This is a genomic window from Allokutzneria multivorans, from assembly GCF_039537405.1.
Classification (GTDB): domain Bacteria; phylum Actinomycetota; class Actinomycetes; order Mycobacteriales; family Pseudonocardiaceae; genus Allokutzneria; species Allokutzneria multivorans.
The window spans coordinates 1-115,343 of sequence record NZ_BAABAL010000003.1; the positions used below are offsets into that span (position 1 = coordinate 1).

The 115,343-nt window shown below is 69.1% G+C and carries 60 protein-coding genes and 1 pseudogene (1 of these 61 running past the window's edge); 38 read left to right on the forward strand and 23 right to left on the reverse strand.

Features of this window, described 5'->3' with window-relative positions:
• The 4 genes from dnaE to ABD798_RS00495 all read left to right on the forward strand — a co-directional run.
• Positions 1-3,071 (forward strand): DNA polymerase III subunit alpha (gene dnaE / locus ABD798_RS00480; protein WP_344870391.1); only part of this gene is annotated, 3,071 nt, incomplete at its 5' end.
• 142 nt (positions 3,072-3,213) lie between these two features.
• Entirely contained in the window at positions 3,214-3,561 is a 348-nt protein-coding gene (locus tag ABD798_RS00485; protein ID WP_344870392.1) for an STAS domain-containing protein, read from the forward strand.
• Complete coding sequence (locus tag ABD798_RS00490) at positions 3,558-4,112, forward strand: histidine phosphatase family protein (protein WP_344870393.1); 555 nt, start codon at positions 3,558-3,560, stop codon at positions 4,110-4,112. Before ABD798_RS00485 ends, ABD798_RS00490 begins: the two co-directional genes overlap by 4 nt.
• A gap of 9 nt (positions 4,113-4,121) precedes the next feature.
• The gene (locus ABD798_RS00495) at positions 4,122-4,463 is read left to right on the forward strand and encodes a VOC family protein (protein ID WP_344870394.1); all 342 of its coding nucleotides are present in this window, start codon (positions 4,122-4,124) and stop codon (positions 4,461-4,463) included.
• On the opposite strand, the gene ABD798_RS00500 is transcribed toward ABD798_RS00495, so the two are convergent.
• Entirely contained in the window at positions 4,460-6,649 is a 2,190-nt protein-coding gene (locus tag ABD798_RS00500) for a glycoside hydrolase family 43 protein (protein WP_344870395.1), read from the reverse strand. The genes ABD798_RS00495 and ABD798_RS00500 overlap by 4 nt on opposite strands.
• Positions 6,650-6,921: 272 nt before the next feature.
• On the opposite strand from ABD798_RS00500, the gene ABD798_RS00505 reads away from it, so the two are divergent.
• Entirely contained in the window at positions 6,922-7,608 is a 687-nt protein-coding gene (locus tag ABD798_RS00505; protein WP_344870396.1) for a hypothetical protein, read from the forward strand.
• Here ABD798_RS00505 and ABD798_RS00510 read toward each other — a convergent pair.
• On the reverse strand, positions 7,605-8,750 hold the full coding sequence (locus ABD798_RS00510; RefSeq protein ID WP_344870397.1) for an epoxide hydrolase family protein: 1,146 nt from the start codon (positions 8,748-8,750) through the stop codon (positions 7,605-7,607). The two genes, ABD798_RS00505 and ABD798_RS00510, sit on opposite strands and share 4 nt — an antisense overlap.
• 62 nt (positions 8,751-8,812) lie before the next feature.
• On the opposite strand from ABD798_RS00510, the gene ABD798_RS00515 reads away from it, so the two are divergent.
• Positions 8,813-9,811, forward strand: a complete 999-nt coding sequence (locus ABD798_RS00515) for a helix-turn-helix transcriptional regulator (protein WP_344870398.1) — start codon at positions 8,813-8,815, stop codon at positions 9,809-9,811.
• Between the two features lie 41 nt (positions 9,812-9,852).
• Complete coding sequence (locus ABD798_RS00520) at positions 9,853-10,827, forward strand: nucleoside hydrolase (RefSeq protein ID WP_344870399.1); 975 nt, start codon at positions 9,853-9,855, stop codon at positions 10,825-10,827.
• 100 nt (positions 10,828-10,927) lie between these two features.
• Here the strand turns inward: ABD798_RS00520 and ABD798_RS00525 are convergent, their stop codons facing one another.
• Entirely contained in the window at positions 10,928-11,467 is a 540-nt protein-coding gene (locus tag ABD798_RS00525; protein ID WP_344870400.1) for a very short patch repair endonuclease, read from the reverse strand.
• Between the two features lie 452 nt (positions 11,468-11,919).
• Here ABD798_RS00525 and ABD798_RS00530 point away from each other — a divergent pair, with 452 nt between their 5' ends.
• The 6 genes from ABD798_RS00530 (at position 11,920) to ABD798_RS00555 (ending at position 25,392) form a co-directional block, all read left to right on the forward strand.
• The gene (locus ABD798_RS00530; protein WP_344870401.1) at positions 11,920-13,488 is read left to right on the forward strand and encodes an NERD domain-containing protein; all 1,569 of its coding nucleotides are present in this window, start codon (positions 11,920-11,922) and stop codon (positions 13,486-13,488) included.
• 92 nt (positions 13,489-13,580) lie between these two features.
• Positions 13,581-16,691 carry a hypothetical protein gene (locus ABD798_RS00535; RefSeq protein WP_344870402.1) on the forward strand — a complete coding sequence of 1,037 codons (3,111 nt, stop codon included), beginning with the start codon at positions 13,581-13,583 and terminating at the stop codon, positions 16,689-16,691.
• A complete protein-coding gene (gene drmB, locus ABD798_RS00540) occupies positions 16,688-18,475 on the forward strand; it encodes a DrmB family protein (protein WP_344870403.1) in 1,788 nt (595 codons plus the stop codon). The genes ABD798_RS00535 and drmB overlap by 4 nt, the downstream gene beginning before the upstream one ends.
• Positions 18,472-21,630 (forward strand): sigma-70 family RNA polymerase sigma factor, encoded by a 3,159-nt coding sequence (locus tag ABD798_RS00545; RefSeq protein ID WP_344870405.1) that lies wholly within the window; start codon positions 18,472-18,474, stop codon positions 21,628-21,630. The genes drmB and ABD798_RS00545 overlap by 4 nt, the downstream gene beginning before the upstream one ends.
• A complete protein-coding gene (locus ABD798_RS00550) occupies positions 21,627-23,372 on the forward strand; it encodes an AIPR family protein (protein WP_344870406.1) in 1,746 nt (581 codons plus the stop codon). The genes ABD798_RS00545 and ABD798_RS00550 overlap by 4 nt, the downstream gene beginning before the upstream one ends.
• Positions 23,373-23,520: 148 nt before the next feature.
• A complete protein-coding gene (locus ABD798_RS00555) occupies positions 23,521-25,392 on the forward strand; it encodes a DNA cytosine methyltransferase (protein ID WP_344870407.1) in 1,872 nt (623 codons plus the stop codon).
• Between the two features lie 537 nt (positions 25,393-25,929).
• Here ABD798_RS00555 and ABD798_RS00560 read toward each other — a convergent pair.
• Positions 25,930-26,805, reverse strand: a complete 876-nt coding sequence (locus ABD798_RS00560) for a LysR family transcriptional regulator (protein WP_344870408.1) — start codon at positions 26,803-26,805, stop codon at positions 25,930-25,932.
• A gap of 108 nt (positions 26,806-26,913) precedes the next feature.
• On the opposite strand from ABD798_RS00560, the gene ABD798_RS00565 reads away from it, so the two are divergent.
• The 3 genes from ABD798_RS00565 to ABD798_RS00575 all read left to right on the forward strand — a co-directional run bounded on the left by ABD798_RS00565 (position 26,914) and on the right by ABD798_RS00575 (position 29,568).
• On the forward strand, positions 26,914-27,756 hold the full coding sequence (locus tag ABD798_RS00565; protein ID WP_344870409.1) for an alpha/beta fold hydrolase: 843 nt from the start codon (positions 26,914-26,916) through the stop codon (positions 27,754-27,756).
• Positions 27,757-27,910: 154 nt separating this feature from the next.
• Positions 27,911-28,489, forward strand: a complete 579-nt coding sequence (locus ABD798_RS00570) for an RNA polymerase sigma factor (protein WP_344870709.1) — start codon at positions 27,911-27,913, stop codon at positions 28,487-28,489.
• A gap of 5 nt (positions 28,490-28,494) precedes the next feature.
• Complete coding sequence (locus ABD798_RS00575; RefSeq protein ID WP_344870410.1) at positions 28,495-29,568, forward strand: CU044_5270 family protein; 1,074 nt, start codon at positions 28,495-28,497, stop codon at positions 29,566-29,568.
• 257 nt (positions 29,569-29,825) lie between these two features.
• On the opposite strand, the gene ABD798_RS00580 is transcribed toward ABD798_RS00575, so the two are convergent.
• From ABD798_RS00580 to ABD798_RS00590, 3 genes are all read right to left on the reverse strand, one after another.
• Complete coding sequence (locus ABD798_RS00580) at positions 29,826-30,278, reverse strand: RICIN domain-containing protein (RefSeq protein ID WP_344870411.1); 453 nt, start codon at positions 30,276-30,278, stop codon at positions 29,826-29,828.
• Positions 30,279-30,280: 2 nt separating this feature from the next.
• Positions 30,281-30,688 carry a hypothetical protein gene (locus tag ABD798_RS00585; RefSeq protein ID WP_344870412.1) on the reverse strand — a complete coding sequence of 136 codons (408 nt, stop codon included), beginning with the start codon at positions 30,686-30,688 and terminating at the stop codon, positions 30,281-30,283.
• Positions 30,689-31,091: 403 nt separating this feature from the next.
• Positions 31,092-32,510: a KamA family radical SAM protein gene (locus tag ABD798_RS00590; protein ID WP_344870413.1), complete on the reverse strand. Its 1,419-nt coding sequence runs from the start codon at positions 32,508-32,510 to the stop codon at positions 31,092-31,094.
• Between the two features lie 78 nt (positions 32,511-32,588).
• Here ABD798_RS00590 and kdd point away from each other — a divergent pair, with 78 nt between their 5' ends.
• The 7 genes from kdd (at position 32,589) to ABD798_RS00625 (ending at position 39,412) form a co-directional block, all read left to right on the forward strand.
• Positions 32,589-33,650 (forward strand): L-erythro-3,5-diaminohexanoate dehydrogenase, encoded by a 1,062-nt coding sequence (gene kdd / locus ABD798_RS00595; protein ID WP_344870414.1) that lies wholly within the window; start codon positions 32,589-32,591, stop codon positions 33,648-33,650.
• Positions 33,647-35,260, forward strand: coding sequence for an amidohydrolase (locus tag ABD798_RS00600; protein ID WP_344870416.1), 1,614 nt, complete (start codon positions 33,647-33,649; stop codon positions 35,258-35,260). The genes kdd and ABD798_RS00600 overlap by 4 nt, the downstream gene beginning before the upstream one ends.
• A complete protein-coding gene (kamD, locus tag ABD798_RS00605; protein ID WP_344870417.1) occupies positions 35,257-36,837 on the forward strand; it encodes a lysine 5,6-aminomutase subunit alpha in 1,581 nt (526 codons plus the stop codon). The genes ABD798_RS00600 and kamD overlap by 4 nt, the downstream gene beginning before the upstream one ends.
• Positions 36,834-37,589 carry a lysine 5,6-aminomutase subunit beta gene (kamE, locus tag ABD798_RS00610; protein WP_344870418.1) on the forward strand — a complete coding sequence of 252 codons (756 nt, stop codon included), beginning with the start codon at positions 36,834-36,836 and terminating at the stop codon, positions 37,587-37,589. The genes kamD and kamE overlap by 4 nt, the downstream gene beginning before the upstream one ends.
• Entirely contained in the window at positions 37,589-37,981 is a 393-nt protein-coding gene (gene kal / locus ABD798_RS00615; protein WP_344870419.1) for a 3-aminobutyryl-CoA ammonia lyase, read from the forward strand. The genes kamE and kal overlap by 1 nt, the downstream gene beginning before the upstream one ends.
• Entirely contained in the window at positions 37,978-38,400 is a 423-nt protein-coding gene (locus ABD798_RS00620; RefSeq protein ID WP_344870420.1) for a DUF4304 domain-containing protein, read from the forward strand. Before kal ends, ABD798_RS00620 begins: the two co-directional genes overlap by 4 nt.
• Positions 38,401-38,470: 70 nt before the next feature.
• Positions 38,471-39,412, forward strand: coding sequence for an MBL fold metallo-hydrolase (locus ABD798_RS00625; RefSeq protein ID WP_344870421.1), 942 nt, complete (start codon positions 38,471-38,473; stop codon positions 39,410-39,412).
• On the opposite strand, the gene ABD798_RS00630 is transcribed toward ABD798_RS00625, so the two are convergent.
• Positions 39,393-39,956: a helix-turn-helix domain-containing protein gene (locus ABD798_RS00630; protein ID WP_344870422.1), complete on the reverse strand. Its 564-nt coding sequence runs from the start codon at positions 39,954-39,956 to the stop codon at positions 39,393-39,395. The genes ABD798_RS00625 and ABD798_RS00630 overlap by 20 nt on opposite strands.
• A 41-nt stretch (positions 39,957-39,997) precedes the next feature.
• Here ABD798_RS00630 and ABD798_RS00635 point away from each other — a divergent pair, with 41 nt between their 5' ends.
• The 4 genes from ABD798_RS00635 (at position 39,998) to ABD798_RS00650 (ending at position 42,099) form a co-directional block, all read left to right on the forward strand.
• Positions 39,998-40,531, forward strand: a complete 534-nt coding sequence (locus tag ABD798_RS00635) for a GNAT family N-acetyltransferase (protein WP_344870423.1) — start codon at positions 39,998-40,000, stop codon at positions 40,529-40,531.
• Positions 40,528-41,013, forward strand: a complete 486-nt coding sequence (locus tag ABD798_RS00640; protein WP_344870424.1) for a GNAT family N-acetyltransferase — start codon at positions 40,528-40,530, stop codon at positions 41,011-41,013. Before ABD798_RS00635 ends, ABD798_RS00640 begins: the two co-directional genes overlap by 4 nt.
• 255 nt (positions 41,014-41,268) lie before the next feature.
• Complete coding sequence (locus tag ABD798_RS00645; protein ID WP_344870425.1) at positions 41,269-41,499, forward strand: hypothetical protein; 231 nt, start codon at positions 41,269-41,271, stop codon at positions 41,497-41,499.
• A 282-nt stretch (positions 41,500-41,781) separates the two neighbouring features.
• Positions 41,782-42,099 carry a hypothetical protein gene (locus ABD798_RS00650; protein WP_344870426.1) on the forward strand — a complete coding sequence of 106 codons (318 nt, stop codon included), beginning with the start codon at positions 41,782-41,784 and terminating at the stop codon, positions 42,097-42,099.
• A gap of 41 nt (positions 42,100-42,140) precedes the next feature.
• Here ABD798_RS00650 and ABD798_RS00655 read toward each other — a convergent pair whose 3' ends face one another.
• The 8 genes from ABD798_RS00655 to ABD798_RS00690 form a co-directional block, all read right to left on the reverse strand.
• Complete coding sequence (locus tag ABD798_RS00655) at positions 42,141-42,992, reverse strand: 3-hydroxyacyl-CoA dehydrogenase family protein (protein ID WP_344870427.1); 852 nt, start codon at positions 42,990-42,992, stop codon at positions 42,141-42,143.
• A 276-nt stretch (positions 42,993-43,268) separates the two neighbouring features.
• The gene (locus ABD798_RS00660; protein ID WP_344870428.1) at positions 43,269-44,489 is read right to left on the reverse strand and encodes an FAD-binding oxidoreductase; all 1,221 of its coding nucleotides are present in this window, start codon (positions 44,487-44,489) and stop codon (positions 43,269-43,271) included.
• A gap of 10 nt (positions 44,490-44,499) precedes the next feature.
• Entirely contained in the window at positions 44,500-45,303 is an 804-nt protein-coding gene (locus ABD798_RS00665) for a DUF6597 domain-containing transcriptional factor (protein WP_344870429.1), read from the reverse strand.
• Complete coding sequence (locus tag ABD798_RS00670) at positions 45,300-46,061, reverse strand: arylamine N-acetyltransferase family protein (protein WP_344870430.1); 762 nt, start codon at positions 46,059-46,061, stop codon at positions 45,300-45,302. The genes ABD798_RS00665 and ABD798_RS00670 overlap by 4 nt, the downstream gene beginning before the upstream one ends.
• The gene (locus ABD798_RS00675; protein WP_344870431.1) at positions 46,045-46,596 is read right to left on the reverse strand and encodes an LOG family protein; all 552 of its coding nucleotides are present in this window, start codon (positions 46,594-46,596) and stop codon (positions 46,045-46,047) included. The genes ABD798_RS00670 and ABD798_RS00675 overlap by 17 nt, the downstream gene beginning before the upstream one ends.
• A 13-nt stretch (positions 46,597-46,609) precedes the next feature.
• Positions 46,610-47,047 carry a YkvA family protein gene (locus ABD798_RS00680; RefSeq protein WP_344870432.1) on the reverse strand — a complete coding sequence of 146 codons (438 nt, stop codon included), beginning with the start codon at positions 47,045-47,047 and terminating at the stop codon, positions 46,610-46,612.
• Between the two features lie 77 nt (positions 47,048-47,124).
• Complete coding sequence (locus tag ABD798_RS00685) at positions 47,125-47,943, reverse strand: ABC transporter permease (protein WP_344870433.1); 819 nt, start codon at positions 47,941-47,943, stop codon at positions 47,125-47,127.
• The gene (locus tag ABD798_RS00690; RefSeq protein ID WP_344870434.1) at positions 47,940-48,851 is read right to left on the reverse strand and encodes an ABC transporter ATP-binding protein; all 912 of its coding nucleotides are present in this window, start codon (positions 48,849-48,851) and stop codon (positions 47,940-47,942) included. The genes ABD798_RS00685 and ABD798_RS00690 overlap by 4 nt, the downstream gene beginning before the upstream one ends.
• Before the next feature lie 216 nt (positions 48,852-49,067).
• Between ABD798_RS00690 and ABD798_RS00695 the strand changes: the two genes are divergently transcribed.
• Positions 49,068-49,262, forward strand: coding sequence for a hypothetical protein (locus tag ABD798_RS00695; protein ID WP_344870436.1), 195 nt, complete (start codon positions 49,068-49,070; stop codon positions 49,260-49,262).
• On the opposite strand, the gene ABD798_RS00700 is transcribed toward ABD798_RS00695, so the two are convergent.
• From ABD798_RS00700 to ABD798_RS00710, 3 genes are all read right to left on the reverse strand, one after another.
• The gene (locus ABD798_RS00700; protein WP_344870437.1) at positions 49,259-49,972 is read right to left on the reverse strand and encodes a hypothetical protein; all 714 of its coding nucleotides are present in this window, start codon (positions 49,970-49,972) and stop codon (positions 49,259-49,261) included. The genes ABD798_RS00695 and ABD798_RS00700 overlap by 4 nt on opposite strands.
• Before the next feature lie 108 nt (positions 49,973-50,080).
• Positions 50,081-50,608, reverse strand: a complete 528-nt coding sequence (locus tag ABD798_RS00705; protein WP_344870438.1) for a methylated-DNA--[protein]-cysteine S-methyltransferase — start codon at positions 50,606-50,608, stop codon at positions 50,081-50,083.
• A gap of 15 nt (positions 50,609-50,623) precedes the next feature.
• A complete protein-coding gene (locus ABD798_RS00710; RefSeq protein WP_344870439.1) occupies positions 50,624-52,078 on the reverse strand; it encodes an AlkA N-terminal domain-containing protein in 1,455 nt (484 codons plus the stop codon).
• Between the two features lie 109 nt (positions 52,079-52,187).
• Here ABD798_RS00710 and ABD798_RS00715 point away from each other — a divergent pair, with 109 nt between their 5' ends.
• Positions 52,188-53,003: an isocitrate lyase/PEP mutase family protein gene (locus tag ABD798_RS00715; protein ID WP_344870440.1), complete on the forward strand. Its 816-nt coding sequence runs from the start codon at positions 52,188-52,190 to the stop codon at positions 53,001-53,003.
• Here ABD798_RS00715 and ABD798_RS00720 read toward each other — a convergent pair.
• Positions 53,000-53,467, reverse strand: coding sequence for a VOC family protein (locus tag ABD798_RS00720; protein WP_344870441.1), 468 nt, complete (start codon positions 53,465-53,467; stop codon positions 53,000-53,002). The genes ABD798_RS00715 and ABD798_RS00720 overlap by 4 nt on opposite strands.
• A 79-nt stretch (positions 53,468-53,546) precedes the next feature.
• Here ABD798_RS00720 and ABD798_RS00725 point away from each other — a divergent pair, with 79 nt between their 5' ends.
• The 4 genes from ABD798_RS00725 to ABD798_RS00740 all read left to right on the forward strand — a co-directional run bounded on the left by ABD798_RS00725 (position 53,547) and on the right by ABD798_RS00740 (position 57,133).
• Positions 53,547-54,323, forward strand: coding sequence for a DUF6597 domain-containing transcriptional factor (locus ABD798_RS00725; RefSeq protein ID WP_344870442.1), 777 nt, complete (start codon positions 53,547-53,549; stop codon positions 54,321-54,323).
• Between the two features lie 357 nt (positions 54,324-54,680).
• Entirely contained in the window at positions 54,681-55,793 is a 1,113-nt protein-coding gene (locus tag ABD798_RS00730; protein ID WP_344870443.1) for an HNH endonuclease signature motif containing protein, read from the forward strand.
• Positions 55,794-55,868: 75 nt separating this feature from the next.
• Positions 55,869-56,201, forward strand: coding sequence for a PadR family transcriptional regulator (locus ABD798_RS00735; protein ID WP_344870444.1), 333 nt, complete (start codon positions 55,869-55,871; stop codon positions 56,199-56,201).
• Positions 56,198-57,133 (forward strand): hypothetical protein, encoded by a 936-nt coding sequence (locus ABD798_RS00740; RefSeq protein WP_344870446.1) that lies wholly within the window; start codon positions 56,198-56,200, stop codon positions 57,131-57,133. The genes ABD798_RS00735 and ABD798_RS00740 overlap by 4 nt, the downstream gene beginning before the upstream one ends.
• Here ABD798_RS00740 and ABD798_RS00745 read toward each other — a convergent pair.
• Positions 57,123-58,787 (reverse strand): flavin monoamine oxidase family protein, encoded by a 1,665-nt coding sequence (locus ABD798_RS00745; protein WP_344870448.1) that lies wholly within the window; start codon positions 58,785-58,787, stop codon positions 57,123-57,125. The genes ABD798_RS00740 and ABD798_RS00745 overlap by 11 nt on opposite strands.
• Before the next feature lie 378 nt (positions 58,788-59,165).
• On the opposite strand from ABD798_RS00745, the gene ABD798_RS00750 reads away from it, so the two are divergent.
• The 5 genes and pseudogenes from ABD798_RS00750 (at position 59,166) to ABD798_RS00770 (ending at position 113,825) form a co-directional block, all read left to right on the forward strand.
• Positions 59,166-70,490: an SDR family NAD(P)-dependent oxidoreductase gene (locus tag ABD798_RS00750; protein WP_344870449.1), complete on the forward strand. Its 11,325-nt coding sequence runs from the start codon at positions 59,166-59,168 to the stop codon at positions 70,488-70,490.
• 55 nt (positions 70,491-70,545) lie between these two features.
• On the forward strand, positions 70,546-80,601 hold the full coding sequence (locus ABD798_RS00755; protein WP_425549149.1) for an SDR family NAD(P)-dependent oxidoreductase: 10,056 nt from the start codon (positions 70,546-70,548) through the stop codon (positions 80,599-80,601).
• 188 nt (positions 80,602-80,789) lie between these two features.
• Positions 80,790-85,277 (forward strand): annotated as a pseudogene (locus ABD798_RS00760) (type I polyketide synthase); the annotation flags it as partial.
• Positions 85,278-85,293: 16 nt separating this feature from the next.
• Positions 85,294-107,463: an SDR family NAD(P)-dependent oxidoreductase gene (locus ABD798_RS00765; protein ID WP_344870452.1), complete on the forward strand. Its 22,170-nt coding sequence runs from the start codon at positions 85,294-85,296 to the stop codon at positions 107,461-107,463.
• 11 nt (positions 107,464-107,474) lie between these two features.
• Positions 107,475-113,825, forward strand: coding sequence for a type I polyketide synthase (locus tag ABD798_RS00770; RefSeq protein ID WP_344870453.1), 6,351 nt, complete (start codon positions 107,475-107,477; stop codon positions 113,823-113,825).
• 46 nt (positions 113,826-113,871) lie between these two features.
• On the opposite strand, the gene ABD798_RS00775 is transcribed toward ABD798_RS00770, so the two are convergent.
• Both ABD798_RS00775 and ABD798_RS00780 read right to left on the reverse strand, forming a co-directional pair.
• Complete coding sequence (locus tag ABD798_RS00775) at positions 113,872-114,699, reverse strand: arylamine N-acetyltransferase family protein (RefSeq protein ID WP_344870454.1); 828 nt, start codon at positions 114,697-114,699, stop codon at positions 113,872-113,874.
• Positions 114,696-115,343, reverse strand: the 3' portion of a protein-coding gene (locus ABD798_RS00780; RefSeq protein ID WP_344870455.1) for a prephenate dehydrogenase/arogenate dehydrogenase family protein. Its footprint extends 174 nt past the window's final position; 648 of the gene's 822 nt are visible here — the last part of the coding sequence; its start codon lies off the right edge, out of view; its stop codon occupies positions 114,696-114,698. The genes ABD798_RS00775 and ABD798_RS00780 overlap by 4 nt, the downstream gene beginning before the upstream one ends.

Below are 115,343 nucleotides of genomic sequence, written 5' to 3' on the forward strand. Positions count from 1 at the left end.
CGGGGTGCCCGTCGGGTGAGGTGCAGACGCGGCTGCGGTTGGGTCAGGAGAAGGAAGCGGTCCAGGCCGCTGCGGATTACCGGGACATTTTCGGTGCGGAGAACTTTTTCCTGGAGTTGATGGATCACGGCCTGGACATTGAGCGCCGGGTCCGCGAGGGTTTGCTGAAGATCGGCAAGGATCTGGGCATCCCGCCGTTGGCGACGAATGATTCGCATTATGTGACGAAGGATCAGGCGGATACGCATTCGGCGTTGTTGTGCGTGCAGTCGGGTAAGACGTTGAACGATCCGAACCGGTTCAAGTTCGACGGTGATGGTTATTACTTGAAGTCGGCCGCGGAGATGCGGGAGATCTGGGACTCCGAGGTCGAGGGCGCGACGAACAACACTCTGCTGGTCGCGGAGATGGTGGAGCCCTACGACGACGTGTGGGTCGACAGGGACCGCATGCCGAAGTTCGCGGTCCCCGACGGCCACGACGAGGCGAGCTGGCTGCACCACCAGGTGCTGGAAGGCCTGCGCTGGCGGTTCCCCGGGGGAGTCGAGGACGCCTACGTGCGGCGCGCGGAGTTCGAGCTGGACATCATCGCGCAGAAGGGCTTTCCCGCGTACTTCCTGGTCGTGGCCGACCTCATCCAGCACGCGAGGAAGATCGGCATCCGCGTCGGCCCCGGTCGTGGCTCCGCCGCCGGGTCGCTGGTCGCGTACTCGTTGGGCATCACCAACCTCGACCCCATCCGGCTCGGGCTGCTGTTCGAGCGGTTCCTCAACCCCGAGCGCACGTCCATGCCGGACATCGACATCGACTTCGACGACCGCAGGCGCGGCGAGATGATCCGTTATGCCACCGACAAGTACGGCTCCGACAAGGTCGCCCAGGTCATCACGTTCGGCACGATCAAGACGAAGGCGGCGATCAAGGACTCCGCTCGTGTCCACTACGGACAGCCGGGCTACGCGATCGCCGACCGGATCTCCAAGGCCCTGCCGCCTCCCGTTGCCGCGAAGGACATCCCGCTCTCCGGGATCGTGGACCCCGGGCACGAGCGCTACGGCGAAGCGGCCGAGGTGCGCGCCCTGGTGGAGAACGACTCCGAGGTCGCGAAGATCTTCGAGACCGCGCGCGGACTCGAAGGCCTGATCCGCAACGCCGGTGTGCACGCCTGCGCGGTGATCATGTCCTCGCAGCCGCTGATGGAGTCCATCCCGCTGTGGCGGCGCGACGACGGCTCGATCATCACCGGCTGGGACTACCCCTCCTGCGAGGCCATCGGCCTGCTCAAGATGGACTTCCTCGGCCTGCGCAACCTCACCGTCATCGGCGACGCCATCGAGAACATCAAGGCCAACCGCGGCGAGGACATCGACCTCGACACCCTCGGCGTTGAGGACGCGCAAACCTACGAGCTGCTGGGCAGGGGTGACAGTCTCGGCGTGTTCCAGCTCGACGGCGGGGCAATGCGCGAGCTGCTGCGACGCATGCGGCCAACGGGTTTCGACGACATCATCGCGGTGAACGCCTTGTACCGCCCGGGTCCCATGGCGATGAACACGCACAACAACTACGCCGACCGCAAGAACGGCCGCCAGGCCATCGAGCCGATCCACCCCGAACTGGCGCGGGCGCTGGAGGACATTCTCGCCGAGACCTTCGGCCTGATCGTCTACCAGGAACAGATCATGACGATCGCGCAGCGCGTCGCGGGCTACTCGATGGGGCGCGCCGACGTGCTCCGCCGCGCGATGGGCAAGAAGAAGAAAGAGGTGCTGGACAAGGAGTTCGAGGGCTTCCGGCAGGGCATGCTCGACAACGGTTTCTCCGACGAGGCCGTCACAGCGTTGTGGGACACCATTCTCCCGTTCGCCGGGTATGCGTTCAACAAGTCCCACGCCGCAGGCTACGCGCTCGTCGGTTACTGGACGGCCTATCTCAAAGCGAACTTCCGCGCCGAGTACATGGCCGCGCTGCTCACCTCCGTCGGCGACAACAAGGACAAGTCCGCGATCTACCTCTCCGAGTGCCGGCGCCTGGGCATCAAGGTGCTACCACCCGATGTCAACGAGTCCGCGCTGCGCTTCGCCGCCGTGGGCGAGGACATCCGTTTCGGCATGGGAGCCGTGCGCAACGTCGGCGCGAACGTCGTCGAGTCGGTGATCAAGTCCCGTGGTGCGAAGGGGGAGTTCACCTCCTTCACCGACTTCCTCGACAAGGCCGAGCTGGTCTGCTGCAACAAGCGCGTCATCGAGTCGCTGATCAAGGCGGGCGCGTTCGACTCCCTCGGCGCCACCCGCCTGGCGATGATCCAGGCGCACGAGTTCGCCGTGGACGCGGTCGTCCCGCTCAAGCGCAAGGAGGCGATGGGCCAGTTCGACCTGTTCGGCAGCGAACCCACCGCCGACGCTTCCCCGTTGGCGCACTTGAACTTCGGCGACGAGGAGTGGCCGCGCAAGCAGCTGCTGGCCCACGAGCGCGAGATGCTCGGCCTCTACGTCTCCGCGCACCCGCTCGACGGTGCCGAGCACGTGCTGCGCAGACACGCCCCGCGCCCAATCGCGTCGATCTTGGAGAACCCGCCGCGCGAGGGCGAGCTCGTGGTGTCCGGGCTGATCACGTCGTTGGAGCGGCGGATCAACAAGAAGGGCGAGCCGTGGGCGATCTGCACGATCGAGGACATGGACGCCGCGATCGAGGTGCTCTTCTTCCCCAAGGCCTACTCCGTGCTCTCCGCCGACCTGGTCGAGGACAACGCGGTCGTGGTGAAGGGGCGGGTGAACTGGCGCGAGCAGCGGTTGTCGGTCTTCGGCGCCGACCTCGCCCCGATCGAGCTGGCCGCCTTCGGCGCCGAGGAGCTGCCGCTCGTGCTGCTGGTCAACGGCAGGACCGTGACCGAGGCCGTCGTGCTCGAACTCAAGCAGACCCTGCTCGCGCACCGGGGCGAGACCCCCGTGCACCTGGAGATCACCGGGCTCACCCGTCCGCACAAGCTCGCCGTCGACGACTACCCCGTGCACCCCAGCCCCGCGTTGCGCGCCGAGCTGCGGGCGATCCCGGGGGTGGCGTTGCGCTGAACGGCCGCCGCCACCACACGTCCGAGGGATCGACTGGGCCCCGGTCCGGACATCAAGATCATTCCTCACTCTGGGCGGACCGGGAGCACCCTGTTAGCGTCGCTCCACCGGATTGGTCCGCGACCGTGGGAGGTGTTCTGCTGTGTCCTCGGACGACGGCGAGCTGCTTGAGGTGCGCTGGAGCACCGTCAACGGGTGGCAGGTGCTGTCGCTGGCCGGCGAGGTCGACGTGACGCGCCAGGACGAGCTCTTCGGGGAGCTGTCCGGGGCACTCGGCGCCGCCTCCGCCCGGGTCGTGCTCGACCTCTCGCGGGTGACCTACATCGACTCCTCGGGCCTGTCGGCGATCGCGGTGGCCAACCGCGAGGCCGCGGACGGCGCGATCTTCCGGATCGCGGGCTCCGGCGGCTTCGTGCTGCGCCTGCTCCGGACCACCGGGCTGGACACGGTGCTCGACGTCCACCCCAACGTGGAGCACGCGGCGCGATGAGCCCTCGCGGAGAACTGGTGCTGGTCCGGCACGCCGAGTCGGAGATCCCGCGCCCCGGCGGGCCCGACGAGTACCACCGGCCGCTGACCGCTACGGGCCTGGCGCAGGCCGCGAGCCTGGTGCTCCCTCGGCCCACGCGCGTCGTGTCCAGCCCTTACCTGCGAGCCGTGCAGACCGTCGCGCCACTGGGTTTGCCCGTCGACACGGTGCACGAGCTGCGCGAGTGGGACTCGGGCCTGCAACCGTCCCCCGACTACGCCCGCCACTACGCCGCGAGCTGGGCTGATCCCGAGATGGCCCGCCCGGGTGGGGAAAGCCTCGCCCAGCTCACCTCGCGCGCGGTCGCCGCCCTGACCGCGCTCGCCGACGGGGGCGTGGTCGTCGTGGGCAGCCACGGCACGTTCGTCGCCAGGGCGCTCGCAGGCTTCGGTGTGTCCACAGTGGACTGGCCGTTCAGCGCCGCGATGCCCATGCCCGCCGTCTACCGCATCCGCTTCTCCGCCGGTCACCCCCACGTCTCCGGCCCCGGCCTCGGCGGAGACGCGGCCTAGGATCGGGGCATGGCGACAGCGCTCTTCGCGGGGATTCCCGTCGCGGACTACCCGGCCGCGCTCCAGTGGTACGAGCGGTTGTTCGGCGCACCGCCGACCTTCTTCGCCCACGAGACCGAAGCGGTGTGGGAGGTGGCGGAGAACCGGTCGTTCTACGTGGTGCTCAAGCCGGAGCACGCGGGCCACGCGACGCACACGCTGTTCCTGGACGACTTCGACGAGGTCGTCGCGCGGATCGAGGAGCGGGGCCTGGAGCCCGCCGAGCGCGAGACCTACCCGAACGGCGTGCGCAAGACGACCTTCCGCGATCCCGACGGCAACGAGATCGGTTTCGGCGGCGGCCCGCGCTAGCCCCGGTGCACGTGGAAGTACGCGAAGCTCGCGGTGACGGCGGGAGTGTTGCCGCCGTGGGCGATGAGGCCGACGCGAGGCGCTGACCCGGCGGGGAAAGTCCATGTGCCGCCCCACGTCCAGCGCTCGCCGTCACGGCTGGAGCCGCCCCGGAAGCGGTGCTCGCCGCTGCCCGGGTCCACGGTGTGGGCCAGCCGGAGCCATGTCGTGGGAGCCGGAGCGGTCAGCGTCTGCTGGCCGTAGAGGAGCCGCCCGGAGTGCGGAAGCTCCCGCCCGAACTCCAGCTGCCGCGTGTTCCAGATCGCGACATGGCTCAACCGCGCGAAATCGTCGTCGTTGGCGTAGGCGATCAGGCCCGCCTGCTGGAAGTTCCGCGCGGAGCCCTCGCCGAGATCGAGGTCGAGCCGGGTCTCCACGACGTAGTCCCCGCGCGGTGGCTCGCGCAGGAGCACTCCGGCGTTGTTGTTGGCGCCAACGAGATCCGCCGCCTGGGTCGGCCAGCGCAAGGCCCCTGCGCGCACGATCGCGGCGGGATCACCCCGAATCCAGGACCACCCGGCACCCAGTTCTCCGTCGAACTCATCCGATGCTGAGCGGTCGAGCCGTCCGAGGCGCGGCTCGGGTTCGGCGCGGCGCACGGGCTGAGCGGCTCGCTCGGCCGAGACGTTGTCCACCGATGCCTCACCGCGCGCGATGATCGCGAAATCGTCCCCGAGGTGCTCCGGCAGCGCGCGGGTCTGCTCAGCGAACGGATCGCCGAGGCGCGCGTCGGTGACGGCGGCTGTCAGCACTCCGCCTCGCACCGTGACGGTCAGCGAATGCCAAGTGTCGTAACGAAAATTCGCGGGCAGGGGAGTTCGCTGGATGCCATGCGCATCAGTGACGAGCGCGGCGGCGTCTCGGTCGAGCATCACCGTCACCCCGCCCATCGACACCCCGGCGGAGCCGATCACGTCCAGCTCGACGAACGCGTTGACAGGTAGGGACTCGGTAGAACGGAGCCGACTCGTGTCGGGCGAAGAGTGCCGCAGCACACCGCCTTTCACGTGCCAGGCAGGAGCCGGAGTGCGCCAGCCGGGGCTGACCGTGTCCCGCGAGAAGCTGTCGCCGGAGATGACCGGGGCGCGCTGACGGCCCGTTGACGCGCCACGCACCGTTGGCCACTCGTCGATCCAGTCGAGCCGATCGATCAGCATCGGCCGCATGGTCACGCCGTGCGGCTCGTCGAGGTACGGATCCGATCGGTCGATCCCGTGGTACACCAACCAGTCCTGCCCCGCCGAGTCGGTGACGACCGAGTTGTGGCCGACGCCGATCCACCGATTTCCGTTCTGCCGCAGAACAGGCGTGCCGCCGACGCGCGAGCTGAGCAGCGAGATCCCGTCTCGGTCCACGAACGGCCCGGTCGGAGTGCGGGACCGCCCGGCGAAGACGCTGTAGCCGGTCGCGGGGCCGACGCAGCAATTCCCTGACGAGACGAACAGGTAGTACCAGCCGTTCTTCCTCACCACGTAAGCACCTTCGTAGCGGTCGCCGATCGCGATCCGCGTTGCCGACCCGGTCATCCGCGTCCCGTCGTCGGACAGCGGCACGACGAACAACCCGCCGTAGTAGGAGCCGTAGTACAGCCAGCGCCGACCCGTCGCGTCGGTGAGCATCGCGGGATCGAGGATCGACCAGAACCGGCCTTGATCCCCGGGAACAGGTGGCACGACCGGAGCGTCGAGCGCGGTCCACGGGCCGATCGGTGACGGCGCCGTCGCCACTCCGACCGCGGCGTCGCCACCCTCGTTCATGATCGTGTCGGTGACCGTGAAGTACAGCAGGTAGCGCCCGTCGACGTAGCGGACGTCCGGCGCCCACAGGCCCGCACCCGTCGCGGCCCACCGCGGGCGGCTGGCCTGCGTGAACACGTCGGTGACGTACTCCCAGCGCGTCAGGTCGGCCGAGCGCGTGATCGGCAGCAGCCGGTGCACGCGGTCGCCGCGCCGCAGCGGGTCTCCGGTGCCGAAGGCGTACCAGAAGCCGTCCTTGCCCCGGATGACCGCCGGGTCCGCGAAGGTGTCCGCCGCGGGAGCGGAGACCGGGTTGGTGTAGCGGCGTTCGGACTCGGCGGAGGCCGGCGGGAGGAGCGTGGCGACGAGCGCCACCACCGACGCGAGGAGCTTGTGCGGGAAGCGGACCATGGCGCGAAGTCCCTTCGCTCAACGGCGAGCGGCTCCGGTCAAGATCAAGGGTAGGAGCCCCGCGAGCCCCGGCGACAGGGCCAGTGGGTGGAACCAGCGCAATCGGTTGGACATTCTTTCCGTGGCCTTGCCGAGTCTGAAATGATTCGATGAATACTCTTTTGGCCTCTGGCTCCCGACTTTGTGCGCGTGAAAGCTTGTCGTCCATGACCGAGACGAACATACCCAAGGCGCCACCGTCGGGCGGCTTCAAGCCCGACATGAGGATTTCCGTGAAACAATCCCAGGAATTCGGGCAGATGCTCGTCACGGGAACACGGCGCTACAACGACATGGTCACATCCGTGCGGCAGGGCACTTTCCTGTCGGATGCGGACATGCGGACGCGGCGCGCCACGTTCGGCGACCACTACACCACCGCGCCCGCGACGACCCCGGAGTACCGCGCGGACAACGCCCAGGCGGTCAGCATCACCGGATGCCCGTCCGCGACCTACGTCAACACCATCGACACCGGCAACGCCGAGATCCGCGCCTGGCTCAACGTCAATCCGGACCCGCTGCCGAACTGGGCGCTGCTCAAGACCTCCGACATCCAGTTCCTCCAGTACGAGATGGGTTTCGGGAACCAGCCGATCGCGCCGCTGCGCCGGATCGTGCGCATGAACGTCGCCTCCGGGAACGGCAGTGCGATGGTCTACTACCTGAGCATGCTGAACCCGAACTTCATCGGAATGACGCTCCGGCCGAACGACCAGCAGCAATGGCAGGTTGAGGGGCAGGCCGGAACCGTCACCGAAACCACCGCGAACTTCTTTCACGCATTCCTCGGCACCGACAACGGTGCTTCCTCGATCTGGCTGGTCCGTGAACACGGCCGCCGCCTCGGCATCACCGGAATCGAGAAGGTCGTCATCGTGAACGAGCAGAACGTGGCGATCCACTTCACGCACGGCTAGCGCGAGGTCTCCGCGCCCTGGTGGCCGAGTCCGGCGAAGAACTCGCGGATGTCGGCCACCAGCAGCTCCGGCTCCTCCAGTGCGGCGAAGTGCCCGCCCCGGTCCACATCGACCCACCGGGTGATCGTGTTCTCCGTTTCGGCGTAGCGGCGGATGCCGACGTCGTGGGCGAAGACGATCGCCGCGGTGGGGACGCCGGAGTTCGGCAGCGCGCCCCAGCCTGAGGCCTGCGCGTAGCCGACGTAGGCGGCCGAGCCCGCGGTGCCGGTCAGCCAGTAGATCATCGCGTTGGTCAGCAACCGATCCCGGTCGATCACCAGCTCCGGCAGGGTGGCGCGCGGGTGGGTCCACTCGCGGAACTTGTCCATCACCCACGCGAGCTGCCCGACGGGGGAGTCGGTCAGGCCGTAGGCGAGGGTCTGCGGGCGGGTGGACTGGATCGAGATGTAGCCGAACTCCTCCCGCAGGAAGGCCTCGATCCGGGCGACACGGTCCCGGTCGAGGTCGCTGAGCGAACTCAGTTCCTCCTGGGACAGCGGCAAGTTCGGCATGGGACCGGGGCCGCCGTTGACGTGCACGCCGACGACGTGCTCCGGCGCGACCCGCCCGACCTGCGGGCTGACCTTGGCGCCGATGTCCCCGCCCTGCACGCCGTAGCGGTCGTAGCCGAGCCTGCGCATCAGCTCCGCCCAGGCCCGCGCGATCCGGTCCACGTCCCAGCCGGTATCCGTGACCGGCCCGGAGAAACCGAAGCCCGGAAGAGACGGGATGACCAAGTGGAACTCAGTGCTCAGCGGCTCGATCACGTCGAGGAACTCCACCACCGAGCCCGGCCAGCCGTGCGTGAGCAGCAACGGCAACGCGTTCTCGTCGGTGGAGCGGACGTGCAGGAAGTGCACGCGCTGCCCGTCGATCGTGGTGGTGAACTGCGGGTGCTTGTTCAGCTCCGCCTCGGCGACGCGCCAGTCGTAGCCCGTGCGCCAGTGCTCGACGAGCTCCTTCAGCCACGACGTCGGCACTCCGGTGTCCCAGTCGTCGCCCGGCAGGGCTTCGGGCCAGCGCACGCGCTCCAAGCGCTCGCGCAGGTCGTCGAGCTGCCGCTGCGGGACGTCCAGGGTGAAGGGCTTGATCTCTTCGCTCATAGGACCAGGTTAGGAACGAGCTAGGACAGATTCCGCCCTAACTTCCTGGCAGACTTCTGCCCATGTTGGAGACCTCGGCGCGACTGCTCCGCCTGCTGTCGCTGTTGCAGATCTCGCGCGACTGGACGGGTGCCGACCTCGCACGGGAGCTCGACATCGACGCGCGCACCGTGCGCCGGGACATTCAGAAGCTGCGTGAGCTGGGCTATCCCGTGCACGCCACCCCCGGCGCCGCTGGTTACCGGCTCGGTGCCGGTGCCAAGCTCCCGCCGCTGTTGCTCGACGACGACGAGGCCGTCGCTGTCGCGATCGGACTGCGCACTGCGGCGAGCGGCACCGTGGCGGGCATCGAGGACAGCTCGCTGCGCGCGCTCGCCAAGCTCGAACAAGTCCTGCCTTCGCGGCTTCGCCACCGCATCACCGCGCTGCACTCCGCCACGGTCACCGTTCCCGCGTCCGGCCCGGTGGTCGACCCCGACGTGCTCACCGCCGTCGCCGCCGCGTGCCGCGACCGCCACCGGCTCCGCTTCGACTACCGCAGCCACGACGGCACCGAGTCCGTCCGCGACGTCGAGCCGTACCGCCTCGTGCACACCGGTCGGCGGTGGTACCTCCTCGCGTGGGACACCGCTCGCGCGGACTGGCGCACCTACCGCGTCGACCGGCTCACGCCCCGAATTCCCACCGGCCCTCGATTCACGCCCCGCGAGGCCCCCGAGCCCGCCGAGCACCTCTCGCGCGGCGTGTCCACCGCCCCCTACCGCTACCAGGCCCGCATCACCGTGCACGCCAGCCCCGAGGTGGCCGCCGAGCGCATCCCGCCCACCGTCGGCGTCATCGAGGCCGTCGACCCGCGAACCTGCGTCGTGCGAACGGGTTCCCACTCGCTCGACGAGCTGGCTGTCTACATTGGACTGTTCGGTTTCCCGTTCCACGTCCACGAGCCACCCGAACTCATCACCCACCTGCGCGCCCTCGCCACCCGCATCACCACGGCCCTCGCCTTGGCAGATGCCCAGGGCTCGACCGATCCCACGCACCGAGGTCTGAGGCAGTCCTAGGCTGGGTCGCCGAACCCGACCTCACCACGTGGAGCAGAGCTGTGCGGATCGTTCTGGACACCGACCCGGGCATCGACGACGCGTTGGCCTTCCTGTACTTGGCCGCGCACCCCGAAGCGGAACTCGTCGCGGTCGGCAGCGTCCACGGCAACACGACGGCGCCGCAGACCGCTGCCAACGCGCTTCGCTTGCTCGACAAGCTGGGTCTGCACCACGTTCCCGTAGCCGTCGGCGCGCACCGGCCGCTCGCGCAACCGCTGGAGACCGCGGAGTTCGTCCACGGTCACGACGGACTTGGCGGGCATGCCGGACCCGCCTCTAAGCGCGAGCCGCTGGACATCTCCGCCGCAGAGCAGTTGGTGCGCGTGGCGCGCGCTCACCCTGGCGAGATCACTGTGCTGGCACTGGGGCCGCTGACGAACATCGCGATCGCACTGGGGATCGAGCCCGAGCTGCCCACGCTGCTGAAGTCCGTGTTCGTGCTCGGCGGGGGACTGGGTGTGCCCGGCAACATCACCGCCGAGGCCGACGCGAACTTCTACCACGACCCCGAGGCGGCCGATCAGGTTCTGGCCGCTGGCTTCGACCTCACGCTGATCGGGCTCAACGTCACCGAACGCGCCCGCGCGGACGAGAAGTGGCTCCAGGCCGTCGCTTCCCTGGACACCCCGCGATCGCGGTACGCCAGCGCCGTTCTCGCGCACTACGCCAAGTTCTACACCGAGATGTTCGGCGAGCCCCAGGTCACGCTGCACGACCCGCTAGCAGCGGCGGTGATGCTCGATCCCGCTCTGGCTCCGGCGTGGCGCGATCTGGCCTGCGAGGTCGAGCTCAACGGCACGCACACGCGCGGCAAGCTCGTCGCGGACCTGCGCCCGATCGCCGACGACAAGTTCATCCAGAGCCCTATCGGTGCTGGGCGGCGCAAGGCGCGCGTGCTGACCGAGGTCAACGCGAAGGACTTCCTGGAGCGCATGTTCGCGGTCTTGCAGGACCCGAGCCCGCTCCATGACTGATCGGCGTCAGGGCTGCGTCGTCTCTTTCGGGCATGTGGGCGATTTTTGAGATCCGACGTGGGGAAATTTCGGCTGTTCAGCGGAGCCTCGCGAAGAAATCTTATCTTGTTCTTGAAAGACTTTTCCTGGTTGTATCGCTATCTCGGAGTTTCATCTTATTTGACCGCTGGGCAGATCGGCCCTTGGCATCATTGGGTTGTGCGGTGCGTTCAGTGATCAAATCGTGCACTCGGTGTGCTGCTTCTTCGGGATCTTCGTGTTCCCACACTCTGACCACCAGCCAGCCGGCCTCTGCCAGCTGTGCATCGGTGTCGTGGTCGCGCAGAGTGATGCCCAGCAGCTTCAATCGCCACCATTCGCGGTTGGCTCGCGGGAGCTGGCTGTGCTCTGGGCAGGAGTGCCAGAAGCAGCCGTCGACGAAAAGCGCTATCCGCGCGCCGCGCAGGAGAATGTCAACGCGGCGACGGCGGTTCGTTCCGGCTGGGGTGCGATCGACGACGAATCGCAGTCCCCGGCGATGGAGCGCGCGGCGCAATGCCAGTTCGGGTCGAGTGCCGGTTCGGCGGGTGTTGCGCATGACCTTGGCCGTTGCCGCGTTCGTCGCAAGCGGTGGTGGTCCGGGGTTCAGGTGTTCGTACACGCCGTCATCCTGTCAGGGGGTGTGGCTGTGTCGTGCGCTTCAAGACAACGATCGAGGCTGTTGGGTGTGCTCAAAATCGTTGCCCCTCCGACTTCAAGAGCAACGTTCTGTGATCGATCTTCCTTGTTCGTGAAGGTCGGTTTCCTGTTGGCATCTGCGACTCGTCTCGTTGATCGAGGACCTTGCGGGAGGTGGCTCGCAATTGTCTGTCTGGCCCCTGCCGGTCGCCATGTCGAGAGCTCTTGGGCAAATGCCAAACTGGCCTTGTCGGGGATGGGATGCCAGCTGCGAACGCCTGAAGATCGCGCTCGTATGGTGTAACCATGTCGAAGGTCGCGGCGATGGGCCGTTTGCGGTCTCGAACGGTCTGAGGAGGGGGCTCCACTGATTTTCTCGAACGTGTTCCGAGGTGTCTTGTCGGTTTCTCTTGGTGTGAGCGGGTTGTCGTGCGCATGATCCCTGACGCGGTGAGCTCCACCGCGAGTCGAGCTGAGAAGGAGATCTTCGCGCAGTTGGCCGCTCTGGAGGTGCCCGGTTGGGAGTGTGCGATGCACAGCATCAATCTCCCTGAGCACGAGCGCAAACGGGTCTGCGAGATCGACTTTCTCCTGCTCGGCGAGCACGGCTTGTTCGTGCTCGAGGTGAAGGGGGGTGGGATACATCTCCAGAAGGGCGTCTGGCACACGCGTGATCTCAAGGGGGCGCGGCACAGGCTCAAGGAGAGCCCGCTCGACCAAGCCAGCTCGAGCATGTTCGCGCTGGAGAGAGTTCTGCGGCGCACGGTCGGCTCCGAAATCGTCGAGCGCACGGTGTTCGGGTACGGGGTCGTGTTTCCGGACAGCGACTTCGATGCGGTCAGCGTCGAGTGGACTCCGGAAATGGTGATCGACGCGGCTCGTCTGCGCACTGAGGGGTGGCTCAGCTGCCTCGACCGCTTGAGCACGCTCTGGGAGAGCAGGGCGACCACGAGGAGGTCGCTGAGCTCCGAGGACGTTGAGCGCTACCTCGGAGTGCTCCGCCCCGACTTCGACAGGGTCCCGTCGTTGCGGCGTCTCGACGATCTCGTGGAGAAAGAACTGGTATCGCTGACGAACGACCAGTACCGGGCCCTCGACCGGTACCGCCGCAACCCACGGCTGCTCTTCGAAGGTGGAGCGGGGACGGGCAAGACCATGCTGGCCGTCGAGATGTGCAGGCGTGACCGCGATCTCGGTGGACGCCCCCTGCTCACCTGTCGCAGCGAGGTGTTGGCGGCCTTCGTCGGTTCTCAGCCCGATCTCGACGGCATCGTCGTCGCGCCGTTTCACGCCGTACCGAAACTCGGCAACGACGTTTTCGACCTGGTCGTCGTGGACGAAGCGCAGGACGTCATCAACCAGGACGACCTTGATGTCGTGGACGTCGCGCTGGCAGGGGGACTCTCCGACGGGAAGTGGGCCTTCCTCCTCGACTCCAACAACCAGCGCGGGTTGGTCGGGCGCTACGAGGAAGCCGCGATGGCCAGATTGGACGCGCACCGCCCGGCTCGGGTCGATCTGATGGACAACTGTCGGAACACCGTCGAGATCGTCCGAGCCACGCAGGACCGGACGGGAGCTGATCTCGGCGTGACCACAGCTGGTCACGGGCGCAAGGTGGTGGTCGTAGAGGAGAGCCGGGAGAAAGCGGTCGCTGCGGTGGCGGCGGCCTTGGCAGAGCTCGAAGAGCATGACGTGCTTCTGGAACAGGTGGTGCTCCTGTCCTCACGGAGCCTGACCGAGTCGATCTTCGCTGAGCTTCCTGCCGAGTGGCTCGATCGAGTCGACGCGCTGGACCTGATGCGGATGCGTCGGCCCGGTCGTGGGCGTGTCGGGTTTGCGAGAGTGGCCGACTTCAAGGGGCTCGAGAGCCGGTACGTCTTCTTGGAAGCAGACGTTGAGGCTGATGAACCTGCGGTTCGCGCTCAGTTGTACGTGGGCATGACCCGTGCCAAAGCGGCACTGTGGGTCGTCGTGCCGGACGGAAGGGGCTCTCAGCGGTGACAGGGGTCAGCAGCACCGGGTTCCCTGACCGGGACAACTTTCTCGAGTACTTGCACGACCAGTTGGTGGGGCCCGCTGATGGTGACGACGAGGTGCTTTACGAGCGTGCGCCGCAGCACCGCTACTTGACAGCTGTGCTGTTCCCCTTGGCCCCGCCCGAGCCGGTCGTCAACGTGTCGAGACTCGGCGGTTTCGTCGCGGACGTCGGCATCGCGATGCCGGTCGACGACGCTGAAGAGGTGGACGAGCAGGCCGCCGCTCTGCCCGAGGACGACCACGAGGACCCTATCGTCCTGGCGGGACAGCACCGGCCGAGTTCCGCCGGGATTAGCTTCATGACCTCCGATCGCTCGGCGGTCGTCGTCGAGGTCCGAGCAGCGCGCTATCGGAAGGTCGCCGACGACGAGTGGCAGCGCGAACCGCTCGATGTCGTTGGTGAGGAAGCGGTGCACATCGCGCCGTTGCCGTCCGATCCGACCGTGAGCAGGAATCTCTGGGAGGGGGCGGCGAGTCTTGAGGTGACTTGGCGTCCGCACGTGAACGGTGTGATCGTCACTGTTGTCCTCGTCAACCGCAACGAGCAGGAGAAGCCCGGTGCGGTTGAGCCGGAAGACTGCTTCTTCCAGGTCGAAGTGCGCTGTTCTGTCGAGCACGGCGTCATCGTGCGTTACCCGGCACAATCTCGAGCGCACGGCGACGCCGAGGCGGACGAGCTCGAACTCCAGTACCGAAAGGTGCCCGTGTACGCGGTCGGCCACGGTACGGCCGCCCGCTGGGAGCTCGGTGCCACGCCACCCAGCTGGGTGGGCACGTCGTTCCTCCCCGTGCACGTCGTTCCCGATGTCGCCTTCACAGTGCCGGGTGTGCAGGACGAGGATGCCGTTCGGCTGAACCATCTGGCGAAGATCTGTTCGACTCCAGACACGGTCTTCGCCGCTCTGCACCGGTTCGTCGACCGCTACACGGCGTGGATCGAGACGGCTTGGCGGGCAGTGGAGGACGAGCATCTCGCTCCGCCGCTCCGCGCTGCGGCCGATCGTCTCAGGGAACGGGCTGGACGAGCGCGTGATCGGATGCTCTCGGGCATCGAGATCCTGCGCGAGGACCAGGACGCGCTCAAGGCGTTCGAGCTGGCGAACAGGGTGATGGCCATGCAGATGGCGCACAGCAGCCCTGCTTACGCCGGATCACCCCACAACGTCTCGGAGGCATTGGACCCGAAGATCGACTACGGCTCCCTCGATCCGGAGTGGCGTCCCTTCCAATTGGGATTCCTGCTGATGACGGTGAGAGGAGTGGTCCAGGACTGCGAGGACCGCGACCTGGTCGACCTCATCTGGTTCCCCACCGGTGGCGGCAAGACCGAGGCGTACCTGGGGCTCGCGGCGTTCACCATCCTGCACCGACGGTTGACACTGCGCGATGCCGGAGCCGGGACGACGGTGATCACCAGGTACACCCTTCGTCTGCTTACCTCCCAGCAGTTCCAGCGCGCCGCGACCATGATCGCGGCGTGCGAGCTCGTGCGCCGTGATGCCGAGGTGGAGCTGGGCAGCAGGCCTGTGTCGATCGGCCTGTGGGTGGGGGGTGAGAACAGCCCCAACTCCTACGCGGAGGCACGGCGATTGCTGGCCCGGATGCGTGACGGCGGAGCGCAGGAACAGAGTTTTCAGATCGAAGCCTGTCCTTGGTGCGGTGCGCGGATCGTCCCCGAGGAACGAGACGGCGAGCAGCCGTGGGGCATCTCCGTCACCAACAGCTCGTTCCGCGTCCGGTGCGTGAACGACAGGTGCCCCTTCCACACAGAGCTGCCCATGTCCTCGGTGGACGAGGACTTGTACCAGAACCCGCCGACCATGCTCGTCGGGACGGTGGACAAGTTCGCGCGTGCCACGTGGAACGAGAACACCGGGGTGTTCTTCGGGGCAGGCCGGGATCCCGGACCGTCGCTGATCATCCAGGACGAGTTCCACCTGATCTCGGGACCCCTGGGAACGATCGTCGGGCTCTACGAGGCGGCCTTCGACGTGCTGATGGAGCACCACGGGAGCAGACCGAAGATCGTCGCTGCCACGGCGACCATCAGACGCGCGGACGAGCAGACCAGGGGAGTGTTCGGCCGTGAGGTCGCACTGTTCCCGCCAGCGGGTGTCGACGCCGCTCACTCCTACTTCGTGCGCACTGACGACGATCGGCCGGGCCGCGCTTACGCGGGCGTCATGCCTCAAGGTCACACTCCGCTGACCGCGCTGATCCACGTCACCGCGGCGCAGCTGCAAGCTCCGTTCGAGCTCGACCTCGCGCCCGAGACGAAGGACGCCTACTCCACGCTCGTGGTCTACCACAACAGCCTTCGTGAGCTCGGCAAGACGATTAACTTGGCCTCGGACGACATCCCGTCCAGGCTGAAGGTGATCGCACGAGCGCAGGACCACGTCCGGCCCATCAGCGATGACAACGTCGTGGAACTGACCAGCAACGTCGCCTCCGCTCAGATCCCTCAGCGGCTCGAACGGCTCAAGCGGTCGCACGACGCGCCCGATGGTGTTGCGTTCTTGGCCAGCACCAACATGCTCTCCGTCGGTGTCGACGTCGGAAGGCTCGGCCTCATGACGGTCGTCGGGCAACCCAAGACAACGGCCGAGTACATCCAGGCGACGAGTCGCGTCGGGCGCAGTGAGACGCGCCCCGGGCTCGTGGTGACCGTCTACTCGCCGTCCAAGCCGCGGGACCGGTCGCACTACGAGTCCTTCGTTCCCTATCACGCGAGTCTTTACCGATCCGTGGAGCCGAGTTCGGTCACGCCCTTCTCGTTCCCCGCGAGAGAGCGCGCGCTCCACGCGGACCTGGTCGTGCTCGTGCGTCACGCGCTCGGGCTGTCGGCCGACCAAGAGGCGGCAGCGTTCGATCGTGACGACGAGAGGTTGGTCGCGCTCGTCAAGAGCTTCCTCGACCGCGTTGAACGCGCGGACACCACCGAGCGCAGCCAGGTGGAAGTGCACTTGGAGGAGCTGCTCGACACGTGGGGTCGACGCGTTGCCAACGCCGAAACCGTCGGCGGACTGCGCTACAGCAGAGGCGGGCAAGAGCGGCCTCGACTGCTGAGGCGGTTCACCGAGCGCGGAGACGGCTGGGCAACGCTCGACTCCATGCGGAGTGTCGACGTCGAAGTGCACGTTCAGGTGAGGGGAGCCCGGCGATGACCGTGCGCAAGGTTCGGCGCTCGCAGATCATCAGCCCTTTCGGACCGGGTGCGATCATCGACCTCGTCGGGGAGTCCTTCGTCGTGGAGGACGCTGGCAAGTGGCGCGGTCCACACGCGCCGGTGGTCTTCCCCCGACTCGCTTCCTACCTCGGAGTCGATTCGCTGGCGTCCCCTTCATCTCGCTGGCCCATCCCGTACTTCCGCTTCCCGCAGTGGATGTTCTGCCCCGCCCCCAAGTGCCGCCGCATGTTCAGGTGGTCGTACCACAAGGAGATCACCAACAGGGCACCCACCTGTGAGCGGTGTCCCGCAGCCAAGAAACTCATACCGATGCGATTCGTGGCGGTGTGCGCCAACGGGCACTTGGCTGACGTGGACTGGAGACGTTGGGCTCACACCCCGGCTCGCCGAGACCGGAACCAGGTCCAGTGCGAGAAACTCGACCTGAAGTTCCTGAACATGGCCAATGTCGGTGGCGGTCTCAACTCGCTCGTCGTGCGCTGCGAGACCTGCGGTGTTGAGAGGTCGTTGGACGGGCTCACCACGAGGATCGGCTTGAGCCAGATCGGCAGCAAGTGCTCGGGAAGACAGCCTTGGCAGGACCAGTCCGATGCCGAGACGTGCTCCGAGACCGTCGTCGCGATGCAACGTGGTGCATCGAGCGTCTACTTCCCGACCGTGGAGAGCGCGATCGACATCCCACCCGAGTCCGCGTGGAGCACGATCAGCGATCCGCTGACAGCTCTGAAGGGGAGCAGCGAGTTCAAGTTCCTCTTGGGCGCGCCCGGGCACAAGCTGGCACAGAAGATGATCGAGTGCGCCGCTGACGAGTGCGGTCTCACCGTGGCCGAGGTCGAGGCTGCACTGGCCCGCGAGTTGAACGATCCGACCGCGCCCGCCGACGGCGGCCCGGAGAACATCCGACCGGACGAGTGGGCAGCACTGATCAACCCGCAGGAGAGCCACCACCACAAGGACTGGTTCATCTCTCGCAGAGCGGACCGCCCGCTTCGAGAGAGCACCGGGGACGGCGGGCGCTGGAGCCAGTTGATCGAGGACGTCGTTCTGGTGGACCGCCTTCGTGAAGTCCGCGTGCTCACTCACTTCGAACGGCACACGATGCAGGAGAAGGTGCCGTCGAACCTGAGCCCCGACGGGGACTTCTTGCCCGCGGTCGAGGTCTTCGGCGAGGGTTTCTTCTTGAAGTTCCGAGAGGACGCTCTGCTGAAGTGGGAGCAGCTCGACCTCGTGACCGCACGTTGCCAGAAGCTGGTGGAGCGGTACGAGCAGAAGCGTCTCCGGTGGTTGTCAGCACCCACCCCTCGCTACGTGCTCCTGCACACCTTCGCGCACTTGTTGTTGCGCAACACAGCTTTCGAAGCTGGGTACTCGACCTCGTCCCTGCGAGAACGCTTGTACGTGACGAAGGAGACCGCCGGGCCTGGAATGGGGGGAGTGCTCGTCTACACCGCTGCTGGTGACTCCGAGGGCACGCTCGGAGGTCTTGTCAGGATGGGCGAGTTTCCGAGGCTGGGCAGGCTGATCGACATGTCGATCGCGTCGGCACGATGGTGCTCCTTCGACCCGGTGTGTGCTGAGCACCCCGGACAGGGCCCTGATGCGCTTTCCCTCGCTGCGTGCCACGCGTGCTCGTTGACACCGGAAACCAGCTGCGAAGCCACGAACAGACTCTTGGACCGACGACTGCTGATCGATCCCGACTTCGGCTTCTTCAGGGATGTGGTGTCACCGGACGACAGGGTTCCGGGGCGTGCGTTGTGAGCTCCGCGCTCCACGGCGCGCCCCGCGAGGCGTCCCGGTGCGAAGTGGTGGTCGTCTCCCCTGGAGCCGACCAAGCGGAGCAGGCGGTGGATGCCTACCGACGTTTGCGGCGCCAAAGCAAGGAACTCCACGTCATCACCAGGTCGAGAGTGCTCAAGAACCGCATTCGCGCGGCGATGCCGTTCGAGAGCCGCGCCGACGTCGTGTTCACCTACCACACCTACTTCGGCGACCTGTGGCGAGCGGCGCTCGGGACGAGACCTCCGCGCTGGGACGACTACGACATCGACTACTGGGAGTTCAAGCGTCTTCTCCGTGCTCGCCACGTGCGGCCGCTGCACCATCGGCACGTGGTGGTGGTCAACGGACAGCAGCTGCCGTACGACTTCTACGCGGTGCTCCGCTTGCTCGGTGTCGGGGCGACCGTGTTCGTGGATCCGGTGCTGACGGTCGACGACTCCGGTACACCGCTCGACACCATCCTGAGGGTGCTGCGAGTGGAGGAGGTGGCCCGGTCGCGCGGTGCGGGTGACGTCACGGCGCAGATCCACCAGCTGCTGACGAGGTTGGGCGACGGGCACCACGCAGCAGAACTCCCTCAGCGCGAAGGACCGAAACCGGTTCTCGTCGACCACGAGGACGTGCACGAAGAGATCCGGTTCGTCGTCGACCTCGCGATGGCTCACCGCGATCGGCAGATCGGCGTTCTCGTGCCGAACCGGGAGCTCGTTCACGTCTTCCGCGAGGGGATCAGCGACCACTTCGACGGTCCGACGCAGTGGTACGCATCGGGCACGAAGGTCCCCCGGCACGCCGAGATCAGTGTGACCGAGCCCGGGGTCAAGGTGTTGACCTGGGCCAGTGCGCCCTGCATGAGGTTCGACTCCGTCGTGCTGGCAGGGCTCGATCACGTGGACGACCGGTTTCGCTTCGAGAACATGCTGCAGGTGCTCGGTCCGACTGCTCGTGCTGAGCTGGTCCTGAGCTACTCGGGTGTTGGGCGACCGACAGCGCTCGCCGGGCTGTCTCTGGACTTGGTGGACGATCGTACGCGCCAGACGTCCGGCGAGGAGTGGGTCGACTTCGTCGTCGCTCCAGCGCCGTCGACGCCCCGTCCGGACTCTGCAGAACCACTGACGATCGTCGCTCTGTCAGCTGTCGAGAGCGCACGAGCTCTGCTCGCGAAGCCAGTGCAGAGCGAGGCTCGTTCCAAGTGCCTGCTCACGGCAGAGCAGGAAGTGGGCTTGGCGCAGCTGATGAGGCCGGCGGACGGTGAGCTGTCGGAGGAGCTGGCGAGAGGCTTTCGCTCGCGCCTGCGGCACGACGACGAGCGCGCAAGAGCGTTTGACGCCATGGTGTTGCACAACATCGGGCTGGTGGGGTCGTGCGTGAGCAGGTACCTGGGGGCAGGGCTCGACGACGAGGACCTTCGACAGCACGGTGTGCTCGGGTTGATGCGTGCGATCGAGAAGTGGGACGGTTCCCGCGGTCTCAAGTTCTCGACCTACGCCGTCAACTGGATCAATCAGGCGATGGGCCGTGCCATCCCCGACGAGGCGACGACGATCCGCCTGCCCGTCCACAAGCACGAGGAAGTCCGCAAGGTGATGGCGACCCGGAAGAGGCTGCTGCGCGAGCAGAAGGACTTCTCGGTCCGCGCGTTGGCCGAGCAGACGGGTTTCTCTCCGGCGAAGGTGGTGGAGTGCCTTCGCTTGGCGCGAGGCGTCGTGAGTCTCGACACCCCCTTGGGGGCCCACGGTGAGATCTCGTTCGCCGAGCTGGTGCCAGCGCCGTTCGAGCACGAGTCCAACCCGGACTACGTGGTCGACCGTGCCGCAGGCGCTGAGCTCGTGCGTCGAGCGCTGTTGCTTCTCAAGGACCGAGAGGCTGAGGTGCTGAGACTGCGGTTCGGGCTGGATGACGACGAGGAGCGCACCCTGGACAGGGTGGGCGAGCACTTCTCCTTCACCCGCGAGCGAGCTCGGCAGATCGAGAGCAAGGCGAAGAGCAAGCTCGTTGAGAAGCTGGCAGAGGTCGGGCTCTTCGGTGGCCCTTCGAGGACCGTCGTACCGCCGCCACCGAAACAGCCACGTCATCGGCTCGTGGTAGTTCCTCCCCAACGCTCGGCGGTGCAGGTGCGCGGTGCGGAGATCGCCACGGGAACCAGCTTGCCCGAGCTCATGGGTTCAGCAGAACGGACGTGCACCGTCAGCTCCCTGCTCGTCGCCTTGACCGACCGAGCACTGAGAGGAGGGGCCCTCAAGATCGCGGTTCGGACTGCGGGTGAGGGGCCGACCGCCCGGCTCGCGTTCGTACACGACGGCGAGCCGTTCGCCGACTCCGCGCTGCGTTGCGCTCTTTCCGCCGGTGGCACGCCATCGAACGACTCGACGGCGCTCGGCATCGCTGCTTCGCTGTACGACGAGATCACCACGTGGAACCGTGGCGCGTCGTCGGAGTGCTCGGTGCTCACCGTCGCCGCGCACACGGGAACGTGGTGGCTCAGGAGCGCGGCCAGAAGGGTTCCTGCCGGACTCCCCTCGCAGGAGATGCCCGACCCGACTTCGATCCTGCTCCTGCGCGTTCCGCGCCTTCGCGTCGCACGGGCGTCGACAGCGGTGATCCTCGACCGATGTGTCAGTGATTTGGGGGTCGTCTTCGGTGAAGTGCTCGCCGCGGGAGCGGTGATCGACGTCAACGGGCGCGCGGTCGGTCCGCAGGACCCGTTCCTCTGGGGCAACCCCGCAGGGCAACATCTCGGCGAGGAGCACGTGAGCGCGGCGGGGTTCTCAGTGCTCGTCAGCCCTCGAGTGCTCCCGCACCCGAGGGCGCTTCGCGCCGGTGACGTGGCATCTGTCGGTGACCCCTCCCGCTGGCGTGGCAGCCAGGGTTTCTACCTGCGGTGCGGAGGACGCTACTTGTCCTGTGGCGGGTGGCTGGGGCTCGACGATCTCGACATGGCGGCTCACACGGCGCTCGCGCGCGTGCTCGTCGAAGTGCCGCCGACAGAGCGCGCTGCATGGGGTGAGGATCAGCCCGGGGCGTTGTTCACGCCTCCAGAGCCGCTGCGGCAGCGGCTGGTCGACCTGGCCCGGATAGCGCGCAACAAGTCCGAACTCGTCTTTGGGCGTGACCGAACCGGGGGGATGGCGTGAGCGACGCCGAACTGGCCAACTTCGTGGCGGAGTTGCGTCGCCGGGTCGAAGACAGGCTGCAAGCGGAACCAGACCTGATGGCGCGCGACGCGTTCGTGACTCTGATCGGCGAGCACCTGATCGATGACGGGGTGCTGGACGACCTGGACACCTGCTACCTCTTGGTGCCGTGGCAGAACCGCAAGGTCGAGATCGCCGGCTACGACATCACGGGTGATGGTGCGATCTTGCACTTGGTCGCGGTCGATCACGGTTCGGACGGTCAACCAGTGAAGCGGGAACGCATTGCCCAGTTGACCCGAAGAGCGGGCGCGTTCGCCGACTTCTGCCGCAACGGCATGCACGAACTCCTCGAACCATCTAGCCCGACGTTCGACATGGTCGAGCGCATTCACGTCGCCTGGCCGCAGCTGCAGGTGATCAAGATTTTCGTCATCACCGACGGGAAGACCGGACTTCGCCGCGCTGAGGAATCGACCGTGGCCGGTCTGCCCACCGTCGTGCACGTGTGGGACATCACGCGGTTCCACAGATTGATGAGCGCCAGCGCTGAGCAGGAGAACATCCTGATCGACGTCGCAGCGCTCGGGTACGAGGTGCAGTGCCTGGAGTCTCCCGAACAAGCGGACGGGTACCGCTGCTTGTTGACGATGTTGCCCGGCAAACTTCTCGCAGACCTGTACGACGAGCACCACAGCCGCCTGCTCCAGCGCAACGTTCGCGCGTTCCTCCAAGCGCGGGGCAAGGTCAACAAGGGCATCGCGGAGACGATCAGAACGCAGCCGGGCCGCTTCCTCGCTTACAACAACGGTGTCTCCGCCACCGCTCGCGCCGCCGATCTCGAACAGACGGCCACCGGGCTGGCCTTGCGCAGCTTGACCGAGCTTCAGATCGTCAACGGCGGGCAGACGACCGCCTCGCTGCACCACGCCGCGCGCAAGGGAATCGACCTGTCCCAGGTCACAGTACCGGCGAAGATCACCTTGATTCCGGACGACAGGCTGGACCACATGGTCCCGGAGATCTCGCGCTACGCGAACTCGCAGAACGCCGTCACAGCGGCGGACTTCGAGGGGAACAGTCGGTTCCACGTGGGACTGGAGAGGTGGTCTCGGAGCAACTGGGTGACTCCTCCAGGGGATGAAGTGGCCCAGAGCCGGTGGTACTACGAACGGGTCCGAGGACAGTACGACGTTGACAAGAACAAGTTCACGACACGTGCGTCACGACGGCAGTTCGACCAGGAGAACCCGGTTCGGCAGCGCTTCGGGAAGACCGATGCCGCCAAGTACGAGTACGCGTACGCGCTTCGCCCGGACGTCGTGTGCCAGGGCGGGGAGAAGTGCTTCCGGACTTGGACGATCGAGGGGGAACTGGCCGAGCGCGAGGCCCCCGACGACACCTACTTCCGGCACTTGGTCGCCAAGGCCATCTTGTTCAGGCAGACGCGGTCCCTCATCCAGAAGCAGAACTTCGGCGGCTACCTCGGACAAACTGCTGCCTACACGGTGTCGCTGGTGGTGCACTCGCTCGGCGGCTTGGACCTGGACAGACTGTGGAAGGAGCAGGCACTGCCCCGGGGACTCGCCACTGCGGTGCCAGAGGTGGCGAAAGTCGTGCGGCGAGTTCTCACGACGCCGCCCAGCGGCGGCAACGTCACCGAATGGGCGAAGAAGGTCGGGTGCTGGGACCGCGTCCGCGGTGCGGGTTGGGTGCCGCCCGCTGAAGTCCTCGCCGGATAGTAGATCCTCCACTGATGTCCCATCGTTCGCAGGCAGGGGCGGTCCGTTCGGCCAGCCCCGGGAAGTGGCACGGCAAAAAGGTGAGCAGAACCAGAGCGTCGATGTTCGTAGGCCCGCACGGGCACCTGTTCGGAGAACAGGAGGCGACGTGGCGGTCTACGCGGTGAAGCTGGAGCGAAGCGATCTGCTTCAGTTGCCCGTGCACCCTGAGGCGTGCACGGAGGACACGTTCGAGCAGTGGTGCGCCGAGCGAGTCGCCGACGGCGCCAGGCTCGCTGTCGACCTGTTCTCCGGCGGAGGAGGACTCAGCCTCGGGCTGACTGACGCCGGTTGGACCGTCGCAGCGTCGGTCGACACCAACAAGTTCGCGCTGCAGACCCACCGCGCCAACTTCCCGGGCTTGGCACTCGACGTCGATCTGGGGGACCGCAAGCAGCGCGCCGGGTTGATCAAGATGCTCAGGCGAGCGCCCATCGACCTCGTCGCGGGCGGCCCGCCGTGTCAACCCTTCAGCCGGGCAGGGCGCAGCAAGATCCGCAGTCTTGTGGACGCGGGAGTGCGCGACGAGTTCGACGAGCGGAAAGAGCTCTGGCGGGCGTACACAGATGTCGTCCTGAAGGTCAAGCCGCGTGCGGTGCTCATGGAGAACGTTCCTGACATGGCACTGGGAGACGACTTTCACGTTGTGCGCACCATCGTGGACATGCTGGAGGGAGCGGGCTACCGCACCGAGCTCCGCTTGGTCGACGCGTGGCGTTACGGGGTTCCCCAACACCGGAAGCGCCTGATCCTCTTGGCCCGTCTCGACAGTGACGCGTTCACGTGGCCGGACTCGGGTGGAGCGGTGACGGTCCGGGAGGCGATCGCCGACCTTCCGGGGCTAGGGCTCACGACGGGGGGGCGGGAACTGCCCTACGCGTTCCCGGGAGAGCTGTCGCGTTTCGCTGATCGCATGAGACGCGATGTCACATCCGACAGGGTCTGGGATCACATGACCCGACCTGTGCGCGACGACGATCGCAAGATCTTCGCCTCGATGACGTCGCGCACGTTGTACACCGACATCGACCCGAGCCTGCGCAGGTACAAGGCAGACACGTTCGACGACAAGTACAAGCGCTTGGACTGGGACGAGCTCAGCCGCTCCATCACCGCGCACATCGCCAAGGACGGGTACTGGTACATCCATCCCGCCGAGAACAGGACGTTGACCGTTCGCGAGGCCGCGCGCATTCAGACCTTCCCAGACGACTTCCGCTTCGCTGGCAGCCGCAGCCACGCATTTCAACAGATCGGCAACGCCGTGCCACCGATGCTGGGACGAGCAGCTGCAAGCGCGCTCGCGCCGGTGCCCGTGCACGATCGTGCTCGTCGCAATCCGTGGCGAGTGTTGGCCAACGAGTTGGCCGCTTGGGCGGAAGAACGGCGTGCCGGTGCTTACTGGTGTGTGCTTCCCGGTGAACAGCTGGGACCCGCCGTCGCCTCGGTGGTCGCAATGCTGGAACCGACGCCTGCTGAACTGCTTGTCTACGAACGGGGACTTCGTGAGGTGGCCGCGCGGCGGCGAATCACCAAGCGCGCGGTCGATCTCATCGAGCATGCCGCGAGCTCCCGTGCAACTGGCTCGGTCGTGGCACGTCTGAGGACGCTGCAGGACGAACGAAAGCTCTGGACCAAGCCGGCGGACGTCCCGGAGATCTTGAACCTCCCACCGGGCAAGACCGCGCTGTTGAAGCTCCTAGCCGGTGATGACGTCCTGCTCACGAGCCAGCCCGTCATCCGTGTGTCGTCCCGTGTGCTCAACACCGCCTCCGAACGAGCCAACAGTCTCACGGACGGCCGGGTCGACCTTGCTCGCTTGGTGTGCGCGGGATCGAACGCTCCGTTGCGCATGGCGGCGCTGAGGTTGATAAGCCAGCTCTACTGTCACAAGCAATCTCCGATGTGCGGCCAGTGCCCACTGGTCCAGCAGTGCGCGACGGGGAAGAAGGGCAACAGCTCGTCGACCCTGCTCTTCTGAAACTCGGACCGCTTCGTTGGCGCCCTGGCGCGGTGAAAGTCGGATGGTGTCCGGCTTCCACCGCGCATCACGGGTCTTGGTCCTTCTCCGCCACTCGTGGTCGGTGCGGAGTGGACCCTGTGACGGGCAAGCCCCCCGCTGGCCACAATCGTGCGTGATACCGCGCACTTGAATGCCGACGGGACCCTCTTCCTCGCCTACGGCATCCACGCTGTGCGGAACGCGAACGTGCCGCGCCACCCCCAGGCGATGCGGCACGGGCTCCGTTCGATCAGCCGATCTCGCGTAGGTAGACGTTGGCGGTCTTGCCCTTGCCGGTGAAGGTGAACTCCTCGACCTCGCCAATCGGGCACGCCTTCCTGCCGGACAAGGTCTTGGTGCCTGCGTTGCCCTAGACCTGGGCGCAATGGCCGTCGGCCTCGGTGTCCTTCACCTAGCCCTGCACGGTGATGAAGCCGGTCGCCAGCGCGGCCGCGGTGGCGGTTCGCTTCAGCCCGTGGGCCTCTGACCTGCGTGAACGCTTCGCGCTGAGATGGCTCAGAACGAGTCGATCGCGCGGTGGAGCGCGTCGAGCCCCGCGTGCCGGGTGCCCGTGCGCCACACGACGCCCCAGGGATAGCCGTCGTCGGTGCCCGTCAGCGGCCGCAGCACGGTGCCAGGGATTTCCGGCTGCCCCACCGGAACCAAGACGGGAGGCTCGCCGGGCCGGACGTGATGCGCGAGGTCCTGCGCGCCGCGCACCACGGGGTGGTCCTCCACCAGCAGGGCACCCCACTTCGCGAGCAGTTCCGCCGCGAGCTGGTCCCACTCGCCGGTCACGTGGTTCCCGGCGCGGCAACAGATCTCCAGCCCTCGCAGCGTGCTCGCCGGAACGGTGCGGCGCCGCGCCAGCGGATGTCCGCGCGGCAGCAGCAAGCCGAGCGGCTCGTTGTGGAACCGGCGGTGCTCGACCCCGGCGGGAAGCGCGAAAGACTCTGGAAGACAACAGAAAATGGCGTCGACATCGTGATCGCGCAGCTGTGCCAGGGATATCGCCAGCCCTGGGTTCTCGCGCGCGTAGAACTCGAAGCCGTCCTCGTCCCGGCGCGCGGTGGCGAGCACGCGCGCGGCGGTGGTGAACTCGCCGACGACATCGACGACGAAGCGCGAGCTGCCTCGGAGCTGACCGACGACCTCGTCGTGGTGGGCGAGCAAGGGCCGCGCGAGCCGCAACAACTGCTCGCCGTCGGAGGTCAGCGACACGCGGCGAGTGCTGCGCGCGAACAGGGGCTTTCCCAGTTCACCCTCCAGCCGCGCGATGTCCCGGCTGAGCGCCTGCTGCGTGACGAAGACCCGCGCGGCGGCGCGCGTGAAGTGCAGCTCCTCGGCGGCGGCCACGAAGTGCCGCAGCAACCGGACGTCCAGGTCGATCACGCTGCCAGTCTCGCTCATTAACATCGCGAACGCGTGAATGAGCGCGTGATCGGTGTTGGACCGCAACCCGCGCGGCGCCGAAGAATCGTCGTCATGACAATTCAACGAATGATCGAAGTCGACGGTGTCAGCCTGTGCGTGGAGAGCTTCGGCGATCCGAGCCGTCCCGCTCTGCTCCTCTTGGCGGGAACGTCCTGCTCGATGGACTGGTGGCCCGAGCCCCTGTGCGACCTCCTGGCCGACCGGGGTTTCTTCGTGATCCGCTACGACCAGCGGGACTCCGGCCGCTCCGCCCACGACGAGCCCGGCAAGCCCTCGTACTCGCTGCCCGACCTGGCCATCGACGCGCTGGGCGTGCTCGACGCGCACGACGTCGAGACGGCGCACTGGGTCGGCTTCTCCTCCGGCGGCTGGGTTTCGCAGCTCGCCGCCGTGCACAGCCCGTCGCGGGTCGCCTCGCTGACGCTCATCTCGACCCGCCCGACCGGCCACGGCCCGGCCGACCCCGACCTGCCCGAGGTCGCTGAGCGCCTGCTCACCGCGTGGGAGTCGGCCGCCGAACCCGACTGGGACGACCACGACGCGGTGCTGGCGTACTTGGTCGACTCGGAGCGCTCGCTCGCGGGCGAACCCTTCGACGAGGCCGCCGCCACGACGATGTGCGGCAAGGCCCTGCGTCGCGCTCGCGACATGCAGGCGTCGGTGACCAACCACCCCATGGCCGACCAGGGCCCTCGCTGGCGAGAACTGCTGCACCGGGTCAGCGCACCGACGCTCGTGCTGCACGGGGCGGTCGACCCCTTGTTCCCCGTCGACAACGCACACGCGCTCGTGGCGGAGATCCCCGGCGCGCGCATGATCGCGCTACCCGGCGTGGGCCACGAGATCCCGCCGCGGCTGTGGAAGGACTACGCGACCACCATCGCCGACCACGCCGTCAGCCCGAGTTGAACCAGAGCAGGACACCGGGGCCGTCGGGCGTGATCACGCACCGCGGAAGTCCTTCTCGACCTGCCCCTGCCGACACCTTGGGGCAGTCTTACGGTTGGTCGGGAGCTCGCGTGAACGCGGCTCGCGGTTTCGTGCAAGTAGTGGTGTGAAAACGATGATGGACCACGCTCCACCCGACTCGGCCTCCTCAGGGGAGGACGATCGGCCGGACCTCTCCGGCCCGGAGCCCGCGGCCGCGTTCGGCGCGCTGTTCGACCGGCACGCGAATCATCTGCACCGCTACCTGGCCAATCGCGCGGGCGCTGCTGCCGACGACCTGCTCTCGGAGACGTTCCTGGCGGCGTTGCAGAGTCGTGCGACCTACGACCCGAGCAGGGCGACGGCGCGCGCGTGGCTGTTCGGCATCGCCACCAACATGCTCCGCAAGTCCGCGCGGCTGGGTGCGCGTCAGCAACTCGCTGTGCGGGCGGCCGAGGGGCTTCCGGAGCGCGTGGAGAGCCATGAGGGACGCGTGGCGGAGAAGGTCGACGCGCAGACCCGGACGCAACAGCTCGCGGTGGCGATCGAGCGCCTCGAAGAGCGGGACCGTGACGTTTTGCTGCTGTCCAGCTGGGCGCAGCTGGATTCGGCCGAAGTGGCTGAGGCACTGGGCATTCCGGTGGGCACGGTCCGGTCGCGGTTGCACCGAGTTCGTCGGCAGTTGCGCGTTGAGGCGCCGAAGGTGGGGGAGTGAAAGCCATGAGTGAGAACGGAACCGTGCGGGCGATGTGGACCGACGCTGAGCTGGACGACGCGCTCTCCGCGCTGCACAAAGAGACCGAGCCGCCGTCGGCAGACGTCCGCGCCACGCTCATGCTCGCTTGCCGTGAAACCCCGCCCAAGCCGCGCCGCAGGTACACGTGGGCCGCGGCGACCGCCGCCGTTGCCGCGCTGACCGCAGGGGTCCTGACGATTCCCGGTGCTCCGTCGGCTGCGGCCGAGGCGTTGGACAGCGCGGCGGCACACGTCCTCGCCGAGCCTGACCCGCGCCCCGGCCCTGGGCAGTTCTTCTACACCTCCACCCGGGAATCGGCCATGGCCAGCTCGATGACCTCGACCGGCAAACCCCTGTCGCTGCTGGAAGAGAGCATGACGCAGCTGTGGGTCCCCGCGATCCGCGCCGAGGAGTGGTTTGTCCGAAGTGGACAGACTGGCGCACGGAAGTGGTTGGTGGGCAACGAAGATCTTGCGCGCAGGGAGGGCGACGGGGGGCTGCTCGACCCGCGCGTGAGCCGGGAGCGGGTGCAGCGCGGGCTGTGCGGGGACTTCCCCGATCAGCGTGAGCTCGGGGGCACGCCGGATGACGGCAAGCCGTGCGGGGAGCGCTACGGGCACTGGGAGGCACCGACTCCGCGTTTCCTCGCCGACCTCCCGCGCGATCCGGACGCGCTCTACGAGCGGCTGAGCAAGGACGCCAAGGGGCGCGGCGCGGACGTGCTCCGGCTGGCCTCCGGGGTGCTCCGCGCCGCCGAGACCTCCGCCGACCTGCGCGCTGCCGTCTACCGCGCGTTGGTGAAGCTGCCCGGACTCGACGTCACCGACAACGCCGCCAACCTGGACGGGCGCAGGGGGACGGCGTTGGGGCTCACCGAGGGCGATCTCCGCGATGAGGTCATCGTCGACACGGCCTCAGGTCGCTACATCGGGCGGCGAAGCGTGCTGGTCAAGCCCGGCACCGGGTACTGGGCGGGACTCCAACCCGGCACCGTCGTGGAGTTCACCGCCGTGACCCTCGGAGTCGCGGACAAGGCAGGCACCCCGCCCGCGAACTGACAGCTGTGGAGGAACCCGTTTCGTACTCACAACGGTGCTGGAGTCCGCTATGAGTACGAAACGGGAACTCGATGGCCTCAGGGGACGCTGAGGCGCACCGGTCCGGATGGTGTCCTGCACGTCATCGGTTCGCCGGTCTTCAAGACCCCTCAACCCCCACCCCTGCGGTCATCAACGACGGCAAACCCGGGGTTCGGGGTGGTTGGCGATGATCAGCAAGGGGGTTAGGGGGTCTTGAAGACGCGCAAACCCGAGGGCTAGGCGCGTTGCCAGCGCTGGGCGGCAGTGCCGTCGCAGGGGCGTAGGCCGACGTTGACGGAGCTGGTCCTGCTGAGGCAGTGGCCGGTGTCAGCGGCCTTGATCAGCAAGCTGGCCGAACTGCCGCCCACGTTCCAGCGCTGCGCCGCCGAGCCGCCACAACCGGACAGCCCGACCTCTGTGCGGATGCGGGTGGCACAGGTGCCCGTCCCGACGTGCTGCAACGAGGTCGAGATGCTCGGCGAACTCCAGCGCCACAGCTGCCGGTTGCCGGGCCCGCACGTGGCGAGCCGGACACCGCCGAGGCCGCCGCCCATGCCCGCGTCCAGGCACGCGTTCGTCCCGGCGAGCATGAACCGATGGGTCAGCACCGCCGCGGACGCCGGCTGGGCAAGCCCTCCCACGAGCCCGGCCGCGAGCACCACGGGCGCGATCGCACGCGTGATCCTCATGATCAACCACACGCCACGGTGATCTCGTTGGAGGTCTTGACCCACTCGTGCCCGGGCTGACCGCTGTTGATGAGCGCGCGCCACTTCTTCGACTTGGTGCCGTTGCAGGTGTAGGTCGTGACGGCGTACTGGTTGGTGCGCCACACGCCGGAGCGGGTCACGTGGTCCTTCCAGCCGATGGTCCGCTTCACCTGCAACCTGATCGTGTAGCCGGTCGTGGCCTGGTCGCAGTTGAAGAACCCGCCGAGCCCGTCGATGAAGTTGCCGCGCTTCTGCACGGAGATGCGCACGTGCTTGTCCGGATCGCACGCGGCCAGCGCCCCTGCCTCCTGCGCCGACGCGCTCCCCGGCACGAGCAGCGTCGTAGCGGCGATCGCGGCGGTCACCGCTGTCGCGAAGATCTTCCCCATGGCGTTCTCCCTCCTGAACGAGTACTGCTCGACCGTGCAGGAGCGGGCTTGCGACTTTCTGCATTGCCCAGGTCAGCCGTTGAGATTGGCGCCCCGGATTCCCTTTGAGGAGTCGCATTGCCGGGTGCGCGAATTTCACGGTGTGCCCGAGCAGGTTCAAGATCAGGCCGTCTGCCGACGACGGCCGGCGAGGGCGTCAGCCGACCGCGCAACGGTAGGGCGGGAGCGTGCCCGAAGACTCAACCTCGTCCTCGGGGCGTGGCTGTCGAGCGCACCGGGCGCGCCGAGACGAATGGCTTCAGTCGAGTGTCCATTGTGGACGTTGATCGCAGGTTGAGGGGCCACTGTGGACGGTCGAAACGACGAAGGCCGGGCGAATCGATCGCCCGGCCCTCGTCGTGGATCACGCGTCCTTGTTGTCCTCCCACCACTTCTGGCCGGTGTCGGGCAGCGTGGTGATCGGGTCGTAGTACGGGTAGCGGCGGTCCAGCGCCTCGCCGTCGGAGAGCTCGATGCCGGTGCGGTAGTTCTTGGTCCAGTACGAGATGCCCAGCTCGCGGTCGTACTCGGCGAGCTGGTGCACCCAGCGCTTGCCGACGTAGGGCACGTCGCACACGATGCGCGGCGTCGCGTACCCGGGCAGGTAGCCCATGATCGCGTGCTGGAGCTCCTGCGCCTCCCACACCGCGACGCGCCAGTGCTCGGCGTTCGGGATCATGTCGCACATGTAGAAGTAGTACGGCAGGATGCTCGCTTCCCCTTGCAGCGCAAAGCAAAGGTCGAGCAACGCCTTCGGGTCCGCGTTCACGCCGCGCATCAGCACGCCCTGGTTGCGGACGTCCCGGACGCCGACCTCCAGCATCGCCCGCGCGGCCTCGGCCACGAGCGGGGTGACGGACTGGACGTGGTTGACGTGGGTGTGGATCGCGAGGTTCACGCCACGGCGGCGAGCGGTGCGCGCCACGCGCTCCATGCCCTCGACGACGCTCGGCTGGATCCAGTGCTGCGGCAGCCCGGCGAGCGCCTTGGTGGCCAGACGGATGTCGCGCACGGTCTCGATGTCGAGCAGCCGCATCAGGTACGACTCCAGCTGCCGCCACGGCACGTTCGCGACGTCACCGCCGGAGACGACCACGTCCCGCACACCGGGGGTCTTCTTGAGGTAGTCGATCATCTGGTCCTGGCGGTCGACCGGCTTCAGCGAGAGCTTGTGCTTGTCGACCTGCGGCGTGGAGTTGCCGACGAGGTCCATCCGGGTGCAGTGCCCGCAGTACTGGGGGCAGGTGGAGAGCAGCTCGGCGAGCACCTTGGTCGGGTAGCGGTGGGTCAACCCCTCGACGACCCACATCTCCGCCTCGTGCAGCGAGTCGCGGGAGGAGTGCGGGTGCGAGGGCCACGCCTGCTCGCGGTCGGAGGCGACCGGGATCATGTAGCGGCGGATCGGGTCGGCGTAGAAGGCCTCGGTGAACTCCTCCGGTGAGCCCGCGCCCTCCGGCACCATCGTGTTGATCATCTGCGGCGGCACCAGCATGGACATCGTGGCCAGCTCGGACTGGTCGGCCGCGAGGTCGTCGTAGAACCGCTCGGTGAGCAGATCGCCCATGAGCGCGCGGAGCTGGCGCACGTTCTTCACGCAGGACACCCGCTGCCACTGCGCGTCCCGCCACTGCGCCTCGGTGATGTGCTTCCACCCCGGGAACCGGCGCCAGTCGGGCTCGCGCAGTTCCTGCCGCACGTACTCGTACGGCTGGCGCGCGCTGTGCTCGATGGCAGCCGAGACCGTCGTGCTGGTGGTGGTCACCTCGTCGTGAACCGCAGTCATAACTACTCCTCGCCCTCAAGACGACGTAAAGATATGCTGCCAGAACGCAGCGATGGCGTAAATCTTTCGGAGGTTAGCGTGACCGAGGCCGGTTCCCCGAGTCAAACGCCGGGTCAGACCTCGCCGTTCGGACTGCACCGGGTGGTCGAACCGGCCGGGGTGCTCCCGCAGCAGGCGTGGCGGCTGGACGCCGACCCCGTTCCCGGCCGGGACGAGGTGGTGATCGACGTCGAGCGGCTGAACCTGGACGCTGCCTCCTACCGTCAGCTCCGCGAGACCTACGGAACCGGTCCTGAGCTGCGCAAAGCCGTGCTCGACATCGTCGCGGAGCGCGGCAAGATGCAGAACCCGGTGACCGGTTCCGGCGGCATGCTGCTGGGTACCGTGCGCGAGGTCGGGCCGGAGTCCCCATTGGGTCTCAAGCCCGGCGACCGGGTGGCCACGCTGGTCTCGCTGACCCTCACCCCGTTGCGCATCGACGACCAACTTTCGGACTGGGACGGTCAGGGGGAGCAGGTTCCGTGCAAGGGCACCGCCGTGCTCTTCGGCCGCTCGATCGCCGCCGTGCTGCCGGACGACGTGCCCGACCTGCTCGCGCTGTCGGTCTTCGACGTGTGCGGAGCGCCCGCGCTGACCTCGCGCGTCGTCGATCGCCGCAAGGACGCCTCCGTGCTGGTCCTCGGTGGAGGCGGCAAGTCCGGATCACTGTCCTTGGCAGCCGCGCGCCGGGCCGGGGCGAAGCGCCTGGTCGCGCTCGTGCCGTTCGAGGCCGAAGCGGAGGTCGTGCGCGCGTCCGGCCTGGCCGACGAGGTCGTGGTCGCTGACGCGCGCGACCCGATCGCGGTGCTCAACGCGGTCGGCGAAACCGTGGACGTGACCGTGGTCTGCGTGGACGTGCCCGGCTGCGAGCACGGCGCGGTGCTGGCCACGAAGGACGGCGGCACGGTCATCTTCTTCTCCATGGCGACCTCGTTCTCCGCCGCCGCCCTCGGCGCCGAGGGGCTGGCCGCCGACGTCGAAATGCTCGTCGGCAACGGCTACGTGCCCGGTCACGCGGCGTTCGCGCTGGAGCTGTGGCGCGCTGAACCCGGGGTCCGCACCGTGTTCGAGGCCAGGGAACGGCAGACTTCCGGATCATGACGCGCAGAATCCCGACCCTGTTGCACGGCGGCCGCATCCACAGCTCGGCCGCCTCCGACGCGACCGCGATGGCGATCGAGGGCGACACCGTCGTGTGGGTCGGCCAGGACGCCGTGGGCAGGGCGCTCTACGGCGGTGCCGAACAGATCGACCTCATGGGCGCGTTCGTGACTCCGGCCTTCGTCGACGCGCACGTGCACGCGACCTCGGCAGGGTTGCAGATCGAGGGCCTGGACCTGACGGGCTGCGCGTCGCTGACCGAGTGCCTCGACGCGGTGCGCCGCTTCACCACCGCCAACCCCGGCGGCCTGGTGTGGGGTCAGGGTTGGGACGAGACGAAGTGGCCGGAGGGCCGTGCGCCGACCCGCGCCGAGCTGGACAACGCGGCCGGGGCAGCCGCGGTCTACCTCTCGCGGATCGACGTGCACTCCGGGCTCGCCACCACGGCGTTGATCGAGAAGGCGCCCGAGACGCGCGACGCGGTCGGCTGGTCGGCCGACGGGCCGTTGACCCAGGAAGCGCATCACCACGTGCGCCGTGCCGCGCAGCAGGCCCTCACCCCGAGCCAGCGGCGTTCGGCGCAGCTCGCGTTCCTGGATCTCGCCGCCGCCAACGGCATCGCGTCCGTGCACGAGTGCGCAGGGCCGGACATCTCCAGTGCTGAAGACCTCGCCGAGCTGCTCGAACTGTCCACTGTGGAGGACGTCCCCGAGGTCGTCGGCTACTGGGGCGAGCTGAACGCCTTTGACACGGCGAAGGAACTCGGAGTTCGCGGCCTCGCGGGGGACCTCTTCGTCGACGGCGCGATCGGTTCGCGCACCGCCGCGCTGTGCTCGCCGTACACCGACCGCGCTGACACCTCCGGCGTGCTCTACCTCCGCGCCGACGAGATCGCCGAGCACGTGATCGGCTGCACGCGCGCGGGGTTGCAGTCCGGGTTCCACGTGATCGGTGACGCTGCGGTCGCCGAGGTGATCGAGGGCTTCGCGCTGGCGGAGAAGGTCGTTGGCGCGCACGCGCTTTCGGCCGCTCGGCACCGCTTGGAGCACCTGGAAATGGTGTCGCCCGAGCAGGCCGAGCGCCTCGCGAACTGGGGTGTCACCGCCTCGATGCAGCCGCTGTTCGACGCGGAGTGGGGCGGCGCCGATGGCATGTACGCACAGCGGCTCGGAGTCCCGCGCGGAACTCAGCTCAACCCGTTCTCGCAGCTCGCCGCGGCCGGTGTGGTGCTGGCATTCGGTTCCGACACGCCCGTCACCCCGGCCGCGCCGTGGGCCACGATGCGCGCCGCCGTGCACCACCGCACCGCCGGTCTCGGCATTTCCCCGCGCGCCGCGTTCACCGCGCACACGCGTGGCGGCTGGCGCGCCTGCGGTGTCAACGACGGCGTCACCGGCACGATCAAGCCCGGTGCTCACGCCACCTACGCGGTGTGGGAGGCGGGCGAGCTTGTCGTTGCGGCGCCGGACAACCGCGTGCAGCGGTGGTCCACCGACCCGCGCTCCGGAGTTCCGGGGCTGCCGAAGCTCGACGCGGACACGCCGTTGCCGCGCTGTATCCGTACTGTCCGGAGTGGACGGACGATCTATGACGGAGGCTCAAGCCAATGACAAGGGCGTTGTTGGGACTGGACCAGAGCACTGTCGCGAGGGCGAGGGAGCTGGCCGCTGCCGCCGCCGCTCCGGTGATCGAACTCGCGAAGGCGCACACCACCGTCGCCGTCGAGCGCGCGACGCTGCGACTGGCCGGGATCACCGGTGCCGACACCACACACCGCGCCGGTGACGTGCCGTGGGTGAACCGGGTCGTCGACACCGTTCGTGACCACTGCGGACTGGAACAGGGCGCGCTGCTGCCCGTCTTCCACGCGCTGCGCCAGCACGATCTGGGCACGTTGACCGAGCTGGCCGAGGCGACCGCCGCCGGTCAGGTCCAGTTCGTCCAGCCCGAGGGCAAGGACCGCACCCTCGCCGCGAAGACCGCACGATCGGCTGTGGGCAAGGGAATCCGGCTGGTCGACCGCAGCAAGGCCCAGCGCGCCAAGCTCGTCGACAAGATCGGCGACCCGCAGCAGCGGCCGTGGATCTACCTGATCGTCGCCACCGGCGACATCGACGAGGACGTCGTGCAGGCCTGCAACGCCGCGCGCGCGGGCGCCGACATCATCGCGGTGATCCGCTCCACCGGACAGTCCCTTTTGGACTACGTGCCGGAAGGCGCGACGCACCACGGGTTCGCGGGCACCTACGCCACGCAGGAGAACTTCCGGATCATGCGCTCGGCGCTGGACGAGGTGAGCAAGGAGGTCGGCCGCTACATCCGGCTGACCAACTACGCCTCGGGGCTGTGCATGCCGGAGATCGCCGTGCTCGGCGGTCTCGAACGGCTCGACATGATGCTCAACGACTGCATGTACGGCATCCTGTTCCGCGATATCAACCCGATCAGAACCTTTGTGGACCAACGGTTCTCGCGCCAGGTGCACGCGAGGGCGGGCATCATCATCAACACCGGCGAGGACAACTACCTCACCACCGACGACGCCGTGGACGCCGCGCACACGGTGACCGTCTCGCAGCTGCTCAACGAGCGGTTCGCGCACGAGGCCGGGCTGCCGGACGAGCTGCTCGGGCTCGGGCACGCCTTCGAGATCAACCCCGACCTGCCGGACTCGTTCCGGATGGAGCTGGCGCACGCGCTGCTAGCCCGCGAGGTCTTCCCGGACGCGCCGCTGAAGTGGATGCCGCCCACCAAGCACATGACCGGCGATGTGTTCCGGGGGCACCTGCTGGACGGCTTCTTCAACCTCGCGGGTGTCCTCACAGGACAGAGCATCCTGCTCGTCGGCATGATGACCGAGGCCGTGGTGACGCCGTTCCTGTCCGACCGCGATCTCGCCGTCGCCAACGTGCGCTACGTGCTCAACGCGGCGGGCAACCTCGCCGAGGACTTCCGCCCCGCCCCGGACGGCTTCATCGTCAAGCGCGCGCACCTCGTGCTCGACGAGGCGGTCGGGCTGCTGGAGCGCATCGGCCGCGACGGCCTGCTGAAGGCGATCGCCGAGGGCACTTTCGGCTTGATGAAGCGCCCGCCGGAGGGCGGCAAGGGCGCGGACGGCGTTGTGGTCAAGGCGGAGGAGTACTTCAACCCCGCCATCGAGATGCTGGAGACGGGGGCCACGAAATGACGAGTCTGGAGACCAAGCGCTACGTCCGCCCCTACGGCGACACCACCGGCGACGGCATGGTGCAGATGTCGCTGACCGTCCCGGTCCCGCACGGCCCCAAGGCCGAGGGCGCCGCCGCGCAGCTCGCCGCCAAGATGGGCATCGAGCCCGCGATGGTGGTGCACTCGCACGCGATCGGCCCCGACTTCACCTTCGTGGTCGTCTACGGTTCGGTGAAGCACCTGATCGACCTCGACGAGGTCAAGGTGGTCGAGCGCGAGTACCCGCTGCTCACCCCGACCGAGATCAACACTTCGGTGAAGAAGTCCTTGCGGCGCAAGATGGTCGTGGTCGGCGCCTGCATCGGCACCGACGCGCACACTGTCGGCATCGACGCGATCCTGAACATCAAGGGCTTCGCCGGGCAGAAGGGCCTGGAGTACTACCGCGAGCTGCGCGTGGTGAACCTCGGCGCCCAGGTCGCCGTTCCCGACCTCGTCAAGCGCGCCCGCTCGGAGAAGGCCGATGCCGTGCTCGTGTCGCAGGTCGTGACCCAGCGCGACGCGCACCTGTTGAACACCAAGGAGATGGCCGCCGCGTTCCGCGAGGCGATGGGCGAACGCCGCCCCCTGCTCGTCGCGGGCGGCCCGCGCTTCGACCCGTTGCAGGCACCCGAACTCGGCGTCGACCGCGTCTTCGGGCGCGGCACCACTCCCGGCGAGGTCGCCAGTTTCCTCGTGCACGCCATGTCCAACAAGGAAAAGGTGGCTTGATGTCGCTCGTCGAAGGCTTCACCGTGACCCACCGCGGGTACGTCCCGTACTCGCACGCGCACTACGGCGGCAACCTGGTGGACGGTGCGTACAGCCTCGGTCTGTTCGGCGACGTGGCCACCGAACTGTGCATCCGGACCGACGGTGACGAGGGCTTGTTCGCCGGGTACGCGGGCGTCGAGTTCCTCGCGCCCGTCCGCGCCGGTGACGTCGTCGAGGTCGCCGCGACCCTCACCCGCATCGGAAACCGTTCGCGCACAGTCGCTTTCGAGGCTCGCGTGGTCTGCCGCGCCGCCCCCGACCGCGGCCCGTCCTCCGCCGACGTGCTCGATCCACCGCTCGTGGTCACCCGCGCCACCGGCACCGTCGTGGTCCCCATCGCCACGACGTGATCACCGTCTACCAGGAGCTGATGCGCACGCGGATCGCACCGTGGTTCCGCGAGGCCGGGTTTCGCGGCTCCGGCGGCAAGTTCGTCCTGCCGTCGGAGTCGCACTGGGCGCTGCTCGGCTTCCAGAAGTCCGTCCACAACGACCGCGACGAGGTGCGCTTCACCGTCAACCTGCTCTGCGTCAGCAAGCAGCAATGGGCCTCTTTGCACGCGGCGGAGCCGTTTCTCGGCGAGCGCCCCTCCGCGACTGTCTACTATGGACGCGAAGTCCCTCGCGCGCGCATCGGCGAACTCACACCGTCCGGCGAGGACAAGTGGTGGCGCCTGCGCTCCGGCCGCTCCGTGGAGCCGATCGTGGCTGACCTGCTGCACGACCTGGCCGAACACGCCATCCCCTGGCTCCGCTCAGCTCAGCGCTGACACCAGGATCGGCACCGAAGCAGGGGCGGGGCCGCGCGCGGGGATGTGAAGATCGCGTAGGTTCGGCGGTGTGACTGAGTTGCGGCGGATCGCCGAGGACGTGTGGGCGTGGGTCGGGCCGGGGCGCGGTTGGGGGTGGAGCAACGCGGGAGTCGTTGGCGGCCAAGGAGAAGCGCTGATCGTCGACACGCTCTACGACCTCCGGCTGACCCGGGAGTTCCTGGCAGGGGCCGCACAGGTGCTCGACGGGCGGGAGATCACCGACGCGGTCAACACGCACGGCAACGGCGACCACTGCTTCGGCAACGAGCTGCTGGCGCCCGAGGTGCGCGTCCACGCGGCCCGGGGGAGCTCCTCCGCCCTGCACGACGCGCCGCCGCAGCACATGTCCGCGCTGCTCAAGGCCGACCTGGGGCCGGTGCTCACGCCGTACATGCGCAAGTCCTTCGGGCCGTTCGCCTTCGACGAGATCACGCTGCGCGAGCCGGACTCGCTCTTCGACGGCGAGCGCACCCTGGACGTCGGCGGGCGCGAGGTGCGCCTGCACGACCTCGGGCCCGCGCACACCGAGGCGGACACGGTGGCGCACGTGCCGGACGCCGGGGTGGTCTTCGCCGGGGACCTGCTCTTCGCGGAGGCCACGCCGATCATGTGGGCGGGGCCCTCCAGCAACTGGATCGCCGCGTGCGACCGCATGATCGCGATGGACCCGGAGGTCGTGGTGCCCGGCCACGGCCCGATCACCGGGCAGGACGGCGTCCTGGCGATGCGCGGCTACCTGGAGCACGCCTTCGAGCACGCCGAGGCCGCGCACGCGCGGGGAGAGAGTGTCGAGCAGGCCGCGCACGGCTTCGACACGGGCCCGTACGCCGGCTGGGAGAACCCCGAGCGGATCGTGATCACGATGCACGCGCTCTACCGCGAGGTCGACCCCGCGTCGCCCGCCGTGGACATGCTGACGATCTTCCGCATGATGGCCGAGTGGGACCGGGTCAACGGCGCGGACGCATGATCAGCGCGGTGAGGTGGTAGACGCACGGCTCGGGACCGGGATTCGCGAAGCCGTGCACCACGTCCGCCGCGAAGTACGCCGAGTCGCCCGCGTCCAGCGTCAGCCGCTGCTCGTCCACGGTGAGCGCGAGGGTGCCTGACTGCACGACCACGTATTCGTGCGAACCGGGCGCGTAGGCGGGGAAGTCGCCCGCGTCGCAGCCAGGGGGCAGCTCGGTGCGCAGCAGCTCGACGTTCACCCCGGGCACCACCGGGGACAGGATGGTGCGCCGCCAGCCTCCGGGGTGCTCGGAGACCTCCTGTTCGGCGGCTCGCCTGACGATCACCTTGTCCTGCGCGGGTTCCGCGACGAGTCGCGGCAGCGGGACGCCGAGCCCGTCGGCGATGCGGGAGAGCACGGTGATGGTCGGCGCCTTCGCCGCGCGCTCGACCGAGGACAGCATGCTCACGCTCACCGAGCTGCGGTCGGCCAGCTCTTGCAAGGTCAGGCCGCGGCCGGTGCGCAGCTGCTGCACGCGCTCGCCGAGCGCTCCGAGGTCCAGCATGTGCGCTATAGTAGACGTAGTTTCTCTATAGCGAAAAGGGGGTGCGTGTGGAGATCCGCCAGGCGCGGCCGGACGATCTCGACGCGGTCGAACGGATCTACGCCCACTACGTGCTCACCGGCGTCGCGACCTTCGACGAGCACCCACCGGAGTGCGCCGACTGGCTGCGCACGCACTCGAAGCTCGCCGCGGCGGGACTGCCGTTCCTGGTCGCGGAAGAGCGCGGCGAGGTCATCGGCTACGCGCTCGCCAAGCCCTGGCGCGACCGCCCGGCCTACCGTGCGACCGCCGAGGAGTCGATCTACCTCGCCCCGGAGGCCGCGGGCAGGGGAGCCGGGACCGCGCTGCTCACCACACTGCTGGCCGACTGCGCGCGCGGCGGCATCACCGAGGTGCTCGCGGTGATCGTGGACAGCGGCGACCCCGCGTCGCTGCGGCTGCACAAGCGGTGCGGCTTCGTGGAGTCCGGTCGCCTGGCGCGCGTGGGGCGCAAGCACGGGCGCGTGCTGGACACCGTGCTCCTCCAGTGCTCGCTGGGAAATCCGCTGGACAGCGCGGCGACGATCGGGGCGTGACGAGCTGGACCTTCGCCGCACTGGCACCCGCGCACCCCGATGCGACGCAGATGATCAGGAACTACTTCCGGGAGATCATCGGGCGGTACCACGGGCGGTCGGCGACGTGGGCGGAGGTCGACGAGGAGATGGGTGTCGACCCGAGCGACGACCTGCCGCTGCTCGTGGTGGCGTACGCGGACGGGACCGCGGCCGGGTGCTTGGGGATGCGGTTGCTCGAACCCGGGACGGGCGAGCTGACCAGGATGTTCGTCGAGCCCGAGTGGCGCGGGCACGGCGTCGGCGCGCTGCTGATCGCCGAGGTGGAGCGGCTCGCGCTCGCCGACGGCGTGACGGCGCTGCGGCTGGACACGCGCTCTGATCTGGTCGAGGCGCGGCGGCTGTACGCGAGCCAGGGCTATCGCGAGATCCCCGCCTACAACCACGGTCCGTACGCCCAGCACTGGTTCGAGAAACGCCTCGAACCCAATGTGACTAGGTAAAACGCGTGTTGGGCTGACCGGGTGACGTCCGCCTGCCGTTGACCGCTCGAACCCGACAGCTCGCCGCGCCGTATCCGCCGTTTGCCACGCCCGCAAGATCCACTTGCCAGAATTGGCTTGTCGCCGAGTGCGTGGGACGGGAGCCAGATGAGCGTGGAGCGGGTGTCACAGCAGCCGTCACGGCCGAGTCCGACCGTGCTCGCGCCACGCCGCCGCCGTGTGCAACTCGGCCCAGCGGGCAGGGGGCCGCGTTCGGTGAGCGCGATTCCCGCGCAGCGCCCGGCCGTGCGCAAGCGCCAGGACGGCCCGCTCGCACCGCTGCTGCGCCGCACCCGCCGCTGGTCGCCGACCACCCGGCGCGTCGTGTTCACGTTGGTTCCGCTGGTGGCCTTCGGCGCGGTGTCCCTGCTCGCGGGCCCCGCCGTCGCCGCCATCATCCTGGCCGTGTTCTTCAGCGGAGCCGCGTTCTTCCGTCCGCGCGGCTAGCGGGTTCGGCTCGGCCAAAGAACGCGGACCGCTCACCGCTCCGCCGGGTCTGCTCGACGCCAGTTTGCGCTACTGGCAAACAGCATTCCCTAGGATTTGCATAAGCACGGGGGGAGAAGCACCAGAAAGCGCGTGGCCCCCGATGGACAAGATCAGGGGCCACGCGGTGCTGTTCCGCTGTGCGAATCGGGTTGCGCCGAATACACAGATAAGGAAAGCAAGTTGAGTCTAGAACGACCAGGCAGTGGTGCGGCAAGCAAGAACGGCAAATCGCTCGGTCAGGTGCGCAGGCGACACGTTCGCATCGCGCCGCCGACCCGCAGCGACCACGGCGGGAAGCGCCGCGCTGCGAAGCACGTGCACAGCCAGGACCAGAAGCGTTGCGCGGGTTCCGGCCGTCCGTGGTCGGCGGTCCAGGCGGTCGTCACCGGCGTCATCAGCGACTGGAGCACCGCGGGGCGGTTGATCAGCTACACGGTCGTCGCGACGATCGCGCTGCTGGCGCTGGCCGCGGTGAGTGGCCCGCTCGTCAGCGGAGTGGTGATGACCGCGCTGTTCGGCGGGTCCGGCCTGACCAGGTGGCTGGACCGGGCTCGCTGACCGATCGGCGCCTCGGCCGCTCCCGCGGCTGAGGCGCCGCCTCAGCGGGTGGGGTAGCTGTGGAAGCCCCGGCCCGTCTTGCGGCCGAGGTGACCCGCGCACACGAGGTCGGCGAGCAGGCGGCTCGGCGCGAAGCGCGGGTCGTCGGTGTACTCCTGCAACACCACGAGCGAGTCCAGCACCGTGTCGAGGCCGATCAGGTCGGCGGTGGCCAGCGGGCCCATCGCGTGCCCGAGGCACTCCTGGAAGATCTTGTCCACAGTGGACGGATCGGCGGTGCGCGCCTGCACGACGTGCGCGGCCTCGTTCACCGCGAGCAGCACGACGCGGTTGGCGACGAAGTCACCGACGACGATGCCCAGCTTGCCGATGCCCGCGAGCATCTCCAGCGTCCGGTCCACGGTGTCGTCACTGGTCAGCGGGCCCCTGACCACCTCGACGGAGCGCTTGAGGGGCGCGGGGTTCATGAAGTGGGTCGCCAGCACCCGCTTCGGCCTGCGGGTGTTGGCCGCAAGGCGCTCGACGGGCACCGTCGAGGTGCAGGAGGTGAGCACGGCATCGGGGCGGCAGACCACGTCCAGCTCGCCGAAGATCTTGTCCTTGAGGGCCAACCGCTCCGGGGCGCACTCGATGACGAACTCGGCGTCGGAGAGCTCGGTGACCTCCTCGGTCCAGCGCACGTGGGCCAGCGCGTCCTGCGGCGCGGCCGAGGGCAGCCTGCGCAGCTGCTTGCCCAGCCGCAGCCCCTCGCGCAGCCGCTCCCGCCCCGCGCCGAGCGCGCCGGGCACCGGGTCGACCACGATCACCTCGTGGCCGGCCTCCGCGAGGCACTGCGCGACGCCCGCGCCCATCGTGCCTGCGCCGATCACTCCGATCGGCCGGGCAGCGTTCATCCCGACTCCTTCGTCACCCACGTTCCCGACGAATCATCGACGCGGCCGCCCGTTCGCCGGAGAACGCCGTGGTGCCGCCCGGCTCGCCCGACGATCCTTCGCTGAGCGCCGCGACGGTCGTCGGTGCCCTCGTGATCCTCGCGTCCGGGGCAGCCTACGTGCCTTCGCACCCAAGGTGTTCCGCCGAGTGGTGGGACCGATCATGAGATCGACACCGCGGGTCCGAGTTGGCGTGAGAACGCTCTCTCCGTTCACCAATCTGTCCACTGTGGACGTTCAGACGGGACGAGTGGCGGGAACGGACTGGTGGAACCGGAAGAAGCCGCTCGGGTCGTACGCGTCCTTGACCGCCACCAGCCGTTCGTAGTTGTCGCCGTGGTAGGCGCGGGCCCAGTCACGGAGGTCCGGGTCGGGGAAGTTCGGGTACACCCCGCCGGTTCCCCACGGTCGCGGGATCTCCCACGACCGCGTCAGCCAGGTGCGCGCGTGATCCAGTCCTGATCGCGTGGTCACGCCGTGCTTGACGAGAAAGCGCGCGTCCCGGTGAGCGAATGCGGTGGCAGCGCGGGGAACCCGGGCGTAGGCGCCGCCAAGGGCGGTGAAGTCCAGTTCGCGCGCCTCGCTTTCACGACGGTCCTGCTCCAGGTTCGCCACGAGCGCGGTGATCGTCTCCTGCGGTAGGTCTTCCGCGAAGAACTCCGACTTGCTCAAGGAGATCCCGGGCTCGGTCGGCCGTTGCGCGAGATACCGCTTGGCTTCCCGGAACGGCAGGTGCCGGAACACCGCGCTCGTCGGTGCCAGCCCGCTCAGCGGTGCCAGCATCGCGGCCGTCTCGGTCTCGGTCGCGATCGCCGCTCCGAGGACCAGCGCCCCGGTCGGAGTGACGAGCAGGCTCGCGGCCAAGGCGTCGGGCGCGTCCGGGGCCGCCTCGATCCACGCCGAGATCACCTCTGCCGCGCGGTGCACCGGCCAGCGCAGGTGGAACACCGTCAACTCGGGTGCGGCGACAGTGCGGAAGGTCAACGACGTCACCACACCGAAGTTGCCGCCGCCCGCGCCGCGCAATGCCCAGAACAGCTCGCTCTCCCGCTCCTCGTCGCACCGGACCACTCGGCCGTCGGCGAGCACCACCTCGGCGGAGAGGAGGGAGTCGCAGGTCAGGCCGTGGCGGCGACCGAGCACACCGAGACCGCCGCCGAGGGTGAGGCCCGCGATCCCGACTGTCGGCCCGCACCCGGCCGCGATGGCCCGGTCGTCCAACGCGTCGTACAGATCGCCCAGCAGGGTGCCCGCGCCGACCGTCGCGACGTCGCCCGCGCAGGACACCGACCGCATCGGCCCGACGTCGAGCACGATGCCGTCTGTCGTCGAGCGCCCGGCGAAGCAGTGCCCGCCGCTGCGCGGGACGAGGTGGATGCGATGGGAGCGGGCACGGGCGATGGTCTCGGCGACCTCGGCGGGGGAACGGCAGGGCACGACGATCGTGTTCGGATTCATGACGCGGACGCTAAGCGTCGCCGGGATGCCTTCTCTTGATGAAATCGGCCATCTCCAGCAACGGCGAGAACGATGCTTCGTGTTCGTGCCCGCAGCCGCACTGCCGCTCGGTCTCGCGGAGGAACTCGCGGGGTGTGATTCCGGTCAGCCGCGCGCACTCGCGAGTCAGGTGGGCCTGGTCGGCGTAGCCCGAAGCGGCCGCGAGCGCCGCGAGCCCACCGGGACGCCGCCCCCGGGCGAGCGCGGACTGGACCTCGGCGAGGAACACCTGGAACCGCAGCACCCGCTGGAGCGCCTTCGGCGCGAGCCCGGTCGTCGCCTGGCACCGACGCCGGAAGTGCCGCTCGGAGAGGGGCAGCGACGACCGCTCCGCCCACAACAGGCGCACGATGCCTGCTGCGACGGGATCGGCGCGCTCGGCTGAGCGGAGCCGGTGCAGGACCATCTGCTGCGGATCACCGTCCACTGTGGAGGATTGTCCCCAGATCTCCGCCACGTCGACCACCGTGTCGGTCAGTTCCGCTGCGGGTAGCCCGAGCACCGTGGACGCCGCGCCCGGGGCGAATCGCACGCCGAAAACGCTCGTGTGCGGTGGAAGCACCTCGACAACGGGCCCCGTCAGCGGTCCGGCGAGCTGCGCTGGCGCACCGGAACGACAACGGAGCTCAATCGACCCGTTCGGGATGTGTCGATGCCGATGAGGCCGTGTGCCGGTGCGCTGCGTCCAGGTCGCGGTGACGAGTCCGCGCAGCGCTGGCACCGGCCGACGCTCCTCGAAGCTGTGCTCCACTGCGCCCAGCACAGGTTCGATCACGTGGGCGGCCGGGGCACGCGGGGGAGGGTGATGCCGAAGTGCTGGTGGTAGGCGGCGAGGATCTCCTCGTCGGAGCGCAGGATCTGCTCCGTCCGCTCACCACCGACCGTCCTGATGAGACGGTCACCGGCGAGCGTCACCCGGCCGCCGGGAACGGCCATGGAGCACGTGGGGCCGCGCAGGAACGGCGAGTCGGGCGAGGTCTGCTGGTACCAGCAGGTCGGCGCGAAGTCGCTCAGCCTGCGCGGACGCGGGTCCAGGCGGTACTCGGGCGAGCCGTTGCGCAGCACGTCGAGATCGCCGTCCACAGTGGACTGGAGAACGAACGTGCCTTCGGGGTCCTCTTGCGGGTCACGGGAGTTCAAGCGCAGCGGGAACGTGCTGTGCCGCCCGAAGCCGACATCGGCCAGCCACGGCTCGTCCAGGTGCACGAGCAGCGCCATGTGGTCGAAAGGCGCCCCGGCGACCCCGTTGTGGAACACGCCCGCCGACAGCATCTCGACGCGGAAACCCAGCTCCGTCAACAGGTGCGCGAACGCGGTGTTGAGCTCGTAGCAGAAACCGCCGCGCCGCATCCGGACGACCTTGTGCAGCACCGCGTCGGTGTCGAGCACGATCGGCGTGCCGAGGTGGATGTCCAGGTTCTCGAACGCAACGGTGGCGATGTGCCGCGCGTGCAGGTACCGCAACGACTCCGCGTCAGTCCGAAGTGGACGGTCAGCGCCGATGCGGGCGAGGTACTCAGCTACGAGACTCACAGAGGGCTCCGAAGCGGTCGAGCAGCCGAACGGGGTCGTCCTCGACGATGAGCAGCTCGCGGGCGTCGGTGCGGAGGAACTCCTCGGCGACCATGTGGTCGGCGAGGGACACCAGCGGCCGGTAGAAGCCCTTGACGTCCAGCAGTGCCAAGGGTTTCGCGTGGATGCCGATCATCGACCAGGTCCACACCTCGAACAGCTCCTCCATGGTGCCGATGCCGCCGGGCAGCGCCACGAACGCGTCGGAGAGCTCGGCCATCTTCGCCTTGCGCTCGTGCATGCTGTCCACGACGTGCAGTTCGGTGAGCCCGCTGTGGCCGATCTCCCGCGCCATCAGCTGCTGCGGGATCACGCCGTGCACCTCACCGCCCGCGGCCAGTGCGGCGTCGGCGATCTCGCCCATCGTGCCGACCGAAGCTCCGCCGTACACGAGGCCGATGCCGCGCTCGGCCAGCAGACGACCGAAGGTCCGCGCCGTCTCGACGTACTCGTTCGCCCGGCCGGGCCGGGAACCGCAGAAGACGCACACTCGCATGCGCGAGATCCTGTCATGCCCCCGAATCGCCGTACTCGGTCGCCTTCTCGTGCGCGCGGAAGCGGCCCGCCTCCACGCCGAGCTGGGAGAGCAGGAAGGCGCCGACCCCGATGTCGTCGGTCAGCCCGATCACCGGGAGCAGCTCGGGGATGAGGTCGATCGGCGACAGGATGTAGAGCACGCCGAAGATCCAGAACAGCCGCTTGGACCACGGCGGCGCGGGGTAGGTGCCCGCGCGGATCGCCCGCGCCATCCTCGGCAGCACGCGCAACCGCGCGATGAGGCCGAGCCGCCCCCGCGCGATCCGCACCACGCCGAGGACGACCGCCGCACCGGCCAGCACGAACAGGATCGTGCCGATGGTGGTGGGAGCGACGCCCAGCACCGGGTCGGTCATGCTCCAGAACGCGAACGCGCCGAGCCCGAACAGCAGCAGGCCGAGAAGGATCACGACGTCCACGCTACCGCCGGCGACGCGAAAGGGCCGGTCCCCGCCGCCCGGGGACCGGCCCTGCTCCACGAGGGGCGTCAGGCGTCGCGCTTGGCCAGCAGGCTCTGCCCGATGCCCAGCACCACCAGCACCCAGGCGACCAGCACGATCGCCGAGACCCCGGGGTTGATCGCGTAGGGCGAGGTCGCGGCGGTCAGACCGGCCACGTTGTGCAGTGCCTCGCCCGGCAGGTACGGCATGATCGAGTTCCCGGCCTCGCCCACCCAGCCCACGATGCTCGGGATCACCAGGGCGACCAGCGCGGCGAGGATGCCGCCCGCGGTGCTGCGGAAGACGATGCCGAAGGCGACCGCGATCAGGCCGTACAGCGGGGCCATGATCGCCGAGCCCAGGATCAGCCGGAGGATGCGCGGATCGGCGACGCTGGCGATGTCCAGGCCCTGCGCGAGCAGGATCAGCTGGCCGACGCCGTAGGCGACGAACGCGGCGACGACACCGACCACGTAGGTCACCACCGCGATCACGATGGCCTTGGCCGCCAGGAACTGGCTGCGCTTGGGCGATGCGGTCAGCGTCACCCGGATCATGCCGGTGGAGTACTCCGAGCCGATGGTCATCGCCGCCATCACCATCAGGGTCAGCGCCGCGGCGTCCGAGCCGAGAAGGCTGGTGGAGACCACGTCGAAGACGTCGCGCTTGGCGATGTCGGTCCCCGTGGTCACGGCGCTGGTGAGCACGAACAGCGCGGCGGCGAGCGCGGCCAGTCCGACCGCGACCAGCAGCAGGATGCGGCTCGTGCCGAGGCTCCAGATCTTGGTCCACTCCGAGCCCACGGTGGTGAACAGGCCCGATGGCTTGTGCTTGGTCCTGGGGGAATTGACAGAGGCGGTGCTCACTTGGACTCCTTCGCGCGGTAACCGACCTGGTCGCGGGTCAGGTGGATGAACGCCTCCTCCAGGCCGGGGCGGCGGGGGGTGAGCTCGTGCAGCGCGATGCCGTGCCGCGCGGCCAGCTCACCGATCGCGGGGGCGTCCACACCGCTGACGATCAGCTCGTTGTCGGCGCCGGAGACGATGTGCGCCTCGGTGTGCTCCAGCAGCGCGACCAGCTCGGACGCCCTGGGCGAGACAACGCTGACCTGCGCGGCGGCGCCCTGGCGGACCAGGTCGTGCACGCTGACGTCGGCGATGAGCTTGCCCTTGCCGATCACCAGCACGTGGTCGGCGGTGGCTTCCATCTCGTTCATCAGGTGGCTGGAGAGGAAGATCGTCCGCCCCTCCGACGCCAGGCCCTTGAGCAGGGTGCGGACCCAGACGATGCCCTCCGGGTCGAGGCCGTTGAGCGGCTCGTCGAGCATCAGCACGGCCGGATCGCCGAGCAGCGCGGCGGCGATGCCCAGGCGCTGGCGCATGCCCAGGGAGAACTCGCCGACCCGCTTGTCACCCGCCTTGCCGAGCCCGACCAGCTCCAGCACCTCGCCGACGCGCTTCTGCTCGATACCGCCGGCCTGGGCGATCCAGCGCAGGTGCGCCCGCGCCGTCCGGCTCTTCTGCAACGCCGCCGGGTCCAGCAGCGCGCCGACCTCCCGCAGCGGAGCGGCCAGGCTGCGGTAGTTGCGGCCGCCGACCCTGGCAGAGCCCTTGGTCGGGGTGTCCAGACCCAGGATCATCCGCATCGTGGTCGACTTCCCGGCGCCGTTGGGGCCGAGGAAGCCGGTCACGCGACCCGGGGACACCGTGAACGAGAGATCGTCCACGGCGACGACGTCCCGATACCGTTTGGTGAGACCGTGAACCTCGATCATTGAGTTCCCCATCGCTTAAGAAGTGGTCGAAGTCTTGTGCACACGACAAATGTGCCGGGAGATCACCGTCCGGACATACCTCGTCCGTCACCAATCGACCATGACGTCTGTCAGGGACTCTTCTGGGTGACATCGCCGCAGTTCACGGGGTTGTAATCCGGTTCGTCGATGGGTGAGTCGTCAACCGGGACGCAGATAACGCGACTATAACCGCCGGTGCAGTACAGCTACTTCGCGGTGAAGAGCACCGCCGTCTCAGCGGAGGAGATGACCGTGCGGTCGGGCGCCCAACCGGACGTGGTCCTGGTGATCATGCAGGTCGTGCGCCACTTCGGCCACGAGGACGGTTTCGCCGGGGGTTGGGGTGTCTTCAAGACCGGCGAACCTGATGACTTGCAGGACAGGGTCTAGTACCTGTCCCGATACCTGACGCCGCGCAGCGCGCCCGCTCCGGCCGAGCCGCCGAGAATCATCGCCTCGTCGCGCGGGTCGCGTGCGCGCAGCCCCGCCAGGACACGTTTCACCTGCTCCTCGGCGGGTTCGTCGGTCACACCGATCATCCGGCTCAGGTGGTAGTAGGCACCCCGAGGCGTGTGCGGCGGCGTGTAAAAGGTCAGCTCGACCGAGGCGTCCCTGGGGATGGCGAAGCACAACTCGCTGTCCCAGTCGCCCAGCACGCCCGGGTCGGCCCGCAGTGCCTCCTGGAGCAGCCGGGAGAGCGTGCGCGCGGGCCACTCCCACGAGCGGTCCCTGCTCGCGCGCTCCAGTTCGGCCTCGTACTGCGCGGCGGAGAACCGGAACTCCTCGGTCGGCACCTCAGCGCGGTCGGAGGTGTTCTCCCAGTCGTACCAAACGATCTCCGAGTCCTCGCGGCGCATCCGGACCGACAGAGCGCCACAGCACTCCGCGATGCACTCGGCCTCGGCGATGCGCACGGTGCGCGGCTCGTCGCCCGGCGCCAAGCGGCCCGCCTCGCCCAGCACGTAGTCCGGGTCGTAGTTCGGGCCCGCGTCGAAGCACTCGCGCGCGATGTCACGACCGTCCACGAGCACGCGCAGCTCGGCCGCGTCCCAGTCGGATTCCGGCGGCGTGACCACCACGAGAGCCAGCTTGTTCAGCACGTTTTCCACGCTAACCCGGCCACGGTCGCGGTGCGCGCAAACGTGCCCCAACTGGCGGTTTCAGCCCTGCTTGAAGCCGGGCGGCCGGACGTGAAGCCGTTGCTAGGTTCACGCCATCGAGGGGTGGGGGAGCGCCTCCGGGCGCTCCCTCCGATCGCGGGTCGCGCGCTCGAAGTCAAGCAGGTGACGCTTGCGCTCGATACCGCCGCCGTAGCCCGTCAGGTCCCCCGTGGAGCCCACCACGCGGTGGCACGGGACGATGATGCCCACGGGGTTCTTGCCGTTCGCCAAGCCGACCGCGCGCGAGGCCGTCGGTCGCCCGATGCGCTCCGCCAGCTCGCCGTAGGACACGGTCTCGCCGTACGGGATCTCCAGCAGCGCGGCCCATACCTGTCGCTGGAAGGGCGTTCCCGCCAGGTTCAGCGGCAGCTCGAAGTCCGTCAGCCGTCCGGCGAAGTACGCCTCCAGCTGCTCGACGACCTCGTCGAAACCACTGTCCACTCTGGACCCGAACGTGGCTTCGGCCGGACGGTGCCGCTGCTCGACCATGTAGAGCCCGGACAGCTCACCGTCGGTCGCGACGAGCGTCAGCGGCCCGAACAGGCTGTCAGTCACCGTGTGCGTGCGCTGTGCCATGGGGAGATCTTCTCCTTACTGTGGAAGCAGGTTGATGGGGTGGTCGCCGGTCGCCCACAGGTACTGCACGGCGTAGGCGCGCCACGGTCGCCACGCGCTCGCGTGCGCGGTCAGCGCTGCGGGTGTGGAAGGCAGCCCGAGTGCTTCGGCCGCGACGCGGATGCCTAGGTCGCTGGGAATGAACGCGTCCGGATCGCCGAGCGCGCGCATCGCAATGGACTCCACGGTCCACGGGCCGAAACCGGGCAGCTCTGCGAGCTGGGCGCGAGTGCGCTCCCAGTCGCTGCCAACACCTAGGTCGATTTCGTGCAGCGAGCCGATGAGCGTCAGCAGTGTCGTCCTTCGGGAACGCGGCAGTGCCAAGGACTCCGGGTTCACCTCCGCCAACGCCTCTGGTGTCGGGAACAGATGCGTCAGCCCACCTGCGGGGTCCTCGATCGGTTCTCCGTGCGCGGCCACGAGCCGTCCCGCGTGGGTGCGCGCGGCAGCCGTGGAGACCTGTTGGCCGAGAACCGCGCGCACGGCGAACTCGGCTCCGTCCACCGTGCGCGGCACCCGTCGCCCCGGTGCCTTCGCGACGAGCGGCTTGAGCACCGGGTCCTCGGAGAGCTGGGCGTCCACTGCGATCGGGTCCGCGTCCAGGTCGAGCATCCACCGACACCGGCTGATCGCGATGGACAGATCACGGAGGTCGGTCAGCGTCAGCTGGCACGCGATGTGGTCAGGCATCGGCCGTAGCGCCACGATGCCGTGCCCGTGCGGCAAGCGCATCGTGCGGCGATAGGCACCGTCACGCCACTCCTCCACACCGGGTACTGCGGTTGCGGCTAGGTGCCCGAAGAGGTTGTCCGGGCACAGCGGCGCACGGAACGGCAAGCGCAGTGAGAGCGTTCCGGAGGACGTGGTCTGCTTCGCGCGCTTACGGAGCTCCGTCGGTGACAGTGCGAAAACTTCGCGCACGGTGTCGTTGAACGACCGGATGCTGGCGAAGCCAGACGCAAGCGCTACGTCGGACATCGACAGCGCGCTCGTTTCGATCAGGATGCGCGCCGACTGGGCGCGTTGGGCACGCGCGAGTGCCAGGGGACCCGCGCCGAGTTCTGCGCGCAGCAGGCGTTCGAGCTGCCGTGTGCTGTAGCCGAGCCGCGCGGACAGACCGGGGACACCGTCACGGTCAACCACACCGTCAGCGATGAGCCGCATGGCGCGTGCCACTACGTCCGCGCGCTCGTTCCACTGCGGTGAGCCGGGACTGGCGTCGGGCCGACAGCGCTTGCACGCGCGGAAACCGGCTTGCTGCGCGGCGGCAGCGGTGGGGTAGAAGCGCATGTTCTGCGGCTTGGGCGGCACGACGGGGCAGCTCGCGCGGCAGTAGATCCGCGTGGTCAGCACAGCGGTGAAGAACCACCCGTCGAACCGCGAGTCCTTCGACTGGACCGCGCGGACGCAGCGCTGCGTGTCGTTGTGCATGCCCCCAGCCTTACCGGGCCGCGGCGGTATTGCTAGCGGAAAAACGACACGGAACGGTGATGTCGTTTTTCTGCTGGACTCCGGTGCCGGGCTGGGGTGGACTGTGCCCATGACGAGAAGTCGCCAAGAGCTGGCTGAGCTGTTCACCTCCTTGCACCACAACGGTTCCGTGCTCGCGCTGCCCAACGCGTGGGATGTGATGAGCGCCCGGCTCGTCGAGCTGGAGGGTGCTGCGGCGATCGCCACCACGAGCGCCGGTGTGGCATGGAGCCTGGGTGCCGCCGACGGCGACCAGCTCGACCGCGAGCGTGCGATCGACCTCGTGGCGCGAGTGGTGCGCGCCGTCTCCGTCCCGGTCACCGCCGACATCGAGAGCGGCTTCGGCGTCACGGCCGCCGACGTGGCCGAGACGATTCGCGGGGTCGCGTCCGCCGGAGCCGTCGGGGTCAACCTGGAGGACGCCCACCACGGCGGCGACTCCCCGCTTCGCCCCATCGCTGACCAGGCCGAACGCATTGCGGCGGCGCGCAAGGCCGACCCCGCGCTCTACATCAACGCGCGAGTCGACGTGTACCTGCGCGCGGTCGGCGACCCGGCGACGCGCGTCCAGGCGACCATCGAGCGTGCGCGCGCCTACCTCGACGCGGGCGCCAGCGGGATCTTCGTGCCCGGAGTCGCCGATCCGGAGACGATCTCCTTGCTGGCCAAGGAGATCAGCGCACCGCTGAACGTGCTCGTCGGCCCCGGATCGCCGACCGTGCCGGAGTTGGGCGCGCTCGGCGTCGCGCGCGCCAGCCTCGGCTCCGGGCTCAGCCAGGCCGCCTACGCCGTCGTCCAGCGCGGCGCGCGGGAGATGCTGACCAGCGGCACCTACACCGCGACCGCCGACGCGCTGGACTTCGGCACCCTCAACTCGGCGCTCTAACCCGCTTCGTACATCGCCGCCACGGCCGCGTCGACCTCCTCCTTGGGGACGTCGCGGTCGTGGCGCGCGATGCACCAGCGGATGCCGAACGGGCACCGCACGACGCCGATCCGATCGCCGGAGAACGTGTCGTCGATCGGCGTCAGCACCGTCGAGCCGGTCGCGATCGCCTTCGCGAACACCGCGTCCACATCGGCCGTCCACAACGTGATCGTGAACGAGTTGCCCTCAGCGGGCGGACCGACGATGCCGTAGTCCGGCATCGGCTCGGAGAGCTGGAACCGCCCTCCGCCGAGCGCGAGCTCCGCGTGCGCCACCGAGCCGTCCGGCGCGTCGAAGCGCTCGATCACCTCAGCGCCGAAGACGTCCTCGTAGTAAGCGAGTGCCTTCGCACTGTTGGGCACGGCGAAGAACACGGTCAGGTTGGGGCTCCCGGACGGAGCCGGGCCGGTGTTGGTCGACATGCGCTCATCCTGCGCGCGGCGGCGGGTCGGCGGCTTGGACAAACGCGACACTGTCAGACCTGTTTGCCATCCTGGGGCTGTGGACGATGCCACCACCAGTGAGCACGGTGTTCTCGACACCGGCGACCCCAGCTTCCGGTTGGAGCGCATGCCGTCCAGCCTCCCCCTCGTCGAGCGCTACTGGACGACGAGCTGGGACGTGCCCGCCGGGCGCACCGCGTCGGTGACGCTGCTGCCGCATCCGTGCGTGAACCTCGTGTACGACCGTGGCCAGGTGTTGATCAGCGGCGTGGGGCGGGAGCGGTTCACGTACTCCTACCAGGGGACCGGGCGCGTGTTCGGGATCAAGTTCCGGCCCGGCGGGTTCCAGCCGTTCTACGGGAGTTCTGTCGCTGAGCTGACCGATCAGGTTCGTCCGCTGTCGACGTTGTGGGGGTCTTCGGCCGACGACTTCGCTGCTTCGCTCTCGGTGGCGTCGGATCCGGTTGCGGTGGCTGAGCGGTTCCTCTTGGAGCGCTGGCCTGCCCGGGTGGACCCAGAGGTTTTTCTGGTTGAGCGGATCGTCCACGCGTTGTTGCGGGATCGCGAGGTTGCGCGGGTGGGGGACGTGACGGAGCGGTTCGGGATATCTGTGCGGACTTTGCAGCGGTTGTTTCGGCGGTATGTGGGAGTGGGGCCCAAGTGGGTGTTGAAGAGGTATCGGTTGCATGAGGCTGCTGGGCGGTTGGCAGCGGGGGAGTCGGTTGGGTGGGCGGAGTTGGGGTATTGCGATCAGTCGCATTTCATTCGGGATTTTGTGCGGGTTGTGGGGGTTTCGCCTTCTGTTTGGTGTGCGGGGGCTGGGGTTGTGGCTTGATGTGGGGGTTTGGGTTTTTGGTGGGGGACGGCTGGGCTTCCAGGTCGGGGACGGCTGGGCTTCCAGCTGGCACCGGCTGGGCTTCCAGCGGGGGGACGGCTGGGCTTCCAGCCCGCGTCGGTTCCAGCGTGGGGTCGGCTTGACCTGGGGCCCCTTGCGCGTGCCGTGGTAGGCCGGGCGGGCACGGGATGAATCCCGGCCCGCTGGGAAGCGTATGGCACGCGCACCCCAGGTAAAGTCGACCCGGTTTTGTTGTGCGGCTTACGTTCCAGCGTGGGGCTTTTTCGGCGTGTTCGGCGCCTGGCAATTCATCCTTTAGGGCCATGATCGTCTATTCTATTCACGTAGAATAGGAGTATGGACCCTGACGCCGTCCTCAAAGCGGCCTTCACGGGCATGGGTAAAGCCGTGGCTGAGTTTTCGGTGACCCTGCTCAACTATGTGTCCGATCTTGAGCCTCGTGATCGGGAATTCTCTGAAGAGCTGTTGATGCGTGAACTGCGCGTGTCGAGGGTGAAAGCGGGTTGGTTGATCGACCGTGCCACCGACCTCACCTCCCGCCCGGGAGTGTTGAAGGCGATGGTCGAAGGCCGAGTTGATGAGGGCAAAGCGCTCATGATCATCGACCTGCTCCGGGTTCTCTCGGTCGCGCACGCCGCGATCGCCGAAGAAGCCCTGCTGGCGCATGCGGAGAAGAACTCCTACTCCACCACCCGTCAGTACGCGGTTCGGTTCATCCACCGCTTGGATCCGAAGGCAGCTGAGCGCCGCTTCCAAGCCAAACGCAAGCAGCGCATGGTGGAGAAGATCAACCTGAACGACGGTATGGCCCTCATCCGGTTGATGATGACCGCCCACGACGCCGCCATGGTCTACGACCACGTCAACCGCATCGCCCGATCCCTCCCGAAAGACGACCGAACTCTGGATCAGAAGCGCTCCGACGTCGCCCGCGATCTGCTGCTGGGCCATGACACTCCGGCGCCGCAGGGTCAGACCATGGTGTACCTGACCATGCCGATCACCTCAGCCTTCGGGATGACCAACGACCCCGCCATCCTCGGCGGCTACGGCCCCATCCCCGCCCGCATCGGCCGGGACATCGCCGCAGGCGGCATCTGGAAACGCATCCTCACCGACCCCATGACCGGCATGGCCGAGGAGATCAGCCACGTCTACCGGCCATCCCCGCAACAACGGGAACTCATCGCCGCCCGCTACCCGACCTGTATGGCGATCGGGTGCAACCAGCCTGCTCATCGCTGCGACCTGGATCATTGCTGTCCGTTCGACGGCACGAACACCACACTCAACAACCTGCGGCCGAAGTGCCGCAGGCATCACCGGATGAAGACCCACTCCAACTGGAAGTGCACCAACCAGCCTGATGGGACGCACACCTGGACCACCCCGAACGGGAAGACCGAGGACGTGCACCCGGAACCCATCGCCGAACCCGCGCCCTTCTGAGGCCTGAGGGGCGCCGCCAAGTGCTAGTCTGAATCTGGACTAGTACTGGATGGCGAATACCCTGGAGAGAGAACAGTGGCGGACTCGGCGATGGGGTGGCTGCGCGGGACCCTGGAACTGGTGCTCGCGGCGGTGCTCGCGGAAGGCGACCGGCACGGGTACGCGCTGATCCAGCGGATCTCGGAGCTGGGGCTGGGCACGATCAGGGGCGGAGCCCTCTACCCGGTGCTGGGGCGCATGGAGACCGCTGGCCTCGTCGAAGCGGAGTGGGTGGCTGGGCAGGGCGGGCCGGGGCGCAAGGTCTACCGACTGACGGCCGCCGGACATCAGCGGCTAGTGGCGGAAACCGAGCGCTGGCAGGACTTCTCCGTCGCCATGGATCGCCTCGTGGGGAAGGGACGGGCATGAGTGAGTGGGATGACCGGGCGCGGCTGGCGCTCGCCAGGAACGGCGTGCGGCGCGAGCTCGCCGACACGGTGCTGAGCGAGGTGGAGCAGCACTGCTCCGACAGCGGTGAGACGCCCGAGGTGGTGTTCGGGACGCCGGAGGAGTTCGCGAGTTCTGTTGCGGTGGAACGGGTTCCGATCGCTGAGCGGGCGGAGCGCGACCGGGACGGGATGACCGCGCGGAGCCGACGGCGGGCGTTGATCGTCTTCCTCGGTGCGCACGTGGTGGTGCTGGGCGTGGTGCTGTGGACGGCGGTGGGCCTCACTGTGCCGTTGACCTTGGCGGGGGTGGTGGGCTCGGTGCTGGGGCTCGCGGCGGCGGTGGGTGTGGTGGTCACGGCGTTCGAGCTGCGGCCGAGCGGACGGCCTCGGGCGGTGGTGTGGGCTTTCGCCGTGGTCGGGGTGCTCACCGTGCTCACGGCGCTGGCTTTCACCGGCTTGCCGAAGACCTCGCTCGGGACCTTGCCGGCGCCGATCGTCGCGGTTCTCGGGATTGCGTTGGTGTGGTGGGGTTTGCGGTACGAACCCCGCGTGCTGAGCACCGGTGCGGGGGACTGGGAGAAGCGCTTGGCAGGGCTGCTCGAAGGACGGCACGACCTTCCTCGTGCTCGCGCGGTGGAGCTGGCCGCGGAGGCGGGGCAACACGTCACGGCCAGCGGGAACACGGCCGAGGAGGAGTTCGGCACTGCCGAGGAGTACGCGGCGGAGCTGGCCGGGCACGAACCGGCTCGGCCGCCGTGGTGGCGCTCCGGGCGAGCCCAGAACGCCGTGATGGTGGTGACCCTCCTCGGCTGCATCGTGTTCGGCGTGGTCGACGGCGACACGGCCTGGGCGTTCCTGGCGCTGTGCCTGCTCTTCGGAGCCGGGGCGCTCTCCTCCCCGGTCAGATCTTGAGCGGGGCGAGTGCGTCGAAGAGGTCGCCGGGGCCGGGGTTGTCGGGGTGGGTGGCGCCGCCGAGGTGGTTGAGCACGCCCCACACGGCGTTCAGCGCGGTGGTCACGGCGTTCTCGGCGAAACCGGCGACCCAGGAGACGTCGTCGCCTGCCATGAAGAAGCCTTGGTGTTGCTCGGCGAACTCGGCCTGCATGAAGTGGGTGAACAGCTCCCGCTGGTAGCGGTAGTGGCCGGGCAGGCTCGACTTGAACGCGCCCATGAAGTACGGCTCGGTCTCCCACGTGATGGTGACCGGCGGCGCGATGATGTGCGAGCGGATGTCGACATCGGGGTAGATGTGGCGCAGTGAAGCCAAGATCACGTCGAGGCGCTCTTCAGCCGTGAGCGTGGCGACCTTGAGGGAATCGTCGTTCCACGTGTAGGACAAGCACATCACGCCGGGCTTGTCGGGGCCGTCGTCGAACAGGTAGACACCGCGCGGCAACCGATCGGTGAGCGTCATGCTCATGACATCGCGGCCGGTCTTGGGGTCGCGGTCCCGCCAGAACGGGCGGTCGGTCAGCACGAACAGCTTCGACGAGCCCATGTAGTGGGTGCGCTCCACGGCGGTCCACAGTGACTGCGGCAGCAGCGCGGGATCGCTCTTGATGCGGGACAACAGGTTCCAGCTCTGCGCGGTGTAGACAGCCACGGGGAACTCGCGGACCTCGCCGGTGGTGTCCTCGACGACGTAGCCGGATGGCGTGCGGTCGATGCTGACCACGGCGGGCCTAGGGGAGCCGCCGTGCAGCGACGCCAGCGACGTGCCGGTGGGCCAGTGCGTGAGCGATTCCGGCTGGTGCTTCCAGAGACCGACCGGAACCTGTTGGCAGCCACCGAGAATCCGGTGATGGCGGTCGCTGGCCTCGGTGTAGACCACGCGCAGGATGTCGAGCATCGAGTTGGTGAAGTCGGTGTCCCAGCCGCCGCAGCCGAAACCGACCTGGCCGAAGATCTCGCGGTGCTCGAAGGAGGAGAACGCCGCCGAGGACGCCAGGAAACCGTAGAAGGACTGGTTGTCCAGCTCCGGCACCATGTGGTTCCACAGCGCCTTGATGGTGGGCACGTCGCGGCGCGCGATCGCGTCCTCCATGAGCGACATGTCGGCCTTCTCCTGCAAGGCCTTCGCCCACGCGTCGGAGACCTGCTGGTAGACCTCGGGCAGGTCCTCCTGCGTGCGCGCCCAGTGCGACTCGCCGCGCAGGTTCACCACGGTGCTCGGCGTCGCGGGTGAGAGCGGGTTCGGGAACGGTTTGGTCCTGAGTCCCAGTTTGTTGACGTAGTGGAACAGCGTCGCTGACGGCGGGAAGCGCATCGCGCCCATCTCCGCCTTCGCCTCGGGGTGGCCCTCGAAGCCGACCGAGCGCATCCGGCCGCCGAGCTGCTCGGCCTCGTAGACGACGGGGCGCAGCCCGAGCTTCATCAGCTCGTAAGCGGTCACCAGGCCGGAGATGCCGCCGCCGATGACCGCGACCTCGCTGCCGTGCGCGTGCGCGGGCAGCTCGCCGAGCCCGGCGGGATGGCGGACCCAGTCGTCGTAGGCGAAGGGGAAGTCGGGGCACAGCACCGTGGTCGGCGTCGGCTGGTCGTCCTCGTCGGCGTGCGTCGAGACCATCGGGGTACCTCCTCCGAACTGGAAAAACGACCTGACAAAGGTGAGGGCAGCGATTTCCAACGTAAAACTCGGCTTCGTCTAATGTGTAGGACCGGTGTTCCGCGCCTCGCCCATCAACGGGAAACTCGACCCGGCTCGTGTCTGGATCAGTAGGCGTATGACCAGTGCTCTTCGCCGGTGTCCTCGTTTAGACTGCACCCGTTGACCTGCGCTGATGGGGGTTGAATTACCGGGTGATGGGTCGGTGGTGGAGTGACGACCCCTCGGTTGTGTTCGCTGCCCGAAGGTAGGTTGAGAACGCATTCCGCACTTGTCATGCATAAAAGCGTGCGGTTTCCGCTAAACACTGGCCCGCCGATGTAGTTGTGGAGTGCGCTGATGAGCGAGTTCGACGACCTGGTCCGGACGGTCACGACCGAGGTCCTGCGCGACATGCTTCCGCACGCGTCGGGCTTCGACGCGCGGCTGACCTTCCTCGAACTCGGCTTCGACTCCATGGCGGTGGTCGAACTGCACGCGCGCCTGGTCGCGGCGACCGGGCTCGACCTGCCCGTGACCGTCGTATACGACCACCCCACGCCCACCGCGCTGGCCAGGCGCTTGGGCTCGGGCGATTCGCCGGAGGAAGCCCCGCCGCCGAGGGCCGTCGCGCCGGGCGAGGACATCGCCATCGTCGGCATCGGATGCCGATTCCCCGGTGGGGCAACGTCCCCGGAGGAACTGTGGCGCGTGGTCGCCGAGGGCGTCGACGCGATCACCGGCTTCCCGACCGATCGCGGGTGGGACGTGGACGGGCTCTACGACCCGGACCCGGACAAGCCCGGCAAGACCTACGCGCGCGAGGGCGGCTTCCTGCACAGCGCGGGCGCCTTCGACGCCGAGTTCTTCGGGATCTCCCCGCGTGAAGCCACCGCGATGGACCCGCAGCAGCGCCTGGTGCTCGAAGCGTCCTGGGAAGCCCTTGAGCGCGCGGGCATCGACCCGAACACCTTGCGCGGCAGCCGTTCCGGCGTGTTCGTCGGCGTCGAGCCGCAGGAGTACGGGCCCCGGCTGTTCGAAGCTCCCGAGGGTTTCGAGGGCCACCTGATGACCGGCAACGCGCCCAGCGTGGTGTCGGGGCGCATCGCATACCTGTTCGGGCTGGAAGGTCCGACGTTCACCGTGGACACCGCGTGCTCCGGCTCGCTGGTCGCACTGCACGTGGCGGCTCAGTCGCTGCGGTCCGGGGAGTGCGACCTCGCGCTGGCCGGCGGTGTCGCGGTGATGGGCAGCCCTGGCACGTTCACCGCGTTCTCGCGGCAGCGGGGCCTGGCGCAGGACGGGCGTTGCAAGTCCTTCGCTGCGTCGGCTGACGGCACCGGGTGGGGCGAGGGTGTCGGAATCCTAGTGGTGGAGCGGCTTTCCGATGCCGTCCGAAATGGACACCAGGTGCTCGCGATCGTGCGGGGCTCGGCGATCAACTCCGATGGTGCGTCGAACGGGCTGACCGCGCCGAACGGTCTCGCGCAGCAGCGGGTCATCCGCGACGCGCTCGCCAGCGGCGGACTGTCCACTTCGGACGTCGATGCCGTCGAAGCACACGGCACCGGGACCCGGCTGGGGGATCCCATTGAGGCGCAGGCGCTGCTCGCGACGTACGGCCGCGACCGTGACGAGCCGCTGTACCTGGGGTCCATCAAGTCCAACATCGGGCACGCTCAGGCTGCGGCGGGCGCTGCCGGTGTGATCAAGATGATCATGGCGATCCGGTACGGAGTCCTGCCGAAGTCGCTCAACATCGACTCGCCGACGCCGCAGGTCGACTGGTCGGCGGGGGCGGTTTCGCTCCTGACGGAAGCCGTCGCGTGGCCGGTGGTATCGCGTCCACGGCGGGCCGCGGTGTCGTCGTTCGGCATCTCCGGCACCAATGCGCACGTGATCATCGAGCAGCCGCCGGTGGTCGCTGAGGTGACTGAGCCGGAGGGGGCGCTGCGCGCGCGGATCACTCCGACAGCGTGGGTGTTCTCGGGCAAGACCGCTGAGGCGCTCGACGCGCAGGCGGAGCGGCTTCAGTCCTTTGTGGACGAGAACATGCAGCTGCGGCCCGCCGACGTCGGGTTGTCGTTGGCCACCACTCGCACCGCGCTCGACCACCGGGCCGTGGTGATCGGGTCTGGACGGGACGAACTGCTGGCCGGGCTCGCTGAGCCGACTGTGCGGGGCGTTGTCTCGCCGGGCAAACTCGCGTTCCTGTTCACCGGGCAGGGCTCGCAGCGCTGGGCGATGGGCCTCGATCTGTACGAGCGGTTCCCGGTGTTCGCCGACGCCATCGATGAGGCGTGCGGTTACCTCGACATCCAGCTTGATCTTCCGCTGTTGGACGTGATGTTCGCCGAACAGGGCGAGCCTGAGGCGGATCTGCTTCATCAGACTGCGTTTGCGCAGCCTGCGTTGTTCGCGCTTGAGGTGGCGCTGTACCGGCTGCTGGAGTCGTGGGGTGTGCGGCCGGACTTCGTCGCCGGGCATTCGATCGGCGAGATCGCGGCTGCGCACATCGCCGGAGTGCTGAACCTGGAGGACGCCGCGACGCTCGTTGCCGCGCGCGGTCGGCTGATGCAGGCGCTGCCTGCCGGTGGCGCCATGGTGTCGTTGCGCGCTTCCGAGAGTGAGGCTCGGGAGCTGCTTGCCGGGCACTCGCTCGCGGGGATCGCGGCCGTCAACGGGCCGTCGTCGGTGGTGATCTCCGGGGCTGAGGACGTGGTCGTCGGGATCGCGGAGGCGTGGAAGGGCAAGTCCAAGCGGTTGACCGTCAGCCACGCGTTCCACTCGCCGCTGATGGAGCCGATGCTGCGCGAGTTCGGTGAGCTCGCCGCGCTGCTGACGTACTCCGAGCCGAAGATCCCGTTCGTCTCGACCGTGACCGGGCAGGTGGCCGGGGCGGAACTGCGTTCGCCGGAGTACTGGGTTCAGCATGTCAGCGCCGCCGTGCGGTTCCACGACAGCGTGCAGACCTTGGAGGCGGCCGGGGTCACGACCTATTTGGAACTCGGTCCCGACGGGGTGCTCACCGCGATGGCCCAGGAGAGCGTTTCGGGCTCGGACGTGGTGTTCCGGTCGGCGTTGCGCAGGGACCGGCCGGAGGAGCCGGAGGTGCTTGCGGCGCTCGCGCAGCTGCACGTGCGCGGTGCCGACGTGGACTGGGCGGCGTTCTTCCCCGCCGACGTGCGCAAGGTCGATCTGCCGACCTACGCCTTCCAGCACCGGCACTTCTGGCTCCAGGGCTCGGCCGTGACCGGCGACCTCGCCTCGGTCGGGCTCGGCGCGGCCGATCACCCGATGCTCGGCGCGGCGGTCCCGCTGGTCGACGTCGACGGGTACGTGCTGACCGGGCGGCTGTCGCTGGCGACGCACCCGTGGCTGGCCGGTCACGTGGTACTGGGCCGCGTTGTGGTACCCGGTACCGCGTTGGTCGAGCTGGCCGTGCGCGCCGCCGACGAGGCCGGGTGCGCGCAGGTGGAGGAGCTGACGCTCCAGGCTCCGCTGACCATGCCGGAGTCCGGTTCCGTGCAGGTGCAGGTGTGGGTGGGGCCGCCGGACGTGACCGGTCGGCGGGCGCTCAGCATTCACTCGCGGCACGAGGACTGGGTTCAGCACGCGTCCGGCACCCTCGCGGTGCAGGCGGGAGAGCCTTCGTTCGCGCCGTCGCAGTGGCCACCCACCGGTGCGAAGGCCGTGTCGTTGGAGGGCGTCTACGAGGAGCTGGCCGCCACCGGACTGACCTACGGGCCGCTGTTCCAGGGACTGCGTTCCGTGTGGGCCCAGGGCAACGACGTGTACGCCGAGGTCTCTCTGGAAGGCGACTCGGAGTTCGGGCTGCACCCGGCGTTGCTGGACTCCGCGCTGCACGCGATGGGGCTCGGTGGGGTCGGCAAGGACAACGGTCAGGCGCGGCTGCCTTTCGCGTGGTCCGGCGTGACGCTGCACGCGACCGGGGCCACTTCGCTGCGCGTGAAGGTGACTTCGGACGGCGCCGACGAGGTTTCGCTGCACGCCGTTGACGCGACCGGCGCGCCGGTGATCACCGTGGAGTCGTTGGTGTCGCGGGCGGTCAGTTCCGAGCAGCTTCGGGCGAGCGACCCGTTGTACGGCGTGGACTGGGTTCCGGTCGTGGGTCCGGCCGTTGAGTGGACCGCGCTCGACTCGGTCGGAGACACGGTGCCTGCGGTCGCGGTCTTGTCGAGCGACGACGTCAACCACGTTCTGCTTGCTGTGCAGGCCTTCCTGGCCGACTCGAAGTTCGCGGACTCGAAGCTCGTTGTCGTTGCCAACCGCGCGGACCTCGGTGGCGCGGCGGTGTGGGGGCTGATCCGGTCGGCGCAGTCGGAGAACCCGGACCGGTTCGTGCTCGTAGATGGGCCGCTGGAGGACGTTGGTCGCGCGGTCGGGACTGGCGAACCGCAGGTCGCAGTTCGCGACGGCTCGTTGTTCGCGCCTCGGCTCGTGAAGGTTGTGGCGCAGGGCGAGAAGCCGGTGCTCGACGGGACGGTGCTGATCACCGGCGGCACGGGCGGCCTGGGAGGCTTGCTGGCCAAGCACTTGGTGGTCAAGCACGGTGTGACCAACCTGGTGCTGACCAGCCGTCGTGGCGGTGCGGCGCCGGGTGCCGCGGATCTCAAGGCCTCGTTGGCCGCACTCGGCGCTGACGTGACGATCGCCGCGTGCGATGCGGCTGACCGCGCTGCACTGGAGTCCGTGGTGGACGCAGTCCCGGCCGACAAACCGCTTGTCGGTGTCGTGCACGCGGCCGGTGTGCTTGAGGACGGTCTGATCACCTCGCTGACCGTTGAGCAGGTCGAGAAGGTGATGCGCCCCAAAGCGGACGCCGCGTGGCACCTGCACGAGCTGACGCGTGAACTCGATCTTTCGATGTTCGTGCTGTTCTCTTCCACGGCTGGGCTCTTCGAGGGCGCCGGGCAGGGCAACTACGCCGCTGCCAACGCCTACCTCGACGCGCTCGCGGTTCAGCGGCGCAGCGAGGGGCTGCCCGCGCACTCGCTCGTGTGGGGCTTGTGGGCTTCGGGCATGGGTGGCCAGCTCGCTCAGTCCGATGTGGACCGCGCGGCACGGCAGGGTTTCGGCGCACTGTCCGAAGAGGACGGTCTCGCGCTGTTCGATGCCGCTATCGCTGGCGATCGCGCGGTCACGGTCACGATGAAGCTCGACACCGCCGCTTTGCAGGCGCACGCACGGCACGGCTCGGTGCCATCTCTGCTGCGCGGTCTGGTGCGGACTTCGACGCGGCGGGTTGCGCAGGGCGACAGCGGCGATTCACCGTTGGCGCAGCGGCTTGCCGGGCTGTCGGCGGCTGATCAGGACCGCGCGCTGCTCGACCTCGTGCGGACTCAGGTCGCTTCGGTACTGGGTCACGCGACGACCGGCGCCATCGAGCCGGACCGGGCGTTCACCGACCTCGGCTTCGACTCGCTGACTGCCGTCGAGCTGCGCAATCGGCTCAACAGCGCGACCGGGTTGAGGCTCCCGGCGACGTTGGTCTTCGACTACCCGGCGCCCGCGACGCTGGCCGCCTTCATCCGCTCCGAGCTGGTGGGAGCCGACGAAGCGGTCACGGAGACGGTCGCGGCGGCCGTCGGGCTGGACGAGCCGATCGCGATCGTGGGCATGGCGTGCCGGTACCCGGGCGGTGTGACCTCGCCGGAGGACCTGTGGAACCTGGTCTCGACCGGTACTGACGGCATCTCGGGCTTCCCGGTCAATCGCGGGTGGGACCTGGACACGCTGTTCCACCCGGACCCTGACCACCGTGGTACTTCGTACGCTGACCAGGGCGGGTTCCTGCACGACGCCGACGCCTTCGACGCGGAGTTCTTCGGGATCTCGCCGCGCGAGGCGGTCGCGATGGACTCGCAGCAGCGGTTGCTGCTGGAGGTGTCGTGGGAGTCGTTGGAGCGCGCGGGAATCGACCCGATGTCGCTCAAGGGCAGCAACACCGGAGTCTTCGCCGGGATCATGTACTACGACTACGCGCACGGCCTCAGCTCGATCCCCGAAGAGGTCGAAGGGTACGTCGGCACGGGCACCTCGGCGAGCGTGCTCTCCGGGCGGGTGGCGTACAGCTTCGGCCTCGAAGGCCCGGCGGTCACCGTGGACACCGCGTGCTCATCGTCCTTGGTGGCCATGCACATCGCCTCGCAGGCGCTGCGCTCGGGCGAGTGTTCGCTCGCGCTGGCCGGTGGTGTGACGGTGATGTCCACCCCGGAGACCTTTGTGGATTTCTCCCGTCAGCGCGGGCTCGCGGCTGATGGGCGGAGCAAGTCCTTCGCTGCTGCGGCGGACGGGACCAGCTGGTCCGAGGGCGTTGGCATGGTGGTGCTGGAGCGCCTGTCCGACGCTGTCCGGAATGGACACCAGGTGCTCGCGGTGGTCCGGGGCTCGGCGATCAACCAGGACGGCGCGTCGAACGGGTTGACCGCGCCGAACGGTCCTTCGCAGCAGCGGGTGATCCGCCAGGCGCTGGCCAATGCCGGGCTCGGACCGTCCGATGTGGACGCTGTGGAGGCGCACGGCACGGGGACCCGGCTGGGCGATCCGATCGAAGCGCAGGCGTTGCTGGCGACCTACGGTCAGGACCGCTTCGAGGACAAGCCGCTGTGGCTCGGCTCTATCAAGTCCAACATCGGTCACACGCAGGCCGCCGCCGGTGTCGCGGGCGTGATCAAGATGGTGCACGCCATGCGCAACGGCCTGCTCCCGCAGAGCCTGCACGTGGACTCGCCCACCCCGCACGTGGACTGGTCGGCCGGAGCGGTTTCGCTCCTGACGGAAGCCGTCACGTGGCCGTCGGTACAGCGTCCGCGTCGGGCCGCGGTGTCGTCGTTCGGCATCTCCGGGACCAATGCGCACCTCATCCTGGAGCAGGGGCCGGCCGTTTCTCCGGCTTCGACGGCGGTCCCGGCAGTCACGCCGTGGGTGCTCTCGGGCAAGACCGAGGAGGCCGTGCGGGCTCAGGCTCGACGGCTCCGCGAGGCGTCCGGCAACCTCGCCGACATCGGCTTCTCGCTGGCCACGGCTCGGGCGGCGTTGGACGTGCGCGCCGGGGTCGTCGGTTCGACGCGCGAGGAACTGCTTGCGGCGCTTGATGTTCTGGCCTCTGGTGAGTCCGCGCCGAATGTTGTGCGCGGGTCCGCGGTGGCAGGGCGGCTGGCGTTCCTGTTCACCGGCCAGGGGTCTCAGCGGCTCGGCATGGGCGACCAGCTGCACGCGGCTTTCCCGGTGTTCGCGGCTGCGTACGACGAGGTTCGGGCGCTGCTGCCTGCTCTGTCCGACGACTTGGACCAGACCGGGAACGCTCAGCCCGCTCTGTTCGCGCTCGAAGTGGCGCTGTACCGGCTGGTGGAGTCGTGGGGCGTTCGGCCGGATTACCTGGTCGGGCATTCGATCGGTGAGCTGGCCGCCGCGCATGTGGCCGGGGTGTTCTCGCTGGAGGACGCTGCGCGGTTGGTGGCTGCTCGTGGTCGGTTGATGCAGGCTTTGCCGAGTGGTGGAGCCATGATCGCTGTTCAGGCCACTGAGGATGAGGTTGTTTCCGCGCTTGTGCCGGGTGTGGACATCGCGGCGATCAACGGGCCTCGCTCGGTGGTGATCTCCGGTGTTGAAGAGGCTGTGCTGGTGGTTGCGGCGCAGTTCTCGGATCGCAAGACCAAGCGGCTTTCGGTGTCGCACGCGTTCCACTCGTCGCTTATGGACGACATGCTCGCGGACTTCCGGGCGGTTGCGGAGTCGATCTCGTACGGCGAGCCCACGATTCCCTTGGTGTCCAACGTGACTGGCGCGCTCGGGGAGCCCGTGTCGAACCCGGAGTACTGGGTGCGGCACGTGCGGGACGCGGTGCGCTTCGCTGACGGGATCGCGACGCTGGAGGCCGAAGGCGTCACGAAGTACGTGGAGATCGGCCCGGACGGCGTCCTTTCGGCGATGGGCGCGGAGTGCACGGACGGCGTGTTCGTGCCCGTGCTCCGCCGGAATCGCGATGAGGAGACCACCGCGACTGCCGCGCTGGCGCAGCTGCACACGGCGGGTGTGGGGATCAACTGGAACGCGGTGTTCCCCGGAGCGCAGCGTGTTGACCTGCCGACCTATGCCTTCCAGCACGGGCGCTACTGGCTCCGCGCGGCCGGTCCCGGCGGAGACGCCACGGGTCTCGGTCTCGCTTCGGCTGATCACCCGCTGCTCGGCGCGGCCGTGGCGCTGGCGGAGACCGACTCGTACCTGTTCACCGGGCGGCTGTCGCTGTCCACGCACGGGTGGCTCGCGGATCACGCGGTCCTGGGCCAGGTGCTCGTGCCGGGTGCTGGGTTGATCGAGCTGGCGGTGCGCGCGGCGGATGAAGCGGGCTGCGGGACGGTTGAGGAGCTGATGCTTCAGGCGCCGCTCGTGCTGCCGGAATCCGGTGCCATTCAGGTCCAGGTGCACGTTGGGTCGGCGGACGACGACGGTCGGCGGAGCATCAACGTGCACTCCCGCAAGCAGGACGGCGTGGACTGGACGCTGCACGCCACGGGGGCGATCGTGCCGAGCGGTGCCGCGCCGGAGTTCGACTTCGCGACGTGGCCGCCCGCTGGTGCTGAGGCGATCTCCGTTGAGGACCAGTACGACACGCTCGCCGAGACCGGGCTCGTCTATGGGCCGACGTTCCAGGGGCTGCGCGCCGCTTGGCGGCATGGCAAGGACGTGTACGCCGAGGTTTCGCTCGGCGAGGGCGACGGCTCGAAGTACGGGCTGCATCCCGCGTTGCTCGACGCGTCGTTGCACGCGATCGGGATCGGCGAGGACACGCCCGCTTCGCTGCCGTTCTCGTGGAGCGGGGTCACGCTGCACGCCTCCGGAGCGAGCGAGCTGCGTGTGCGGCTCTCCCTGCGGGACAACGGTTCTGTGTCGATCGAGCTGGCCGATGGCACCGGTGCGCCGGTGATGTCGGTTGATGAGCTGGCGTTGCGCGAGGTCTCGGCGGAGCAGCTGACGGCGGGGTCGGACCAGCTGTTCCGGCCGGAGTGGGTGCCGGTCGAACTGGGCGAAGCCGTCGAGTGGGTTGCTCACGGCGAGGGCGAAGCCCCCTACGTCGTGCTCGCGATCGAGCCGGCTGAAGGGGATGTGCCTTCGGCTGCGCGGGCGGTGTCCCACCAGGTGCTGGAGGTCGTGCAGGGGTGGACTTCGGGGGACTCGAAGCTCGTCGTGCACACCCAGCCCGGTGATCTGGCGTCGTCGACCGCCTGGGGGCTCGTGCGCACCGCGCAGCAGGAGAACCCCGGCCGGTTCGTGCTGGTCGAAGGCGACGGCGAACTCCTGGGCGAGGCGCTCGGCACGGGTGAGTCGCAGGTCGTGGTTCGGGACGGTACCGCGTACGGACTGAGACTCGTGCCCGCGAAGGACGACCGTGTGCTGCCACCTGCGGGAACCGAGGCGTGGCGGTTGGGCATGTCGGGCAAGGGAACTCTGGACCACTTGGTCCTGGAGCCCAACCCGGGCGTGCTTGAGCCGCTCGCGCCCGGTGACGTCCGGATCGGTGTTCGCGCGGCCGGGCTGAACTTCCGCGATGTGCTCACCGTGCTGGGCATGTACCCCGGTGACGCGGGGATCATCGGCAACGAGGCCGCGGGCGTGGTGCTCGACGTGGGCGCCGACGTGGCCGACCTCAAGCCCGGTGATCGGGTGATGGGCCTGGTGATCGGCGGTATCGCGCCTGTTGCCGATGCCGACCGGCGGTTGGTGACTCGGATTCCGGAGGGGTGGAGCTTCGAGGAGGCGTCGGCGGTCCCGCTGGTGTTCCTCACCGCCTACTACGGCCTGCGCGACCTCGGTCGGGTGCGGGCGGGGGAGTCGGTGCTGATCCACGCCGCGGCCGGTGGCGTGGGCATGGCGGCGACCCAGATCGCGCAGCACCTGGGAGCGACGGTGTTCGGCACCGCGAGTCCGGGCAAGTGGGACGTGTTGCGGGGTCAGGGGATCGAGCACATCGCCTCCTCGCGCACGTTGGAGTTCGAGGACTCCTTCCGCGCCGCCACGGGTGGCCGGGGTGTCGACGTGGTGCTGGACGCGCTCGCGGGCGAGTTCGTGGACGCGTCGCTGCGGCTGGTCGCGGAGGGCGGCCGGTTCGTGGAGATGGGCAAGACCGACGTGCGCTCGGCAGACTCAGTACCCAGTGGGATTGAGTACCGCGCGTTCGACCTGATCGACGCGGGTCCGGAGCGCATCGGCGAGATGTGGGGCGAGCTGGACGCGCTGTTCGCTCAGGGGGCGTTGAAGCCCTTGCCGACCAAGGCGTGGGACGTGCGCCAGGCGCCCGAGGCGTTCCGGTTCATCAGCCAGGCCAAGCACGTCGGCAAGGTCGTGCTGACCCTGCCGCGCGTGGTCGACCCCTCCGACGCGGTGTTGATCACCGGCGGCACCGGCGGGCTCGGCGGAGTGCTGGCCCGGCACCTGGTGGAGCACGGCGCGCGCAACCTGGTGCTGACCAGCCGACGTGGTCCGGAGGCGCCCGGCGCGGCTGCCCTGGCGGCGGAGCTGACCCACAGGGGCGCGCAGGTTGAGGTCGTCGCGTGCGACGTGGCTGACCGGGACGCCGTCTCGGATCTGCTGAGCGGGATTCCCCGCTTGGGCTCGGTGATCCACACGGCGGGCGTGCTCGACGACGGGCTGCTGGCTTCGCTGAACCCTGAGCGCATGGACAAGGTGTTGCGACCCAAGGTCGACGCGGCGTGGCACCTGCACGAGCTGACCCGTGACCGTGACCTGGCGCAGTTCGTGCTGTTCTCCTCGATCACCGGGCTTATGGGCACGGCGGGCCAGGCGAACTACGGCGCCGCCAATGCCTTCCTGAACGCACTGGCCGAAAACCGCGTCGCGCAAGGGCTTCCCGCGCAGTCGCAGGCTTGGGGCCTGTGGGCGGGAGGCATGGGCGCGGGGCTCACCGACGCTGATCTTGCGCGGATGGCTCGCGAAGGCTTCGGCGCGCTGACCGAGGACGAAGGCATGGCGCTGTTCGACGCCGCCGTTGCCGCTGGTGAAACCGTTGCGGCGCCGGTGAAGCTGGACCGCGCGGCGTTGCAGACCTACGCGCGTGACAACGACTTGGCGCAGATCCTGCACGGGCTCGTGCGTGCACCGGCGCGGCGTGCGGCGAAGTCGGGGGAGGACAAGGCCTCCTCGCTCGCTCAGCGGCTGACCGGGCTCGCTCCTGTTGAGCAGGAAGCGATTCTGCTCGACGTGGTGCGCTCGCACGCGGCGGCGGTGCTCGGGCACAGCGGTGCTTCGGCGATCGACGCGGAGCAGGCGTTCACCGAGCTGGGCTTCGACTCGCTGACCTCGGTGGAGCTGCGCAACCGGCTCACCAGCGCGACCGGAGTGCGGTTGTCGGCGACGGCGGTCTTCGACTACCCGACGGCGACGACGCTCGCGGCGCACCTGCGCGAGACCGTGGCGCCCGCGGCGACGACCACGCTGTCGGCGGCGTCGGTGCTGGCCGAGCTGGACCGCTTGGAGGCCAGCCTGGACGCCGTGGGCGCGGACGGCCGGCTGTCGATCACGTTGCGGCTTGAGGAACTGGTGTCGAAGTTCTCGGGCACCGGCGCGCCGGAGGCGAGCGGGCTTGAGGACGCCTCCGCCGACGAGGTCGTGGACTTCCTGGAACGAGAACTCGGCATTTCCTGACGAGTGGGGTTGTGAGATGGCGGATCAAGACAAGCTCCTCGGGCTGCTGAAGAAGGTGACGGCGGATCTCCAGCAGACGCGGGCGCGCCTGCGGGAGGCGGAGTCGGCCGAGACCGAGCCGATCGCGATCATCGGGATGGGCTGCCGGTTCCCCGGCGGCGTCGACTCGCCCGAGGACCTGTGGGACCTGGTCGACTCCGGTCGCGAGGGCATCACCGGGTTCCCGGACGACCGCGGCTGGGACCTCGACGGCCTGTTCCACCCCGATCCCGGCAACCCCGGCACCTCCTACGCGAGCACGGGCGGGTTCGTGCACACGGCCGCGCGGTTCGACCCGGAGTTCTTCGGGATCAGCCCGCGCGAAGCGCTCGCGATGGACCCGCAGCAGCGGCTGCTGTTGGAGGTCTCGTGGGAGGCCATGGAGCGCGCGGGCATCGATCCCTTGTCGCTCAAGGGTTCCTCGACGGGCGTGTACGCGGGCGTCGCTTCGCAGGAGTACGGTCCGCGCCTGCACGAGCCCGCCGAGGGTGTTGAGGGCTACCTGCTCACCGGCACCACGTGCTCTGTCCACTCTGGACGCGTCGCGTACTCGTTCGGCTTCGAAGGGCCCGCAGTCTCAGTCGACACCGCGTGCTCGTCGTCGTTGGTGGCGCTGCACTGGGCCGTTCAGGCGCTGCGCGCTGGTGAGTGCTCGATGGCGCTCGCGGGTGGCGCGAACATCATGGGAGCGCCGGGCATCTTCGTGGAGTTCTCGCGCCAGCGCGGGCTTTCCCCGGACGGCCGCTGCAAGTCCTTCGCGGCCTCCGCTGACGGCACCGGGTGGTCCGAGGGCGTCGGCATGATCCTCATCGAGAAGCTCTCCGACGCTGTCCGAAATGGACACGAGGTGCTGGCGGTCATTCGCGGCACCGCGATCAACCAGGACGGCGCCTCGAACGGTTTGACCGCGCCGAACGGCCCGTCGCAGCAGCGCGTCATCCTCGCGGCGCTGGAGAACGCTCGACTGTCCACAAGGGACGTTGACGTTGTCGAGGCGCACGGCACCGGGACCGTGCTCGGCGATCCGATCGAAGCTCAGGCACTGATCAACACCTACGGTCAGGAGCGTTCGGAGCCGCTGTGGTTGGGCTCTCTCAAGTCCAACATCGGGCACGCCCAGGCCGCTGCCGGTATCGGTGGCGTGATCAAGATGGTGCAGGCGCTGCGCGCTGGTCGGCTGCCGAAGTCGTTGCACGTCAACGAGCCGACGCCGCACGTGGACTGGAGCGCCGGAGCGGTCTCGCTGCTGACCGAGGCGCGCGACTGGCCTGCGGTGGATCGCCCGCGCCGGGCCGCTGTGTCGTCCTTCGGGATCTCCGGCACCAACGCGCACATCGTGCTTGAGCAGGCTCCGGTCGTTGAAGTGCGGGAGGCTCCGCGCGCGTTCACCACGCCGATCCCGTGGCTGCTGTCCGCGAAGACCGAGGAGGCGTTGCAGGCTCAGGCATCGCGGCTGCTGTCCGCTGTTTCGGCGCACCCGGTGGATGTCGGGTTGTCGCTCGCGGTTGGGCGGGCCGCGCTGGATGTTCGCGCGGCCGTTGTCGGGTCTTCGCGCGAGGAGTTAATCGCAGGGCTGACCGCGCTGGCTTCGCAGGTTTCCGGCCAAGGGCGCGCTACCAAGGGGAAGACGGCGTTCCTGTTCACCGGGCAGGGGGCTCAGCGGCTCGGGATGGGGCGCTCGTTGTACGCGGCCTTCCCGGTGTTCGCGGCTGCGTATGACGAAGTGCTCGCGCTGCTGCCTCCGCTCTCTGAAGATTTGGACCAGACGGGGAACGCGCAGCCCGCGTTGTTCGCGTTCGAGGTCGCGCTGTACCGGCTGATCGAGTCCTTGGGTGTGCGCCCGGACTTCCTGGCAGGGCATTCGATCGGTGAGCTGGCGGCTGCGCATGTCGCTGGTGTCTGGTCGTTGGAGGACGCGGCGCGGATCGTCGCTGCTCGTGGCCGGTTGATGCAGGCTTTGCCGAGCGGTGGAGCCATGATCGCTGTTCAGGCCTCTGAGGACGAGGTTCGCGCGGCGCTTGTGCCGGGTGTGGACATCGCGGCGATCAACGGTCCTGCGTCCGTGGTGATCTCGGGTGTCGAAGAGGCCGTGCTGGCGGTTGCGGCGCAGTTCAAGGAACGCAAGACCAAGCGGCTCTCGGTGTCACACGCGTTCCACTCGGGCTTGATGGACGGGATGCTGGCGGAGTTCGGCTCGATCGTGGCGTCGGCCACCGCGTCGGCGCCGTCCGTGCCGATCGTGTCGACGCTGACCGGCAGGACGGCTTCGGCCGCTGAACTGTCCTCTGTGGACTATTGGGTGCGGCACGTCCGCGAATCCGTTCGGTTCGCGGATGCGGTGCGGACGCTGCACTCCTTCGGCGTCAGCAAGTTCGTCGAGGTCGGCCCGGACGGCGTGCTCAGCGCGGCCGGTGCGGAGTGCGTGGACGAGGGCACGTTCGTCGCGCTGTCCCGCCGCGACCGCGAGGAGGCGCACACGCTGATCACGGCGCTCTCGCGTTACCACGTGGCCGGTGGCAAGGTCGACTGGGCGAAGGTGTTCGAGCCGACCAACGCGCGACGCGTCGACCTGCCCACGTATGCCTTCCAGCACCAGCACTTCTGGCTCAACGGCCCAAGTGGTACTGCCGACGTGGCCGCCGCCGGGCTGACGGCCGCCAAGCACCCGATGCTCGGTGCGGCGATCTCCCTGGCCGATGGGGACGGCTTCCTGTTCACCGGGCGGTTGTCGCTCAGCTCGCACGCGTGGCTCGGCGACCACGTGGTGATGGACTCGGTGATCGTGCCGGGCACCGCGTTGGTGGAGCTGGCGATCCGTGCGGGTGATGAGGTCGGGTGCGGCGTTGTCGAAGAGCTGACGCTGCACGCTCCGCTGGTGCTCGCGACCGCGACGATGGTCCAGGTCGCGGTGGGTGGAGCCGATGACTCCGGGCGGCGTTCGGTGTCGATCTACTCATCGCGCTCCGAGGACCAGTGGACGTTGCACGCTTCCGGTGTGCTTGCGGTGCAGGGGACTCCGGCTGCCTTTGACTTCGGGGCGTGGCCGCCTGCTGATGCGGTGGCCGTCTCGTTGGATGGTGCCTACGACCGCCTCGCGTCGGCTGGGTTGCGTTACGGACCGCTGTTCCAGGGGCTGCGCGCAGCGTGGACGCGCGGTGAGGAAGTGTTCGCCGAGGTCTCGTTGCCTGCGGAGGACGGTGACAAGTTCGGGATACACCCGGCGTTGCTGGACGCCGCGCTGCACGCCACCGGGCTCGGCGAGAACGCGAGCGCTTCGCTGCCGTTCTCGTGGAGCGGCGTGACGCTGCACGCTGCGGGAGCCACTGCGCTGCGCGTGCGCTTGGTGCCCGTTGGGACTGAGTCCGTGTCGCTGACCGCCGTTGACCCGACGGGCGCTCCGGTGATCTCGGTGGATTCCCTTGCGCTGCGGGCGGTTTCCGCTGAGCAGGTGCAGGCTGCGGCTCTGGAGCAGGACTCGCTGTTCCGGCTTGACTGGGTTCCTGTTGGGTCGCCGTCCCCAGCGGACGGTTTCCGGACGCTATCGGTTTCTCCTGGCTCGGGAGATGTCGTTGCCGACGCGCACGCGATCACAGCAGGTGTTCTCGCCGCCGTGCAGGAATTTCTGACGGAGGAGACTGACGCCAAGCTCGTCGTGCTCACCGACGGTGCAGCTGGCCCGGATGCCCACGACCTGGCGGCCTCCGCTGTGTGGGGTCTCGTTCGGTCGGCGCAGTCGGAGAACCCGGATCGCATCGTGCTGGTGGACGGGCCGCTTTCCCAGGTCGGCGCGGCGGTGGCCACGGGCGAGAGCCAGGTCGTGGTTCGCGACGGGACGCTGTTCGCGCCGCGTCTGTCGCGTGGTGTCGCCGCCGCTCCGGCCTCGTGGGATCCCGAGGGGACGGTGCTGATCACTGGTGGCACAGGCGGGCTCGGGGCGCTGGTGGCTCGGCACCTGGTGGTCGAGCGCGGAGTGACCAGTCTCGTGCTGACCAGCCGTCGTGGCCTGGACGCTCCTGGGGCCGCCGCGCTTGTTGCCGAGTTGAGGGATCTCGGGGCCTCGGTGCGAACTGAGGCGTGCGACGTGTCCAACCGGGACGCTGTCTCGCTTCTGGTGAGCGGGATCTCGAACCTGACCGGCGTGGTGCACGCGGCTGGTGTCCTCGACGACGGCGTGGTGCCCGCGCTGACGCCGGAGCGGGTGGACGGGGTGTTCCGGCCGAAGGTCGACGCGGCCTGGCACCTGCACTCGCTGACGGAGAACTTGCAGCACTTCGTCCTGTTCTCGTCGGCGGCCGGCGTGCTTGGCGCGCCTGGCCAGGGCAACTACGCGGCGGCGAACTCGTTCCTGGACGCCCTTGCACGGCACCGCCGTTCGCAGGGCTTGGCCGCCAGCTCCGTTGCGTGGGGCCTGTGGCAGCAGGACAGCGGCATGAGCGGCGAGCTGTCGCAGGACGAGCTCGCGCGGATGCGGCGGGACGGCTACGGCGCGCTCACGCCTGAGGAAGGCCTGGAGCTCTTCGACACCGCGCTCGCCCAGGACGACGCGTTCCTCGCGGCGGTCAAGCTCGACATCCCGTCGCTGACATCCTTTGCCCGCACGGGTTCCCTGCCTCAGGTGCTGCGCGGCCTCGTGCGTGTTCCCGTGCGCCGGGCCGCGAACGCCGCCGAAGCCGCCGGGTTGCGTGAGCTGCTGGTGTCGCTGACCCCGCCCGAGCAGGACCGCGCGCTGGTGGAGCTGGTCAGGAACCAGGTCGCTCAGGTGCTCGGGCACGCCGGTGGCGGGGCGATCGAGCCGGAACGGGCGTTCACCGACCTCGGGTTCGATTCGCTAACCGCCGTGGAACTGCGCAACGGGCTCACCGCCGCGACTGGACTGCGGCTGCCCGCGACGCTGATCTTCGACTACCCGACGCCGCTCGACCTGGCCCGGCACGTCCGCGCGGAACTGCTCGGCGAGCTGGCCGAGGTAACCGCGACCGCCGCCGTGGGTTCCGACGAGCCGATCGCGATCGTCGGCATGGGCTGCCGTTACCCCGGCGGTGTCAGCACTCCGGAGCAGCTGTGGGAGCTGGTCGCCTCCGGTGGCGACGGCATCACTCTCTTCCCCGACAACCGCGGGTGGGACCTGGAGGGGCTCTACCACCCTGATCCCGAGCACTCCGGCACCTCCTACAGCCGCGAGGGCGGCTTCCTGCTCGACGCCGCGGAGTTCGACCCGGAGTTCTTCGGGATCTCGCCGCGTGAAGCCCTGGCCATGGACCCGCAGCAGCGGCTGCTGCTGGAGGTCTCGTGGGAGGCCGTCGAGCGCGCCGGGATCGACCCGGTGTCGCTGAAGGGCTCGGACACCGGGGTCTTCGCGGGCGTCATGTACTACGACTACGGGTCCCACGTGGACTCCGTCCCGGAAGAGCTCGAAGCCTTTATGGGCACGGGTACCTCGGGCAGCGTCACCTCGGGCAGGATCGCCTACACCTTCGGTTTCGAGGGGCCCGCGGTCTCAGTCGACACTGCGTGCTCGTCGTCGTTGGTGGCACTGCACTGGGCGGCCCAGGCGCTGCGCAGCGGTGAGTGCTCGCTGGCCCTCGCCGGTGGCGTGACCGTCATGCCGACCGCGGAGTCCTTCGTGGCGTTCTCCCGGCAGCGCGGCCTCGCGCCGGACGGGCGGTGCAAGCCGTTCTCGTCGTCGGCCGACGGCACCACGTGGTCGGAGGGCGTGGGCATGCTCGTGCTGGAGCGCCTTTCCGACGCCGTCCGAAGTGGACACCAGGTGCTCGCCGTGGTTCGCGGTTCCGCGATCAACCAGGATGGTGCTTCGAACGGGTTGACCGCGCCGAACGGTCCTTCGCAGCAGCGCGTGATCCGCCAGGCCCTGGCCAACGCCGGGCTTCGCTCGGACGAGGTCGACGCGGTGGAGGCGCACGGAACCGGCACTGTGCTGGGCGACCCGATCGAGGCGCAGGCGCTGCTCAACACCTATGGGCAGGAGCGCTCGGAGCCGTTGTGGTTGGGCTCGCTGAAGTCCAACATCGGTCACGCGCAGGCGGCGGCGGGTGTCGGCGGGATCATCAAGATGGTGCAGGCGATGCGGCACGGAGTGCTGCCGAAGTCGCTGCACATCGAGGAGCCGACCGCGCACGTGGACTGGTCGGCGGGCGCGGTGTCGTTGCTGACGGAGTCCATCGAGTGGCCGTCGGTACAGCGTCCGCGTCGGGCCGCGGTGTCGTCTTTCGGCATTTCCGGCACCAACGCGCACGTGATCCTGGAGCAGGGACCTGATCGCGAGGTTGAGGCTGGCGAAGGTGCTCCGCTGTGGGTGCTGTCGGGCAAGACGCCGGATGCGTTGCAGGCTCAAGCGTCGCGGCTGCACGCATGGGCCTCTTCGACCGACGACGACCCCGCGTTCTCACTGGCGACCGGGCGCGCCGCACTGGAGCACCGAGCGGCTGTCGTTGCCACGGACCGCGCTGGACTGCTTGCAGGGCTTGAAGAACTTGCGCTCACCGGTCAGGTCAACAGCGGCAAGACCGCGTTCCTGTTCACCGGCGGTGGCGCGCAGTACCTCGGCATGGGTCGCGAGCTGTGCGAGAAGTACCCGGTGTTCGCGGCAGCTTTTGACGCGGTGACAACGGAGTTCGGCAAGCACCTCGCGGAGCCGTTGCGCGAGGTGATGTTCGAGAAGCCCGACCTGGTGGACCGCATCGACTACATGCTGCCCGCGCTCTTCACCATCGAGGTGTCGTTGTTCCGGCTCCTCGAATCGTGGGGAATCGCACCGGACTTCGTCGCCGGGCACTCCATCGGCGAGTTCGGCGCGGCGCACGTCGCGGGACTGTGGTCGTTAGAGGACGCAGTTCGCGTTGTATCGGTACGCGGTCGCTTGATGAACTCGATGCCGCCGGGTGGGGCCATGGTCGCGATCCAGGCCTCCGAGGAGGAGGTGCTGCCCGAACTCACCGGCAACGTGGGGATCGCGGCGCTCAACGGTCCACTGTCGACGGTCATCTCCGGTGACGAGGAGACCGCGCTGCGCATCGCCGCCGGGTTCAAGGAACGCGGTCGCAAGGCGAAGAAGCTCGTGGTCAGCCAGGCTTCGCACTCCGCGCTGATGGACGGCCTGCTTGGCGAGTTCGGCGAGGCCACCGCGAGCCTGACCTACACCGAGCCGCGAATCCCGATCATCTCGACGCTCACCGGCAAGCCCGCCACGCTGGCCGACGTCGGCGACCCGACGTACTGGGTGCGCCACATCCGGCAGCCCGTCAGGTTGTTCGACGCCGTGCGGGTGCTGGAGTCCGAGGGCGTGACGAAGTTCGTGGAGATCGGCCCGAACGCCGTGCTCACCGCCGCCGCGCAGGACTGCGTGGAGAACCCGGACAACGCGGTCTTCGTTCCCTTGGTGCGCAAGGACCAGGACGAGTCGCAGGCTGTGCTGCGCGCGCTCGCTCAGCTGTACGTCGTGGGCGCGAAGGTTGACTGGACGGCGTTCTTCCCGTCAGGTTCGCAGCTCGTCGATCTGCCGACGTACGCGTTCCAGAACCGTTCGTACTGGCTGATGCAGGGCACGGGAAGCGCGGACGTGACGGCGGCTGGACTCGTCTCCGCTGATCACCCGCTCCTCGGCGCTTCCGTGCCGCTGGCAGACGGTGACGGCGTGCTGTTCACCGGCCGGATCTCGTTGGCCACGCAGCCGTGGTTGCTTGATCACGTGGTGATGGGCACGGTGCTCGTGCCTGGCGCCGGGCTCGTCGAGCTGGCCATCCGCGCGGGTGACGAGGTCGGGTGCGGGACTGTGGAGGACCTGACCCTTCAGGCTCCGCTCGTCGTGCCTGAGAGCGGATCTGTTGTGGTGCAGGTGGTTGTGGGCGCTGACATTGATGGGCGTCGTGCGGTGTCGATCTACTCACGGCGTGGTGAGGAACCGTGGACCGTGCACGCCGTCGGCTCGCTCACTTCCGAGAAGTCCACTGTGGACAGTTTTGAGTGGCCTGCTGGCGAGACGGTTGACGTCGAGACGTTGTACGAGGACCTGGTGGGTTCGGGCTTCGGTTATGGTCCGTTGTTCCAGGGGATTCAGGCCGCGTGGAAGCTCGGCGACGACGTGTACACAGAGCTGGCGCTGCCCGCCGATACCGATACCAGCTCGTTCGGTATCCATCCGGCGTTGTTGGATTCCGCGCTGCACGGGATGTTCCTGCGGGAGGGTAATCCTGCCGGGGCGGCGCTGCCGTTCGCGTGGTCGGGTGTGACGCTGCACGCGACCGGGGCGAGCACGCTGCGCGTCAAGCTCAGTCCAACAGGGCCTGACTCCGCCCGACTAGTCGGCGTCGATGGTGGCGGGAACCCGGTGATCACTGTCGAGTCGATCGCGGTCCGCGCGGTCTCCGCCGACCAACTGCGCGCCGACAGCGACGCGTTGTTCCAGGTCGATTGGGTGCCGGTGGAGTCCACTGGTGATGCGCCGGAGCACGAGGTGCTGAGCTTGGAGTCCACAAAGGACGATGTGGTCGGCGAGACCTACCGGCTGACCCACGAGGTTCTTGCGGCCGTTCAGAAGCGGGCAGAAGACTCGACTCTGGTGATCCACACGTCCGAGCCGACCCTGGCCACGGCCGCTGTTTGGGGCCTGATTCGGTCCGCGCAGTCGGAGAACCCTGGGCGGTTCGTGCTCTTCGAGGGGCCCGCGTCGGAGATTGGTGCGGCCGTGGCGACGGGGGAGCCGCAGGTGCGCGCCACCGACGGCAAGCTCTACGCGCCAAGGCTCGCGAAGCCGCAGGCAGCGGGTGATCCGGTCGCGTGGAACGCCGAAGGCACGACGCTGATCAGCGGTGGTACTGGCGACCTCGGCGCGCTCGCGGCGAAGCATCTCGTTGCGCGGCACGGGGTCAAGCAGCTCGTGCTGACCAGCCGTCGCGGCATCGAAGCGCCGGGCGCCAAGGAGCTCCAGAAGTCCTTGGAGGAACTCGGTGCCACTGTGCGGATCGAAGCGTGCGATACGGCGGACCGAGGCTCACTTGAGACTCTGTTGCGCGGAATTCCGGACTTGACCGCGGTGATCCACACGGCCGGTGTGCTCGACGACGGCGTGATCTCCGCGCTGACGCCGGAGCGCGTGGACGGAGTGTTCCGGCCGAAGGTCGACGCCGCGTGGAACCTGCACTCGTTGACCGAGGGCCTGAGCCACTTCGTGATCTACTCCTCGGCTGCCGGCGTGCTCGGCGGACCAGGGCAGGGCAACTACGCGGCGGCGAATTCGTTCCTCGACGCGCTGGTGCGGCTGCGCCGGGAGCAGGGGCTCCCCGGGCAGTCGCTCGCGTGGGGCCTGTGGGAGCAGGACGGTGGCATGGCCGGGGAGCTGGGCAGCCACAACGTGGACAGGATGAGCCGCGACGGTTTCGGGGCGCTGAGCCACACCGAGGGCATGGACGTCTTCGACACCGCCGTCGCGCTGGACCAGCCGCTGTTCGTGCCGATCAAGCTCGACCGCACCGCACTGCGCGCCGGTTCGGTGCCCGCGATCCTGCGCGGCCTGGTGCGTGCCCCGGCGCGCCGGGCTGCGCAGGCCGCCGTCGCCGAGACCGTCTCACTGGCGCAACGGCTCGCGTCGATGCCCGTCCTGGAGCGGGCCGAGGCGGTGCTGGACGTCGTGCGCACCCAGGTCGCCGCGGTACTGGGACACGGTTCCGGCGCGGACGTCGATCCGGATCGTCCGTTCACCGAGTTGGGCTTCGACTCGCTGACCTCGGTGGAGCTGCGGAATCGGCTCACCACGGCCACGTCACTGCGCCTGGCGGCCACGGCGGTGTTCGACCACCCGACGCCGCAGGCCATGGCCGAGCACCTGAAGCCGTTGCTGCTGCCCGAAGAGCCCGAGCCGGTGGAGGTCGACGAGAAGGCCGTCCGCGCGGCGCTGGCGAAGATCTCGATCGAGGACTTCCGCAAAGCCGGGGTGCTCGACGCCCTGGTGCGCCTGGCGGGCTCCGTGGGGCCGGAGAACGCCGACGTGGCGGCCATCGATGAGATGGACGTCAGCGACCTCGTGCAGCGCGCCATGGCATCGGCAAAGGGCAGCTGATACGGGTTAAAAGCGCAGTTCAGCCACTGTCTATGCGTTCTACTACTAGTCCGTGCGACATCCGCGTCAATGGTTGACCGCACACCGCGACTGCCCATCCAATGGTTCTGAACAAGGACATTGGGTGGGCAGTTTCGCTGTTCAGGGCACGTGTCTGGCCATTTGTACAGAATCGGGAGACTGGCATGGCGAATTCCTCCGAGGAGCTCATCGCGGCACTGCGTGAGTCCCTGAAGGAAAACGCGCGGCTGGAGCGGCGGAATAGCGAGCTGGTGGCTGCCGCGACCGAGCCCGTCGCGATCGTCGGCATCGGCTGCCGCTTTCCCGGCGGGGTGCGCACGCCGGAGCAGCTGTGGGACCTGGTCGCCAGGGGCGGCGAGGGCGTCTCGGACTTCCCCGACGACCGCGGCTGGGACCTCGGGTCGCTGTTCCACCCCGACCCCGATCACCGCGGCACCTCCTACACCAGCCGCGGCAACTTCCTGCACGACGCCGCCGAGTTCGACCCCGAGCTGTTCGGGATCAGTCCGCGTGAAGCGCTCGCGATGGACCCGCAGCAGCGGCTGCTGCTGGAGGTCGCGTGGGAGGCGTTCGAGCGCGCGGGCATCGATCCCGGCACCGTGAAGGGCAGCCCGACCGGGGTGTTCGCGGGCCTGATGTACAACGACTACGGCCAGAACCTGGGCGAGCTGCCCGAGGGCGTCGAGGGCTTCCTCGGCACCGGCACCACCGGCAGCGTCCTGTCCGGCCGGATCTCCTACACCTTCGGCCTCGAAGGCCCCGCCGTCACCGTGGACACCGCGTGCTCGTCCTCGCTGGTCGCGATGCACCTTGCGGCGCAAGCACTTCGCACCGGCGAGTGCTCGCTGGCCCTCGCCGGCGGTGTGACCGTCATGTCGGTGCCCGACACCTTCGTCGACTTCTCCCGGCAGCGCGGGCTCTCCGTCGACGGCCGCTGCAAGTCCTTCGCGGCGGCGGCCGACGGCACCGGGTGGTCCGAGGGCGCGGGAATCCTGTTGCTGGAGAAGCTCTCCGACGCGGAGCGCAACGGGCACCCGATCTTCGCCGTGCTGCGCGGCTCGGCGGTGAACCAGGACGGCGCGTCGAACGGCCTGACCGCGCCGAACGGTCCTTCTCAGCAGCGAGTCATCCGCCAGGCCCTGAGCAACGCCGGGCTCGGACCGTCCGATGTGGACGCTGTGGAGGCGCACGGTACCGGGACCGTGCTCGGCGATCCGATCGAGGCTCAGGCGCTGCTGGCGACCTACGGCCAGAACCGCTCGGAACCGTTGTGGCTTGGCTCGCTGAAGTCCAACATCGGGCACGCCCAAGCCGCAGCCGGTGTGGCGGGTGTGATCAAGACCGTGATGGCGCTGCGTCACGGTGTTCTGCCGAAGTCGCTGCACATCGACTCGCCTTCGCCACACGTGGACTGGACCGCCGGAGCTGTCTCGCTGCTGACTTCCGCGCGCGAGTGGCCTGCCGTGGACCGCCCACGCCGCGCGGCCGTGTCGTCCTTCGGCATCTCCGGCACGAACTCGCATGTGATCCTGGAGGAGGCTCCGGCGTGCGATTCTGTTTCCGCACGTGCGGGCCGATCGGGTGCGGGTGTCCCGCACGACACTGAGCAAGCTCCGGCGTCCTCCTGGGAGGTCGTCGCGCCTCCCGTGCTGCCGCTGGTGGTTTCAGGGAAGACTCCGGCTGCTCTTGAAGCGCAGACCTCGCGACTGAAGTCCTTTGTGGACAGCAATGAATCTGCGTCCGATGTGGACATTGCCTTCTCGCTGGCCACTACGCGCGCGGCACTGGACGAGCGTGCGGTGTTCCTCGGTGATCTGTCCGGGCAACCCATCGCGCGGGGGCGCGTGGTGAAGGGCAAGACGGCGTTCCTGTTCACCGGCCAGGGTTCTCAGCGGCGTGGGATGGGTGAGCAGCTGTATGCGGCCTACCCGGTGTTCGCTGCCGCCTACGACGAGGTGCGTGCGCTGCTGCCCGCCTCCTCGGAGGACTTGGATCAGACCGGGAATGCTCAGCCCGCCCTGTTCGCGCTCGAAGTTGCGCTGTACCGGCTTGTTGAGTCGTGGGGCATTAAGCCGGACTTGCTGGTTGGGCATTCGATCGGCGAGCTGGCTGCGGCGCACGTCGCCGGGGTGTTCTCGCTGGAGGACGCTGCGCGGCTGGTCACGGCTCGCGGTCAGCTGATGCAGGCGCTGCCCGGTGGTGGCGCCATGATCGCGATCCAGGCCACCGAGGACGAGGTCCTCGCGCACGACGTGGACATCGCCGCGATCAACGGCCCGCGTGCCGTGGTGATCTCCGGCCCAGAAGAGACCGTGCTCGCGGTTGCCGCGCAGTTCCCGGATCGCAAGACCAAGCGGTTGACGGTGTCGCACGCGTTCCACTCGTCGCTGATGGACGGCATGCTCGCGGACTTCGCCAAGGTCGCGATGTCGGTCAAGTACTCCGAGCCGACCGTGCAGATCGTGTCCAACGTGACGGGGACGGTCGCGAAGGCCAGCGAGCTGATGTCGGCCGAGTACTGGGTGCGGCACGTGCGCGGTGCGGTGCGCTTCGCCGACGGCATCGCCACCTGCGCGGAGAAGGGTGTCACGCGCTATTTGGAACTCGGTCCCGACGGCACGCTCTCCGCGATGGGCGCGGACTGTGCAGTGGGCACGTTCGCGCCGGTGCTGCGCAAGGACCGGCCGGAGCCCGAGGCGCTGCTCGCCGGAGTGGGCCAGGTGTTCGCGGCCGGGGCGCCCGTTGACTGGGCCGCGGTGTTTTCTGGTACTGGCGCCCGTCGCGTCGACCTGCCGACATACGCCTTCCAGCAGCAGCGATTCTGGCTGAAGCCCGAGCGGCCGGAACGCGGTTCCTGGCGGTACCGAGTTCGGTGGGATGCGATCAGCGTGCCGCGCTCGACTCTGTTCGGCACGTGGGCCGTCCTCGGAGACCCGAAGCTCGAAGCCGTCTTGGCCGCTCGGGGCGCTCTGATCTCGACCGATCTGTCCGAGGTGGACGGGATCGTGTCCGTGGGCGCTGACCTGGCGCGGACCCTGGAGATCCTCCAGCAGGCGAAGGCGCCCGTCTGGAGCGTCACGGTCGGGCAGGCTCCCGAGCAGGCGCAGGTGTGGGGCCTCGGCCAGGTCGCGGCGTTGGAGCACCCGGAGCGCTGGGGCGGCCTGGTCGAACTCCCGGCGACGCCGAGCGAGCAGGACTACGAACTGCTGGCCGACGTCCTCGGTGGTACTGAGTCCCAGGTCGCGATCCGGGAGAACGGCCTGGTGGCGCGGCGCTTGGTGCACTCTGCGCCCGGGGCGGCGAAACGGGACTGGAAACCGCGCGGGACCGTGTTGCTGACCGGGGGCACGGGCGCGCTGGGCTCGTTCACCGCGCGGTGGCTGGCCCGCAACGGCGCAGCGTCTCGCGGGACACCCGTACCCGGTCGGCCCCCACACGCGGGAACAGCGTCGCGCGCGGACTCCTCCGACTTGCACCTGGTCTTGCTGTCCCGCCGAGGGAACGACGCACCCGGTGCGGCAGAGCTGAGCGCGGAGCTGACTGAGCTCGGTGCGCGGGTGACCGTGGCCGCCTGTGATGTGGCCGACCGCGACGCGCTGGCCGAGCTGATCGACAAGCTGCACGCGGACGGCGAGACCATCCGCTCCGTCATGCACATCGCGGGCGTTGTCGACGACGGGCCGTTGGACGAGCTCGACGGCACGCGCCTCCAAAGCGTGCTCCGGCCCAAGGTCACCGCTGCGCACAACCTGCACGAGCTGACGAAGTCCTTGGAACTGGACGCGTTCGTGCTGTTCTCCTCGCTCGCCGGGGTCTGCGGCAACCCTGGGCAGGGCGCCTACGCGGCGGCCAACGCCCACCTGGACGCGCTCGCCGAGCAGCGGCACCTCGACGGGCTGCCCGCGACCTCGATCGCGTGGGGCGCCTGGGCCGAGGCGGGGATGGCGGCCTCGCTGGAGCAGGAGCTGCGGCGCTTCGGGATTCGGCCGATGAGTCCCGAGAAAGCCTTGGCGGCGCTGCAAACCGCGTTGGACCAGCAGGACGTGGCGGTCACCGTCGCGGACATCGACTGGAGCCTGTTCGCGCCCAACATGCCCGGCACGCTCTTCGACGCTCTCCCGGAAACCGCGAAGCCCGTGCTCGCCGAGGACGAGTCGGCCGCACTGCTGCGCAAGCTCGACGGCGCTCCCGAGGCCGAGCAGACCCGCGTGCTCGTGGAGCTGGTGCGGGCACGAGTGTCCACTGTGCTCGGTCACGCCACGACGGCGGCCGTTCAGCCGGAGCGCGCATTCTCCGAGCTGGGCTTCGATTCGCTCACCTCGGTGGAGTTCCGCAACCGGCTGAACGCGGCGACCGGCTTGGTGCTGCCGTCCTCGCTGGTGTTCGACTACCCGACACCTGTTGCCCTGGCGGCGTTCCTGCGCGAGGAACTGACCGGAGTGGACGGTGACGGCGACCAGCTCCTTGACCGGCTTGAAGACACGCTGTTGGCCCTGCCGCCCGGTGACGCGCTGCGCGAGCGGCTGATCGGGCGGCTGAAGGCCCTGGTGTCTTCCTCGTCGCCGAGGGAGGAGGAGACCGACTTGATCGACTCCTTGCGGTCCTCCTCCAACGACGAACTCTTCGACTTCATCGACAAGCAGCTCGGAAATTGAGTAGTGGGGATCTCTGATGTCTTCTGCAACTGGCGGGACACCCGCACCCGGTCGGCCCGCGCGTGCGGGAACAGAGTCGCACGCCGGAGCCTCCACAGCCGAGAACAACAAGCTCCGGGACTACCTGACGCGAGTCACGGGCGAGCTGCACACGGCCAAGCTGCGGTTGCGCGAGGCCGAGGAGAAGGACTTCGAGCCGGTCGCGATCGTCGGCATGGCCTGCCGCTTCCCCGGAGCGGACTCGCCGGAGTCGTTCTGGCGGATGATCGCCGACGGGGTGGACGGCGTCTCCGAGTTCCCCACGGATCGCGGTTGGGACCTGGATCGGCTGTACAACCCCGATCCCGACAACCTCGGCACCTCCTACGTGCGCAGCGGGGGCTTCCTGGCGGCGGCGGGGGAGTTCGACGCCGAGCTGTTCGGGATCTCCCCACGCGAAGCCCTCGCCATGGACCCGCAGCAGCGGCTGCTGCTGGAGACCTCGTGGGAGGCGTTCGAGCGCGCGGGCATCGACCCGACCTCCCTCAAGGGCAGCCGGACCGGAGTTTTCGCGGGCACCAACGGCCAGGACTACGGCCGCACGATCACCGAGCCCATGGAGGGCATCGAGGGCTACCTGGGCACGGGTATCTCCGGCTCGGTGCTGTCCGGCCGACTGTCCTATGTGTTCGGTCTGGAAGGCCCGGCGGTCACCATCGACACCGCGTGCTCGTCGTCGCTGGTGGCGATGCACCTTGCCGTGCAAGCACTTCGCTCCGGTGAGTGCTCGCTCGCGCTCGCCGGTGGCGTCAGCGTGATGTCGGGCCCGGACGCGTTCGTCGAGTTCTCCCGCCAGCGCGGCCTCGCCCGTGACGGCCGCGTGAAGGCGTTCTCGGCGTCCTCCGACGGCACCGGTTGGGGGGAGGGTGCGGGCATGCTGCTGTTGGAGAAGCTCTCCGACGCGCGCCGCAACGGGCACCCCGTGCTGGCCATCCTGCGCGGCTCCGCCGTGAATCAGGACGGAGCCTCCAACGGCCTCACCGCGCCCAACGGGCCGTCGCAACAGCGCGTGATCCGTCAGGCGCTGGCCAACGCACGTTTGTCCACCAAGGACATTGACGCCGTTGACGCGCACGGCACCGGCACCACGCTCGGCGATCCCATCGAGGCTCAGGCGCTGCTCGCCACCTACGGCCAGGGGCGCGCCGAGCCCCTGTGGGTCGGCTCGGTGAAATCCAACATCGGGCACACACAGGCCGCCGCCGGTGTGGCCAGTGTGATCAAGATGGTGATGGCCATCCGGCACGGTGTGCTACCGCAGTCTCTGCACATCGACGCGCCGACGCCACACGTCGACTGGACCGCTGGCGCCGTTTCCCTTCTTTCTACTGCCCGCGACTGGCCTGCGGTGGATCGTCCGCGCCGCGCGGGTGTTTCGTCGTTCGGTATCTCTGGCACGAACTCGCACGTGATCGTCGAGGAGGCGCCTGCCCTTGTTGAGGAGGCGTCGGAGCCGACCGCCTCGCTGCTGGGGTCGCACGTGCCGTGGGTTGTGTCGGGCAAGACGCCGGAGGCTTTGCAGGCGCAGGCCGCTCGCTTGTTGTCCATTGTGGACTCCGTTGACCCGATTGACCTTGGGCGGGCGCTGGCGTCGACGCGGGCTCGGCTGGACCACCGCGCGGTGGCTTTCGGTGTTGAGCAGCTGCGCGCTCTGGCGGACGGCTCGCCGGGTGCGGTGACCGGGCAGGTTACTGGCGGTCAGCTCGCGGTGCTGTTCACCGGCCAGGGATCGCAGCGGCTGGGTATGGGGAAGGCGCTCTACGAGGCTTTCCCGGTGTTCGCCACCGCGTACGACGAAGTGCTGGCGCTGTTGCCTCCGCTCACCGGTGACCTGGATCAGACCGGCAACGCTCAGCCCGCGATCTTCGCACTGGAGGTCGCGCTCTACCGGCTGATCGAGTCCTTGGGCGTGCGCCCAGACTTCCTCGCCGGGCATTCGATCGGTGAGCTGGCCGCCGCGCATGTCGCTGGTGTCTGGTCGTTGGAGGACGCGGCGCGGATCGTGACCGCTCGTGGTCAGCTGATGCAGGCTTTGCCGAGCGGCGGAGCCATGATCGCTGTTCAAGCCACTGAGGATGAGGTTCGTGCTGCGCTCGTCCCGGGCGTGGACATCGCGGCCATCAACGGGCCTCGCGCCGTGGTGATCTCGGGCGTTGAGGAAGCCGTGCTGGCGGTTGCGGCGCAGTTCAAGGAACGCAAGACCAAGCGGCTCTCGGTGTCGCACGCGTTCCACTCCGGCTTGATGGACGGGATGCTGGGGGAGTTCGGGAAGGTCGTTGCATCGGCGACCGCGTCCGCGCCGACCATTCAGATCGTCTCCACGCTGACCGGTCGCGCCGCGAGCACCGAAGAACTGTCCTCTGTGGACTACTGGGTTCGGCACGTCCGTGAGTCGGTGCGCTTCGCCAATGCCGTTGTCACGCTTGGCGAGGCCGGGGTCACGAAGTTCCTGGAGCTTGGCCCGGACGGCGTGCTCTCCGCTGCGGGCGCGGACAGCGCCGACGGCACGTTCATCGCCGTGCTGCGCAAGGACCGCGACGAGCCGCAGACCTTCGTGAACGCTCTGGCCTCGCTGTTCGTCGACGGTGGCACCGTCGACTGGGCGGCGGCCTTCGAAGGCCCGGCCCGTCATGTCGACCTACCGACTTACGCCTTCCAGCGTCGCCACTACTGGCTGCCGATGCAGCGCGCCACTGGCGACGCGTCCGGACTGGGCCTCGGTTCGCTCGATCACCCGTTGCTCGGTGCGTCCGTGTCTTTGGCCGACGCTGATGGATTCCTGTTCACGGGGCGGCTTTCCACCTCCACGCACTCGTGGCTGGCCGATCACGTGGTACTGGGCCGCGTTGTGGTACCCGGTACCGCGTTGGTCGAGCTGGCTGTGCGCGCCGCCGACGAGGTGGGTTGCGGCGTCCTCGAAGAGCTGACGTTGCAGGCCCCGCTCGTGCTGCCGGAGGAAGGCGGCGTTCAGGTCCAGCTGGCCGTCGCAGCTCCTGACGAAGCCGGGCGTCGCACGCTGACCCTGCACTCTCGTCGTGATGACGGCGCGTGGACCTTGCACGCCATCGGCTCTGTCACGCCTTCTGCGGCTCCGGCGGACTTCTCGCTCGCGGAGTGGCCGCCCGCCGGGGTCACCGCGGCCGCTGTCGAGTCGCTGTACGACGACTTCGACGCCACAGGTCTGAGCTATGGCCCGGCCTTCCGTGGTCTGACCGCCGCGTGGACCCGGGATGAGGAGATCTTCGCCGAGGTCGAGCTGCCCGAAGCCGTTCAGGGTGAGGCGGGCAAGTTCGGCCTGCACCCGGCGCTGCTGGACGCCGCGCTGCACTCGCTCGTGGTCGGCGAATCATCCGGCTCGGGGGCAAGGCTGCCATTCGCGTGGAGTGGCGTGTCGCTGCACGCTTCCGGAGCTTCCGCGCTGCGTGTGCACGTCAAGATCACCGGCAAGGACGTTGTGTCCCTACGGGTTGCGGACACCACGGGCGCTCCAGTGGCCACCGTGGACTCTCTCGCCCTGCGCGCGGTGTCGGCCGAGCAGATCCAGGCGGCGGGTGCCGGCGAGCAGGACTCGCTCTACCGCGTCGACTGGGCTCAGGTTCCGCTCGCTCAGGGGGCAGCGCCCGCCTACGCGGTTCACCGCGTTGTCGGCGAGGACGGCGACGTCGTCAGCGCCACGCACACGGCCACTCACGACGTGTTGCGCGTGCTCCAGGATTTCCTTGCTGCTGAAGGAGAATCCAAGCTCGTCATCCACACCACCGGCGCGGTCATGGACGTCACCGACCTCCCCGCCGCCGCGGTGTGGGGCATGGTGCGCGTCGCGCAGGCGGAGAGCCCGGACCGCATCGTGTTGATCGACGCGCCGGACACCGCCAAGTTCGACGAGATCGTCGCCAGCGGTGAAGCCCAGGCCGCGGTGCGCGGTGCCGAGGTGTTCGTGCCGCGCTTGACCACGATGGCGGGCAGTGGCGTGATCGTCCCGCCCGCCGAGGGGACCTGGCGCCTGGGCATGTCGGGCAAGGGCACCCTGGACCACTTGGTACTGGAGCCCATCGAGCGGAAGCCGTTGGAGCCGACGCACGTGCGCATCGGCGTGCGCGCGGCCGGGGTGAACTTCCGCGACGTGCTCAACGTCCTCGGCATGTACCCGGGTGACGCCGGACTGCTCGGCAACGAGGTCGCCGGTGTCGTGACCGAGGTCGGCTCCGACGTCACCGACCTCGCGCCCGGCGACAAGGTCATGGGTCTGGCGTTCGGCGGGATCGGGCCGATGGCGGTCACCGACCGGCCGATGCTGACCCGCGTGCCGAATGGCTGGAGCTTCGAGGAAGCCGCCTCCGTGCCGCTGGTCTTCCTCACCGCGTACTACGGGCTGCGCGACCTCGGCGGTCTGAAGGCGGGCGAGTCGGTGCTGATCCACGCCGCCGCCGGTGGTGTCGGCATGGCCGCGACGCAGATCGCCAAGCACCTGGGTGCGACCGTCTACGGCACGGCCAGCAAGGGCAAGTGGCACGTGCTGCGAGAGCAGGGGATCGAGCACATCGCGTCCTCGCGCACGACGGACTTCGAGCAGGAGTTCCTGTCCATTTCGGACGGTCGCGGCGTTGACGTGGTGCTGGACGCGCTCGCGGGCGAGTTCGTGGACGCGTCGCTGCGGTTGATGCCGCGCGGTGGTCGCTTCCTGGAGATGGGCAAGACCGACATCCGCGAGCAGGATGAGATCGACAAGCAGTACCCGGGCGTGGAGTACCAGGCTTTTGACCTGATCGAGGCCGAGGCGTCGCGGGTCGCGTCGATGTGGGCCGAGCTGATCGAGCTGTTCGACGCGGGCGTCCTGAAGCCGCTGCCGATCAAGACCTGGGACGTCCGCCGCGCTCCCGAAGCGTTCCGGTTCATCAGTCAGGCCAAGCACATCGGCAAGGTCGTCCTGACGGTTGAGCGCGGTCTCGACCCCGAGGGCACCGTGCTGATCACCGGTGGCACCGGTGGCCTCGGGAAGCTCTTCGCGCGGCACATGATCACCTCCCACGGCGTGAAGAACCTCGTGCTGACCAGCCGTCGTGGCGCGGACGCGCCCGGTGCCTCCGCGCTCGTCGAGGAGTTGTCCTCGCTCGGCGCTTCCGTGCGCGTCGCTGCCTGCGACGTCGCCGACCGGGACGCTGTCTCGGTTCTGCTGGGTGGCATTCCGGACCTGACCGGCGTGATCCACACGGCCGGTGTGCTCGACGACGGCATGATCACCTCGCTCACCCCGGAGCGCGTCGACACCGTTTTCGGGCCGAAGGTCGACGCGGCGTGGCACCTGCACGAGCTGACCCGTGACCGTGACCTCGCGATGTTCGCGCTGTTCTCGTCGGCGGCCGGGCTGCTCGGCAACCCCGGACAGGGCAACTACACGGCTGCCAACGGGTTCCTGGACGCGCTCGCTTCGCACCGCCGTGACCAGGGACTTCCGGCGCAGTCGCTGGCGTGGGGCCTGTGGGTCGGCGGCATGGCGGGCACGCTGTCCGAGGCCGAGCTGGCGCGGATGAAGGGCTCCGGTACCGGCGCGCTGACTCATGAAGAGGGCGTCGAGCTGTTCGACGCCGCGCACGCGACGGGCCTTTCCGTGGCGGCGCCGATGAAGCTGGACCTGCCGGAGCTGGAGGCGTTCGCGCGCACGGCTTCGCTGCCGCCCCTGCTGCGCGGTCTCGTGCGGGGGACGCGTCGCGCCGCGCAGTCGGGGGAGGCACAGGGATCGTCGCTGGCGAAGCGCCTCGCTGGGCTGACCGAGGCCGAGCAGGACCGCTTGCTGCTGGATCTCGTGCGGACGCAGGTCGCGTTGGTACTGGGTCACGTCACGCCGGAGACGGTCGAGCCGGGCCGCGGCTTCATGGAGATCGGCTTCGACTCGCTGACCGCCGTCGAGCTGCGCAACCGCCTCGGCGCCGTGACGGGGCTGCGCCTGCCGTCGACGCTGATCTTCGACTACCCGACACCGGTCGCGCTGACGGGTTACGTGCGCTCCGAGCTGATCGGCGCCGCGGGACTGGCCACCGTGGTCAAGTCCACGGCTGCGAGCGACGAGCCGATCGCGATCGTGGCCACGGCGCTGCGCTACCCCGGCGGCATCAACACGCCGGATGACCTGTGGCGCTTCGTCATGGGCGGCGAGCACGCGATCACGGACTTCCCGACCGACCGCGGCTGGGATCTGGACGGCCTGTTCAGCACGGAGCCGGGCAGGCAGGGCACGTCCTACGCCAAGACCGGTGGCTTCCTGCACGAGGCCGCCGAGTTCGACCCGGAGTTCTTCGGGATCTCCCCGCGCGAGGCCCTGGCAATGGACCCGCAGCAGCGCCTCATGCTGGAGGTGTCGTGGGAGGCCATGGAGCGCGCCGGGATCGACCCCGCTTCCTTGAAGGGCTCGGCGACCGGCGTCTTCGCGGGTGTGATCTACAACGACTACGCCTCGCGCCTGAACGCGGTACCAGAAGAGATCGAGGGTTTTCTGGGCACGGGTGCCTCCATGAGCATCCTGTCCGGCCGCGTCGCGTACACCTTCGGCTTCGAGGGCCCCGCCATCTCCATCGACACCGCGTGCTCGTCGTCGCTGGTCGCGATGCACCTTGCAGCGCAGGCACTGCGCAGCGGGGAGTGCGATCTCGCGCTGGCGGGTGGTGTGACGGTGATGTCGGTGCCGGATCCGTTCATCGACTTCAGCAAGCAGAACGGCCTCGCGCCGAACGGGCACTGCAAGTCCTTCTCGTCCTCGGCTGACGGCACCGCGTGGTCGGAGGGCGCGGGCTTGGTGATGCTGGAGCGCCTGTCCGATGCGCAGCGCAACGGCCGCCAGATCCTTGCTGTGTTGCGGAGTTCCGCCGTCAACCAGGACGGCGCGTCCAGCGGCCTGACCGCGCCGAACGGCCCGTCGCAGCAGCGCGTCATCCGCCAGGCGCTCGCCAACGGCGGACTGTCCACTTCGGACGTTGACGCCGTCGAGGCGCACGGCACCGGCACCAAGCTCGGTGACCCCATCGAGGCTCAGGCGATCCTCGCCACCTACGGCCAGGACCGCCCGGCGGACCTGCCGCTGTGGCTCGGCTCGATCAAGTCCAACCTCGGCCACACGCAGGGCGCCGCGGGCGTCATCAGCGTGATCAAGATGGTGGAGGCCATCCGGCGCGGAGTGCTGCCGCGCTCGCTGCACATCGACGAGCCCACGCCGCAGGTCGAATGGTCCTCGGGCGCGGTTTCGCTGCTCACCGAGCCGGTTTCGTGGCCTGAGGTCGAGCGTCCGCGCCGTGCCGGTGTCTCGTCCTTCGGCATGAGCGGCACGAACGCGCACGTGATCATCGAGCAGGCTCCCGTCGTGGTGGAGTCCGAGGTCGAGCGCGTCGCTCCTGCAGTCCTCGCCTGGCCGCTGTCCGCGCGTACGTCCGACGCGCTCCCGGCACAGGCCGCGAAGCTGCGGGACTACCTCGCAGACGCTGACCTCGACTCGCTCGACGTGGCGTTCTCGCTGGTCAACAAGCCTCGCCACGACCATCGCGCTGCCGTCGTCGGTGCTTCCCGCGATGAGCTGCTGTCCGCCTTGGCGATGCTGGCTGACGGGGAAGCTCCTGTGCGGGGGCGCGTGGGCAGCGGCCCGGTCGCCTTCCTGTTCACCGGCCAGGGCTCGCAGCGGGTCGGCATGGGGGAGGCGCTGTACGCCGCGTACCCGGTGTTCGCCGCCGCGTACGACGAAGTCCGGGCGCTGCTGCCTGCTCTGTCCGATGACTTGGACCAGACGGGGAACGCGCAGCCCGCTCTGTTCGCGCTCGAAGTGGCGCTGTATCGGCTTGTTGAGTCGTGGGGTGTGCGTCCGGACTTCCTGGTTGGGCATTCGATCGGTGAGCTGGCCGCCGCGCACGTCGCGGGTGTCTGGTCGTTGGAGGACGCGGCGCGGATCGTGACCGCTCGTGGTCAGCTGATGCAGGCTTTGCCCAGCGGCGGAGTCATGATCTCGATCCAGGCTGCTGAGGACGAGGTCCGCGCGGCGCTTGTGCCGGGTGTGGACATCGCGGCGATCAACGGTCCGCGCTCGGTCGTGATCTCCGGCGACGCTTCGGCTGCTTCGAGCGTCGCTTCGCGTTTCGAGAAGACCAAGCGGCTGAAGGTTTCGCACGCGTTCCACTCGGCGCACATGGACGGGATGCTGGCGGAGTTCCGCGCGGTTCTGGAGTCCGTGAGGTACTCCGAGCCGACGATTCCGCTGGTGTCCAACGTGACCGGCGCTATCGGTACCTCGGTGACCGAGCCGGAGTACTGGGTGCGGCACGTCCGCGACGCGGTGCGCTTCGCCGACGGAATGGCTGCCTTGGAGGCGGCCGGAGTTCAGCGCTTCGTCGAGCTGGGCCCGGACGGCACGCTCTCCGCGATGGGCGCGGGTTGCGTGGCCGACGGCGTGTTCATTCCGTTGCTGCGCAAGGATCGTGACGATCTTGTCAGTGCGACGACCGCGCTCGCTGCCTTGGACGCCAACGGGATCGACATCGACTGGGCGGCGATCTACGCCGACACCGGAGCGCAGCGCGTCGACCTGCCGACCTATGCCTTCCAGCACAAGCGTTACTGGGTGAACTCGCCGTCGACTCCTGGCGACGCCACCGGTCTCGGACTTGGCGCGGCGGAGCACCCGTTGCTCGGCGCGCTCGTCACGCTGCCCGACAGCGACGGCCTCGTGCTGACCGGGCGTCTGTCGCTTGACTCGCACCGCTGGCTCGCCGACCACGCTGTCATGGGCTCGGTTCTGTTGCCCGGAACGGCTTTCGTTGAGCTTGCCGTGCGCGCGGGCGATGAACTCGGCCTGGGCTCGGTTCGCGACCTGACGTTGCAGGCACCGCTGGTCTTGCCGGAGAGCGGTGGTGTGCAGCTGCGGCTCACGCTCGACCCCGCGAATCGTTCCTTGTCGATCTACTCACGTTTGCAGGACGCCGTCGGAGAGCCGTGGACGCTGCACGCCACCGGTGTGCTCGGCGACGCGGGCGCTGCCGACTTCGACCTGGCCGAGTGGCCGCCCACTGGCGTGACCGCGATCGACGTCAGCGGTTTCTACGCGGACGCTGCTGGTGCCGGGCTTTCGTACGGCCCGGTGTTCCAGGGGTTGAGCGCGGCGTGGCGGCGCGGCGAGGAGATCTTCGCCGAGGTCGCGCTGCCGGAGAACACCTCGGCGGACGGCTTCGGGCTGCACCCGGCGTTGCTGGACGCGGCTCTGCACGCGATCGGCCTCGACGGCCAAGAGCAGGCGCGGCTTCCCTTTGCGTGGAGCGGGGTTTCGCTGTACGCCGAGGGAGCCACGGCGCTGCGCGTGCGCGTCACTCCGGCGGGCTCGGGCGTTCGGCTTCAGCTCGCGGACGGCACCGGAGCGCCGGTCGCATCGGTCGATGCCCTTGCGCTGCGGGCGGTTTCGGCGGATCAGTTCCGCGCTCGGATCGATTCGCTGTACTCGCTCGACTGGATTCCGGTTGTGGCCTCCGGCGAGGTGTCCGCGCAGGTTCACTTTGCGGAGGGCGTGCACGAAACCCTTGGTGTGCTTCAGGAATGGCTCGCTGGAGACGACTCGCCGCTGGTGATTCGCACGGAGGGCTTCGCCACCGATCCGGATGTGGCGGCGGTGTGGGGCCTCGTGCGCTCCGCGCAGTCCGAGCACCCCGGGCGGTTCGTGCTGGTCGACGGCCCCGCGTCGGCGGTCGGCGCGGCGGTGTCCACCGGTGAGCCGCAGGTCGTTGTCCGCGACGGAGAGCTGTTCGTGCCGCGCCTCGTTCGCGCTGCGGTTCCGGAGAACACCGACTGGACGGTGTCGGGGACAGCGCTGATCACAGGTGGCACCGGCGGGCTCGGTGCTGTGGTGGCCAAGCACCTCGTGACCGCGCGTGGAGCCCGCGACCTGGTGCTGACCAGCCGTCGTGGTGCTGACGCGCCTGGCGTCTCGTCCCTGATCGAGGAGCTGAGTGACCTCGGTGCCTCGGTTCGGGTCGAAGCCTGCGATGTTGCTGACCGGGAAGCGCTTTCGGCTCTGTTGAGCGGAATTTCGAACCTCACCACCGTGGTGCACGCGGCCGGTGTGCTGGACGACGGCGTGATCACCGCGCTCACCCCTGCGCGGCTGGACGCCGTGCTCGGGCCGAAGGCGGTCGCCGCGCGGAACCTGCACGAGCTGACGGAGAACCTGGAGCAGTTCATCCTGTTCTCGTCGGTCTCCGGTGTGCTCGGTGGGCCTGGCCAGGGCAACTACGCCGCCGCCAACGCCTACCTGGACGCACTCGCCGCGCTCCGGGCGGAGCAGGGCCTGCCCGCGACCTCGGTCGCCTACGGCCTGTGGACCACGGGCATGGGCAGCACGATCGACCTCGCGCACACCGGCTTCGCCGCGCTGGAGCCCACCGAGGCGCTGGCCCTGCTGGACGCCGCTTGCGCAGGTGGGAACCCCTTGACGGTTCCCGTCAAGCTCAACCTGCCCGCGCTGCGCAACGGCGACGTGCCGCACACGCTGCGCTCGCTCGTGCGCGTCAGCAACCGCCGCGCGGCGCAGGCCCCGGAAGCCGCCGGGTTGCGGCAGCGCCTCGCGGGCCTGTCGGACGCGGAGCAGGAGCGGGTGATCGTCGAGCTGATCCGCACCCAGGCCGCACTGATCCTCGGCCACGACCCGGCCGCGATCGAGGCGGAGCGCGCCTTCAGCGACGTCGGCTTCGACTCGCTGACCGCCGTTGAGCTGCGCAACCGGGTCGGTGGCACAACGGGTCTGCCGCTGCCCGCCACGCTGATCTTCGACTACCCGACGCCGCTCGACCTCGCGCGCTACGTGCGCACCGAGCTGCTGGGCGAGATCGCCGAGGTCTCCGCTGTCGCGGCGGTCGGCTCGGACGAGCCCATCGCGATCGTCGGCATGGGCTGCCGCTACCCGGGCGGGGTCACCACGCCGGAGGAGCTGTGGCAGCTCGTGGCATCCGGTACCGACGGGGTCTCGATGTTCCCGACCGATCGCGGTTGGGACTTGGAGAACCTGTACCACCCGGACCCCGACCACCAAGGAACTTCGTACACGCGCGAGGGCGGCTTCCTGCACGAGGCGGCCGAGTTCGACCCCGAGTTCTTCGGGATCTCGCCGCGCGAGGCGCTCGCGATGGACCCGCAGCAGCGACTGCTGCTGGAGGTGTCGTGGGAGGCCATGGAGCGCGCGGGTGTCGACCCCGCTTCGCTGAAGGGCTCTTCGACCGGCGTCTTCGCGGGCGTCATGTACTACGACTACGGCTCTCGGCTGACCACCGTGCCGGACGGGGTCGAAGGCTTCCTCGGCACGGGCACGTCGGGCAGCATCCTCTCCGGCCGCGTCGCGTACACCTTCGGCTTCGAGGGACCGGCGGTTTCAGTTGATACCGCGTGCTCTTCGTCGCTCGTCGCGCTGCACTGGGCCGCACAGGCGCTCCGCTCCGGCGAGTGCTCGATGGCGCTGGCCGGTGGTGTCACCGTGATGTCCACTCCGGACACCTTCATCGGGTTCTCGCGTCAGCGCGGCCTCGCCGCCGATGGCCGTTGCAAGTCCTTCGGCGCGGGCGCTGACGGCACCGGTTGGGCTGAGGGCGCGGGCATGCTCGTGCTGGAGAAGCTCTCCGACGCCGTCCGCAACGGCCACCCCGTGCTCGCGGTGGTACGCGGTTCCGCGTTGAACCAGGACGGTGCTTCCAACGGTCTCACCGCGCCCAACGGCCCTTCCCAGCAACGAGTCATCCGTCAGGCTCTGGCCAACGCGGGCATCACTTCCTCCGATGTGGACCTGATCGAGGCGCACGGCACCGGCACCGTCCTCGGCGACCCGATCGAGGCGCAGGCCGTGCTGTCCACCTACGGCCAGGACCGCTCCGCGCCCGTGTGGATGGGCTCCATCAAGTCCAACATCGGCCACACCCAGGCCGCGGCCGGCGTCGGCGGCATCATCAAGGTCGTCAAGGCCATCGAGCACGGCCTGATGCCGCAGAGCCTGCACCTCGGAGAGCTGTCGCCGCACGTCGACTGGTCCTCCGGCGACGTCTCCTTGCTGACTTCGGCCCAGACCTGGCCCGATGTGGACCGCCCCCGCCGCGCCGCCGTCTCCTCCTTCGGCATCTCCGGCACCAACGCCCACGTCATCATCGAGCAACCCCCCGCTTTAGCCCTGAACGACCCGTTTGGTGCGTCTAACGCACTAAACGACCCGTTGAGGGCTCCCAACGCACTGAACGGGTCGTTCAGCTCCTCCAACGCGTCAAAGGAGGCGTTGGCGGGGGATGAGCAGCTGGTGCTCGTGGTTTCTGGGCGCAGCGAGGAGGCGGTGCAGGGGCAGGCGGCGAAGCTGAAGGGGTTCCTGGACGGGGACACCGAAGCCCGGCTCAACGATGTGGCGGTGTCGTTGGCGGCGAAGCCGCATCACGAGTTCCGCGCGGCGGTCACGGGGCAGCGGGACGAGCTGTTGGCGGGGCTGGCGGCGTTGGCGGCGGGCGAGCCTGCGGTGAACGTGCTCCGGGGCACCGCGACCGCAGGACGGCTCGCGATGCTGTTCACGGGGCAAGGCTCGCAGCGCGCGGGCATGGGGCGGCAGCTGTACGACGCCTTCCCGGTGTTCGCCGAAGCATACGACGCGGTTCGAAAGCACCTTCCCGCGATCGATGACGGTGAGCTGGACCAGACGGGGAACGCGCAGCCTGCGTTGTTCGCGCTTGAGGTGGCTCTGTATCGGCTGGTGGAGTCGTGGGGTGTGCGTCCGGACTTCCTGGTCGGGCACTCGATCGGTGAGCTGGCCGCCGCGCACGTCGCGGGCGTCTGGTCGCTCGAAGACGCGGCGAAGATCGTCGAGGCGCGCGGGCGGCTGATGCAGGCTCTGCCCAGTGGCGGAGCCATGATCTCGATCCGCGCGACCGAAGCGGACGTGCTGCCGCACCTCAACGACAAGGTCGGCATCGCGGCGATCAACGGGCCGGAGTCCGTGGTGATCTCCGGTGACGCGAAGGCCGCGAAGAAGATCGCGAAGAACTTCGCGAAGACCAAGCAGTTGGCCGTCTCGCACGCGTTCCACTCCGCGCACATGGACGGCATGCTGACGGAGTTCCGCGCGGTACTGGAGTCCGTGAGGTACTCCGAGCCGACGATTCCGGTGGTGTCCAACGTGACCGGGTGCTTGGCCGACCAGGTCACCGAGCCGGAGTACTGGGTGCGGCACGTCCGCGAGGCGGTGCGCTTCGCCGACGGCATGAGCTGGCTGGCCGCCGAAGGCGTGACGCGCTTCCTGGAGCTGGGGCCGGACGGCACGCTCTCCGGCATGGGCGCGAACTGCGTCGACGGGCTCTTCGTCCCGTTGCTGCGCAAGGACCGCGCGGAGGACGCGTCGGCGCGCACCGCCGTCGCCGAGCTGCACAACCACGGCGTCAAGATCGACTGGACGGCGTTGCTCCAGGGTGCGCGGATCGACCTGCCGACGTACGCCTTCCAGCACAAGCACTACTGGCTGAACTCTGCCGACGCCGCGGCCGACGTGGCTTCTGCCGGGCTGGAGTCGCCGGACCACCCGCTGCTGGGCGCGGCGGTCTCGCTCGCCGACGGGGACGGATTCCTGTTCACCGGGCGGATCTCGCGCGGGACCCACCCCTGGCTGGCCGACCACGCCGTCATGGGAACCGTGTTGGTACCGGGTACCGCGCTGGTGGAACTGGCCGTGCGTGCCGGGGACGAAGCCGGTTGCGGAGTGCTGGAGGAACTGACCCTTCAGGCGCCGCTGGTGCTCGCGGACTCCGCGCCGGTGCTGTTGCAGGTCGCGGTCGGCGCGCTCGACGCGTCGCAACGCCGTTCCGTCGCGATCTTCTCCCGCCAGGGCGACGCGCCATGGACCGAACACGCGGCCGGTGTGCTGGCTCCTGCGGGGCCGCCGCCGTCCTTCAGCCTGGCGCAGTGGCCGCCCGCCGGGGCCACCGCCGTGGACCTCAGCGACGTCTACGAGAAGCTGGCGACGAGCGGTCTGGAGTACGGGCCGCTGTTCCAGGGACTGAGGTCCGTGTGGACCTCCGACCAGGAGGTGTACGCGGAGGTCGCGCTGCCCGAGGACACCGACGTGCGCCGGTTCGGTGTGCACCCCGCGCTGCTGGACGCCGTGCTGCACGCGATCGGCTTCAGCGAGACCGGGCGTGAGGCTTCGGGGGCCATGCTTCCCTTCGCCTTCAACGGTGTCTCGCTGCACGCCACGGGCGCGACGGCGGTCCGGGTGCGCATCACCCCCGCTGACGGAACTCCCGGAGGCTTCCGCCTGGAGATCGCCGATGGTGCGGGCGCTCCCGTCGCCGAGGTCGATTCCCTTGTCCTGCGGCCGATCTCGCAGGACCAGCTCAAGGCGGCCGGTCCGTCCGAACAGGACTGGATGTTCCGCGTCGACTGGACGCCGCTCGCGATCGGCGAGCCCGTGGAGTGGATCGCGCACGCCGATCTCACCGATCTCACCGACGAAACCGTGGTCTACACCGTCGCGCCGAGCACCGGTGACGTGGCCGCCGACGCACGCGCCGTCTCGCACCAGGTGCTGGACGTCGTGCAGGAGTGGCTCGCCGCCGACCACGACGCGACGCTGGTGATCCGCACGAGCGGAGCGGTCGCGGTCGACGCCGACGTGGACGTCACCGACCTCGCCGCCTCCACGGTGTGGGGTCTTGTCCGCTCGGCGCAGTCGGAGAACCCGGGTCGCTTCGTCCTGGTCGACGCCGAGGACGACGCGCTCATCGGAGCGGCGGTCGCCACCGGCGAGCCCCAGATCGCGATCCGCGACGGCGGGCTGTTCGCCTTCCGCATGGCCACCGTGGCCTCCGGAGGATCACTGCTGCCCCCCGCCGGTGAAGCCGCGTGGCGGGTGGACGTGCACACGAAGGGCGCGCTCGACAACCTCGCGCTGCTGCCCGCGCCGGAGATGCTGCGACCGCTCGCGGGTGACGAGGTGCGCATCGGGGTGCGCGCCGCCGGTGTGAACTTCCGCGACGCGCTCAACGTGCTCGGCATGATGGGCGAGGCCGGTATGCCCGGCTACGAGGCGGCGGGCGTCGTCGTCGAAGTTGGCGGCGACGTGACCGATCTGGCCGTCGGCGACAAGGTGATGGGCATGCTCGACGGCGGTTTCGGCCCCGTCACGATCACCGAGCGCAGCAACCTCGCTCGCATCCCGGACGGCTGGTCCTTCGAGGAAGCGGCTTCGGTTCCGCTGGTGTTCCTCACCGCGTACTACGCGTTGCACGATCTCGCTGGTTTGCGTTCTGGCGAGCGGGTTCTCATTCACGCGGCGGCGGGCGGCGTTGGCATGGCCGCCACGCAGATCGCCAGGCACCGTGGTGCCGAGGTCTTCGGTACCGCGAGCACCGCGAAGCAGTATGTGTTGCGGGACAACGGGATCGAGCACATCGGGTCGTCGCGGACGTTGGACTTCGAGCAGGAGTTCCTTGCTGCTACCGGCGGAGAGGGCGTTGACGTCGTTCTCGACGCGCTGGCGGGAGACTTCGTCGACGCGTCGTTGCGCCTGCTGCCGCGTGGTGGGCGTTTCGTGGAGATGGGCAAGACCGACGTTCGCGACAGCGCGGAGGTGGCGGCGAAGCACGAGGGCGTCCGCTACACGGCCTTCGAGGTGTTCGAGGCAGGCCCGCAGCGCATCGCGGCCATGTGGTCGGAGCTGCTGGAGCTGTTCGAGCAGGGCGTGCTCAAGCCGCTGCCGATCCGCACCTGGGACATCCGCGAAGCCCCCAAGGCGTTCCGTTTCATCAGCCAGGCCAAGCACATCGGCAAGCTCGTGCTCACCGTCCCGCGCGAGCTGGACCCGCAGGGCACGGTGCTCGTCACCGGCGGCACCGGCGGGCTCGGCAAGCTCGTGGCGAAGCGCCTGGTCACCGAGCACGGCGTGCAGAACCTGTTGCTGACCAGCCGTCGCGGTGCCGACGCGCCGGGCGCCGCCGAGCTGGTCGCCGAGCTCAACGAGGCTGGAGCCCGGGTCGAGATCGCCGCGTGCGACGCGGCCGACCGCGACTCGCTCAGCGCGCTGCTGAGCGGAATCGGGAACCTGACCGGTGTGGTGCACACCGCCGGTGTGCTCGACGACGGCCTGATCACCGCGCTCACCCCGGAGCGGGTGGACCGGGTGTTCGGCCCGAAGGTCGACGCCGCGTGGAACCTGCACGAGCTGACCGAGGACCGCGACCTCGCGATGTTCGTGGTGTTCTCTTCGGTCTCCGGTGTGCTCGGCGGGGCGGGCCAGGCGAACTACGCCGCCGCCAACACCTTCCTGGACTCCCTGGCGCTGCACCGCCGCGCCAGGGGGCTGGCCGCCACGTCCATCGCCTACGGACTGTGGGCGGACGGCATGGGTGGCGCGGAGGAGGCCGCCCGGATGGGCCGCGACGGCTTCGGCGCGCTGGTTCCCGACGAGGGCCTGGCGCTGTTCGACCTCGCGCTAGCCCACGGCGAGGCCATCGCCGTCCCCGTCAAGGTCGACCTGCCGACGGTGCAGGCCAACGCCCGGACCCAGCCGGTGCCGCACGTGCTGCGCGGACTGGTCCGGGTCTCGGCGCGGCGGGCCGCGCAGGCGGCCGACACCGCCGGTCTGCGGCAGCGCCTGCTCGCGCTGCCCTCGGCCGAGCAGCTGCGCACGTTGGTGGAGATGGTCCGCGGCCGGGCCGCGATGGTCCTCGGCCACGCCGGATCGGACGTCGTCGATCCGGACCGGGCGTTCAACGACATGGGCTTCGACTCGCTCACCGCCGTCGAGCTGCGCAACTCCATCGGCGCCGCGACCGGTCTGCGCCTGCCCGCCACGGTCACCTTCGACTACCCGACCCCGCTGGCGCTCGCGGAGTACGTCCGCTCGGAGCTGCTGGGCTCGGAGACCGTGATCACCGAGGGCTCGGCGTTCACCCGGGACGAGGTGGACGAGCCGATCGCCGTGGTCGCGATGGGCTGCCGCTTCCCCGGTGGCGTCACCACCGCCGAGCAGCTGTGGGAGCTGCTGATGAGCGGCGAGGACGCGATGTCGGGGTTCCCGGACAACCGCGGCTGGGACGTCGAGGGCCTCTACCACCCGGACCCCGACCACCAGGGCACGACGTACTCCACCGAGGGCGGCTTCCTGCACGACGCGGCCGACTTCGACCCGGAGTTCTTCGGCATCAGCCCGCGCGAGGCGCTGGCCGTCGACCCGCAGCAGCGGTTGCTCCTGGAGGTCTCCTGGGAGGCGCTGGAGCGCGCGGGCATCCCGCCGGCCTCGCTCAAGGGCTCGATGAGCGGCGTGTTCGCCGGGGTCATGTACAACGACTACGCCGGGCGGATGAGCCAGATCCCGGACGGTTTCGAGGGCATTCTCGGCACCGGCAGCCTCGGCTCGGTCGCCTCCGGCCGGGTGGCCTACACCTTCGGTTTCGAGGGACCGGCCGTCTCCGTCGACACCGCGTGCTCCTCGTCGCTGGTGGCGGTGCACCTGGCGATGCAGGCGCTGCGCAACGGTGAGTGCGGTCTCGCGCTCGCCGGTGGTGTCACGGTGATGTCCTCGCCGTCGCCGTTCATCGAGTTCTCCCGCCAGCGCGGCCTGGCCTCCGACGGCCGGTGCAAGGCCTTCGCCAACGCCGCCGACGGTGTCGCCTGGTCCGAGGGTGCGGGCATGGTGCTGCTGGAGAAGCTCTCCGACGCCGAGCGCAACGGCCACCCGGTGCTCGCGGTGCTGCGCGGGTCGGCGGTGAACCAGGACGGTGCATCCAACGGCCTTTCCGCGCCGAACGGCCCTTCACAGCAACGGGTCATCCGCCAGGCGCTCGCCAACTCGCGTCTGTCCACTTCGGACGTTGACGCCGTTGAGGCGCACGGCACCGGCACCAGGCTCGGGGACCCGATCGAGGCGCAGGCGCTGATCAACACCTACGGCCAGGACCGGCCGGAGGACCGCCCGCTGCGCATCGGCTCGGTGAAGTCGCACATCGGCCACACCCAGGCAGCCGCCGGTGTCGCCGCGCTGATCAAGATGGTCAAGGCGCTGGAGCACGGCGTGCTGCCGCAGAGCATGCACATCGACGCCCCGTCCCCGCACGTGGACTGGTCGGAGGGCGCGGTCGAACTGCTGTCCGAAGCCGCTCCGTGGGTCGCCGCGCAGGACCGTCCGCGCCGCGCGGGAATCTCCTCGTTCGGCATTTCCGGTACCAACGCGCACGTGATCATCGAGCAGGCCCCTGCGGCGAAGCCGGTGCGCGCCGAGCGGGTCGGGCTCGCGCCTGCGGTGCTGCCGTGGGTGCTCTCCGCTCGGTCGGACGGTGCGCTGCGCGAGCAGGCCGCCCGCCTCCTGTCCTTTGTGGACGGTAAAACCGACCTTGACGTTGCCTACTCGCTCGTGACGACGAGGGCGCGTCTGGACAGCCGTGCCGCAGTGATCGGCAAGGACCACGACGAGCTGCTCGCGGGCCTGACGGCGCTGGCGGGTGGTGAGGCCGCGCCGAACGTCGTGCGCGGTAGCGCCTCCGGCGGACGTCTCGCGATCCTGTTCTCCGGTCAGGGTTCGCAGCGCCTGGGCATGGGAAGCGGCCTGCACGCCGCGTTCCCGGTCTTCGCCGCCGCCTTCGACGAGGTGTGCGAGCTGCTGCCCGGCGTTCGTGAGGTGATCTTCGGTTCGGACGCGGAAGCGTTGGAGCGGACCGGGAACGCTCAGCCCGCGCTGTTCGCGATCGAGGTCGCGCTCTTCCGGCTCTTCGAGTCCTGGGGCGTGCGACCGGACTTCCTGGCGGGCCACTCCATCGGCGAGCTGGCCGCGGCGCACGTGGCCGGGGTCTTCTCGCTGGAGGACGCGGCGCGCTTGGTCGCCGCCCGTGGTCACCTGATGCAGGCGCTTCCCAGCGGTGGAGCCATGATCGCGTTGCAGGCCACGGAGGAGGAGGTGCTGCCGCACCTGAACGATCGGGTCGGTATCGCCGCGATCAACGGCCCCACCGCCGTGGTGATCTCCGGTGCCGAGGACGCGGTGCAGCAGATCGCGGAGGTGTTCGACGGGCAGGGACGCAAGACCAAGCGGTTGGCCGTCTCGCACGCGTTCCACTCGGTGCTGATGGACGACATGCTTGAGGAGTTCCGTCGCGTCGCGGAGTCGATCACCTATGCGGCCCCGCGCATTCCCGTGGTGTCCAACGTGACCGGCGCCCTCGCGACGGACGAGCTGATCGCGAGCCCGGAGTACTGGGTGCGGCACGTTCGCGACGCCGTGCGCTTCGCCGACGGCGTCGTGGCGCTGGAGAACGCCGGTGTGACGCGGTTCCTGGAACTGGGTCCGGACGGCACGCTCTCCGCGATGGGCGCTGCGGCTGCCTCGGAGAAGGCCAGCTTCGTGTCGGCGGCCCGAAAGGACCGCGACGAGGCCCGGACCGCCGTGAGCGCGCTGGCGCACCTGGACGCGCTCGGCGTCGCGGTGGACTGGGACGCCTTCTACGACGGCACCGGTTCGCGGATCGATCTGCCGACCTACGCCTTCCAGCGCAAGACCTACTGGCTGGAGTCGAAGGAGGGCATCGCCGACGCGGCCGACCTCGGTCTGGTCTCGGCGGAGCACGCGCTGCTGGGCGCCTCGGTCGCGCTCGCCGAGGGCGACGGTGCGGTCCTGACCGGCCGGATCTCGCTGGGTACGCACGCGTGGCTGGCCGATCACGCGATCATGGGCCAGGTCCTGGTGCCGGGAACGGCGTTGCTGGACCTGGCGATCCGGGCCGCCGACGAGGTCGGCTGCGCGGCGGTCGATGAGCTGATGCTCCAGTCCCCGCTGGTACTGCCGACCTCCGGCGCGGTAGCGATCCAGGTCACCGTCGGCGAACTGCACGGGGAGCACCGCGCGCTGTCGATCCACTCGCGGCAGCACAACGGCGAGTGGACGCTGCACGCGAGCGGTTCCCTTGCGGTGCAGGACACCTCCACCGCCTTCACCCTCGCGCAGTGGCCTCCGGCCGGAGCGACCGAGGTCGACATCGACGGCGCGTACGAGGGCTTGGCCGAAGCGGGAATGCAGTACGGACCGCAGTTCCAGGGCCTCAAGGCGGCGTGGTCCCGCGACGGCGAGATCTTCGCCGAGGTCGCTCTCCCCGGCACCGACGTGAAGGGTTTCGGCCTGCACCCGGCGTTGCTGGACTCGGCCCTGCACGCGATCGGCTTCACCGGCGGTTCCTCCTCGGCCCGCCTGCCGTTCGCGTGGAACGGAGTCTCACTGCACGCCACGGGCGCCAGTTCGCTGCGGGTCCGGATCGCACCGACCGGCGGTGACTCCGTCTCGCTGGAGATCGCCGACGGCGTTGGTACCCCGGTCGCCTCGGTGGAGTCCTTGGCGCTGCGCGAGGTCACGGCCGCTCAGCTCGCATCGGCCAACCGCGAGTCGCTCTTCCAGCTCGTGTGGCGGCCGGTGAAGTCGGCCGCCGAGGTGCCCTGGGTGTCCTATGAGGACCTCGACGGGGGAGAAGTCCCTCCGGTCGTGGTGCTCTCGGTGGACGGCAGGGGCGACGACGTGGTCGCCGAGGCGCACGCCTGCACCCGCCGGGCCCTGGAGGTCGCTCAGGAATGGATCGCCTCGGACAACGAGTCGATCCTGGTGATCCGCACCGTCGGAGCGACCGGCGGCGGCGACATCGCGGCGGCCACAGCGCTCGGCCTGCTGCGTTCGGCGCAGACGGAGAGCCCGGACCGGATCGTCCTGGTGGACACCGATACCGACGCCGATGACCTGATCGGTGCGGCGGTTGGCACCGGGGAGAGCCAGATCGCGGTGCGCGACGGCGAGTTCCGCGCGCCCCGCCTCGTCAAGGCGGCGGCGCCCGAGGGAGAGGCCGCCGACTGGACGGGCACGGTCCTGATCACGGGCGGCACCGGCGGCCTCGGCGGCAAGCTGGCCGCGCACCTGGTGACCGAGCACGGTGTCGGTGACCTGGTGCTCACCAGCCGCCGCGGCGAGAGCGCGCCCGGTGCGCTGGAACTCAGGACCACACTGGAGGAACTCGGTGCCACCGTGACCATCGCGGCGTGCGACGCGGCGGACCGGGATTCCCTCAGCGCGCTGCTGAGCACCATCCCGAACCTGACCGGCGTGATCCACGCCGCGGGTGTGCTGGACGACGGCGCGATCAGCTCGCTCACCCCGGAGCGGGTGGACGCGGTGCTGCGGGCCAAGGTCGACGCCGCGTGGAACCTGCACGAGCTGACCGGGGACCTGGCGCACTTCGTGCTCTTCTCCAGCTTCGCCGGTGTGGTCGGCGCGCCGGGGCAGGGCAACTACGCGGCGGCCAACTCCTTCCTCGACGCGCTGGCGACCAAGAGGCGCGCTTCCGGCCTCGCGGCCACCTCGCTCGCGTGGGGCCTGTGGGCCGACGGCATGGGCGGTGCGAAGGAAGCCGCACGCATGGGCCGGGACGGGTTCGGCGCGCTCGGAATCGAGGAGGGCATGGCGCTCTTCGATGCCGCTCTCGCGCACGGCGAGCCCGTCGTGGTGCCGGTCAAGCTCGACGTGAGCAAGCTCGGCGCGGTGCCGCCGCTGCTGCGGGAACTGGTCCGCGCTCCGGGACGGAGGCTCGCGCAGGCCGCGGCCGAAGGCCAGGCTGACGCGCTCAAGCAGCGGCTGGCCGGGCTCTCCGACGCCGAGGCGCTGGAGGTGCTCGTCGACCTGGTGCGCACGCAGGTGGCCGCGGTGCTCGGCCACGCCTCCGCCGAGGAGATCGAGCCGGGCCGGGCCTTCAACGACCTGGGCTTCGACTCGCTCACGGCGGTGGAGCTGCGCAACTCCCTCGGCGCGGCGACCGGTCTGCGGTTGCCGACGACGCTGGTGTTCGACTACCCGGCGCCGGACGCGCTGGCGAAGTACCTCCAGGCCGAGGTCGTCCCGGCGGCGCCGAGCGGAGCGCCGGTGGTCTCGGAGATCGCCAAGCTGGAAGCGCTGCTGTCCTCCACCGATCCCGCGTCGACCGGCTCGGAGGACGTCGAACACCGGCTGCGGTCCCTGGTGGCCCTGTGGGAGGAGCGCACGCGCGCGGCACGGGGCACGGCTCACTCCGACGACAACGCCGACCTCGACTCGGTGAACAGCATGGACGACATCTTCCAGCTCCTCGACGACGAGCTCGGCGCATCCTGAAGGAGTCAGTTGTGAACGCAGACGACAAGAGCCTTGAGTACTTCAAGCGGATGACGGCCGAACTGCGCGACACCCGCAAGAGGCTGCGGGAGGCCCAGTCCAAGGACACCGAGCCGATCGCGATCGTCGGCATGGCCTGCCGCTACCCCGGCGACGTCAGCACGCCGGAACAGCTGTGGGACCTGGTCGCGGGGGAGGTGGACGGCATGACGCCGTTCCCGACCGACCGCGGCTGGGACAACGAGGCGCTGTACCACCCCGATCCGGACAACCCCGGCACGACCTACGTGCGCGAGGGCGGCTTCCTGCACGACGCCTCCCTGTTCGACCCGGAGTTCTTCGGCATCAGCCCGCGCGAGGCCGTCGCGATGGACCCGCAGCAGCGGCTGCTGCTCCAGGTCACGTGGGAGGCGATCGAGCGGGCCGGGATCGATCCGAGCAGGCTCAAGGGCAGCGACACCGCCGTCTACGCGGGCGTCATGCACCTGGACTACATCAGCAGCCTCGCGGGCGCGGTGCCGGCCGAGGTCGAGGGGTTCCTGGCGACGGGGGTCTCGGGCAGCGTCCTCTCCGGGCGCATCGCCTACACCCTCGGCCTGGAGGGCCCGGCCGTCTCCGTGGACACCGCCTGCTCCTCGGCGCTGGTCGCGGTGCACCTCGGTGTCCAGGCGCTGCGCAACCGCCAGACCTCCCTGGTGCTGGCGGGCGGTGTCGCGGTGATGGCCGGACCGCACGCGTTCGTCGAGTTCTCCCGCCAGCGCGGGCTCGCGGGCAACGGCCGCGTCAAGGCCTTCGCCGACGGCGCGGACGGCACGATGTGGTCTGAGGGCGCGGGAATGGTGCTGCTGGAGCGCCTTTCCGACGCCGTGCGGAACGGGCACAAGGTGCTCGGCGTCGTGCGCGGTTCCGCGGTCAACCAGGACGGCGCGTCCAACGGCCTGACCGCGCCGAACGGGCCGTCGCAGCAGCGCGTGATCAGGGCCGCGCTGGCCAACTCGCGCCTGGCCTCGCACGAGATCGACGTTGTGGAGGCGCACGGCACGGGCACCGCGCTCGGCGATCCCATTGAGGCACAAGCACTTCTGGCCACTTATGGCCGGGAGCGGGGGGAGAGCGCCCCGCTGTGGCTCGGCTCGGTGAAGTCCAACATCGGCCACACGCAGTCCGCCGCCGGTGTCGCGGCGATCATCAAGATGGTCAAGGCGATCGAGCACGGCGTGCTGCCGAAGTCGCTGCACATCGACAAGCCCTCCAGCCAGGTCGACTGGTCCGAGGGTGAGGTGGCGCTGCTCACCGAGACGCAGCCGTGGCCGGAGACCGGCCGCCCGCGCCGCGCCGCCGTGTCGTCCTTCGGCATCTCCGGCACCAACGCGCACGTGCTCATCGAGCAGGCTCCCGCTGTCGAGCAGGAGGTGCCCGAGGTCGTCACCGAACTGCCGGAGGTGCCGTGGGTGCTCTCCGCCACGACCACCGAATCGCTGAGCCGCCAAGCGGAACGGCTTCTGTCCCATGTGGACGCCAACCCGGACGTTTCCGCGCTGGACATTGCTTTCTCGCTGCTGACCACGCGCACCAGCCACGAGCGCCGCGCCGCCGTCGTCGGAGGGGACCGCCGCGCCGCGCTGCGGGCGCTCGCCGACGGGCTGTCCGCCTCCGACGTCGTGACCGGCGAGGCCGTCGCGGGCAAGACCGCGTTCCTGTTCACCGGTGGCGGCTCGCAGTACCTGGGCATGGGGCGCGAGCTGCACGCCGCGTTCCCGGTGTTCGCCGAGGCCTTCGACGAGATCACGGCCGAGTTCGACAAGCACCTGTCGCAGTCGCTGCGCGAGGTGATGTTCGGCGAGTCCGAGCTGCTGGACCGCATCGACTTCATGCTGCCCGGCCTGTTCACCATCGAGGTCGCGCTCTTCCGCCTGCTGGAGTCGTGGGGCGTGCACCCCGCGTTCGTCGCCGGGCACTCCATCGGCGAGTTCTCCGCCGCCTACGTCTCGGGCGTGTGGTCGCTGGAGGACGCGGTGCGCGTGGTCGCCCGGCGCGGCCAGCTGGTGAACAGCCTGCCCGAGGGCGGTGCGATGATCGCGATCCAGGCCACGGAGCAGGAGGTCCTCGAAGCCCTTTCCGGTGACCGCGTCGGGATCGCGGCGATCAACGGCCCGAACTCCGTCGTGGTCTCCGGCGACCAGGAGCAGGCCGCCGCGGTCGCCGAGATCTTCCGCGAGCGGGGGCGCAAGGTGAAGCGTCTGGTGATCAGCCAGGCTTCGCACTCCGCGCTGATGGACGGCATCCTCGACGACTTCCGCGAGGTCACCGGGTCGCTGACCTACAACGAGCCCCGCGTGCCGATCGTCTCCACCTTGACCGGCTCCGTGGTGACCGGCGCGGAACTGGCTGACCCCGACTACTGGGTGCGGCACATCCGCAACGCGGTCCGCTTCCTCGACGGTGTCCGGACGTTGGAGTCCAAGGGGGTGACGCGTTTCGTCGAGGTCGGCCCCGGTGGCGCGCTGTCGGCGTTGGGCGTGGACTGCGTCGAGGGACCCGCCGTGTTCGTCCCGGTGCTGCGCCGCGACCGCACGGAGCCTGCCGCTGTCGTCTCCGCGCTCGCCGCCGCGCACTGCGCCGGTCACGAGCCGGACTGGGCGGCTTTCTTCGCGGGGACGGGAGCTCGCCGCGTCGACCTGCCCACCTACGCCTTCGACTACCGCCACTTCTGGCTGGAGCGCGACGAGCAGGTGGCTGACGTCGAGCGCGCCGGCCTTCAGCCCGCCGGTCACCCGCTGCTGGGGGCGGCCCTGTCGCTCGCCGAGGGCGACGGGCTGGTCTTCACCGGCCGGATCTCGCTGGCCACGCAGCCGTGGCTGGCCGACCACGCCGTCGGCGACACCGTGCTGGTGCCCGGCGCCGCACTGGTCGAGCTGGCCATCCGCGCCGGTGACGAACTCGGCTGCGCCACCGTGGAGGAACTGACCCTGTTCGCGCCGGTGGTTCTGCCCGCGACGGGCACGATCGACGTCCAGGTCGTCGTCGGCGGCTCCGAGGACGGCCAGCGCTCGGTCTCGATCTACTCGCGCGGGGACGGTAGCGCTCCGTGGAGCCTCAACGGTCAGGGCAGCCTCGTCGAGTCCGGCTCGGCCGAGCCCGCCGGTCTGGCGGAGTGGCCGCCCGCCGGTGCGCGCAGCATCGAGCTGGACGGCCTCTACGCCGAGCTGGCCGATGGCGGTTTCGCCTACGGCCCGGCGTTCCAGGGCCTCAAGAATGCGTGGCGCTCGGGAGAGGAGATCTACACCGAGGTTGAGCTGCCGGACGCGGCGAAGGCGAAGGGCGGCGAGTTCGGCATCCACCCGGCGCTGCTGGACGCCGCGCTGCACGGGATGTTCCTGCGCGAGGACGGAGGCGAAGGCGCGCTGCCGTTCGCCTGGCGCGGTGTCACCCTGCGCGCCACCGGCGCCAAGATCCTCCGCGTCCGCATCACCCCGACCGGCCCCGACTCGGCCACCGTCGTCGCGATGGACTCCAGCGGCGCGCCCGTGATCACCGTGGATTCCCTTGCTGTGCGGGCTTTCTCCACCGACAAGCTCGTGCGCACGGCCGCCCCCGGCGCCGACTCGATGTTCAAGCTCGCCTGGTCCCCGGTTCCGAGCGCTGACCCGGTTTCCTTCAGCCACTACGGCGAAGGCGAATCCGAATCCGGCGCGGTAGTGCTCGCGCTGGACCCGAGCACCGACGCGGTGGTGGAAAGGACGCACAGCGAGGTCGTCCGCGTCCTGGACATCGCGCAGCGGTGGCTCGAAGCCGACCACGACGCCACGCTCGTGGTGCTGACCAGGGGCGCGATGGTCCCGGACACCGGTCACGACGTCACCGACCTGCCGGGCTCCGCGGTGTGGGGCTTGATCCGCTCCGCGCAGTCGGAGAACCCCGAGCGCTTCGTGCTGGTGGACGTCGATCCGTCGCTCCCGGACGCCGAACTGTCCACTGTGGTCGGTGCGGCCATCGCGACCGGGGAGCCCCAGATCCTGCACCGCGACGGCGAGTTCTTCGCGGCCCGCCTCGTGTCGGCCGCCGACGGGGGCACGATCGCGCCGCCGGAGGGCGAGACCGCGTGGCGCGCGGGCGTCAAGGTCAGGGGCTCGCTCAACGACCTGGAGCTGCTGCCAGCACCGGACGCGCTGGAACCGTTGCAGCCCAACCAGGTTCGCCTCGACGTTCGCGCTACCGGTATGAACTTCCGCGACGCGCTGAACGTGCTCGGCATGCTCGGCGAGCACACCGGCCGACCCGGCTACGAGGCCGCCGGTGTGGTGACCGAGGTCGGCTCCTCGGTCGCCGATCTGGCCGTCGGGGACAAGGTGATGGGCTTGCTGGACGGCGGTTTCGGCCCCGTCAGCGTCGTGAACCGCGCCTACGTGACGAACATCCCGGACGGTTGGTCCTTCGAGCAGGCGGCTTCCGTTCCGGTGGTGTACCTGACCGCCTACTACGGATTGCACGACCTTGCGCGTTTGCGTTCTGGTGAGCGGATTCTGATCCATGCCGCAGCGGGCGGGGTCGGTATGGCCGCGACGCAGATCGCCCAGCACTACGGTGCGGAGGTCTTCGGCACAGCGAGCGCCGCGAAGCAGCACGTGTTGCGGGACAACGGGATCGAGCACATCGCGTCGTCGCGGACGTTGGACTTCGAGCAGGAGTTCCTTGCTGCCACTGGCGGTGAGGGCGTTGACGTCGTTCTCGACGCGCTGACCGGCGAGTTCGTCGACGCGTCGTTGCGCTTGCTGCCGCGCGGTGGGCGCTTCCTGGAGATGGGCAAGACCGACATCCGGACCCAGGATGAGGTCGCGCTCGAACACCCGAACGTCACCTACGAGGCGTACGACCTCTACGAGGCGGGCGAGGACCGGACCGCCGAGATGTGGAAGGAGCTGATCGAGCTCTTCGACTCGGGCGCGCTCACCCCGCTGCCGATCAAGACCTGGGACGTGCGCGACGCGCCGAAGGCGTTCCGTTTCATCAGCCAGGCCAAGCACATCGGCAAGCTCGTGCTGACGATCCCGCAGCCGTTGCGACCCGAAGGCACGGTCCTGATCACCGGTGGAACGGGCGGTCTCGGCGGCAGGCTGGCCAAGCACCTGGTCACCGAGCACGGCGTGCGCAACCTCCTGCTCACCAGCCGCCGCGGCTCGTCCGCGCCGGGTGCCGCCGAACTCAGCGCGGAGCTTGAGCAACTGGGTGCCACGGTGACCATCGCCGCGTGCGATGCGGCCGACCGCGACGCTCTTTCGGCTCTGCTGGGGCGTTTCGACCTCACCGGCGTGATCCACACGGCAGGTGTGCTCGACGACGGACTGATCGGCCAGCTCACCCCGGAGCGCGTGCGCGAGGTGCTGCGGCCGAAGGTGGACGCGGCGTGGAACCTGCACGAGCTGACGCTGGAGCAGGACCTGGCGATGTTCGTGCTGTTCTCCTCGGCGGCCGGAGTCATGGGCACGCCGGGGCAGGCCAACTACGCGGCGGCCAACGTCTTCCTCAACTCCCTCGCCGAGCACCGCCGCGCCCACGGCCTGGTCGCCCAGTCCCAGGCGTGGGGGCTGTGGGAGGACGGTATGACCGTCGGGCTCGGTGACGGTGACGTGAACCGCATGACCCGCAACGGGTTCGGCGCGCTCAGCGGGCAGGAGGGCATGGCGCTGTTCGACGCCTCCGCCGCGCTCGGCGCCTCGGTCGTGGTGCCGATGAAGATCGACCTCCCGTTCCTGCGGGCGGGCGCGCGTGCCGACGTGGTCGTTCCACCGCTGCTGCGCGAGCTGGTCAAGGCCCCGTCGCGCCGGGTCGCCCGAGCCGACGTGGCGGGCCGGGCGGAAGAGCTGCGGCAGCGCCTGGCCGGGCTCTCCGAGGCCGAGCGCGAGCGGCACCTGCTGGAGCTGGTCCGCACGCAGGTGGCGATGGTCCTCGGTCACTCCTCCTCGGAGACCGTCGGCGCCAGCCGGGGTTTCCTGGAGCTGGGCCTGGACTCCCTGACCGGCGTCGAGCTGCGCAATTCCCTCGGCGCGGCAACGGGGTTGAAGCTGCCGACCACGTTGATCTTCGACTACCCCGCCCCCGACGCGCTGGCCAAGTACCTGCTGACCGAGGTCGTTCCGGACGAGGCCGCGGCGGCGGTCCCGCTCACCGACGAGATCAGCCGGCTGGAGAACCTGATCTCCTCCGCCGACCCGGGCGAGGCCGAGCGCGCGGACATCGACGCCCGGCTCCGCAAGCTCCTGGCGACGTGGAACGCCAAGGGGGAGCGCAAGGACGCCTCCGACGTCGAGTCGGCGACGGCGGAGGACATCTTCGCACTGATCGACAGCGAGTTCGGCGCCTGAGCACCGGTGGTGCCCGGCCCCGCGACACCGGACGCGGAGCCGGGCACTACCGCCAGGAGAAGCGGTCGAGCTGCTCCTGCTGCGAGTTCAACGAGGCCCACAACCGGTCGCGGTCGTGCTCGGACAGATCGTCGAGGCCCACGTCGAAGATCCCGTCGAGCGCGTCGAACCACTCCGCCCGCGACGACAGCCGCGAGGTCTCGCACTCCTCGCCCATCCACCGCGTCAACGTCAGCGCGCGAAGCGTGTCGGAGCCGTTGGCGTGCCTGCGCAGCGCCGCGGAGATCGGCCGGAGGTTCGCCCTGGCGCGGTGCAGCTCGACGAACTCGGCCGCGGGGCTCGTCTCCGGGGAGATGTCGACGCTGAACACGGAGCCGCGCGGGTCGTGGAAGAACCGCCAACCCCCGTCTACCACGGGAGAAGGCGCCAAGCGGTAGGCGAACGGACCCTGTCGGTGATCGCCGACGCGGAGGGGCAGCGGCTGGTGCAACCCGTCCCCGAGACCGACATCGGCCAGCCACCGCGTGTCGGGGTCCTCGGGGAAGGGGCCCACCGTCAGGCACACGTGAGTGCACCGCAACGGCGAGAGGTCGTCCTCGGTGTACCGAACGTCGCTGCGGTGCAGTTGCACGGAATAGCCCAGTGAGGCAAGGAGTTTCGCGAAGATCAGGTTCAGCTGGTAGCAGTTCCCGCCGCGCCGGTGGTGCACGATCCGCTTCTCCACGTCGTCGGGCTCCGCGGAGGTCGGCAGGCCGATCTGGTCCTCGAAGATCTCGTACGACACTCGCTCGACGTGGGCGGCGTGCAAGCGGTGAAGTCCTTGCACGCTCGGAGGCTCCGGTGTGAGGCCGAGCTTGGCCAGGTAGCTCGTCACGCCTGCTCCATCCCCGCGAACGTCCGCGCGCACAGGTCGCGGTAGCGGCCGAGATCGGTCCCGAAGAAGTCGGTCAGCGTGCCGAGCAGCCCGGTGAACTCCTCCTCACCACCGTTCTCGATCACCTCCGCCAGCCTGCGCACCCCGCTGGCCAGCGCCTTGCGAGCGGCCGGGGCCTGCGGGTTCGCCGACTGCACGTCCCAGTAGACCTCCGGTGTGCCACCAGCGATCCTGGCGAGCAGCGCCAGCAACATCGCGTGCGGCGGCGGTGCGAGGGCGGTCAGGTCGGCGATGTCCACGTCCAGCTCCGTGAGCGCGACGCCGAACCCGAGCACGGCCGCGTGCGTCAGCACCTGCGCGGCGGCGGCCAGCCGGTCGTGCTCCTCCGCGCCGACCAACACGACGCGCGCGCCCCAGCCCTCGATCAGCTCCAGCAGCCGCACCGATCTCGGTCCACTGTGGACGGAGACGGCCGCGACCGCGCGTCCGCGCATCCCCAGCGACGGCGCGAACATCGGATTGATGCTCAGCGCCTCGAAGTCCGCCATGTGCTCGCGGATCGCGGAGACCACGGGTCCCTTGACGGACAACGTGTCCACCAGCAGCGCACCCGGTTTCATGGCCGCCGCCAGCGGTTCGATCGC

What these genes read in the sequence shown, in the direction of transcription:
- ABD798_RS00705 (WP_344870438.1), bottom strand. Translation starts at nt 50,608, where the DNA reads ATGGCACAGCGCACGCACACGGTGACTGACAGCCTGTTCGGGCCGCTG.
- ABD798_RS00715 (WP_344870440.1), top strand. Translation starts at nt 52,188, where the DNA reads ATGACGAGAAGTCGCCAAGAGCTGGCTGAGCTGTTCACCTCCTTGCAC.
- ABD798_RS00515 (WP_344870398.1), top strand. Translation starts at nt 8,813, where the DNA reads ATGTTGGAGACCTCGGCGCGACTGCTCCGCCTGCTGTCGCTGTTGCAG.
- ABD798_RS00660 (WP_344870428.1), bottom strand. Translation starts at nt 44,489, where the DNA reads ATGAATCCGAACACGATCGTCGTGCCCTGCCGTTCCCCCGCCGAGGTC.
- ABD798_RS00495 (WP_344870394.1), top strand. Translation starts at nt 4,122, where the DNA reads ATGGCGACAGCGCTCTTCGCGGGGATTCCCGTCGCGGACTACCCGGCC.
- ABD798_RS00720 (WP_344870441.1), bottom strand. Translation starts at nt 53,467, where the DNA reads ATGTCGACCAACACCGGCCCGGCTCCGTCCGGGAGCCCCAACCTGACC.
- ABD798_RS00490 (WP_344870393.1), top strand. Translation starts at nt 3,558, where the DNA reads ATGAGCCCTCGCGGAGAACTGGTGCTGGTCCGGCACGCCGAGTCGGAG.
- ABD798_RS00730 (WP_344870443.1), top strand. Translation starts at nt 54,681, where the DNA reads ATGGACCCTGACGCCGTCCTCAAAGCGGCCTTCACGGGCATGGGTAAA.
- ABD798_RS00500 (WP_344870395.1), bottom strand. Translation starts at nt 6,649, where the DNA reads ATGGTCCGCTTCCCGCACAAGCTCCTCGCGTCGGTGGTGGCGCTCGTC.
- ABD798_RS00690 (WP_344870434.1), bottom strand. Translation starts at nt 48,851, where the DNA reads ATGATCGAGGTTCACGGTCTCACCAAACGGTATCGGGACGTCGTCGCC.
- ABD798_RS00590 (WP_344870413.1), bottom strand. Translation starts at nt 32,510, where the DNA reads ATGACTGCGGTTCACGACGAGGTGACCACCACCAGCACGACGGTCTCG.
- ABD798_RS00510 (WP_344870397.1), bottom strand. Translation starts at nt 8,750, where the DNA reads ATGAGCGAAGAGATCAAGCCCTTCACCCTGGACGTCCCGCAGCGGCAG.
- ABD798_RS00570 (WP_344870709.1), top strand. Translation starts at nt 27,911, where the DNA reads ATGATGGACCACGCTCCACCCGACTCGGCCTCCTCAGGGGAGGACGAT.
- kamD (WP_344870417.1), top strand. Translation starts at nt 35,257, where the DNA reads ATGACAAGGGCGTTGTTGGGACTGGACCAGAGCACTGTCGCGAGGGCG.
- drmB (WP_344870403.1), top strand. Translation starts at nt 16,688, where the DNA reads ATGACCGTGCGCAAGGTTCGGCGCTCGCAGATCATCAGCCCTTTCGGA.
- ABD798_RS00655 (WP_344870427.1), bottom strand. Translation starts at nt 42,992, where the DNA reads ATGAACGCTGCCCGGCCGATCGGAGTGATCGGCGCAGGCACGATGGGC.
- ABD798_RS00765 (WP_344870452.1), top strand. Translation starts at nt 85,294, where the DNA reads ATGTCTTCTGCAACTGGCGGGACACCCGCACCCGGTCGGCCCGCGCGT.
- ABD798_RS00710 (WP_344870439.1), bottom strand. Translation starts at nt 52,078, where the DNA reads ATGCACAACGACACGCAGCGCTGCGTCCGCGCGGTCCAGTCGAAGGAC.
- ABD798_RS00580 (WP_344870411.1), bottom strand. Translation starts at nt 30,278, where the DNA reads ATGAGGATCACGCGTGCGATCGCGCCCGTGGTGCTCGCGGCCGGGCTC.
- ABD798_RS00740 (WP_344870446.1), top strand. Translation starts at nt 56,198, where the DNA reads ATGAGTGAGTGGGATGACCGGGCGCGGCTGGCGCTCGCCAGGAACGGC.
- kamE (WP_344870418.1), top strand. Translation starts at nt 36,834, where the DNA reads ATGACGAGTCTGGAGACCAAGCGCTACGTCCGCCCCTACGGCGACACC.
- ABD798_RS00575 (WP_344870410.1), top strand. Translation starts at nt 28,495, where the DNA reads ATGAGTGAGAACGGAACCGTGCGGGCGATGTGGACCGACGCTGAGCTG.
- ABD798_RS00585 (WP_344870412.1), bottom strand. Translation starts at nt 30,688, where the DNA reads ATGGGGAAGATCTTCGCGACAGCGGTGACCGCCGCGATCGCCGCTACG.
- ABD798_RS00630 (WP_344870422.1), bottom strand. Translation starts at nt 39,956, where the DNA reads ATGCTGGACCTCGGAGCGCTCGGCGAGCGCGTGCAGCAGCTGCGCACC.
- ABD798_RS00750 (WP_344870449.1), top strand. Translation starts at nt 59,166, where the DNA reads ATGAGCGAGTTCGACGACCTGGTCCGGACGGTCACGACCGAGGTCCTG.
- ABD798_RS00745 (WP_344870448.1), bottom strand. Translation starts at nt 58,787, where the DNA reads ATGGTCTCGACGCACGCCGACGAGGACGACCAGCCGACGCCGACCACG.
- ABD798_RS00530 (WP_344870401.1), top strand. Translation starts at nt 11,920, where the DNA reads ATGATCCCTGACGCGGTGAGCTCCACCGCGAGTCGAGCTGAGAAGGAG.
- ABD798_RS00600 (WP_344870416.1), top strand. Translation starts at nt 33,647, where the DNA reads ATGACGCGCAGAATCCCGACCCTGTTGCACGGCGGCCGCATCCACAGC.
- ABD798_RS00675 (WP_344870431.1), bottom strand. Translation starts at nt 46,596, where the DNA reads ATGCGAGTGTGCGTCTTCTGCGGTTCCCGGCCCGGCCGGGCGAACGAG.
- ABD798_RS00565 (WP_344870409.1), top strand. Translation starts at nt 26,914, where the DNA reads ATGATCGAAGTCGACGGTGTCAGCCTGTGCGTGGAGAGCTTCGGCGAT.
- kal (WP_344870419.1), top strand. Translation starts at nt 37,589, where the DNA reads ATGTCGCTCGTCGAAGGCTTCACCGTGACCCACCGCGGGTACGTCCCG.